This is a genomic window from Meridianimarinicoccus marinus, assembly GCF_040689105.1.
GTDB lineage: Bacteria > Pseudomonadota > Alphaproteobacteria > Rhodobacterales > Rhodobacteraceae > Meridianimarinicoccus > Meridianimarinicoccus marinus.
Genome location: NZ_JBFBVU010000012.1, coordinates 1 through 108,461, shown reverse-complemented (window position 1 = coordinate 108,461; position 108,461 = coordinate 1). Strand labels below are relative to the sequence as shown.

109 protein-coding genes, 1 pseudogene and 1 riboswitch are annotated in these 108,461 nt (G+C 66.5%); of the genes and pseudogenes, 47 read left to right on the top strand and 63 right to left on the bottom strand.

The genetic code is table 11. From position 1 onward, the window contains the following. Positions 1–167: 167 nt before the first annotated feature. From AB0T83_RS11460 to rpmI, 3 genes are all read right to left on the bottom strand, one after another. On the bottom strand, positions 168–476 hold the full coding sequence (locus tag AB0T83_RS11460; RefSeq protein WP_366193179.1) for an antibiotic biosynthesis monooxygenase family protein: 309 nt from the start codon (positions 474–476) through the stop codon (positions 168–170). A 118-nt stretch (positions 477–594) separates the two neighbouring features. After that, entirely contained in the window at positions 595–957 is a 363-nt protein-coding gene (gene rplT, locus AB0T83_RS11455; protein WP_366193178.1) for a 50S ribosomal protein L20, read from the bottom strand. A 12-nt stretch (positions 958–969) separates the two neighbouring features. Then, the gene (gene rpmI, locus AB0T83_RS11450; RefSeq protein WP_366193186.1) at positions 970–1,170 is read right to left on the bottom strand and encodes a 50S ribosomal protein L35; all 201 of its coding nucleotides are present in this window, start codon (positions 1,168–1,170) and stop codon (positions 970–972) included. 196 nt (positions 1,171–1,366) lie between these two features. Between rpmI and AB0T83_RS11445 the strand changes: the two genes are divergently transcribed. After that, entirely contained in the window at positions 1,367–1,729 is a 363-nt protein-coding gene (locus AB0T83_RS11445) for a DUF1428 domain-containing protein (protein WP_366193177.1), read from the top strand. 10 nt (positions 1,730–1,739) lie between these two features. Here the strand turns inward: AB0T83_RS11445 and pyk are convergent, their stop codons facing one another. Continuing rightward, complete coding sequence (pyk, locus tag AB0T83_RS11440) at positions 1,740–3,185, bottom strand: pyruvate kinase (protein WP_366193176.1); 1,446 nt, start codon at positions 3,183–3,185, stop codon at positions 1,740–1,742. 196 nt (positions 3,186–3,381) lie between these two features. On the opposite strand from pyk, the gene AB0T83_RS11435 reads away from it, so the two are divergent. After that, a complete protein-coding gene (locus tag AB0T83_RS11435; protein ID WP_366193174.1) occupies positions 3,382–3,681 on the top strand; it encodes a DUF1244 domain-containing protein in 300 nt (99 codons plus the stop codon). Positions 3,682–3,793: 112 nt separating this feature from the next. Here AB0T83_RS11435 and cobJ read toward each other — a convergent pair whose 3' ends face one another. The 6 genes from cobJ to AB0T83_RS11405 all read right to left on the bottom strand — a co-directional run bounded on the left by cobJ (position 3,794) and on the right by AB0T83_RS11405 (position 9,525). Further along, positions 3,794–5,602, bottom strand: coding sequence for a precorrin-3B C(17)-methyltransferase (cobJ, locus tag AB0T83_RS11430; protein ID WP_366193173.1), 1,809 nt, complete (start codon positions 5,600–5,602; stop codon positions 3,794–3,796). After that, entirely contained in the window at positions 5,593–6,300 is a 708-nt protein-coding gene (gene cobI / locus AB0T83_RS11425; RefSeq protein WP_366193171.1) for a precorrin-2 C(20)-methyltransferase, read from the bottom strand. The genes cobJ and cobI overlap by 10 nt, the downstream gene beginning before the upstream one ends. Beyond that, positions 6,297–7,499, bottom strand: a complete 1,203-nt coding sequence (gene cbiE / locus AB0T83_RS11420; RefSeq protein WP_366193170.1) for a precorrin-6y C5,15-methyltransferase (decarboxylating) subunit CbiE — start codon at positions 7,497–7,499, stop codon at positions 6,297–6,299. Before cbiE ends, cobI begins: the two co-directional genes overlap by 4 nt. Beyond that, entirely contained in the window at positions 7,499–8,140 is a 642-nt protein-coding gene (locus tag AB0T83_RS11415) for a precorrin-8X methylmutase (RefSeq protein WP_366193169.1), read from the bottom strand. The genes cbiE and AB0T83_RS11415 overlap by 1 nt, the downstream gene beginning before the upstream one ends. Positions 8,141–8,211: 71 nt before the next feature. Beyond that, positions 8,212–9,294, bottom strand: a complete 1,083-nt coding sequence (locus AB0T83_RS11410) for a sirohydrochlorin chelatase (RefSeq protein WP_366193168.1) — start codon at positions 9,292–9,294, stop codon at positions 8,212–8,214. Between the two features lie 3 nt (positions 9,295–9,297). Next, positions 9,298–9,525: a DUF6732 family protein gene (locus AB0T83_RS11405; protein ID WP_366193167.1), complete on the bottom strand. Its 228-nt coding sequence runs from the start codon at positions 9,523–9,525 to the stop codon at positions 9,298–9,300. Positions 9,526–9,820: 295 nt separating this feature from the next. On the opposite strand from AB0T83_RS11405, the gene AB0T83_RS11400 reads away from it, so the two are divergent. After that, positions 9,821–10,810: a glutathione S-transferase family protein gene (locus AB0T83_RS11400; RefSeq protein ID WP_366193166.1), complete on the top strand. Its 990-nt coding sequence runs from the start codon at positions 9,821–9,823 to the stop codon at positions 10,808–10,810. Here the strand turns inward: AB0T83_RS11400 and AB0T83_RS11395 are convergent. After that, the gene (locus AB0T83_RS11395; RefSeq protein ID WP_193139960.1) at positions 10,792–11,154 is read right to left on the bottom strand and encodes a response regulator; all 363 of its coding nucleotides are present in this window, start codon (positions 11,152–11,154) and stop codon (positions 10,792–10,794) included. The genes AB0T83_RS11400 and AB0T83_RS11395 overlap by 19 nt on opposite strands. A 170-nt stretch (positions 11,155–11,324) precedes the next feature. Between AB0T83_RS11395 and AB0T83_RS11390 the strand changes: the two genes are divergently transcribed. From AB0T83_RS11390 to AB0T83_RS11375, 4 genes are read left to right on the top strand one after another with little or no spacing between them, the layout of a single operon-like run. Further along, positions 11,325–11,693, top strand: coding sequence for a DUF1636 family protein (locus AB0T83_RS11390; protein ID WP_366193165.1), 369 nt, complete (start codon positions 11,325–11,327; stop codon positions 11,691–11,693). Positions 11,694–11,695: 2 nt separating this feature from the next. After that, positions 11,696–12,634 carry a threonine-phosphate decarboxylase CobD gene (gene cobD / locus AB0T83_RS11385; RefSeq protein ID WP_366193185.1) on the top strand — a complete coding sequence of 313 codons (939 nt, stop codon included), beginning with the start codon at positions 11,696–11,698 and terminating at the stop codon, positions 12,632–12,634. Further along, complete coding sequence (gene cbiB / locus AB0T83_RS11380; RefSeq protein ID WP_366193164.1) at positions 12,631–13,545, top strand: adenosylcobinamide-phosphate synthase CbiB; 915 nt, start codon at positions 12,631–12,633, stop codon at positions 13,543–13,545. Before cobD ends, cbiB begins: the two co-directional genes overlap by 4 nt. Positions 13,546–13,589: 44 nt before the next feature. Next, the gene (locus tag AB0T83_RS11375; RefSeq protein ID WP_366193163.1) at positions 13,590–14,765 is read left to right on the top strand and encodes a lytic murein transglycosylase; all 1,176 of its coding nucleotides are present in this window, start codon (positions 13,590–13,592) and stop codon (positions 14,763–14,765) included. A 42-nt stretch (positions 14,766–14,807) separates the two neighbouring features. Here AB0T83_RS11375 and AB0T83_RS11370 read toward each other — a convergent pair whose 3' ends face one another. Both AB0T83_RS11370 and AB0T83_RS11365 read right to left on the bottom strand, forming a co-directional pair. Beyond that, the gene (locus tag AB0T83_RS11370; protein WP_366193162.1) at positions 14,808–15,212 is read right to left on the bottom strand and encodes a hypothetical protein; all 405 of its coding nucleotides are present in this window, start codon (positions 15,210–15,212) and stop codon (positions 14,808–14,810) included. A gap of 96 nt (positions 15,213–15,308) precedes the next feature. Continuing rightward, entirely contained in the window at positions 15,309–18,764 is a 3,456-nt protein-coding gene (locus AB0T83_RS11365; RefSeq protein WP_366193161.1) for a chromosome segregation SMC family protein, read from the bottom strand. Positions 18,765–18,967: 203 nt separating this feature from the next. Continuing rightward, a riboswitch (cobalamin riboswitch) is annotated at positions 18,968–19,180 on the top strand. 35 nt (positions 19,181–19,215) lie between these two features. Here AB0T83_RS11365 and AB0T83_RS11360 point away from each other — a divergent pair. The 4 genes from AB0T83_RS11360 (at position 19,216) to cobN (ending at position 25,273) form a co-directional block, all read left to right on the top strand. Beyond that, positions 19,216–19,887, top strand: coding sequence for an energy-coupling factor ABC transporter permease (locus tag AB0T83_RS11360; RefSeq protein ID WP_366193160.1), 672 nt, complete (start codon positions 19,216–19,218; stop codon positions 19,885–19,887). A 75-nt stretch (positions 19,888–19,962) separates the two neighbouring features. After that, positions 19,963–21,027: a cobalamin biosynthesis protein CobW gene (gene cobW, locus AB0T83_RS11355; protein ID WP_366193159.1), complete on the top strand. Its 1,065-nt coding sequence runs from the start codon at positions 19,963–19,965 to the stop codon at positions 21,025–21,027. Next, positions 21,024–21,476 carry a GNAT family N-acetyltransferase gene (locus AB0T83_RS11350; RefSeq protein ID WP_366193158.1) on the top strand — a complete coding sequence of 151 codons (453 nt, stop codon included), beginning with the start codon at positions 21,024–21,026 and terminating at the stop codon, positions 21,474–21,476. The genes cobW and AB0T83_RS11350 overlap by 4 nt, the downstream gene beginning before the upstream one ends. 83 nt (positions 21,477–21,559) lie before the next feature. Continuing rightward, positions 21,560–25,273, top strand: coding sequence for a cobaltochelatase subunit CobN (gene cobN / locus AB0T83_RS11345; RefSeq protein WP_366193157.1), 3,714 nt, complete (start codon positions 21,560–21,562; stop codon positions 25,271–25,273). On the opposite strand, the gene AB0T83_RS11340 is transcribed toward cobN, so the two are convergent. Further along, complete coding sequence (locus AB0T83_RS11340; protein ID WP_366193156.1) at positions 25,270–26,388, bottom strand: endonuclease/exonuclease/phosphatase family protein; 1,119 nt, start codon at positions 26,386–26,388, stop codon at positions 25,270–25,272. The genes cobN and AB0T83_RS11340 overlap by 4 nt on opposite strands. A gap of 64 nt (positions 26,389–26,452) precedes the next feature. Beyond that, positions 26,453–26,797: a hypothetical protein gene (locus AB0T83_RS11335; protein WP_366193155.1), complete on the bottom strand. Its 345-nt coding sequence runs from the start codon at positions 26,795–26,797 to the stop codon at positions 26,453–26,455. Between the two features lie 109 nt (positions 26,798–26,906). Between AB0T83_RS11335 and AB0T83_RS11330 the strand changes: the two genes are divergently transcribed. The 7 genes from AB0T83_RS11330 to AB0T83_RS11300 all read left to right on the top strand — a co-directional run bounded on the left by AB0T83_RS11330 (position 26,907) and on the right by AB0T83_RS11300 (position 31,429). Then, on the top strand, positions 26,907–28,121 hold the full coding sequence (locus tag AB0T83_RS11330; protein WP_366193154.1) for a TsoY family (seleno)protein: 1,215 nt from the start codon (positions 26,907–26,909) through the stop codon (positions 28,119–28,121). Between the two features lie 116 nt (positions 28,122–28,237). Beyond that, entirely contained in the window at positions 28,238–28,609 is a 372-nt protein-coding gene (locus AB0T83_RS11325) for a CidA/LrgA family protein (protein WP_366193153.1), read from the top strand. Beyond that, positions 28,596–29,312: an LrgB family protein gene (locus AB0T83_RS11320; protein ID WP_366193152.1), complete on the top strand. Its 717-nt coding sequence runs from the start codon at positions 28,596–28,598 to the stop codon at positions 29,310–29,312. The genes AB0T83_RS11325 and AB0T83_RS11320 overlap by 14 nt, the downstream gene beginning before the upstream one ends. Before the next feature lie 92 nt (positions 29,313–29,404). Next, positions 29,405–30,028 (top strand): cob(I)yrinic acid a,c-diamide adenosyltransferase, encoded by a 624-nt coding sequence (gene cobO, locus AB0T83_RS11315; RefSeq protein ID WP_366193151.1) that lies wholly within the window; start codon positions 29,405–29,407, stop codon positions 30,026–30,028. Then, positions 30,028–30,378, top strand: a complete 351-nt coding sequence (locus AB0T83_RS11310; RefSeq protein ID WP_366193150.1) for a Lin0512 family protein — start codon at positions 30,028–30,030, stop codon at positions 30,376–30,378. The genes cobO and AB0T83_RS11310 overlap by 1 nt, the downstream gene beginning before the upstream one ends. Then, positions 30,375–30,722 carry a Lin0512 family protein gene (locus tag AB0T83_RS11305; protein ID WP_366193149.1) on the top strand — a complete coding sequence of 116 codons (348 nt, stop codon included), beginning with the start codon at positions 30,375–30,377 and terminating at the stop codon, positions 30,720–30,722. The genes AB0T83_RS11310 and AB0T83_RS11305 overlap by 4 nt, the downstream gene beginning before the upstream one ends. Further along, positions 30,719–31,429 carry a hypothetical protein gene (locus AB0T83_RS11300; RefSeq protein WP_366193148.1) on the top strand — a complete coding sequence of 237 codons (711 nt, stop codon included), beginning with the start codon at positions 30,719–30,721 and terminating at the stop codon, positions 31,427–31,429. The genes AB0T83_RS11305 and AB0T83_RS11300 overlap by 4 nt, the downstream gene beginning before the upstream one ends. A gap of 105 nt (positions 31,430–31,534) precedes the next feature. On the opposite strand, the gene AB0T83_RS11295 is transcribed toward AB0T83_RS11300, so the two are convergent. Next, positions 31,535–32,578: an NAD(P)/FAD-dependent oxidoreductase gene (locus AB0T83_RS11295; protein WP_366193147.1), complete on the bottom strand. Its 1,044-nt coding sequence runs from the start codon at positions 32,576–32,578 to the stop codon at positions 31,535–31,537. Between the two features lie 110 nt (positions 32,579–32,688). On the opposite strand from AB0T83_RS11295, the gene mnmC2 reads away from it, so the two are divergent. Both mnmC2 and AB0T83_RS11285 read left to right on the top strand, forming a co-directional pair. After that, positions 32,689–33,360, top strand: coding sequence for a tRNA (5-methylaminomethyl-2-thiouridine)(34)-methyltransferase MnmC2 (gene mnmC2 / locus AB0T83_RS11290; RefSeq protein WP_366193146.1), 672 nt, complete (start codon positions 32,689–32,691; stop codon positions 33,358–33,360). Then, on the top strand, positions 33,357–34,247 hold the full coding sequence (locus tag AB0T83_RS11285) for a DMT family transporter (protein ID WP_435891158.1): 891 nt from the start codon (positions 33,357–33,359) through the stop codon (positions 34,245–34,247). Before mnmC2 ends, AB0T83_RS11285 begins: the two co-directional genes overlap by 4 nt. A 57-nt stretch (positions 34,248–34,304) precedes the next feature. On the opposite strand, the gene AB0T83_RS11280 is transcribed toward AB0T83_RS11285, so the two are convergent. Further along, positions 34,305–36,245: a lytic transglycosylase domain-containing protein gene (locus tag AB0T83_RS11280; protein WP_366193145.1), complete on the bottom strand. Its 1,941-nt coding sequence runs from the start codon at positions 36,243–36,245 to the stop codon at positions 34,305–34,307. A gap of 151 nt (positions 36,246–36,396) precedes the next feature. Here AB0T83_RS11280 and dapA point away from each other — a divergent pair, with 151 nt between their 5' ends. The 5 genes from dapA (at position 36,397) to AB0T83_RS11255 (ending at position 39,869) form a co-directional block, all read left to right on the top strand. Then, complete coding sequence (gene dapA / locus AB0T83_RS11275) at positions 36,397–37,269, top strand: 4-hydroxy-tetrahydrodipicolinate synthase (protein WP_366193143.1); 873 nt, start codon at positions 36,397–36,399, stop codon at positions 37,267–37,269. A gap of 2 nt (positions 37,270–37,271) precedes the next feature. Continuing rightward, the gene (locus AB0T83_RS11270) at positions 37,272–37,766 is read left to right on the top strand and encodes an SAM-dependent methyltransferase (RefSeq protein WP_366193142.1); all 495 of its coding nucleotides are present in this window, start codon (positions 37,272–37,274) and stop codon (positions 37,764–37,766) included. 45 nt (positions 37,767–37,811) lie between these two features. Next, complete coding sequence (gene smpB / locus AB0T83_RS11265; RefSeq protein WP_366193140.1) at positions 37,812–38,288, top strand: SsrA-binding protein SmpB; 477 nt, start codon at positions 37,812–37,814, stop codon at positions 38,286–38,288. 106 nt (positions 38,289–38,394) lie between these two features. After that, positions 38,395–39,246: a 3-mercaptopyruvate sulfurtransferase gene (gene sseA, locus AB0T83_RS11260; protein ID WP_366193139.1), complete on the top strand. Its 852-nt coding sequence runs from the start codon at positions 38,395–38,397 to the stop codon at positions 39,244–39,246. 8 nt (positions 39,247–39,254) lie between these two features. Further along, the gene (locus AB0T83_RS11255) at positions 39,255–39,869 is read left to right on the top strand and encodes a pseudouridine synthase (RefSeq protein WP_366193138.1); all 615 of its coding nucleotides are present in this window, start codon (positions 39,255–39,257) and stop codon (positions 39,867–39,869) included. Positions 39,870–39,969: 100 nt separating this feature from the next. Here AB0T83_RS11255 and AB0T83_RS11250 read toward each other — a convergent pair whose 3' ends face one another. Continuing rightward, positions 39,970–41,304, bottom strand: a complete 1,335-nt coding sequence (locus AB0T83_RS11250) for an ammonium transporter (protein ID WP_366193137.1) — start codon at positions 41,302–41,304, stop codon at positions 39,970–39,972. A 31-nt stretch (positions 41,305–41,335) separates the two neighbouring features. Then, positions 41,336–41,674, bottom strand: a complete 339-nt coding sequence (locus AB0T83_RS11245; protein WP_366193136.1) for a P-II family nitrogen regulator — start codon at positions 41,672–41,674, stop codon at positions 41,336–41,338. 255 nt (positions 41,675–41,929) lie between these two features. On the opposite strand from AB0T83_RS11245, the gene AB0T83_RS11240 reads away from it, so the two are divergent. Next, complete coding sequence (locus AB0T83_RS11240) at positions 41,930–44,185, top strand: transglycosylase domain-containing protein (protein ID WP_366193135.1); 2,256 nt, start codon at positions 41,930–41,932, stop codon at positions 44,183–44,185. A 52-nt stretch (positions 44,186–44,237) separates the two neighbouring features. Here AB0T83_RS11240 and AB0T83_RS11235 read toward each other — a convergent pair whose 3' ends face one another. Together AB0T83_RS11235 and AB0T83_RS11230 are read right to left on the bottom strand one after the other, a co-directional pair. Beyond that, positions 44,238–44,837, bottom strand: a complete 600-nt coding sequence (locus AB0T83_RS11235; RefSeq protein ID WP_366193134.1) for an MlaC/ttg2D family ABC transporter substrate-binding protein — start codon at positions 44,835–44,837, stop codon at positions 44,238–44,240. Continuing rightward, the gene (locus AB0T83_RS11230) at positions 44,830–45,597 is read right to left on the bottom strand and encodes an MlaA family lipoprotein (RefSeq protein ID WP_366193133.1); all 768 of its coding nucleotides are present in this window, start codon (positions 45,595–45,597) and stop codon (positions 44,830–44,832) included. The genes AB0T83_RS11235 and AB0T83_RS11230 overlap by 8 nt, the downstream gene beginning before the upstream one ends. A gap of 155 nt (positions 45,598–45,752) precedes the next feature. Here AB0T83_RS11230 and AB0T83_RS11225 point away from each other — a divergent pair, with 155 nt between their 5' ends. From AB0T83_RS11225 to AB0T83_RS11205, 5 genes are all read left to right on the top strand, one after another. After that, positions 45,753–47,483 (top strand): type I secretion system permease/ATPase, encoded by a 1,731-nt coding sequence (locus AB0T83_RS11225; protein ID WP_366193132.1) that lies wholly within the window; start codon positions 45,753–45,755, stop codon positions 47,481–47,483. Between the two features lie 377 nt (positions 47,484–47,860). Then, positions 47,861–49,291, top strand: a complete 1,431-nt coding sequence (locus AB0T83_RS11220; protein ID WP_435891161.1) for an HlyD family type I secretion periplasmic adaptor subunit — start codon at positions 47,861–47,863, stop codon at positions 49,289–49,291. A gap of 29 nt (positions 49,292–49,320) precedes the next feature. Then, a complete protein-coding gene (locus AB0T83_RS11215) occupies positions 49,321–49,785 on the top strand; it encodes a RidA family protein (RefSeq protein ID WP_366193131.1) in 465 nt (154 codons plus the stop codon). A 119-nt stretch (positions 49,786–49,904) separates the two neighbouring features. Then, positions 49,905–51,053 (top strand): GNAT family N-acetyltransferase, encoded by a 1,149-nt coding sequence (locus tag AB0T83_RS11210; protein WP_435891160.1) that lies wholly within the window; start codon positions 49,905–49,907, stop codon positions 51,051–51,053. An 11-nt stretch (positions 51,054–51,064) separates the two neighbouring features. Continuing rightward, positions 51,065–51,346, top strand: a complete 282-nt coding sequence (locus tag AB0T83_RS11205; RefSeq protein WP_366193129.1) for a 4a-hydroxytetrahydrobiopterin dehydratase — start codon at positions 51,065–51,067, stop codon at positions 51,344–51,346. A gap of 16 nt (positions 51,347–51,362) precedes the next feature. Here AB0T83_RS11205 and AB0T83_RS11200 read toward each other — a convergent pair whose 3' ends face one another. Further along, on the bottom strand, positions 51,363–51,851 hold the full coding sequence (locus AB0T83_RS11200; protein ID WP_366193128.1) for a peroxiredoxin: 489 nt from the start codon (positions 51,849–51,851) through the stop codon (positions 51,363–51,365). Positions 51,852–51,929: 78 nt separating this feature from the next. Between AB0T83_RS11200 and AB0T83_RS11195 the strand changes: the two genes are divergently transcribed. Together AB0T83_RS11195 and rsmD are read left to right on the top strand one after the other, a co-directional pair. Further along, positions 51,930–53,147: an NAD(P)/FAD-dependent oxidoreductase gene (locus AB0T83_RS11195; protein ID WP_366193127.1), complete on the top strand. Its 1,218-nt coding sequence runs from the start codon at positions 51,930–51,932 to the stop codon at positions 53,145–53,147. A gap of 3 nt (positions 53,148–53,150) precedes the next feature. Continuing rightward, the gene (gene rsmD / locus AB0T83_RS11190) at positions 53,151–53,705 is read left to right on the top strand and encodes a 16S rRNA (guanine(966)-N(2))-methyltransferase RsmD (protein WP_366193126.1); all 555 of its coding nucleotides are present in this window, start codon (positions 53,151–53,153) and stop codon (positions 53,703–53,705) included. A gap of 227 nt (positions 53,706–53,932) precedes the next feature. On the opposite strand, the gene AB0T83_RS11185 is transcribed toward rsmD, so the two are convergent. The 3 genes from AB0T83_RS11185 to sfsA form a co-directional block, all read right to left on the bottom strand. Then, positions 53,933–54,925 carry a TRAP transporter substrate-binding protein gene (locus AB0T83_RS11185; RefSeq protein WP_435891159.1) on the bottom strand — a complete coding sequence of 331 codons (993 nt, stop codon included), beginning with the start codon at positions 54,923–54,925 and terminating at the stop codon, positions 53,933–53,935. 143 nt (positions 54,926–55,068) lie between these two features. Beyond that, a complete protein-coding gene (gene map, locus AB0T83_RS11180; protein WP_366193124.1) occupies positions 55,069–55,881 on the bottom strand; it encodes a type I methionyl aminopeptidase in 813 nt (270 codons plus the stop codon). 71 nt (positions 55,882–55,952) lie between these two features. Beyond that, on the bottom strand, positions 55,953–56,675 hold the full coding sequence (gene sfsA / locus AB0T83_RS11175; protein WP_366193123.1) for a DNA/RNA nuclease SfsA: 723 nt from the start codon (positions 56,673–56,675) through the stop codon (positions 55,953–55,955). A gap of 46 nt (positions 56,676–56,721) precedes the next feature. Between sfsA and AB0T83_RS11170 the strand changes: the two genes are divergently transcribed. From AB0T83_RS11170 to AB0T83_RS11155, 4 genes are read left to right on the top strand one after another with little or no spacing between them, the layout of a single operon-like run. Beyond that, entirely contained in the window at positions 56,722–57,465 is a 744-nt protein-coding gene (locus tag AB0T83_RS11170) for a competence/damage-inducible protein A (RefSeq protein ID WP_366193122.1), read from the top strand. Beyond that, a complete protein-coding gene (locus AB0T83_RS11165) occupies positions 57,462–58,190 on the top strand; it encodes a GNAT family N-acetyltransferase (RefSeq protein WP_366193121.1) in 729 nt (242 codons plus the stop codon). The genes AB0T83_RS11170 and AB0T83_RS11165 overlap by 4 nt, the downstream gene beginning before the upstream one ends. A gap of 4 nt (positions 58,191–58,194) precedes the next feature. Then, entirely contained in the window at positions 58,195–58,764 is a 570-nt protein-coding gene (locus AB0T83_RS11160; RefSeq protein WP_366193120.1) for a peroxidase-related enzyme, read from the top strand. Beyond that, complete coding sequence (locus AB0T83_RS11155) at positions 58,761–59,723, top strand: OmpA family protein (RefSeq protein ID WP_366193119.1); 963 nt, start codon at positions 58,761–58,763, stop codon at positions 59,721–59,723. The genes AB0T83_RS11160 and AB0T83_RS11155 overlap by 4 nt, the downstream gene beginning before the upstream one ends. 188 nt (positions 59,724–59,911) lie before the next feature. Here the strand turns inward: AB0T83_RS11155 and AB0T83_RS11150 are convergent, their stop codons facing one another. The 3 genes from AB0T83_RS11150 to ilvD all read right to left on the bottom strand — a co-directional run bounded on the left by AB0T83_RS11150 (position 59,912) and on the right by ilvD (position 64,403). Next, positions 59,912–61,930 (bottom strand): oxidoreductase, encoded by a 2,019-nt coding sequence (locus tag AB0T83_RS11150; RefSeq protein WP_366193118.1) that lies wholly within the window; start codon positions 61,928–61,930, stop codon positions 59,912–59,914. 81 nt (positions 61,931–62,011) lie between these two features. After that, a complete protein-coding gene (locus AB0T83_RS11145; RefSeq protein WP_366193117.1) occupies positions 62,012–62,683 on the bottom strand; it encodes a hypothetical protein in 672 nt (223 codons plus the stop codon). After that, positions 62,670–64,403: a dihydroxy-acid dehydratase gene (gene ilvD, locus AB0T83_RS11140; protein ID WP_366193116.1), complete on the bottom strand. Its 1,734-nt coding sequence runs from the start codon at positions 64,401–64,403 to the stop codon at positions 62,670–62,672. The genes AB0T83_RS11145 and ilvD overlap by 14 nt, the downstream gene beginning before the upstream one ends. 110 nt (positions 64,404–64,513) lie before the next feature. On the opposite strand from ilvD, the gene AB0T83_RS11135 reads away from it, so the two are divergent. Genes AB0T83_RS11135 through AB0T83_RS11125 form a run of 3 tightly spaced genes read left to right on the top strand, consistent with a single transcriptional unit; the run spans position 64,514 to position 67,673 of the window. Then, on the top strand, positions 64,514–65,410 hold the full coding sequence (locus AB0T83_RS11135; RefSeq protein ID WP_366193115.1) for a CPBP family intramembrane glutamic endopeptidase: 897 nt from the start codon (positions 64,514–64,516) through the stop codon (positions 65,408–65,410). A 56-nt stretch (positions 65,411–65,466) separates the two neighbouring features. Beyond that, a complete protein-coding gene (accD, locus tag AB0T83_RS11130; RefSeq protein ID WP_366193182.1) occupies positions 65,467–66,405 on the top strand; it encodes an acetyl-CoA carboxylase, carboxyltransferase subunit beta in 939 nt (312 codons plus the stop codon). Beyond that, positions 66,402–67,673, top strand: a complete 1,272-nt coding sequence (locus AB0T83_RS11125) for a bifunctional folylpolyglutamate synthase/dihydrofolate synthase (protein WP_366193114.1) — start codon at positions 66,402–66,404, stop codon at positions 67,671–67,673. The genes accD and AB0T83_RS11125 overlap by 4 nt, the downstream gene beginning before the upstream one ends. 55 nt (positions 67,674–67,728) lie before the next feature. On the opposite strand, the gene AB0T83_RS11120 is transcribed toward AB0T83_RS11125, so the two are convergent. The 8 genes from AB0T83_RS11120 to AB0T83_RS11085 form a co-directional block, all read right to left on the bottom strand. Then, positions 67,729–68,829 carry a flagellar basal body P-ring protein FlgI gene (locus tag AB0T83_RS11120; protein ID WP_366193113.1) on the bottom strand — a complete coding sequence of 367 codons (1,101 nt, stop codon included), beginning with the start codon at positions 68,827–68,829 and terminating at the stop codon, positions 67,729–67,731. Beyond that, positions 68,826–69,836: a flagellin family protein gene (locus AB0T83_RS11115; protein ID WP_366193112.1), complete on the bottom strand. Its 1,011-nt coding sequence runs from the start codon at positions 69,834–69,836 to the stop codon at positions 68,826–68,828. The genes AB0T83_RS11120 and AB0T83_RS11115 overlap by 4 nt, the downstream gene beginning before the upstream one ends. Before the next feature lie 3 nt (positions 69,837–69,839). Then, complete coding sequence (flgK, locus tag AB0T83_RS11110; protein ID WP_366193111.1) at positions 69,840–71,291, bottom strand: flagellar hook-associated protein FlgK; 1,452 nt, start codon at positions 71,289–71,291, stop codon at positions 69,840–69,842. 20 nt (positions 71,292–71,311) lie between these two features. After that, positions 71,312–72,622, bottom strand: coding sequence for a flagellar hook protein FlgE (locus tag AB0T83_RS11105; RefSeq protein ID WP_366193110.1), 1,311 nt, complete (start codon positions 72,620–72,622; stop codon positions 71,312–71,314). A gap of 192 nt (positions 72,623–72,814) precedes the next feature. Next, positions 72,815–73,717 (bottom strand): sulfotransferase domain-containing protein, encoded by a 903-nt coding sequence (locus AB0T83_RS11100; protein ID WP_366193109.1) that lies wholly within the window; start codon positions 73,715–73,717, stop codon positions 72,815–72,817. Between the two features lie 111 nt (positions 73,718–73,828). Further along, positions 73,829–75,754, bottom strand: a complete 1,926-nt coding sequence (gene aspS, locus AB0T83_RS11095; RefSeq protein ID WP_366193108.1) for an aspartate--tRNA ligase — start codon at positions 75,752–75,754, stop codon at positions 73,829–73,831. Positions 75,755–75,878: 124 nt separating this feature from the next. Further along, on the bottom strand, positions 75,879–76,490 hold the full coding sequence (locus AB0T83_RS11090) for an aminotransferase class IV family protein (RefSeq protein WP_366193107.1): 612 nt from the start codon (positions 76,488–76,490) through the stop codon (positions 75,879–75,881). Beyond that, positions 76,487–77,599, bottom strand: coding sequence for an aminodeoxychorismate synthase component I (locus tag AB0T83_RS11085; RefSeq protein WP_366193106.1), 1,113 nt, complete (start codon positions 77,597–77,599; stop codon positions 76,487–76,489). The genes AB0T83_RS11090 and AB0T83_RS11085 overlap by 4 nt, the downstream gene beginning before the upstream one ends. A 273-nt stretch (positions 77,600–77,872) precedes the next feature. On the opposite strand from AB0T83_RS11085, the gene carB reads away from it, so the two are divergent. Continuing rightward, a complete protein-coding gene (carB, locus tag AB0T83_RS11080) occupies positions 77,873–81,193 on the top strand; it encodes a carbamoyl-phosphate synthase large subunit (RefSeq protein WP_366193105.1) in 3,321 nt (1,106 codons plus the stop codon). Between the two features lie 68 nt (positions 81,194–81,261). On the opposite strand, the gene AB0T83_RS11075 is transcribed toward carB, so the two are convergent. The 3 genes from AB0T83_RS11075 to AB0T83_RS11065 form a co-directional block, all read right to left on the bottom strand. Continuing rightward, positions 81,262–81,837, bottom strand: coding sequence for a hypothetical protein (locus AB0T83_RS11075; protein WP_366193104.1), 576 nt, complete (start codon positions 81,835–81,837; stop codon positions 81,262–81,264). Further along, complete coding sequence (locus AB0T83_RS11070; protein WP_366193103.1) at positions 81,837–82,436, bottom strand: hypothetical protein; 600 nt, start codon at positions 82,434–82,436, stop codon at positions 81,837–81,839. The genes AB0T83_RS11075 and AB0T83_RS11070 overlap by 1 nt, the downstream gene beginning before the upstream one ends. A 102-nt stretch (positions 82,437–82,538) precedes the next feature. Continuing rightward, on the bottom strand, positions 82,539–82,952 hold the full coding sequence (locus tag AB0T83_RS11065) for a BrnA antitoxin family protein (RefSeq protein ID WP_366193102.1): 414 nt from the start codon (positions 82,950–82,952) through the stop codon (positions 82,539–82,541). Between the two features lie 262 nt (positions 82,953–83,214). Between AB0T83_RS11065 and AB0T83_RS11060 the strand changes: the two genes are divergently transcribed. Together AB0T83_RS11060 and AB0T83_RS11055 are read left to right on the top strand one after the other, a co-directional pair. Beyond that, the gene (locus AB0T83_RS11060) at positions 83,215–83,577 is read left to right on the top strand and encodes a hypothetical protein (RefSeq protein ID WP_366193101.1); all 363 of its coding nucleotides are present in this window, start codon (positions 83,215–83,217) and stop codon (positions 83,575–83,577) included. 180 nt (positions 83,578–83,757) lie between these two features. Next, positions 83,758–84,345, top strand: coding sequence for a thymidine kinase (locus AB0T83_RS11055; RefSeq protein WP_366193100.1), 588 nt, complete (start codon positions 83,758–83,760; stop codon positions 84,343–84,345). On the opposite strand, the gene AB0T83_RS11050 is transcribed toward AB0T83_RS11055, so the two are convergent. The 23 genes from AB0T83_RS11050 to AB0T83_RS10940 all read right to left on the bottom strand — a co-directional run bounded on the left by AB0T83_RS11050 (position 84,339) and on the right by AB0T83_RS10940 (position 103,586). Continuing rightward, positions 84,339–84,674: a tRNA-binding protein gene (locus AB0T83_RS11050; protein WP_366193099.1), complete on the bottom strand. Its 336-nt coding sequence runs from the start codon at positions 84,672–84,674 to the stop codon at positions 84,339–84,341. The two genes, AB0T83_RS11055 and AB0T83_RS11050, sit on opposite strands and share 7 nt — an antisense overlap. Further along, positions 84,671–85,483, bottom strand: a complete 813-nt coding sequence (gene proC / locus AB0T83_RS11045; RefSeq protein ID WP_366193097.1) for a pyrroline-5-carboxylate reductase — start codon at positions 85,481–85,483, stop codon at positions 84,671–84,673. Before proC ends, AB0T83_RS11050 begins: the two co-directional genes overlap by 4 nt. Positions 85,484–85,523: 40 nt before the next feature. Further along, positions 85,524–86,021, bottom strand: a complete 498-nt coding sequence (locus tag AB0T83_RS11040) for a type III secretion system chaperone family protein (protein WP_366193096.1) — start codon at positions 86,019–86,021, stop codon at positions 85,524–85,526. Positions 86,022–86,387: 366 nt separating this feature from the next. Continuing rightward, the gene (locus tag AB0T83_RS11035) at positions 86,388–87,920 is read right to left on the bottom strand and encodes a hypothetical protein (RefSeq protein ID WP_366193095.1); all 1,533 of its coding nucleotides are present in this window, start codon (positions 87,918–87,920) and stop codon (positions 86,388–86,390) included. Positions 87,921–87,944: 24 nt separating this feature from the next. Continuing rightward, complete coding sequence (locus AB0T83_RS11030) at positions 87,945–88,607, bottom strand: LamG-like jellyroll fold domain-containing protein (RefSeq protein WP_366193181.1); 663 nt, start codon at positions 88,605–88,607, stop codon at positions 87,945–87,947. Positions 88,608–88,984: 377 nt separating this feature from the next. Further along, the gene (locus AB0T83_RS11025) at positions 88,985–90,751 is read right to left on the bottom strand and encodes a hypothetical protein (RefSeq protein ID WP_366193094.1); all 1,767 of its coding nucleotides are present in this window, start codon (positions 90,749–90,751) and stop codon (positions 88,985–88,987) included. A 1-nt stretch (position 90,752) separates the two neighbouring features. Further along, a complete protein-coding gene (locus AB0T83_RS11020; RefSeq protein WP_366193092.1) occupies positions 90,753–90,989 on the bottom strand; it encodes a hypothetical protein in 237 nt (78 codons plus the stop codon). A 1-nt stretch (position 90,990) separates the two neighbouring features. Further along, positions 90,991–91,980 carry a phage late control D family protein gene (locus AB0T83_RS11015; protein WP_366193091.1) on the bottom strand — a complete coding sequence of 330 codons (990 nt, stop codon included), beginning with the start codon at positions 91,978–91,980 and terminating at the stop codon, positions 90,991–90,993. Beyond that, on the bottom strand, positions 91,977–92,189 hold the full coding sequence (locus AB0T83_RS11010; RefSeq protein WP_366193089.1) for a tail protein X: 213 nt from the start codon (positions 92,187–92,189) through the stop codon (positions 91,977–91,979). Before AB0T83_RS11010 ends, AB0T83_RS11015 begins: the two co-directional genes overlap by 4 nt. Next, positions 92,171–92,587 (bottom strand): phage tail protein, encoded by a 417-nt coding sequence (locus AB0T83_RS11005; protein WP_366193088.1) that lies wholly within the window; start codon positions 92,585–92,587, stop codon positions 92,171–92,173. The genes AB0T83_RS11010 and AB0T83_RS11005 overlap by 19 nt, the downstream gene beginning before the upstream one ends. Then, a complete protein-coding gene (locus tag AB0T83_RS11000) occupies positions 92,578–94,788 on the bottom strand; it encodes a phage tail tape measure protein (protein WP_366193087.1) in 2,211 nt (736 codons plus the stop codon). Before AB0T83_RS11000 ends, AB0T83_RS11005 begins: the two co-directional genes overlap by 10 nt. Beyond that, complete coding sequence (locus tag AB0T83_RS10995) at positions 94,785–94,916, bottom strand: GpE family phage tail protein (RefSeq protein ID WP_366193086.1); 132 nt, start codon at positions 94,914–94,916, stop codon at positions 94,785–94,787. Before AB0T83_RS10995 ends, AB0T83_RS11000 begins: the two co-directional genes overlap by 4 nt. A gap of 8 nt (positions 94,917–94,924) precedes the next feature. Next, complete coding sequence (locus AB0T83_RS10990; RefSeq protein WP_366193085.1) at positions 94,925–95,218, bottom strand: phage tail assembly protein; 294 nt, start codon at positions 95,216–95,218, stop codon at positions 94,925–94,927. Between the two features lie 37 nt (positions 95,219–95,255). Then, positions 95,256–95,756 carry a phage major tail tube protein gene (locus tag AB0T83_RS10985; RefSeq protein ID WP_366193084.1) on the bottom strand — a complete coding sequence of 167 codons (501 nt, stop codon included), beginning with the start codon at positions 95,754–95,756 and terminating at the stop codon, positions 95,256–95,258. Between the two features lie 10 nt (positions 95,757–95,766). Continuing rightward, positions 95,767–97,281 carry a phage tail sheath subtilisin-like domain-containing protein gene (locus AB0T83_RS10980; protein WP_366193083.1) on the bottom strand — a complete coding sequence of 505 codons (1,515 nt, stop codon included), beginning with the start codon at positions 97,279–97,281 and terminating at the stop codon, positions 95,767–95,769. 2 nt (positions 97,282–97,283) lie between these two features. After that, a complete protein-coding gene (locus tag AB0T83_RS10975) occupies positions 97,284–97,613 on the bottom strand; it encodes a hypothetical protein (RefSeq protein ID WP_366193081.1) in 330 nt (109 codons plus the stop codon). Further along, entirely contained in the window at positions 97,600–97,860 is a 261-nt protein-coding gene (locus AB0T83_RS10970; protein ID WP_366193080.1) for a hypothetical protein, read from the bottom strand. The genes AB0T83_RS10975 and AB0T83_RS10970 overlap by 14 nt, the downstream gene beginning before the upstream one ends. Positions 97,861–97,862: 2 nt before the next feature. Beyond that, positions 97,863–98,252, bottom strand: a complete 390-nt coding sequence (locus tag AB0T83_RS10965) for a phage protein GemA/Gp16 family protein (RefSeq protein WP_366193180.1) — start codon at positions 98,250–98,252, stop codon at positions 97,863–97,865. 98 nt (positions 98,253–98,350) lie between these two features. Further along, complete coding sequence (locus tag AB0T83_RS10960; RefSeq protein ID WP_366193079.1) at positions 98,351–99,244, bottom strand: SMP-30/gluconolactonase/LRE family protein; 894 nt, start codon at positions 99,242–99,244, stop codon at positions 98,351–98,353. A 20-nt stretch (positions 99,245–99,264) separates the two neighbouring features. After that, the gene (locus tag AB0T83_RS10955) at positions 99,265–100,227 is read right to left on the bottom strand and encodes an ABC transporter permease (protein WP_366193077.1); all 963 of its coding nucleotides are present in this window, start codon (positions 100,225–100,227) and stop codon (positions 99,265–99,267) included. After that, positions 100,227–101,729 (bottom strand): sugar ABC transporter ATP-binding protein, encoded by a 1,503-nt coding sequence (locus tag AB0T83_RS10950; RefSeq protein WP_366193075.1) that lies wholly within the window; start codon positions 101,727–101,729, stop codon positions 100,227–100,229. The genes AB0T83_RS10955 and AB0T83_RS10950 overlap by 1 nt, the downstream gene beginning before the upstream one ends. 57 nt (positions 101,730–101,786) lie before the next feature. After that, complete coding sequence (locus AB0T83_RS10945; RefSeq protein ID WP_366193074.1) at positions 101,787–102,755, bottom strand: substrate-binding domain-containing protein; 969 nt, start codon at positions 102,753–102,755, stop codon at positions 101,787–101,789. 105 nt (positions 102,756–102,860) lie between these two features. Next, a complete protein-coding gene (locus AB0T83_RS10940; protein WP_366193073.1) occupies positions 102,861–103,586 on the bottom strand; it encodes a FadR/GntR family transcriptional regulator in 726 nt (241 codons plus the stop codon). Positions 103,587–103,810: 224 nt separating this feature from the next. On the opposite strand from AB0T83_RS10940, the gene uxuA reads away from it, so the two are divergent. From uxuA to AB0T83_RS10920, 4 genes are read left to right on the top strand one after another with little or no spacing between them, the layout of a single operon-like run. Next, entirely contained in the window at positions 103,811–104,989 is a 1,179-nt protein-coding gene (gene uxuA / locus AB0T83_RS10935; protein WP_366193072.1) for a mannonate dehydratase, read from the top strand. Further along, positions 104,982–105,740 carry an SDR family oxidoreductase gene (locus AB0T83_RS10930; RefSeq protein ID WP_366193071.1) on the top strand — a complete coding sequence of 253 codons (759 nt, stop codon included), beginning with the start codon at positions 104,982–104,984 and terminating at the stop codon, positions 105,738–105,740. Before uxuA ends, AB0T83_RS10930 begins: the two co-directional genes overlap by 8 nt. A gap of 12 nt (positions 105,741–105,752) precedes the next feature. Next, the gene (locus tag AB0T83_RS10925) at positions 105,753–106,802 is read left to right on the top strand and encodes a mannonate dehydratase (protein ID WP_366193070.1); all 1,050 of its coding nucleotides are present in this window, start codon (positions 105,753–105,755) and stop codon (positions 106,800–106,802) included. Between the two features lie 10 nt (positions 106,803–106,812). Next, positions 106,813–107,589, top strand: coding sequence for an SDR family NAD(P)-dependent oxidoreductase (locus AB0T83_RS10920; protein WP_366193069.1), 777 nt, complete (start codon positions 106,813–106,815; stop codon positions 107,587–107,589). A gap of 126 nt (positions 107,590–107,715) precedes the next feature. Here the strand turns inward: AB0T83_RS10920 and AB0T83_RS10915 are convergent. Beyond that, positions 107,716–108,216 (bottom strand): annotated as a pseudogene (locus AB0T83_RS10915) (DUF475 domain-containing protein); the annotation flags it as partial. Positions 108,217–108,461 lie beyond the last annotated feature (245 nt).

The following is a 108,461-nucleotide window of genomic DNA, read 5'->3' as shown; positions in this document are numbered from 1 at the left end:
CTTCTTCCCTGATGCTTGTGGCGGGTTCTCCCGGACCACGTCTACCATCAGATCGAGGCGCAGCACTCCTCAGAGACTGAAGCTGGAAGTGGGGCGAAAGCCGAATACACCATCTGACACGAGGGCGGACGCCTCCGGCGGGAGTATTGTTGCCAAGAAGAAAGCCGCTAGAGCAGGACGCTGTCAGTGCTGCGGTAATGATGCAGGTCCCGGGTGAGGACGAGACCTTCTTCCTCGGGCAGGATATGCGGTTGCTGCCAGTCGTCGCCGGCGAAGGCGCGCAGGGCGGCCTCGTCGCGCCAGACCATGACGACGCAGAACTCGGTGGTGTCGGTGCCCTCAAGCGGCACACCGCCGTGCACCGACAGGCAGCCGTCCTGTTCGCGCACCAGTGGCAGGGCGGTGGTCCTGAGGAAGTTTTCGAACTCGGCCGCCCGGTCGGGGGCAATGCCGGCGCGGAAGATACGGATGATCATGCGGCACCTCCTTTCTGACAGTGCCCGGTCAGTCTAGCATGAGTCGCCCCCGCCCCCGAGAACACGAAAAAGCCGCCGGATGTCCGGCGGCTTTGAAAGGCATCGCTGTGCAGCGGGATCAGGCCAGAGCGGCCTTGGCCCGGTCCACGATCGCGTTGAACGCGTCGGGTTCATGCACGGCCAGATCTGCCAGAACCTTGCGGTCCACCTCGATACCCGCTTTCGACAGGCCGTTGATGAACTTCGAATAGGTCAGATCGGCATCGTGCAGACGCACGCCGGCATTGATCCGCTGAATCCACAGGGCGCGGAAATTGCGCTTGCGGTTGTGACGGTCGCGCGTGGCGTATTGATTCGCCTTGTCGACGGCCTGGGCTGCAGTCTTGAAGGTGTTCTTGCGACGGCCGTAATAGCCTTTGGCCGCCTTGATGACCTTCTTGTGACGTGCGTGAGTGACGGTTCCGCCTTTGACTCGAGACATGTTCCGACCTCCTCAGCGCGCGTAGGGCATGTAGCCCTTGACGGTTTTCTCGTCGGGCTTGGAAAGAATGGTGGTGCCGCGGGCCGTGCGGATGAACTTGGTCGACCGCTTGATCATGCCGTGACGCTTGCCGGCCTGGCCAGCCACGACGCGGCCCTTTGCCGTCACCTTGAAGCGCTTCTTGGCGCTTGATTTCGTCTTCATCTTGGGCATTTCCGGATCCTCTTCATTGGGGCGGTTGTCACGCGACTCGGCATGCCACATGGCCGGACGCGTGGTCGAAGCGCGCGTATAGCCCCGGTCGGGGGGGGAGGCAAGCCCAAAACCGGGCGGGTTGGCCATTGTTCCCTTGCGTTGCGGGCCGGTCTGCCCGCAGGCTGGACCATGGATTAACCTAGGGGGAACGATCATGGCCTATATCAGCGCAATGGTGGCACCGGTGCCCGATGCCAACAAGGATGTCTATTTCGAAATGGCCCGGAAGCTTCTGCCGTTCTGGAGGGATGCCGGGGCCATCGGATACAAGGAATGCTGGGGGGTGGATGTGCCCGATGGCAAGCTGACCTCCTTCCCGATGTCGGTCAAGGCGGAACCCGGCGAGACCGTGGCCGTCGCCTATATCGAATGGGCTGACAAGGCGGCAGCCGATGCGGCCTACAAGGCGATGGAGACGGACGAAACGTGGCAGGCCGTCTTTGCAGACGGCATGCCGTTTGATGGCAAGCGGATGATCTTCGGCGGGTTCGAGGTGGTGATCGACGGGCTCGACTGAGCCCGCCGGATCAGCCCGGCTCGTTGTCGAAGATCAGACGTTCTTCACAGGGGGCCACGCGCAGGATGTTCGTGGTGCCCGGCTGGTTGAAGGGCACACCTGCGGTGACCACGATCTGGTCATCGTGGGTGGCCAGATCCATCTCGCGCACCGTGCGGGCGGCGCTGACCACTGCCATCTTGAAACGATCGACCTCGCCGGTCACGGCGCAGTTCACGCCCCAGTGCAGGCACAGGCGGCGCGCGGTCTTGCGGAACGGGGTCAGCCCGACGATGGGCACCCGCGGCCGTTCCCGCGACACCAGCGCGGTGGTGGTGCCGGAATGGGTGAACGAGCAGATCGCCTTCACGCCCGAGGTTTCGGCCAGTTCGCGCGCGGCATGCACGATGCCGTCAGCGACGGTGTGCCGGGTGAAGATGCGGCTGGCTTCGATCACTTCGCGGTAGTTCGGATCGCTTTCCACCTCGATGGCGACGTTGTTCATGGTCTGAACCGCCTCCACCGGGAAGCTGCCCGCCGCCGATTCGGCCGACAGCATGACCGCATCGGCGCCTTCATAGATGGCGGTGGCGACATCGGAGACCTCGGCGCGCGTCGGCATCGGGCTTTCGATCATCGATTCCAGCATCTGGGTGGCCACGATCACCGGCTTGGCGACCGAACGGCATCTGCGGATCAGACGCTTCTGGATCGGCGGCACGGCCTGAACCGGCAGTTCGACGCCCAGATCGCCGCGCGCCACCATGATGCCGTCCGAGGCTTCGAGGATTTCCTCGAAGGATTCCACGGCCGCCGGTTTCTCGATCTTGGACAGGATCGCCGCGCGGCCCTTGGTCAGCATCCGCGCTTCGGTCACATCCTCGGGGCGCTGGACAAAGGACAGGGCCAGCCAGTCGACACCCAGTTCGCAGACGAACTCCAGATCGCGGCGGTCCTTCTCCGACAGGGCCGCCAGCGGCAGCACCACATCGGGCACGTTCACGCCCTTGCGGTTGGAAATCTCGCCGCCTGCGATGATCTTGCAATCGGCGAAATCCGCGCCGCAGGATTCAACCACGGCCCGGATCTTGCCATCATTGACCAGAAGCGTCTTGCCCGGCTTCAGCGCGGCAAAGATTTCGGGATGCGGCAGGGTCACGCGGGTGGCGTCGCCCTTCTTGTCTTCCAGATCGAAACGGAAGCGCTGCCCGTCTTCCAGCATTTCCTTGTCATTGGCGAACACCCCGCAACGGAGCTTCGGCCCCTGCAGGTCGGCAAGGATGGCGATCGGTCGGCCATAGTCCTTCTCGACCTTCCGGATGATCGCGTGACGTTCCGCGATTTCCGAGTGTTCTCCGTGGCTCATGTTCAGGCGGAACACGTCGGCGCCCGCCTCGAACAGGGCACTGATCATCTCATAGTCATTCGAGGCCGGACCAAGGGTCGCCACGATCTTAATATTTCGGCTGCGCCGCATCCGGTCTCTCCCAGATTGTTAGCGTTATCAAACTGGCGCCTGCATGCCCCATTTCCGTTCCGGAAACAACGCAGGAGTCGCGATCTGCCCGCATTTGCCGCGCAAACAGACGCGACCGGGCCACAGGCGGCACGCTTTCGCCTGTAATCCGCACGTCCATATGCCTATATCTCAATCACCTACAGGAGGACAGCATATGGATGACCAGACCCGTATCGAGCTTGAAGCCGCAGCCTTTCGCAGGCTGCGCGACCATCTGGCGGCGCACACGGACGTACAGAACATCGACATGATGAACCTTGCGGGCTTCTGCCGCAACTGCCTGAGCCGCTGGTATCAGGAAGCGGCCACTGAGCGCGGCATCGAGATGGACAAGGAAACGGCGCGGACGGCCTTCTACGGCATGCCCTACGCCGAATGGAAAGAGACGCATCAGACCGAAGCCAGCCCGGAACAACAGGCCGCCTTCGAGATCAGCCACAAGGCGCACGGCTAAGATTTCATGCCTGCGGCGCGAGTATTTGGAACAAGAAAAAGAACCCGGCCCAATTTTTCTTGGCCAAAATACTCCGGGGGAGTCGCCCGCAGGGCGGCGGGGGCAGCGCCCCCTATCCGGTGTGCAAATCGCCGTCGATCCGCCGCGCATAGCCGCGCGGTGTGAACATGCGCGGGCCGGTGCCTAGCCGGGCCAGCCGCGATTGCGACGATCCCACCAGAACCACCGTCAGCATATCCACCTCGTCGACGTCCAGGTCGGACAGCTTGCGATAGCGCAGGGTTTCCTCTGGCCGCCCCAGCGAACTGGCCAGCAAGACCGGGGTGTCCGCCGGGCGATGCTGCAGCAGGATCTCGCGCGCCTCGGCCAGCAGGGTCCGGCGGCGTTTCGAGACCGGATTGTAGAAGGCGATGACGAAATCGCCCTCGGCGGCGGCCTTCAGCCGGGTCACGATGTCCGCGCGCGGGGTCAGCAGGTCTGACAGCGAGATCGCGCAGAAATCATGGCCCAGCGGCGCGCCGGCCCGCGCGGCGGCGGCCTGCAGGGCCGAGACACCGGGGGCGGAGACGACCGCGACCCGGCGTGCCGCATCGCTGACGCCGCTGGCGTCGGGGCCGCGGTCGAGAAGTTCGAACACCAGCGCGCCCATGGCGTAGATGCCGGCGTCACCGGAACAGATCAGGGCCACGTTGCGGCCCTTGGCGGCTTCTTCCAGCGCATAGCGGCAGCGCGCCTCTTCGCCGCCCAGGGGGAAATCGGTGCGCGTCTTTCCATGGGCGATTGGCCCCAGCAGGTCGATGTAAAGGCCATAGCCCACCAGTTCCTCGGCCTCGGCCACAAGGCGGCTGGCCTCCGGCGTGCGCCAGTCGGCCTGCCCCGGACCAATGCCCACCAGCGCGACCTTGCCGCGAGCTCGGCCCGGCAAATCGGTCAGAACCTCGGGCGCGCGGGCCAGAGCACAGGTGGTGTTGGCGGTTTTTGTCTTGGCGCACAGCAGTTCTGCATCCGGGCCCGCACAGGCCAGCGCCGCGCCTTCGCTGACGCCGTGGCAGCCAACCTCGGTGAAGACCACTTCGGACGGGGTGGCCAGACGCGGGATCTGTGCCTCAAGTTCGGCGGCAGTGAACAGCCGGAAGGGCACGCCGAGACGTGCGGCCAGATCCAGCATCGCAGGTTCATCCGCTTTCAGGTCAAGGCTGGCCACGGCGGCGATGGCGCCGGGGGCAACCCCGGCCTGTTTCAACATGCTTTGCACCAGATCCCAAAGCTCTGCCGGATCGGCGCCGCGCGCGCAACCGACGCCAAGCACGTGGCGTTGCGGATGATAGACCAGCCGGTCGGGGCCGGGTGTGGATGGCGCTTCGGTCACCGCGATCTCGACGGCACCTTGCGGGGCATCGGGCAGATCGAACAACTGCTCTCCGTTCAGACGGGCACCGCCGCCAGCCAGAAGGTTGGCCATGGCGGGCTTGGCATCCTCGGGGTTGGCCAGCCGGTAGCCCGGCGGCGGCGCGTCCAGCGCGACACCAAGGGCCACGTCGCCGGCGGTGGTCACGGCCGCCACGCCGCCCAGCAGGTCCGACAGGTCGCGCGCAAGGCGGTTGGCCCCGTGGTGACCGCCTAACAGGGGCACCACGACTGCCCCGTTGTCGGACACGCTCAGCACCGGTGGCTCACGACGCTTGTCCGACAGAAGTGGTGCCACGGCCCGGATCAGGATGCCCGAGGCGCAGACCCCGATCACCGGAATACCGGCGGCGAACAGGGTCCGCGCGTGGTCGAGCGCATTGTCGAAGGTCACATCCGGGGCATCGACGCGCCCGGCGCGGCCGTGCAGGGGCACGCCCAGATGATCGGCGATGCGGCGCGCCACGGGTTCACCAGAGCGGTTGATGCAGAGAACGGCGGAAGTTACAGCCACGGGTCGGCGCCTTTCGTCACGAGGATCATCGAGAAATACGGGGCGGGGTCGGGCGCTTCGGCCAGCGGCAGGCGGCGCTCGACCGGCAGGGTGGCGCGTTCGACATAGACGGCGCGGTCCAGCAGGCCCTCGGCGTCCAACAGCGCGCGCAGGCGCGACAGGTGGCGGCCCACCTTCATCAGCACCAGCGTATCGGCCTCGCGAATGCGGGCGCGCAGTTCGGCGTCGGGCAGCGGGCCGGGCAGTACCGTCAGGGTTTCGTTGCGGGCCGCCAGTGGCAGACCGGCACGGGCCGCACAGGCGGTGACCGAGGTGACGCCGGGCACGACCTCAACCGCGAAGAGCGGTGCGAGGCGGGCGTGCAGATACATGAAGGAGCCGTAGAAGAACGGATCGCCCTCGCAGAGGACCACCACGTCGTCACCAGCATCCAGCGCCTCGGCGATGCGGGCGGCCCCGGCATCATAGGCGGCTTGTGCGGGCGCGCGGGCCGGGGTCATGGGCACTTCCATGACGATCTCGCGTGCGGTGGCGGGGATCATGTTGGCGGCGATGGCGCGGGCGAAACTGTCGCCGCCCGCCAGGGCAGGATAGGCCACCACGCGCGCGCCTTCGATCAGCCGCGCCGCGCGGCGGGTGATCAGGTCGGGGTCGCCGGGGCCCAGCCCGACGCCGTAGAGCGTGCCGGGGACGGTCATCGTTTCAGCAGGCTCCACTGGGTGACCGGCATGAAGCTGTCCCAGCCGGTCAGGCGGCCCACCGGGCGGGCGCGGGCCACGGACAGGCGGGTCAACTCGCCACCAAACCGGGCGTGCAGGCGGATCAGCTGCGCTTCGCTTTCCAGCGTGACGGCATTGGCCACCAGCCGGCCCAGCGGTTTCAGCGCCATCAGGGCCACCTCGGCGGTGTCCTCGGACAGGCCGCCGCCGATGAACACGGCATCCGGGTCGGGCAGGTCGGCCAGGCCTTCGGGGGCAGTTGCGTCGATCAGGTCCAGCTTCGGCACCCCCAGCGCCAGCGCGTTGGCGGCGGCCATGGCGCGGCGGTCGGGGTTCGGGTCCAGCCCGATGGCGCGGGCATCGCGGGCCGCGCGCATCCATTCGATGGCGACCGAGCCGCAGCCGCAGCCGATGTCCCACAGCAGCGCCCCGCGCTTGGGCATCAGCTTGGCCAGCGTCAGGGCGCGCACCTCGCGCTTGGTCATCTTGCCGTCATGCTCGAAGACATCATCGGGCAGGCCCGGTGTGCGGGCCAGCATCTGGGCGTTTTCATCGGCGATGCACTCGATGGCCAGCGTGTGGAAATCGGGCACGCGCTGGGTCCAGCCCGAGGCCAGCCCGGTGATCCGCTGTTCCGCGTCGCCGCCCATATGCGCCAGCACCGTCAGGACCGAGCCGCCATAGCCGCGTTCGCTGAGCAGGCCAGCGATGCGGGCCGGGGTTTCGCCATCGGCGGTGAGCACCAACAGGCGCTGATCGGGACCGACGAAGGGCAGGATCTGCTCGGTCGGGCGGCCGTGGGCGGTGAGGGTTTCCACATCCGCCAGCGACCAGCCCAGCCGGGCGCAGGCCAGTTGGAAGGCCGAAAGCTGCGGGTGATAGCGAATCTCGGCGGGGTCGATGTCACGCCCGATGCGTGCGCCGACCGAAAACCACAGCGGATCGCCGGTGGCCAGCACCGCCACCTTCTTGCCGCGCAGGGCGGTCAGGTCGCCGATCAAGGCCGAGAAGGGGCTGGGCCAGGAATGGCGCTCGGCGCTCAGATCCGGGGTGAGCCCATGCAGACGGTCGCTGGCAAAGACATGCTCGGCCGATTGCAGGCGGTCGCGGGCGGCGGGCAGCAGGCTGGCCATGCCGTCATCGCCGATACCGATGATGTCCAGCCATTTTCCGACCATCAGAGCCGCTCCAGTTCCGGCAAGCCAGCAGCCACTGCATTGACGGCGGCGGAGGCCAGCGCCGAGCCGCCACGCCGTCCGCGCAGGGCGATGAAGGGAATGCCGCGCGGGTTGGCGGCCAGTTCGGCCTTGGATTCCGCTGCCCCGACAAAGCCCACCGGAAAACCGAGGATCAGCGCCGGTTTCGGGCCGCCCCGGTCGATCGTCTCAAGCAGGTGGAACAGGGCCGTGGGCGCGTTGCCGATGGCCACCACAGCACCCGCCAGCCGGTCGCGCCACAGCTCCACCGCCGCCGCCGACCGCGTGGTTCCGAGGTCTTGCGCCATCTGCGGCACGCGCGGGTCGTTGAGGGTGACAAGGATCTCGGTGGCAGGCGGCAGGTAGCGGCGGATGATGCCGGCGCCGGCCATTTCACAATCGCAGATCACCGGCGCCCCGGCAGCCAGCGCGGCGCGCCCGGCGGTGACCGCATCCGGCGAGAACGCCAGACGATCGGCGATCTCGATCATGCCGCAGGCGTGGATCAGGCGCACGGCCACCGATTCCATCTCGGCTGGGAAACGGTCCAGCCGCGCCTCGGCCCGCACGGTGGCGAAGCTTTGGGCGTAGATGGCCTTGGGGTCTTTTTCGTAACGACGCATGCGGATCCGAAGAGTTGCGCCAATGGCAGCCGGGGGCCGCCTTCGGCGAGAGTATTTGGGCCAAGAAAAAATCAGGCGCGGGTCTTGCGGGCGCTTTCCGGTCCCAGCGGATGGTCGGCGTGGGGATAGGGGGCGTGATGGTGGTGGTGATGGTCATGACCGTGGTCATGGTCATGGTGGTGGTGATGGTGGGGGGCTGAGTCGAGGCGGCATTCGCCGGTGCAGAAACTGTCACACAGCGTGCAATCGGCCACGTTGGAGCCGGGCGCCGAGGCGCCCTGCCCTTCCACGTGGTGGTGATGGCTTTCCTGCACCGCGCCAACCTCGCCCTCGAAGCCCAGCACCTGGGTGCGGTATTTGCACATGGCGCAGTTTTCCGGAGGCCGGTCGCCGACCTGTTCGGTGATGCGTTCGGCGAAGGCTTCCAGCACCTTCGGGTGATCGCCCAGGTAGCCGGCCTTGACGAAAGTGATCTCGGGGTGCGCCGCGGCGGTCTGGTCGGTGAAGCCGTAGATGCGGTCGATCAGGATGCCGGAGAACAGAAAGTAGGGAAAGACAATGACGCGCTTGTAGCCCAGCCGGGCCACATGGGTCAGGCAGGGGTCCACCAGCGGGAAGGTGACGCCAGAATAGCCCACCTCGCACCAGCCAAAGCCCAGGCCTTCCCAGAGCATACGGGCGACCTTGGCCACATTGCCGTTGGCATCCGGGTCGGAGGCGCCGCGCCCGATGACCACGAGGCAGGTGTCATGGCGCGCGACGGGTCCGTGATCGGCGTTGGCCTGCGCTTCGGCGGCTTCGATGCGGGCGGCGGCGGCGGCGATCATCTTGGGGTCGACGCCCAACTCGCGGCCATAGGACACCTCGATCCCATGGGTCGCGGCATAGGTGTTCAGCACCGTGGGAATGTCGTTCTTGGAATGCATCGCCGCGAAGAGCATCCCCGGCACCGCGAGGATGCGGTCGCAGCCGGCCTCGCGCAGCCGGTCCAGCCCGTCGCGAATCACCGGGTTGGCGAATTCGAGGTAGCCGTAGTCGGTCAGCCAGTCCCTGGGCAGGTAGTCGGGAAGCTGCTGCGCCAGCGTGGCGAATTCGTCCACCGCCGACTGGCTGCGCGAGCCGTGCCCGCAGATCATCACGCCTGTCTTGGTCATGGCTCAGGCCTCCTGCGGGTCGGCGGCGGGGGTGTCGTCGGCCTCGGCCTGGGAGGGCTGATCCTTGCGGCGGCCTTTCAAAGCCGCCCAGGCGCCAAGGGCGATGGCCGCGCCAAGGGCCGCGCCCGCAACCCAGTGATCGTGGCCCGCCAGATCCGCAAGATGGCCGGGATGGGCCTGGGCCATGGTCGCGGCCAGCAGGGAAAGGCAGGACAGAAGGACAGTGCGCATGGCGTCGGCTCCGGTTCAATGCGGGCCTGACATGGCCGGGGTGCGGCACATGCGTGACGATGCGAGTTCAGGCCCCCGGATTGGGTCGGCCCTCTGTCGCCAACCTCTCTGGCCCGGTGGCGTCGTCTGGGGGCGGTATAGGGGGCCACCCGCAGCCGCGCAATCGCTTTCGCGGCGGCCCGGCGGGCGCGAGCGACGCAGGCAGATGTGCGCCCATGCAGGGCCGCTGCGCCCGTGCGAAGGGCGACATATGCCCCGAAGACCCTATGTAAGACTCAGGAAACGGAGGTTCATCATGGGACAACTCGTGGATGGTGTCTGGGAAGACACCTGGTACGACACCAAGAAAACCGGCGGGGCGTTCAAGCGCAGCACCTCGGCCTTTCGCAACTGGATTACCCCGGACGGCAGCGCCGGACCCTCAGGCGAAGGCGGCTTTCCGGCGGAAAGCGGCCGCTATCACCTGTTTGTGTCCTATGCCTGCCCCTGGGCGCATCGCACGCTGATCTTCCGGGCGCTGAAGCATCTGACCGATCACATCGGCGTTTCGGTGGTGCATCCCGACATGCTGGGCGACGGCTGGACCTTTTCGAAAGATTTCCCCGGCGCCACCGGCGACCGGCTGGGCGGGCGCGCCTTCCTGCGCGAGGTCTATACCCACGTCGATCCGAAGATCAGCGGCCGCGTCACCGTGCCGGTGCTGTACGACACGCAGCGCGACACCATCGTGTCGAACGAAAGCGCCGAGATCATCCGCATGTTCAACAGCGCCTTCGACGGGCTGACCGGCAACACGGCGGACTATTGGCCCGAAGACCTGCGCGAGGGCATCGAAGCGGTCAACGCGCGCATCTACAGCACCCTCAACAACGGCGTCTACAAATCCGGCTTTGCCACCACGCAGGAGGCCTATGACGACGCGGTCTATCCGCTGTTCGACACGCTGGACTGGCTGGAAGACCGCCTGTCGTCACACCGCTATCTGATGGGCGACCGCGTCACCGAGGCCGACTGGCGGCTGTTCCCGACACTGGTGCGTTTCGACCCGGTCTATCACTTGCATTTCAAGTGCAACCGCAAGCGGATCATCGACTATCCCAACCTCTGGGCCTATGCGCGGGAGCTGTACCAGTGGCCGGGCGTGGCAGATACGGTGTTTCCCGACCATTTCGTGCGCCACTATCACTACAGTCACGACACCATCAATCCGAACCGCATCTTGCCGATCAACCCGGTGATCGACTGGACATCGCCGCACGGTCGGGATCAGTCGCGCGCGGCGTAATGCTCGACCATCGCCGCCAGATCGTCTGGCGGCGTACTGACCGGCATGAAGGCGCAGGCATTCGCCACATGGTTGAAGATCGACCCGTCCGAGAAGAAATTCGCGGCGGTGACGAACAGTACCTTGACCTTGGGAAAGCGGTACGAGGTGTAGTCGGCGACAGCGATGGCGCTGCCCTCGTCCAGCATGACATTCAGCAAGATGATCGAAACCGGCGTGCGCTGAAGCACATTGATGGCCTGTTCCTGGCTGTGGGCCACCATCACCCGGCGGCCACATCTTTCGATATGACGGCTCCAAACCCCGGCAAGATGCGGGTTGCTTTCGACAATCAGTACGGTCATTCAGGCGTCCAGCGCAGGAAAAAGGACCAAAAGCGGTTTCCGCTTTGCAGCGATCTTTCCGACATGGCGCCCAAATTATTAACACTTGGTTAAGGATGATGGCCGGCCCGTTAAGGAAAGATAACATTTTATTTATCTGACCTGCCCGCGGCCTGCCGGAAGGACGCTTCATGACGACCTGGATCACGGTATGTGACACCTGCAAGACCGACACCTGGCAGGAGGGAGATCCGGTCACCGATGGCGAACGGCTGGCCGATCTGGTCGAGGCCGCCGCCGCCGACCAGCCCGAGATCGCGGTGCGGCGACACAGTTGCCTGATGGGCTGCACCCGCGCCTGCAACGTGGCGATTCAGGCCGAGGGCAAGCTGAACTACACGCTGGGCGCCTTTGTACCCGATACCGAAACCGCCCGGGCGCTGGTGACCTATGCCAGCCTGCATGCCCAAAGCGACACCGGACAGGTGCCCTATCGATCCTGGCCTACCCAGGTGAAAGGCCATTTCACCACTCGCCACCCGCCCCTGCCACAAGCATGACCATGGCTGCGGAGCGCGACCACGGGGGCGGCGTCGATGCAGCGGCACGACGCTTTGGCGGGATGCGGAGTGACTGGCTGGATTTGTCCACCGGCATCAACCCCTGCCCCTATCCGGTGGATCAAATCCCGCCCGAAGCCTGGACTGCCCTGCCCGATACGGCGGCACAAACGACGCTGACAGACGCCGCCCGGCGTTTCTGGTCGGTGCCCCAAACCGCGGCTGTTCTGGCCGCGCCCGGTGCCTCGGCCCTGATCGCGCGCATCCCGCGGCTGGGCCGCCCTGGCCGTGCCCATATTCCCACGCCCACCTACAACGAACATGCCGGCGCCTTCGTTCAGGAGGGATGGGAGTTGTCCGAGACCGACCCGAACGCGCGGGTCGTGGTGCATCCCAACAATCCTGATGGCCGCTACTGGCGCCCTGCAGATCTGGACGGGGCCGCCCTGCGCATCGTCGACGAAAGCTTCTGCGACATCTGCCCCGACCGCAGCCTGATCGCCGAAGCCGCCCGTCCCGGCACAATTGTGCTGAAAAGTTTCGGCAAATTCTGGGGACTGGCCGGGCTGCGCCTGGGCTTTGCCATCGGCGATCCGGCGCTGATTGACCGGCTGGCGCGGATGCTGGGGCCCTGGCCGGTGTCCGGCCCGGCCCTGCACATCGGGCGGCTGGCGCTGGAGGACACTCCCTGGGCCACCGACACACGCGCCCGGCTGGCAGGTGACGCCGCGCGGCTGGACAGGCTGATGCAGGACCACGGCAAGATCATTGGCGGCACGCCCCTGTTCCGGCTTTACGAGGTGGACGACGCCGCCCGCTTTCAGGACCGGCTCGCCCGCCAACGGATCTGGATCCGGATCTTTCCCTATTCCCGCCGCTGGGTGCGGCTGGGCCTGCCCGGTTCGCAAGCCGACTGGACGCGGCTGGAGACCGCCCTGTGAGCCACGCCCTGCCGCTGATCCTCGCCCTGCTGCTGGACGCTGCTTTGGGAGAGCCGCGCTGGCTGTGGAATCGCCTGCCGCATCCGGCAGTTCTGATGGGGCGGCTGATCGGCTGGGCCGACCGGCGCTTCAACGCGGGTCCCCGGCGACGGCTGAAAGGCACGGCCCTGATGGCCGCCCTGGCAATGGGCGCCATCGCATTGGGCAAAGTGCTGGCTGCCCTACCCGGCGGGCCACTGATCGAGATTCTGCTGGCCGCCATCTTGCTGGCCCAACACAGCCTGGTCGATCACGTCGCGGATGTGGCGCGCGCCTTGCGGATCTCGCTGCAGGACGGGCGCCGCACCGTGGCCCGGATCGTGGGGCGCGACACCGCAAATCTGGACGCCCCCGGTGTCAGCCGCGCCGCCATCGAAAGTGCTGCCGAGAATTTCAGTGACGGGGTTGTCGCCCCGGCCTTCTGGTTCCTGCTGGGCGGGCTACCGGGGCTGCTGCTTTACAAGGTGACGAACACCGCCGACAGCATGATCGGCTACCGCACCCCCCGGCATGAGGACTTCGGCTGGGCCGCAGCCCGTTTCGACGATCTGCTGAACCTGATCCCCGCCCGGCTGACTGCCGCGCTCATCGCCCTGCGCAAGCCGCGCCGGGGTCAATGGCAGGCCATCCGCCGCGATGCCCGCCTGCACCGGTCCCCCAACGCCGGCTGGCCCGAAGCCGCCATGGCCATCGCGCTGAATGTGGCCCTGTCCGGCCCGCGCAGTTATGACGGCACCCTGCGCCCCTTCCCCTGGGTCTGGCCCGAGGGCATCCGCACCCCCGGCCCGCTCCAGATCGACGCCGCCGTCCGCATCCTCTGGCAGGTCTGGGCCCTGCTGGTTGCGACAGTCGCGATCCTGTCACTGGTCTGAGCTGCCGGGTCTGCTAGGGTCGGGAAAACAGCCCGGAGCCCCCCATGCGCCTCATCCCCGCCGCCCTCCTCGCCCTCGGATTTGCCCTGCCCGCGCAGGCCGCCACCCCCTGCGGCGGCAGCTTCTCGGGCTTTCTCGACGGCATCCGGCAAGAGGCCGCGCGCAAGGGGCTGGACCGCCGCGCCACCGAAGCCTTTCTGTCCGGTGCCCAGCAAAGTTCAGCGGTTCTGAAAGCCGACCGCGCGCAGGGCATTTTCCAACTGCCCTTCACCGATTTCGCCCGGCGCGTCATCAGCCCCAACCGCATCCAGAACGGGGCGAAGAACACGGCGCGCTTTGATTCCCTGTTTGACCAGATCGAACGCAGCCAGGGCGTCTCGCGCGGCATTCTGCTGGCCTTCTGGGCGCTGGAAACCGACTACGGCGCGGTGCAGGGCAACTTCAACACCCGCAACGCGCTGCTCACGCTTTCCCATGATTGCCGCCGCCCGCAATTGTTCCGCCCGCAGGTCTTCGCGGCCATCGAATTGACGGCGCGCGGCGATTTCAACCCGGCCACCACCACCGGCGCCTGGGCCGGCGAGATCGGCCAGGTGCAGATGCTGCCCGAAGACATCCTGACCAATGGCGTCGATGCGGATGGCGACGGCCATGTGCGGCTGAAAAGCTCCAGCGCCGATGCGCTGGCCTCCGGCGCCAGAATGCTGCGCGGCCTTGGCTGGCGCAAGAACGAACCCTGGCTGCAGGAAGTCACGGTGCCGGCCAGCCTCGACTGGTCCGACAGCGGGCTGGGCAAGGGCCAGACGGTGCGCGACTGGTCCCGCGCCGGCGTCACGCCGCGCTGGGGCAAACTGCCCTCGGGCAACATGAAAGCCGACCTGCTGCTGCCCCAGGGCCGCAACGGCCCGGCCTTCCTGGCCTACCCGAACTTCCACGTGCTGTTCGAATGGAACAAAAGCTTCGTCTATGTCACCACTGCCGCCTATTTCGCGACGCGGCTGGAAGGCGCCCCGGTCTTCAATGCGGGCAATCCCAGCCCCGCCCTGTCCGCCGGTCATGTAAAACAACTGCAACAGAAACTGACCCGGCGCGGCCATGATGTGGGCGGCATCGACGGCATTCTCGGCGCCAAGACCCGCGCCGCCGTGCAAGCGGAACAACAGCGCCTCGGATTGCCCGCCGATGCCTGGCCAACGCCGGATCTTCTGGCCCGGCTCTGAGTTTTTCTTGGCACAAATACTCCCGCCGGAGGCGTCCCGCCCTTACCGCAGCGACAACATCGACCGCACCGGGAAGCGGTCGCCGGAGGCGGCAATCAGCACCATCCGGTTGGCGCTGCGCACCAGCGTGTCGCAGCGCGCCGCACCGCTGTCGAAGCGCACGCAGACCTGCCCACGCTCATAGACTTCCCAAGTGCCGCGCCGTTCGTCGCGCCCGTCGCCGGGCAGGTACGCATAGCGATGATCGGCGAAGAACCGCGCCTCGCCGCCGTCCTGGAACCGCAGCCGAACGCCGGTGATCTGGCTTTCCAGCCCATCCTCGGTAAAGAAAACGTCGGTGGGCTTCTGCCCGGTGACCCCCTGCGACTGCACCATCACTGCTGCCGTGAACCCAAAAAGCATCGCCACAGCAAACAGCGCCAACCGTCGAACATGAACCTTGCGCATACCGAACCCCTTTCCTTTTCGGAAAGTGGCCCAAACCCGCGCGCGCTTCAAACAAATAACGCAAACAAATATATGTAATTCAGTATGTTAACCCTGTCAGGCCACCAGGGTTTCGGCCTTCTTCAGATCGACCGAGACCAACTGGCTGACCCCTTGCTCGGCCATGGTCACACCGAACAGCCGGTCCATCCGGCTCATGGTCACCGCGTGGTGGGTGATGATCAGGAAACGGGTCTGGGTGCGCCGGGCCATCTCGTCCAGCATGTCGCAGAAGCGGGTGACATTGGCATCGTCCAGCGGCGCGTCGACCTCGTCCAGCACGCAGATCGGCGCCGGGTTGGCCAGGAACACGGCAAAGATCAAGGCCAGCGCGGTCAGGGTCTGCTCGCCGCCCGACAGCAGCGACAGGGTGGACAGTTTCTTGCCCGGCGGCTGGCACAGGATCTCCAGCCCCGCATCCAGCGGATCGTCGCTTTCCACCAGCGCCAGCTTGGCCTCGCCGCCGCCGAACAGATGGGTAAACAGCGTCGCGAACGAGGTGTTGACCTGTTCGAAAGCGGTCAGCAGACGTTCGCGGCCTTCCCGGTTCAGCCCGGCGATGCCGTTGCGCAGCTTGCCGATGGCGGTCTGCAGGTCGATGCGTTCGGCCAGCAGGGTGTCATGCTCCTGCTGCACGTCGCGGGCATCTTCCTCGGCGCGCAGGTTGACGGCGCCAAGGGCGTCGCGGGATCGGCGCAGCCGGGCGATACTGGCCTCGATCTCCTCCGACGGTGGCATCCGTTCGGGGTCGGCTTCCAGGGTTTCCAGCAGTTCCGCCGGGGAAAGATCCGCCTCTTCGCGGATGCGGGCCACGGCGGCTTCCGCGGCCTCGGTGGCCGCCTCGACGCGGGCTTCGGCGCGGGCGCGGGTTTCGCGCGCCTCGCCGGCGGCGCGTTCGGTTGAGCGTTCCAACTCGGCGGCGTCCCGCAGGGCGGTTTCGGCGGCGGCCAGTTGCGCCTGCGCTGTGGACTTGCGTGCGCTGGCCTTGGCAATGCCCTCGGCCAGATCCTCGGCGCGGGCTTCCAGTTCCTCGGGTGCTCCGCGGGCGATCTCAAGCGCGTCTTCGGTCTCTTCGATCCGCTGGGCAAATTCGGCGATCCGGGTTTCGGCATTGGCCAGCCGGGTCTGCCAGGTGGCCATCTCGCGCGAGATCGCGGCCAGCCGGTTCTTGCGGGCCACTGTATCGCGGCGCAATTCGTCCAGCGCGGTGCGGCGCGACATCATGGTGATGCGCGCGGCTTCGACCGTGGTGCGCACGTCCTCGACACGGGCGCGGGCGGCGAAGAGGTCTTCCAGATCCCCGGCCTGACGCTCGGCATCGCGCAACTGGCGGCGGGCGGCTTCGGCGGCTTCCTCGTGCCGCGCCACGGCCAGCGACAGGCTGTCGACCTTGCCGCGCGCCAGGTTGCGGTCGGCCTCGGCGCGGCTTTGGGCGCGGCTGGCGTCGGCCAACCGGCTGTCTGCCGCGCGGCGCGCTTCGCGGGCGGCCTTGTCGGCCAGCGCGGCATCGGACAGCGCCTGCGCCAGATCGGCGTGCACATCGGCGGCGGTTTCGGCCTTGTCCTCGGCCGTCTCCAACGCCGCTTCCAGCGCATCCAGCCGGTTTTGCTGTTCCAGTTGCAGCGCCGCGGCCGAGGGCGCATCCTCGGCCCGCGCGCAATAGCCGTCCCAGCGCCACAGATCGCCGTCAAGCGAAACGAGCCTCTGCCCCGGCAAAAGCTTCGGCAAGATCGCGGGCGCAGCCTCGGCGGTCACCACGCCGATCTGCCCCATCCGGCGTTGCAGAACGCCCGGAACGGTCACATGTTCGCCAAGGGCGGTGACCCCGGTGGGCAAATCCTGCGGGGCGGCATAACCCGGCAGATCGGCCCAGCCGCTGCTCGCCCCTTGCCCCAGGATCGGTGCTTTCAGATCGTCGCCAAGGGCCGCGCCAAAGGCCTTTTCATAGCCGGTCTCGACGCGCACCACGTCCAGCACCTGCGTGCCAGAGCCGGACTCGCGGGCCACCAGACGGTGCAGTGCTGCGACCTCTGCCTGCAACGCCTTGGCCTCGCCCTCGGCCTCGCTGCGCGCGGCGCGGGCCTCGGCTTCGGCGGCTTGCAGGCGGGCGCGTTCGGCGTCGGCGTCCGACAGGGCCTCTTCGGCCTCCGACAGAGCCTCTTCAGCGGCATCCTGATCGGCGCGGGCCTTCACCTCGGCCAACTCCCCGGCCTCGACGGCGGCGCGGGCCTCCTGCACGGCGGCGCGGGCTTTCTCGGTCTCGGCCTCGCTGCGCGACAGGGTGGTGCGGCTGTCGGCCAGCAGACGTTCCACGGCCTGATGCCGGGCTGCCAGTCGGGCGACATCTTCGGTCAGGGCGGTCAGGGCGGATTCGCGTTCGGCCAGAACCTCGGCGGCTTCCTCGGCGGCTTCGCGCGCGGCCTCTATGGCGTCGTCGTGGCCATCACCGGCCTCGGCCAGCGCTTCGCGTTCCTCGGCCAGCCGCGCCAGCGTCTGGGTCGCATCGCCGTTCAGTTCCGCCTCACGCTCCCGGTCGCGGGTCAGCTGGGTCAGGCGGTTGTCCAGCGTCTGGATTTCATCCCGCACGCGGGATTCCTGGGCCTTCAGCGTGTCGCGCTCGACCTCAAGCCGCTGCAGCACCGCCGAAGCGATGGCCGCTTCGTCGCGCAGGGGCGGCAGGGCTTCCTCGGCGGTCTCGCGACGCGCCACCGCCTCGCGGCTGGCCGCCTCGGCGCGGGAGGCATCGACCATCTGCCCGCGCAGCGCCGCGCGCGCCGCTTGCAGCGCCTGATCCGCCTCGCGCCAGCGCCGGTACAGCAACAGCCCCTCGGCAGTGCGCAATTCCAGCCCCAACGCCCGATACCGCGCCGCCTGCCGGGCCTGCCGCGCCAATTGCGCCAACTGTCCGGCCAGTTGTTCGACCACATCCTCGATCCGTTCGAGGTTGGTCTCGGTGGCCCGCAACTTCAACTCGGCCTCGTGCCGCCGCTGGTACAGGCCCGAGATCCCCGCCGCCTCTTCCAGGATCCGCCGCCGCGCCTTGGGCTTGGCGTTGATCAGTTCCGAGATCTGCCCCTGCCGCACCAGCGAGGGCGAATGCGACCCGGTGGACGCATCGGCAAACAGCATCTGCACGTCCCGCGCCCGCACGTCCTTGGAATTGCATTTATAGGCCGAGCCCGCGTCGCGCGTGATGCGGCGGGCGATGTCGATCATGTCGGTGTCGTTGAAAGCCGCAGGCGCCAGCCGTTCGCCGTTGTCGATCGACAGGCTGACCTCGGCAAAGTTGCGGGCCGGGCGCGTGGCGGCGCCGGCGAAGATCACGTCCTCCATGCCGCCGCCGCGCATCGCCGAGGGGCGGGTTTCGCCCATGACCCAGCGCAGGGCTTCCAGCAGGTTCGACTTGCCGCACCCGTTCGGGCCGACAACGCCGGTCAACCCGGCGGCGATCACCAGATCGGTCGGGTCGACAAAGCTCTTGAAGCCGTTGAGTCGGAGCCGGGTAAACTGCACGAAGGTCCGCCTGAAGCCTGATTCTTGATTGCCCCCGATTGTTCGGCCTGTGCGGCCATCTGTCAACGCTCAACCCACGATCTGGTTTCCCGTTCGCGTAAAACACCAACATATTGTTGACGGCACTGCGAAAAACCCTCCCCTATCCGGCGCAACTGCGCGTGCTGGTGTCGCTAACGGACTTGACCCGCATCCCGCCATGCCGGACAAACGCCGGGTGTGGTTCCCTGACGGCGCAAAGCGCCAGGGGATCAAATGGGAATGTGGAACCGGCGACCCAATTGGGGCCGGCTGCCACAGCCGCCCCCGCGACTGTCAGCGGAGAGGGCGCGCCAAGGGCCACTGGGGCAACCCGGGAAGGCGGCGCCGTCCATCGACCCGCGAGCCAGGAGACCTGCCGCACGCAACAGCAACCAAGCCGTCGGGTGGACGGTGAAGAGGGACAAGACATATGCATATCGAACCCGGAATCGTGAACGGCGCCAAGATCGCGCTCAGCTTCGCAACAGCCGCCGGCGCCGCGGGCGTCACCCTGAAACTAGGCTGGGAGGCCCTGCGCAGCGGCGGCCTGACCTCGCTGGTGACGCGCTCGGCCATGGCCACGGCGGCCGTCTTCTCGTTCTTTCAACTGCTGCCGCATTACCCGGTGGGCGTGTCGGAAGTGCACTTCATCCTGGGCTCGACCCTGTTCCTGCTGCTGGGCGCGGCGCCCGCCGCACTTGGCCTGGCCCTGGGCCTGCTGCTGCAAGGGCTGTTCTTCGCCCCGCTCGACCTGCCGCAATACTTCATCAACGTGACCACGCTGCTGGTGCCACTGTTTGCGCTCAAGGCCCTGGCCGCGCGCATCATCGCCCCCGGCACCGCCTATGTGGACCTGAAGTACAGCCAGGCGCTGGCGCTTTCGACGGCCTATCAGGGTGGCGTCGTGGCCTGGGTGGCGTTCTGGGCCTTCTACGGTCAGGGCTTCGGCGCGTTTGCCTCGGTGGCCAGCTTCGGCGCGGCCTACATGCTGGTCGTGGCGATCGAGCCGCTGGTGGATCTGGCGGTTCTGGCCGGCGCGAAATCGCTGCGCGGTCTGGACCGGACCGGCCTGGTGACCCCGCGCCTCTACAACGCCGCCTGACACAGGCACCATCGGTGACAGACCGGGCCGGGGCGACAGCTCCGGCCTTCTGCCATCCGCACCAAGGATTTCCCCATGCCCGCCAAGATCCCCGCAACCGTCGTCACCGGCTTTCTCGGCGCCGGAAAGACCACGCTCATCCGCCACATGCTGGCCCATGCCGAAGGCAAGCGCATCGCCCTAATCATCAATGAATTCGGTGATCTGGGCGTCGATGGCGATATCCTGAAAGGCTGCGGCGACGAGACCTGCCGCGAGGATGACATCATGGAACTGTCCAACGGCTGCATCTGCTGCACCGTGGCCGATGATTTCATCCCGACCATGGAAAAGCTGCTGGCCCGTGAAGACGCCCCCGACCACATCGTCATCGAAACCTCGGGCCTGGCGCTGCCGCAACCGCTGGTGCAGGCCTTCAACTGGCCCGAGATCCGCACCCGCGTCACCGTCGACGGGGTGGTCACCGTGGTCGATGGCAAGGCGGTCTCGGAAGGCCGCTTCGCCCATTCGGTGGCGGCGGTGGATGCGCAACGCAAGCTGGACGAGAACCTCGACCACGAAACCCCGCTGTCAGAGCTGTTCGAAGACCAGATCGCCTGCGCCGACATGATCGTGGTGAACAAATCTGACCTGCTGGACGAGGCCGAGGCCTCGGCCCTGACCGGCAAGCTGAAAGCCGAGGCCCGCGCCGGGGTGCAGGTGATCCGCGCCGCCATGGGCGCGCTGCCCGTCGACGTGCTGCTGGGACAAGGGGCCGGCGCCGAGGATGATCTGGACGCGCGCGGCGCGCCGCACCATCACCACCACGATCATGATGACGAGGATGATCACGACGATCACCACCACCACGACCACGACGACTTCGAAAGCTTCACCGTCACGCGCCCGGAAATCACCGATGCCAAGGCGTTCGCCGAACAGGTCGCGCAGGTCATCCGCGCCCATGACATCCTGCGGCTGAAGGGCTTCGCCGCCGTGACGGGCAAGCCGCTGCGGCTGACCCTGCAAGCGGTGGGGCCGCGCGTCGACAGCTACTTCGACCGCCCCTTCGGTGGTGAAGAGCCGCGCGAAACCCGCCTCGTGGTCATCGGCCAAAGCGGCCTCGACCGCGCCGCCATCGACGCGGCGCTGCGGTCATGAGCCTGCGGGTCGTCCCCGGCACGCCGGAGGCGGCCCGTCCATTGCTGCAGGCCAGCCACGCGCTGATGCAATCGCTGTTTCCGGCCGAGGCCAACCACTACCTGTCGCTCGACGCCCTGCGCGCGCCCGGCATCCATTTCTTTCTGGCCCAAAGCGAACCCAACGCCCCGGTGGGTTGCGTCGCCCTCGCGCACTACCCCGGCTACGGCGAGGTAAAATCCATGTTCGTGGCCGAAACCGCCCGCGGCACCGGCATCGGCGCAGCCCTGCTGGACGCGGTCGAGACCCGCGCCCGCGACCTAGGCCTGCCGCTCCTGCGGCTGGAAACCGGCTCGAAGCTCCATGCCGCTCACCGCTTGTACGACCGCGCGGGCTTCCGCCCCTGTCCGCCCTTCGGCGCCTATACCGACGGCCCCTACAACCCGTTCTTCGAAAAGCACTTGGCTTGAGCCTTTTTCTTGGCCCAAATACTCCTGCCGGAGGCTCCCGCCCCCGCCAAGGGTGCTGCCTCCCGATCTGAAAGTCCCAGCCGATGCACCTTCTTGCTGCCACGCCCGGAAATCTGGATGACGGGGTCGAGCCCGTCGATCTGGGCCAGACCCCCGCCGATCTGGTGGTTCTCAGCGCCGCCGACACCGAACTGGCGGCCCTCAGCGCCGCGCGGGCGGAAAGCGCCGACGCCCCCTCCCTGCGGCTGGCCAACCTGATGCACCTGCGCCACCCGATGTCGGTGGATCTGCACATCCAGACCTGCGCACGTCAGTCGAAACTGGTGGTGGCGCGGGTGCTGGGGGGGCTGGGCTACTGGCGCTATGGGCTGGAGCAATACGCCGCCCATCTGCACGAGGCCGGTGTCGGTTTCGCCGCCCTGCCCGGCGACGACAAGCCCGACGATGATCTGTGGCGCCTGTCCACGGTGCCCCGCGCCGATTGGGAGGCGCTCTGGTCCTATCTGGTCGAAGGCGGGCCCGCGAATGCGACCCATTTCCTCGACTACGCCCAGGCCATGATCGACGGCCGCGAGGAGCGCCCCGAAGCGGCGAAACCCCTGCTGCGTGCAGGGGTGTATTGGCCCGGCGCCGGGATCTCGGACCTCGCGACGGCGCGGCAGAGCTGGTCAGAGGGTGCGCCGGTCGTGCCGGTGATCTTCTACCGGGCGCTGGTGCAGGGGGCCGGGCTGCATCCGATCAACCGGTTGATCCGGTCGCTGGCGCGGCGCGGGCTGAACCCGCTGCCCATCTTCGTGGCTTCGCTGAAGGATCCGGTCAGCGTGGCGACGCTGGAGCAGCTGTTCCACGCCGCCCCGCCGGACGTGATCCTGAACGGCACGGCCTTCGCGGTGGGCAGCCCGCAGGCAGGGGAGGCCGGCGCGGGGGCATCGAACCCCCTTACCGGCCCCGCCGCGCAGGGCGCGCCGGTGTTCCAGGTGGTGCTGTCCAGCGCCTGCGAGGACAGCTGGGAACAGGGGCTTGCCGGTCTGGGACCGCGCGACATCGCCATGAACGTGGCCCTGCCGGAAGTGGACGGGCGGGTGCTGTCGCGCGCCATCAGCTTCAAGGGCGAGGCGTTTTTCGACGACGCCACCGAGTGCCCCATCGCCACCTATCGAGCGCGCGGCGACCGGGTGGAATTCGTGGCCGATCTGGCGGCCAACTGGGCACGGCTGCGTGCGGCGCCGCCCGCCGACCGGCAGGTGGCGCTGGTGCTGGCCAACTATCCCAACAAGGACGGGCGGCTGGCCAATGGCGTCGGGCTGGACACCCCGGCGGCAACCGTTCACGTGCTGCGCCTGCTCGCCGAGGCTGGCTATGACGTGCAGGACGCGCCCGGCGATTCCGATGCGCTGATGCAGGCCATTCTGCAGGGGCCGACCAACTGGCTGGCCGACCGTGCCGCGCGGGACGGCGGCGAGCGGCTGTCACTGGAGGCGTATCACACTGCCTATGACGCCCTGCCGCTGGCCGTGCGGCAACGGATCGAAGAGCGCTGGGGCGCCCCCAAGTCCGATCCGTTTCTGGGCCCCAACGGCTTTGCCCTGTCGATCCTGCGGTTCGGCAAGGTGACCGTCGGCATCCAACCCGCGCGTGGCTACAACATCGACCCGGAAGAGACCTATCACAGCCCCGACCTGGTGCCGCCGCACAACTACCTGGCGTTTTACTTCTGGCTGCGCCAGCACCTCGGCGCACAAGCCATCGTCCATATGGGCAAACACGGCAACCTGGAGTGGCTGCCGGGCAAGGCGCTGGCTCTGTCCGAAGACTGCCTGCCCGAGGCCGTACTGGGGCCGATGCCGCACATCTACCCGTTCATCGTCAACGATCCCGGCGAGGGCACGCAGGCCAAGCGGCGCGCGCAAGCGGTGATCATCGATCACCTGACGCCCCCGCTGACTCGCGCCGAAAGCTATGGCCCCTTGCGCGACCTTGAGGCACTGGTGGACGAGTACTACGAAGCCGCGGGCGTCGATCCGCGCCGCATTGACCATCTGCGCCGCGAGATCGTCTCGCTGTGTTCCGCCACCGGGCTGGGGCAGGACGCCGGGATGACCGGCGAGGATGAGGATCGCGATCTGGCCAAGCTGGATGCCTGGCTGTGCGAGTTGAAAGAGGCGCAGATCCGCGACGGTCTGCACATTTTCGGGCAGGCCCCGGAAGGGCGGCTGCATCGTGATCTTGTGCAAGCCTTGCTGCGCCTGCCGCGCGGCGATGGTGTTGGGAAAAACGCATCTCTGCCGCGGGCGCTGGCGGGAGATTTCGGCATGGATTGCGATCCGCTGGATTGCGATATGGCCGCGCCCTGGGACGGCCCCCGCCCCGCCGCACTGACGGAACTAGTCGATGCCCGCTGGCGCAGCCACGGCGACACGGTCGAGCGGTTGGAGCTGTTTTCGGCGGCCCTGCTGGACGGGACGGCGCAAGCCCCCGGCCCGGCCAGTGCTGCGGTTCTGGCCGAGGCGCATGAACGTGTTGCGCCCATGGTGTCTGCCTGCGGCCCGGCGGAGGGGGCGGGGCTCCTCACCGCCCTTTCAGGGCACTTCGTCGCCCCGGGCCCGTCGGGCGCGCCGACGCGCGGGCGGCTGGACGTGTTGCCCACGGGACGGAACTTCTTCTCGGTGGACAGCCGCGCGGTGCCCACCCCCACCGCCTGGGCGCTGGGATGGAAATCGGCCAACCTGTTGATCGAGCGGCATTTGCAGGATCACGGCGACTGGCCGCGCAGCCTGCTGCTGACCGCCTGGGGCACCGCCAACATGCGCACGGGGGGCGATGACATCGCCCAGGCACTGGCCCTGATGGGCGTCAAGCCGCGCTGGGACAGTGCCAACCGCCGCGTCACCGGCTTCGAGATCATCCCGCACACCGCGCTGGGGCGGCCGCGCGTGGATGTCACCCTGCGGGTCTCGGGCTTCTTCCGCGATGCCTTCCCGCAGCAAATCGACCTTGTGGACAGCGCCGCCCGCGCGGTCATGGCGCTGGACGAACCTGACGACATCAACCCTGCCGCCCTCCGCGCGCACAGGGAAGGCCCCGGATCCGAGTTCCGGGTCTTCGGGTCCAAGCCCGGAGCTTATGGGGCCGGGCTGCAGGCGATGATCGACGAACGGCTGTGGAAGGATCCCGGCGATCTGGCCGAGGCCTATCTGACCTGGGGTTCCTATGCCTATGGCAAGGGCGCCGAGGGCACCCCAGCACGCGCCGCACTTGAAACCCGCCTGTCCCAGACCGAGGCCATCGTGCAGAACCAGGACAACCGCGAGCACGACCTGCTGGACAGCGACGATTACTATCAGTTCGAGGGCGGCGCGGCGGCGGCGGTGGCGCATCTGCAAGGAGTGCAGCGCCCGGTCTATCACAACGATCATTCCCGTCCCGAGCGCCCCGTCATCCGCACTCTGGATGAGGAAATCGCCCGCGTCGTGCGGTCGCGCGTGGTCAATCCAAAGTGGATCGAGGGGGTCAAGCGGCACGGCTACAAGGGGGCCTTCGAGATTGCGGCCACTGTGGACTACATGTTCGCCTTTGCCGCCACCACCGGTGCCGTGAAAGGGCATCACTTCGATGCTGTCGAGGCCGCCTTCCTGGAAGATGACGCCACCCGCAGCTTCATCGCGGACCACAACGCCCCGGCTCTGCGCGAGATCGCCGACCGCTTGCAGGAGGCCATCGACCGGGGTCTTTGGCTACCAAGATCGAACTCGGCCCGCGCGCGAATCGAGGCGTTGCGCGGCGGCGCGGCGGGCTAGCCGGCCAGCGCGTCGCGCTTGTCCTTCAGGAACTTGTCGGCCTGATCGGTGACCAGCGACACCCAGATCGGGAAATGGTCCGACAACTGGTTCTTGCGCCATGGATGGCGGAAATAGCGCGCCAGTGCAGTGTCATCCCCGGCCAGATCCCGCGACCCGCCGTATTGCGCCAGCATCGTCGGGCGATAGGCGCGCAGGTCGGACTCGCGATAGACCGCATCGAACGGATCCAGCACGTCGCCGCGTTCCAGCCCGTTTGCGGCCTCTTCCATCTGGAAGTAAGTGTTATGGGTGAAGAACATGCGATCGTAGGCCTGCGAGCGCGACACGTTGGTGCGTTTGCCCTGTAGCCCAGAACACTCGCGGTAGCCTGCGTCGGCCAGCGCCTGCAGCGCGGGCTGATCGTCATCCTCATAAAGGTTCCAATCGCCGACGAGAATCAGGTTGTCGGACCAGACCTCGCGCCGCTTGGCCTTCAGGGCTTTCAGCAGCAACCGGATTTCCTCTCCCCGCAGCGCTACATCGTCGGCATCGTCGCCGGGATGCAGGTGCAGGTTGACCATGGCGAATTCCTTCCAGCCGGCGCGGAACCCGGTGACATACGGCGCGCGTTTCAACTGGCGCAGGCCCAGCGGGCTGTCGCGGGTGATCTCGTCCCACAGGGATATTTCGCCCGCCAGCCCGGACAGCTGCACCCGCCCGGCGTTGAAGATATAGGCCGACCGCTCGCTGTTGCCGCTGGCCCCGTCGGTGATGTCATTGACCAGATAGCGCCAGCCCGGCCCCAGCAGGCGCATCACCAGATGCAGGTCGGTGAGGGTCGATTTCACCTCCTGCACGGCGATCAGGTCAAAGGCGCCGAGGATCTCGGCGATGTAGAAATAGGCTTCCGGCAAGCGTTGGGTCGTGTGGCCGAACTCCTTGATGTTCCAGCTGGCGACCAGCAGGTTGCCTTCGGTCTTGCGCGGCGCCACCGTCGCATTCAACACCGCGCGCAAACGCAGCAGTCCGTCGCTGCAACGCGCCCGTTCGGGAACGGTCATGCCCGGAAACACCCGTTCATAATCGCGGTCGACGAAATCCGCATCCGGGCGCAGGTCGTGATAGGACGGCATGGGCCTCTCCCCCGTGGTAACAGCTTAGGGGCGAGATTAGCACGGTCCCGCCGCGAGGGGCCGGTTATTGCCGGTCATCGAAGGTCCACACCGGGAGCAATCGGGCAGGGGCGTCTTCGCCACAGGTCAGCATCGCTTCGGCCAGCACCGCATCGCCATAAAGCGTGCCGTCGCGCACCTTGCAGCCCGAGGCCCGTTCCATCGCCTGTTTTGACAGGACCAGCATGGCGGACCGCGACGCCACCGCCGGGCTGGCCCGGACAACTTCGGCACGCTGGTCGGTGTGGCGCACCACGAAGTCATGGCCACCGATGGCAAGCCGCGTTGTGTCGGCCCCCAACATCGGAAGACTGGCAGTGGTGCAGCCATAAGCAAAATAGCTGACGACAAGGAGAAGAGCCCGGTACATGCGCGCAGCTTTGACCGATGCGGGTTAAGCCCGGGTGAAGGCGCGGGGTTGCAATTCGTGTCGGAATCACTATTCATATTCTTAAATACGAATACGAAAGGAACGACTCATGTCCTCCCGTACCCTGCCTGCCGCGGCACAGGCCTATTCCCCGCTCTACTTCCTTGCCTCGCTGGGGGCCGGCGGCCTGACCGTCACCTTCTTCATGTGGCTGATGTTCTGGGTGCCGCATCCCGGCAAGCCGGTGCCCGTCTTCGAAGACATCATGGCCGCCTTTGCCACCGGCGGCACCGGCATGCAGGGGATGATCATCCTTGCCATGGCCGGGATCGCCGTCTTCTTCTTCCTCAACATCAAGGCGCTGGTGTGGAACCTGAACCATCTGCGCGGCTTCGTCCGGGCCGAGGGCTACGCGGCCTTCCGGGCCTCGAACGCCGAAACCCAGATGATGGCGATGCCGCTGGCGCTGGCCATGGCGGTCAACGGGGCCTTCATCGCCGGGCTGGTCTTCGTGCCGGGCTTGTGGTCGATCACTGAATACCTGTTCCCGCTGGCGATGATCGCCTTTCTCGCCATCGGCTGGATGGCCTTCCGGCATCTGGGCGCCTTCCTGGGCCGGGTCATCGGCAAGGGCGGGTTCGATCATGGCGCCAACAACTCCTTCGCGCAGAAACTGCCCGCCTTCGCACTGGCGATGGTCGGTGTCGGCATGGCTGCGCCCGCGGCGATGTCCGCCAATCCTCTGACCGTGGGCGCCAGCCTGGTCCTGTCGACCTTCTTCCTGATGGCCGCCGGCGTCATCGCGGCGATCGCGCTCGTCATGGGGATCCAGGCGATGCTGGAAAAGGGCGTCGCCCCCGAGGCCGCTCCGACCTTGATGATCATTATCCCCCTCCTGACGGTTCTGGGCATCCTGATGCTGCGGCAGGATCACGGGCTGCACACCACGTTCGAGGTTCATGGCAGCGCAGGGGAAACCCTTGTGATGCTGTCGCGCATCCTGTCGGTGCAGGGGCTGTTCGCGCTCTTCGGCCTGTTCGTGCTGGCGCGCATCGGCTATTGGTCGCGGTTCGTCTTCGGTCAGAGCACCTCGGCAGGGGCCTATGCGCTGGTCTGCCCCGGTGTCGGCCTGTCGGTCATGATGCACTTCTGGCTGAACAAGGGGCTGGTGGCCGCTGGTCTGGTGGCCAAGTTCGGCGCGGCCTACTGGGCGATCTCGGGTGTTGCCGTGGGCCTGCAACTGGCGATGGTGGCGCTGGTGGTCTACCTGAACCGCCGTCACTTCCGCGCTGATCCGATGCCGCTGGCGCAGCCCGCCGCGTAACAAGCCAGACTTCCGGTGTCCCCGTGGGCCCGCAGCCTTGCCCGGCTGCGGGCCTTGGCTTGTGTTCCGGGCCACGGTCCCTAGTCTGGCACGACGTCCTTTCAACAGGTTTCCCGATGATACACGCCCTGGCCATCCTCCTGTCCTGCCAACTGGCCGGCGAAGTCACCGCACGGGCGATCGGCGTGCCGGTGCCCGGCCCGGTTCTGGGAATGATCTTTCTGACGATCCTGCTACTGACCATCCCTCAACTCGGCAGGATCGTGCAGGATCTGGCGCAGGGGCTGCTGAACCACCTGTCGCTGCTGTTCGTGCCCGCTGGCGTTGGCGTCGTGGCGCATCTGGACCGGCTGGGCCCGGACGGCCCGGCCCTGCTGGCGGCACTGGTGGTCTCGACCGTGGCCGGGCTGAGCGCCGGGGCGCTGGCCTTCGCAGGCATGCTGAAACTGCTGCGCAATACCGATGAGGCCCCCCATGCCGGTAACTGACATCTGGATCTACCTGCTGGAAGGGCCGCTGGTCTGGCTGACCCTGACGATCCTCGCCTATCTGGTGGGCGACGCGCTGTTCAAGGCCTCGGGACGCAAGGCCACCGTCAACCCGGTGCTGATCGCGATCATCCTGCTGTCGGGGCTGCTGCTGGCCACGGACACGCCCTATGGCACCTATTTCGAAGGCGCGCAGTTCGTCCATTTCCTGCTGGGGCCTGCCACGGTCTCGCTGGCGCTGCCGCTGTACTGGAACCGCCGTCACATCCTGCGCACGGCGCTGCCGATGGTCGCCGCCCTGCTGGCGGGATCGCTGGTGTCGATGCTGACGGCGCTGGGGGTGGGCTGGCTGCTGGGCCTGCAAGGGGTCTCGTTGCTGTCGCTGGGCCCGAAAGCCGCCACCAGCCCCATCGCCATCGGCGTGGCCGAGAAGATCGGCGCCGCACCCTCGCTGACCGCAGCACTGGTGATCCTGACCGGCATTCTGGGCGCGGTCATCGTCACGCCGCTGTATGACGCGCTCGGGGTGAAGGACTACCGTGCGCGCGGGTTCGCCACCGGCGTCTCGGCCAGCGGCATCGGTACGGCGCGGGCATTGCAGGTGCACCCGACCGCCGGCGCCTTCGCCGGGATCGGCATGGGCATGAACGCCGTGTTCACCGCGCTGGCCGCGCCCTATATCATCGGCTGGCTGTTTCCCTGACCCGCCCGCGTAACGGCAGTAGACGCCACCGCGGGCGCGGGTATTCTGCCCCGTGACACCCGGCCTGCCCAACACCCTGACCCGAGGATCCCATGACCGACACCCCCCCGAAGGACGATCTGGCCCGCCACGCCGCCAAGATGGCCAAGAAAAAGGCCGCCCGTGACAAGATCATGGCCACCAAGTCCGACCAGAAGGGGCTGATCATCGTCCACACCGGCAAGGGCAAGGGCAAAAGCTCGGCCGCCTTCGGGATGATCTTCCGCTGCATCGCCCACCAGATGCCCTGCGCCGTGGTGCAGTTCATCAAGGGCGGCATGTCCACCGGCGAGCGCGACCTGATCCTGTCCAGGTTCCAGGACATCTGCCAGTTCCACACCATGGGCGAGGGCTTCACCTGGGAAACCCAGGACAAGGCCCGCGACATGGAGATGGCGCAAGCCGCCTGGGAAAAGGCCAAGGAGTTGATCCGCGACCCGGCCAACAAAATGGTCCTGCTGGACGAGATCAACATCGCCCTGCGCTATGACTATCTGGATGTCGAGGAGGTCGTGACTTTCCTGCAATCCGAAAAGCCCGAGATGACCCATGTGGTTCTGACCGGCCGCAACGCCAAGGAGCCGCTGATCGAGGCCGCCGATCTGGTCACAGAGATGGAACTGGTCAAGCATCCCTTCCGGGCCGGGATCAAGGCCCAGATCGGGGTCGAATACTGATGCCACGCCAGCGCCTGCTGACCGAATACGGCATGGGCACCTCGCTGCGCCGTCAGGATTATACCAAGGCCGCCGTCCGCGCCCTGCGCAACGCCCTGTGGCACAATTCGATCAACCTGGCCGAGCTTCTGGGCCGCCCCAAGGATGACATGCTGATCGACGTCCACGTCGGCGTGCAGGCGCCTCAAGCCGTGGACAAGGCCGCGCTGATCGCGGTCTTTCCCTATGGCCAGCCGACCGTGACGATCACCCACGGCGGGTTGGACATCCCCCGCGACGACGGCGGCAAGCCCACGGTCATCGCCAATGCGGCCATTTCCGTTTCTTTCGACATGGCCTCGGGCGCATGACCGACCAGCGCGCGATCATCAAGATGGGCATGGGAACCGGCAAAACCATCGACGAGGCCGTGGCCCACGGCCTGCTGGACGCCGCAAGCCACTCAACCCTGCAGTTTCTGGACAAGCTGACCGAGGCCCGGCAGCGCCTGCGCATCAAGGTTTCGCTGGGCGTCAGCGACCCTGCGCAGGTCGATGCACCGGCGGTTGCGGCCCAGTTTTCCCCGGCACCCACCGAGGTTATCGTGGCCAAAGGCGGGCTGACCAGCACCGACCCCGAAACCGGCAGCACCGTTCAGATCGCCGCCGTGGCGGTCGAGGTCTTCCTGCCCCCCATGTCCTCATCAACCCCGTGAAGGTCTGCGCGGCCTTGCTGGCGGGACTGACACTTGCCGCCTGCCCCGCCACGGCCGAGCGCTGGACCGGCCGTATCGCGACCTACTACTGGCAGACCGGTCTGGCGGTGGACAGCACCCTGCAAGGCGCGCCGGTCGAGGACTACGAAGGCCCGTTCTCGGAAATCGGCTGGTACGCCCTGCCGTTGGTGGGCGAGTTGCGCTACGGCCGCCACAGCTTCTGGGCCGAGTTCATCGGGGTCAGCATTTCGGACGCGGCCGGTCCCTACTTCGGCATTCTGGACCCGGACATGCGCCTTTACGGCGCCATGTCCGCGCTGGCCTATGGCTATGCGTTCCACAACAGCCCGACCGCGCGGGCCGAGCTTGTTGCCGGCGCCCGGTACTGGGATGTCAATTTCGAAATGGACCTCGGGCCACTGGGCCGGTTGAAGGCTTCGGAACGCGACACGGTGCCCTTTGTCGGGGTCTACGGCGAAGCGGCACTGTCGGACCGCTGGCAGCTTGCCGGAACGCTCACGGCAGGGGGCTACAGCGCGGGCGCAATCGACACCCAGTTCGACCTGCGCCTTGACGCGCGCTACCGGCTCAGCGGCGGATTCTGGGCCACGGCAGGCTACCGCCACCTGCAAGTGGGGTTCGACGACCCCGCGTTCTCGGAACTGCGCATCTTCGGTCCCACCCTCGGACTGGAGTGGCATTTCTAGGCGCACCCACAGTCGCGCCCCGACCGGGGCGCGACTGCCCGGCCCAACGCCGGGCAAGGGCAATGCCCGCCGGTCCGGGGGCGGGAGATTCCCCGGCCCCTGATCCTAAAGGTTGTCCGACACCCGGAACCCCTCGGGGATCGCATCCACGCCCTCAAGGATCAGATCGGCCATGACCTGCCCGACCTTCGGCGCCACGCCGAAGCCGATCTTGAAACCGCCATTGGCGATGAAGGACGCCGGCCGGATCGGATGCGCCCCCAGCATCGGCGCCCGGCTGCGCGCCCGTGGCCGCACCCCGGCCCAGCGGGCCAGAACCGGCACGCCGTTCAGCACCGGACAGACCCGAATGGCCGTTTCCAGCACCGCGTCCAGTTGCGCATCCGTGGTGGTGGCCGCGTCAAACTCCCGCTCGCTGGTCGAGCCTACCGCCACGGTCCCGTCGCCATGCGGCACGACATGCACACCCTCGGCGAAGATCTGCGGCGCGCCGGCGCGATCCAGATCCAGCAGCGCCCCTTGCCCTTTCACGCCGCTGCCGACCGGAACGCCCAGTTCCTGCGACAGGTCCAGCAGACCGGTGTACCCGGTGGCCAGCACCGTCACATCCTGCCCTACCGGGGCGGCTTCCGTGATCTCGCCGCCCAGCGCCACGATGGCCGCCGCCAGCGCCGCGCAGCCCTGACGCGGATGCAACCGCGCGCTCAGCGTGTCGCGGATCAACAGCCCGGTCGCGGACCGCGGCGCCCAAGCGCCGGCCAGATCGGCCTCGATCACCTCCCAGACCGCCTTGCCCTGCCACAAGGCTGCCGCCGTCTCCTGCCGCATCCGGGCCAATTGCACCGCGCGGGCATCGGCCAGAGGCTGCAACCGCCCGACGCGGCCATAGCCCGGATCGCGCCCGCTCAACCGCGCCACGTCGTCCCAGAACGGCGCCGCCATTATCAGGCTTTCGAACTGGAATGCCTTCTTGGGATTCCAGTTCTCGGGCGTATGCGGCGACAGGGCGCCCACCAGGCCGCCACTGGCCCCGGCACCAACTCCGCCGGGATCGACCACGGTCACGCGCGCACCCTTCTTCAGGCAGAAATACGCCACCGACAGCCCGAAGATCCCGGCCCCGTGAATGGTGATACTGGCAATGGTCATCGGCACGCCTTTCACGATTTCGGCCCCGTGAAATTGACATTGCCGGCAAAATGGCCATGGAGGACGGGACAGCACCGGGCTGTTACTCCAACCCACGAACGGACACCAGCATGAAGGCGCCGCCGGCCGATCTCGAATGGAAAACCGATGGCGTTCCGGTCTCCCGGCAGTTCGACGATCCGTATTTCTCGCTCGACAACGGTCTGGCCGAAACCCGCCACGTGTTTCTGGCGGGCAACGATCTGCCCGCCCGCTTCCGGCCCGGCTTTCGCATCGCCGAACTGGGCTTCGGCACCGGTCTCAACCTGCTGGCCGCACTGATCGCATGGCAGGACAGCGGCACCCCCGGCCCGCTGCGCTACACCGGGTTCGAGGGCTACCCGATGACCGCCCCGGACCTTGACCGCGCCCTGCGCCGCTTCCCCGAGGCCCATGCCGTCGCCGCCCCGTTGCTGGACGCCTGGTCGCGCGGCGAGACCCGCATCCAGACCCCGGACCTGCACGCGGACATCGTGATCGGCGATGCGCGCACCACCCTGCCGGACTGGGTCGGACAGGCCGATGCCTGGTTCCTCGACGGTTTCGCCCCGGCCCGCAATCCCGAGCTTTGGGAGGCCGACCTGATGGCACAAGTCGCCCGCCACACCGCGCCGCAGGGCACCTGCGCCACTTACACGGCGGCGGGCTTCGTGCGCCGCAATCTGGCCGAGGCGGGCTTCACCGTCACCCGCACGGCGGGGTTTGGCCGCAAACGCCACATGACCCGGGCGCAGATGTCATGATCCCCAATGTCGAAACCTCGGTGGCCGGGCAGGACAACCGCCTCGGCATCCTGCTGATGATTGCAACCACGCTGGTGTTCTCGATCCAGGACGTGCTGACGAGACACCTGGCCGAAAGCTACAGCCCGCTGATGGTGGTGATGATCCGTTACTGGGCCTTCGGTCTCTTCGTGATCGTCCTTGCCGCCCGCGCACCCGGCGGGCTGCGCGCCGCTGCCCGGACGTCGCAACCGGTGATCCAGATCCTGCGCGGGCTGCTTCTGGCCGCCGAGATCGTCATCATGGCACTGGCTTTCATCCACCTGGGCCTGGTGGAAACCCACGCGGTCTTTACCGCCTACCCGCTGATCGTCGCCGCGCTCTCCGGCCCGGTGCTGGGCGAAAAGGTCGGCTGGCGCCGCTGGTCGGCCATCGCGGCGGGCTTCTTCGGCATCCTCATCATCCTGCAACCGGGGCGCGGCGCCCTGCAACCGGCCGCCGTGATCCCGCTCGCCGCCGCCGCAATCTTTGCCACCTATGCGCTGCTCACCCGCTACGCATCGCGCAAGGACAGCGCCCGCACCTGCTTTTTCTGGACTGGGGTGTCGGGTGCTGTCGCCATGACCGGCGTCGGCCTGTGGGTCTGGGAACCGATGGCCCCGAATGACTGGATCTGGATGGCGGCCCTCAGCCTGGCGGGGCTGCTGGGGCATTGGCTGCTGATCCGCAGCTATGCGGTGGCCGAAGCCAGCGTGGTGCAGCCCTTCGCCTACATGCAACTTCCCTTCGCGGCGTTCCTCGGGATCATCATCTTCAACGAAAGCCTGCGCCCAAATGTGGCCACCGGTGCGGCCATCATCGTCGCCGCCGGTGTCTTCACCCTGTGGCGGGAACGGCAAACGCGCTGATCCCAGCACTTTTTTTTGTCCGCAATACTCCCGCCGGAGGCACCCGCCCCCACCGCCCTAGCGCCGCTTGAGGTCTTGCGACAGGGTCAGCGGCTGCGGCTGGCCCGTCAGCTGCGCGCGATAGGGCAGCAGCGATTCGGTCACCCGCATCACGTAGTTCCGGGTCTCGGTGAAGGGGATATGTTCGACCCAATCCACCGCGTCCACCTGCGACGACCGGGGATCGCCATAGCGCTTGATCCATTGCGGCGGCCGCGCCGGCCCGGCGTTGTAGCCAACCGCCACCAGCGCATCATTGACCCCGAATCGGCCCTTCAGTTTCGACAGATAGGCGGTACCCAGACGCGCGTTGTACGACGGGTCCGCGGTCAACCGCCCCAGCGAATAGGGCAGCCCGACCTCGGCGGCAATGTCCTTGGCGGTGCCGGGCATCACCTGCATCAGCCCGCGCGCGCCCGCCGGGCTGACGACCACCGGGTTGAACTCGCTTTCGCGCCGGGCAATGGCCAGCGCCAGTTCCGGCTCAACCCCTGGACGCCCGGCGACCGAGATCGCAAACATCGGGAAATAGGACCGGTTCAGCGTGTGCCCGTCTGCCGCCGCCCGCTTGGCGATGCGCAACTGGTAGTAGGGCTCGCCCAATTCCTCGGTCAGCGACAACAACTCGCCGATCTCGCCGCGGTTCAGGCTTTCGGCCAGATGCGCGAAGAACCGGCCCGACACCGCCAGTTCGCCCGCCTGGTCCAGCGCGACCCCGGCAAGGTAGACCGAATTCTGCCGCAGGGGAGAGCTTCGCCGCACCGGATACTTGGTTTGTCCCAGAAGCCCGGGATCCATGGCCAGCCCGGCCTTCTCGGCGGCCAGTTGCCCATAGAAGGTGCCTTGGAACTCGCCGCCGAACTCATAGGCCGCCTGCGCCGAGGCGGTGTCGCCCAGGGTTTCAAAGGCGCGTCCTTCCCAATATCCGGCGCGGCCCAGGCTGATCGGGCTTTGCACCGCCAGCCGGAACCGCTGGAAATGGTCCAGCGCGGCCCCCGGCGTGTCCAGCTTGCGCAGCGCCAGATAGCCCGACAGCCATTCCAGATCGGCATAGTCCGAGCCTTCGGTCAGATGGTGCTGCGAGACCAGCAGATAGGCCTCGCGCGCCTGCCCCTTGCGCATCAGCTCGCGCCCCAGCGACCGGCGCCGCTTGGCCCATTTCTCGGGCTTGCCCAGGCTTTCGACGCTGCCCGACCGTTGCAGCACCAGTTCCAGCGCCCGCTCTTCGTGACCGTTGCGGAACCGCCATTCGGCGCGCTCATAGGCCAGCCCCGGATCTTCCTGCAACTCCAGCGGCACCCGGTCGATCAGGCTGTTGACCCCGTCGGCATCGCGCCGCAACCCGGCGCGGGCATCGTGCAGACGACGCCAGCCCTCGGGCACGCGCGGGCGCATACGCGCGGCCTCGGTCAGCCAGCCGTTCCAAAGCAGCATGTCCATGCGCGCCACGTGGTGATCGGCCAGCACCTGACCATAGCGGGCCAGCATCGTGCTTTCTTCGTCCGCCGACAGGCGCAGCACCCGCCACGCCCGGATCGCCTCGGCCCCGGCCACATCGCCGCGCCCCAGGGCCTCCAGCGCCGCCGACAGGCGCAGCGAGCCGGTGCCGGTCTGCGGCAGTTGATCGCCGAAATAGCGCAGCACCGCTTCGGGATCGGCATTTGCGGGGATCGTGGCCTCGCCCCGCCGCAGCAGCAGCGGCATCCCCGGCCAGTCGCCATAGGTCTCGCGGAAAGCAAGGTAGTCGCGGAAATCGCCGTCGCGGCCGCGCAGCCGATACCATTCGACGACCGCCTGCACGGCGGCGCTGTCGTTGCGCACGGCGGCGCGGGCGCCGTCCCAGTCGCTGGCGCGCACCTCGGCCATGGCTGTGGTCAGATCCGCCCGCGCCGGGACGCTGCCCAGCATCAGCACCAGCATTCCCGCCAAGATCCCGTTTCGCACGGCGCCATTGACCATCATACATCCTTTCGATCCCTGTCCGCGGCACGGTAGCCACAGGCGACCGGGGCGCAACTCAAAATCTTGGCAATTGCCCAAACCCCCGCTAGGGTCCGCGCGCAATCCGCCGGGGACACATCGCCCCCGGCCTGAATCAAAGGAGCGTGTCATGATCAAAGGGTCCCTTCCAGCCCTGGTAACCCCGTTCAAGGACGGTGCGGTGGATCTGGAGACGCTCAAGAAACTGGTGAACTGGCAGATCGAACAGGGCTCGCACGGGCTGGTGCCGGTGGGCACCACCGGCGAAAGCCCCACGGTCAGCCATGACGAGCATCACCTGATTGTCGAAACCGTGATCGAAGCCGCCGCCGGGCGGGTGCCGGTGGTGGCGGGCGCGGGCTCGAATTCCACCGCCGAGGCGATCAGCCTTGTCCAGCACGCCGAAAAGGCGGGCGCGGCGGCGGCATTGGTGGTGACACCCTATTACAACAAGCCGACGCAGGCCGGGCTGATCGCGCATTACACCGCGCTGAATGACGCCAGCTCCCTGCCGATCATCATCTACAACATCCCCGGCCGCTCGGTGGTCGACATGACGCCTGCCACCATGGGCGAACTGGCGAAACTGCCGCGCATCGTGGGTGTCAAGGATGCCACCGGCGATCTGGCCCGTGTCAGCCAGCAGCGCGCCGCCTGCGGCACCGGGTTCCTGCAACTGTCAGGCGAGGACGCCACGGCGCTTGGCTTCAATGCCCATGGCGGCGTCGGTTGCATCTCGGTCACGGCCAATGTGGCGCCCGCCATGTGCGCCCAATTCCAGGAGGCGACGCTGAACGGCGACTATGCCGCTGCACTGGCGATCCAGGACCGGCTGATGCCCCTGCACGAGGCGATCTTTCTGGAACCCGGCCTGTCGGGGGCGAAATACGCCCTGTCGAAGCTGGGCCTGTGCAGTGAAGAGGTGCGTCTGCCGCTGCTGCCGGTGACCCGGCCGGTGCGCGACGCCATTGACGCCGCCCTGGCCCACGCCGGTCTGGTCTGAGCATGGCCAACCCGGTGCGCCCCGGTGAAAAGACCCTCGACTTCGATCCGGGCGACCGGGCCGAGGCCGGGCTGACCTTCATCGGGCGCATCCGCACGCCGTGGTCGCGCGGCGATTGCCCCAAGAACATCCGGTTGGCCCGCGACAGCGGCCAACCGGCCCATATCGAGATGGATACGGCCTATCTGGACGGTCTGACCGGTCTGGAACCGGGCCGGGCGCTGATCCTGATCTACTGGATGGACCGGGCGCGGCGCGATCTGATCCTCCAAAGCCCCGGCCATGTGAACGGGCCGCGCGGCACCTTCGCCATCCGCTCGCCGAACCGGCCCAACACGCTGGCGCTGTCGACCGTGGTTCTGACCGGCATCGATCCTGCCACCGGACGGTTGGATATCGACGCCATCGACTGTTTCGACCAGACCCCGCTGGTCGATCTGCGCCCCTGGCTGCCCACCATCGACGTGCCGCCCGCGCTTCAGGACAAGCTGGGCTGATCGGCGCTTGGCGCGCGCCGTCAAAGCGCCTATATCCCCACGACCATGGCCAAAGAAAAAACCAACCCCAATTACAAGGTGATCGCCGAGAACCGGCGGGCCCGCTATGACTTCGCCATCGAGGACGACCTCGAATGCGGAATCGTGCTGCAAGGGTCCGAGGTGAAATCCCTGCGTCAGGGCGGTGCCAATATCGCCGACAGCTATGCCGCCGTCGAGAACGGCGAGTTGTGGCTGGTCAACGGCTATATCGCGCCCTATGCGCAGGCCAAGACCTGGGGCCATGAAGAACGCCGCCGCCGCAAGCTGCTGGTCAACAAGCGCGAGATGTCGCGGCTGTGGTCGGCGACCCAGCGCGAGGGCATGACCCTTGTGCCGCTGGTGCTGTACTTCAACCACAAGGGCTTCGTGAAGCTGAAGATCGGCATCGCCAAGGGCAAGAAAACACACGACAAGCGCGCCACCGAGGCCAAGCGCGACTGGCAACGCCAGAAACAGCGCCTGCTGCGCCACGACACCTGACCAGCCCGCCGGGACGGGCCAGTTGACGCAACGGCGCGGGCACGGGCTTGCGCCCCGCACAACGGGCGTCTAGCAATGAGGTCACACCGGTAACCGAGAGCCTTCCATGCCGAATTCTGATCCCAAGACCCTCGTTTCGACCGACTGGCTGGCATCCCATCTGCGCGACCCCGATCTGCGGATTCTGGACGCCTCGTGGTACATGCCCGCCGAGAATCGCGACCCGCGTGCCGAATACGAAGCCGGGCATATCCCCAGCGCGCGATTCTTCGACATTGAAGAGATCTCGGATCAACGCTCGGACCTGCCGCATATGGCACCGCCGGTTGAGAAGTTCATGTCCCGCCTGCGCAAGATGGGCGTCGGCGATGGTCATCAGGTGGTGATATATGACGGGGCCGGCTTGTTCTCGGCCGCCCGCGTTTGGTGGCTGTTCCGCCTGATGGGCAAGACCGATGTCGCGGTTCTGGACGGCGGCCTGCCCAAGTGGACCGCCGAAGGGCGCGAGCTGGAAGACCTGCCGCCGATGATCCGCGACCGCCACATGACGGTGCGCCGTCAGGCCGGGCTGATCCGCGACGTCACGCAGGTGGCGGCGGCCTCGAAACTGGGCGACCACGAGATCATCGACGCCCGCTCCCCCGACCGGTTCGCCGGGCAGGTGGACGAACCCCGCCCCGGCCTGCGCGCGGGCCATATTCCGGGCTCCAAGAACCTGCCCTATGGCACCCTGCTGAACGCCGATGGCACCATGAAGGATGCCGCCGGCCTGAAAGCGGCGTTCGATGCTGCTGGGATTGACCTGTCGAAACCGGTCATCACCTCGTGCGGGTCCGGCATCACCGCCGCTGTCCTGAATCTGGCGATGGAACGGCTGGGGAAATCCGACCATTCACTCTATGACGGCTCCTGGGCCGAATGGGGCATGTATGGCGATCTGGAGGTCGGCACCGCCTGAGTGCGGTCATGGCCCGGCTGATCCTGTTCAACAAGCCTTTCGGGGTGTTGTCGCAATTCACCGACGCGAGCGGCGGCGACAGCCCCCGGCAAACGCTTTCTGACCATATCGACCTGCCCGGCGTCTATGCCGCCGGACGGCTGGATCGTGACAGCGAGGGGCTGCTGCTGCTGACAGATGACGGCGCCTTGCAGGCACAGATCTCTCACCCGAAACACAAGATGCCCAAGACCTATCTGGTGCAGGTCGAAGGCACCCCCGATCCCGCAGCCATCGCGGCATTGTGCAAGGGCGTGGACCTGAAAGACGGGCCCACCCTGCCCGCGCAGGCCCGGCTGATCCCGCCCCCAACCAACCTGTGGGACCGCGATCCGCCGATCCGGGTCCGCAAATCCGTGCCCGAACGCTGGATCGAACTGACCATCCGCGAGGGCCGCAACCGGCAGGTGCGGCGCATGACCGCCGCCGTGGGCCATCCCACCCTGCGGCTGATCCGCTGGCAAATCGGGGATTGGTCGCTGGACGGGCTGGCGCCGGGCCAGTGGCGCGAACTTCAGGTGCCAGCCCCGGCCCGCAAACCCGGCCCCAAACCGCCCCGCGCCCGCACGCCGCGCCGTCGCTGATCCGCGCAGCCACCGACACCGTTTCTTGAAAAACAACTGAAGACAAAAAAATCCGGGCGCCGCAGCGCCCGGATCAAACCTTGGGTTCGGATGTGGGCGATCAGCCCTTGCCGAACTCCGGATAGGCTTCCATGCCCAGTTCCGCCATGTCGAGACCGTTGATCTCTTCTTCCTCGCTGACGCGGATGCCCATGACAGCGGCCAGGATGAACCAGACCACGGCCGAGGCGACCACGGTGAAGATGCCGATGGCTGCGATGCCGTACAGCTGGGTGCCGATGTTGGCGTCGCCGTTCGACAGAACCACCGCCAGGGTGCCCCAGACGCCGCAGATCAGGTGCACCGGGATGGCGCCGACCACGTCGTCGATCTTCATCTTGTCCAGCATCGGAACCGTGAACACCACGATCACGCCACCGATGGCACCGATGATGGTGGCCAGTCCCAGCGACGGTGCCAGCGGCTCGGCGGTGATCGACACGAGGCCGGCCAGCGCGCCGTTCAGCACCATGGTAAGGTCCGGCTTGCGGAACATCATCTGCGAAGCGATCATCGCGGCCACGGCGCCACCGGCAGCAGCGGCGTTGGTGTTCGAGAAGATGCGCGAAATGTCTGCAACATCACCGATCGAGCCCATGGCCAGCTGCGAGCCGCCATTGAAGCCGAACCAGCCCAGCCACAGGATGAACGTGCCCAGCGTGGCCAGCGGCAGGTTCGAACCCGGCATCGGATGCACAGTGCCGTCCTTGTACTTGCCGATACGCGGTCCCAGGATCAGCGCGCCGGTCAGAGCGGCCCAGCCACCCACCGAGTGCACGATCGACGAGCCTGCGAAGTCCGAGAAGCCTGCTTCCGACAGGAAGCCGCCACCCCAGCTCCAGGACGCCTGCAGCGGGTAGATGACCGAGGTCAGCACGATGGTGAAGATCAGGAACGGCCACAGCTTGATGCGCTCGGCCACGGTGCCCGACACGATCGAGGCGGTGGCGGCACAGAACATCAGCTGGAAGAAGAAGTCCGACCCGGTCGAGGCATAGGAATAGTCATCCGCAGCGTCGGCGGTCACGCCCACCGCTTCCAGAACACCCACCGACGGGAACAGGCCCGACACGATGCCTTCGACGGCCCAATCGCCCAGCGGGTACATCAGGTTATAGCCGATCAGGTAGTAGAAGATCGACGCCAGCGAAAACAGCACGACGTTCTTGGTCAGCTGCATGGTCACGTTCTTGCCGCGCACCAGCCCGGCTTCCAGCATGCAGAACCCTGCCGCCATGAAGAACACCAGGAAGCCGCCGATCAGGAACAGCAGCGAGTTGAGGATAAACACCGTATCCGTCGGCACGGCAGTGGGCACATCGGCCTCCTGCGCGAAGCCGAGGACCGGCATTGCTGCCGCAGCCGCGGCCAGCATGAGAGTTTTGGTCAGTTTCATTACAAGGATTCCCCTTTACGGTCGCGCTGGCTTAGAGGGCGTCTTCATTGGTCTCGCCCGTGCGGACGCGAACGGCCTGGGCCACGTCGAGGACGAAAATCTTGCCGTCGCCGATCTTGTCGGTCTTGGCGGTGGATTGGATGGTATCGACCACCTGGTCTGCCATCGCCGCGCTGACGACGATTTCAAGCTTGACCTTCGGTACGAAGTTCACGGCGTATTCAGCACCACGGTAGATCTCGGTGTGGCCGGATTGCGACCCGAAGCCCTTGATCTCGGTCACCATCATGCCGCGGACGCCGATCGAGGTCAGTGCTTCGCGAACCTCCTCCAGCTTGAACGGCTTGATTGCTGCAATGATCAGTTTCACGTTCTTTCCCTTCCTTGCAGCGGGCCCGGCCCGCCAAAATCACACAGGCACTAGCGCTGCAAAAACGGGCAATCACAAGAAAACGGGCTTCGGAAATGCGGCGCTGTTGCGGTCATTTGCTCAAATTTTGCACAATTTGTGCATCATGATGAATTTTTGAGCAAATGAGAATCTTGCACTGCGGGGGGAACGGGTCCACATGACCGTCGAACCAAGGTAGACTGCGGCAAGGCAGAACCCCAAGAAGGGCGCAAGATGAGCAGATCCAGTAAATCCCCGCGCATTCTGCGGGCAGATCGGCGCTATGCGGGCTCCACCGCCAAAAAGCGCCCGACGCCCGCGAAAAAAGGCAAATCGGCCCCGGTCAAGCGGCGCAAGGCGCAGCCCGCGACCCGCAGGAAGCGGCGCAGCGGCAGCAGCGGCGGCGGCGGCATCATGGGATTCTTCCGGCGCATCATCGGCTGGATCCTGCGCCTGTTCTGGCGCATCGGCTGGCGGTTCGGGTTGGTTATGGGGCTGATTCTGGCGCTGGCGGTGGGCTCGATCTACGCCACGCTGCCCGATGCCTCGGAAATGGTCGATGGCCGCGCCCGTGGATCGGTCACCATGATGGACCGCTACGGCGAGGTCTACGCGTGGCGCGGCGACCAGTTCGGCGGCGTCATCACCGCCGACACCGTGTCCCCGCACCTGAAACACGCGATCATCGCCACCGAGGATCGCCGCTTCTACCGTCATTTCGGGATCAGCCCGCGCGGCGTCGCCGGTGCCGTCGCCATCAACCTGCGCGAAGGGCGCGGCGCGCTGGAGGGCCATGGCGGCTCGACCATCACCCAGCAGACCGCCAAGCTGTTGTGCCTCGGACGGCCCTACAAACCCGAGGAATGGAAGACCGAAGCCGCCTATGAGGCCGACTGCCGCCAAAGCTCGCTGGGCCGCAAGATCCGCGAGGCGCTGTACGCGATGGCGCTGGAAGCGCGCTATACCAAGGACGAGATCCTCACGATCTACATGAACCGCGCCTATCTGGGCGCCGGCGCGCGCGGCTTTCAGGCCGCCAGCCAGCGCTATTTCGGCAAATCCGCCGCCGAGGTGAACCCGGCCGAGGCCGCGATGCTGGCCGGGTTGTTGAAGGCGCCCACGCGCTATGCGCCGACCGCCGATCTTCAGCGGTCGCAGGATCGGGCCAACATCATCATCGGGCTGATGGAGGAAGAAGACTATCTGACCGACACCGAAGCGGCGCTGGCCATGGCCAATCCCGCCACCCTCTCCGAGGCCGCCGAGGCCCGCGCAGGCGGCTATTTCGCCGACTGGGTGATGGAAAGCACGCCGTCCTTCCTCAGCTCGCAAACCACCGAGGACGTGCTGATCCGCACCACCTTCGACCCGCGCCTGCAAAAGGCCGCCGAAGAGGCGTTGAACTGGATCTTTGAAAACAAGGTACGCGAAGGGTCCAAGGCGCAGGCGGCCATCGTGGTGATGGATGCCGACGGTGCCGTGCGCGCCATGGTCGGCGGTCGCAAGACCAAGGTGTCGGGCGCCTTCAACCGCGCGACGCAGGCGCTGCGCCAGACCGGATCGGCCTTCAAACCCTTCGTCTATGCCGCCGCGCTGGACTGGGGGTTCACCCCGAACGCGCAGGTGGTGGATGAACCGCTGACCATCAACGTGCCGGGGTCGGGGCCGTGGTCGCCCAAGAATTATGACCGCAAGTACCACGGCAAGGTGACGCTGACCCAGGCGCTGGCGCACAGCTACAACATTCCCGCCGTGAAAGTGTCCGAGGAAATGGGCCGCGAGAACGTGCGCCGCATCGCCGCCGATTTCGGCCTGAGCAGCGATCTGGCCGCCGGTCCGGCGTTGGCCCTGGGCGTGTCCGAGGCGACGCTGCTGCAAATGACGGCGGCCTATGCGGGCATCCTGAACGGCGGCTCGTCGGTGACGCCCTACGGGCTGACCGAATTGCGCCTGCTGGGCGACAGCCAGCCGCTGTTTGGACAGGAAGGCGGCATCGGCGAGCGGGTGATCGCCCCACAGGCCGCGCGGCAGCTTGTCTATATGATGAACCAGGTCATCGAATCGGGGACCGGCCAGCGCGCCAAGCTGGGCGACCGTCCGGCGGCGGGCAAGACAGGCACCACGCAGGCCGCGCGGGATGCGTGGTTCATCGGCTTCACCGGCGACTATGTGGCCGGTGTCTGGATGGGCTATGACGACAACACGCCGCTCAGCGGTGTCACCGGCGGCGGGCTTCCGGCTGAGATCTGGCATGAAACCATGATACGGGTGCACGAAGGCGTGCCGATCTCGCCACTGCCGATGGAGATCCCCGCCGGAGTCCGCCCCGGCCAGCTGTCCAGCAGCAATGGCGGTGGCAGCAGCAGCGGCAGTACCCAGACCAAGGACCTGGGACAGGCGGCGCAGGATCTGGGCAACAATGTCGACAAGGCCGTGCGCAACACCGAACGCGCCATCAACAATGTGCTGCGGTCGATCTTCGGCGGCTAGACCCCGCACATGGGACAGAAAACGGGCGGCCTCCGGGGCCGCCCTTTTCGTATCAGGTGTTCTTCAGCGTCTGCGTCAGCTTCGAGATCGAGCCGCCGGACTTGTCCAGCAGCGCGCCGACCTCGGTGCGTTCCGTGGTCAGCATGTTGATGCCTTCGATGATCACGTTGAACACCTTGTCCGATCCGGACCCGTCCGAGACGTGGAATTCGACCTTCACATCCGAATGCCCCGGCACCTTGGCCACCGCATCCACCACCGTGACCTTCTTGTCGGCACGGGCGCGGACGACCTGCACGGTGCCGCCCTTGAACTCGTTGAACCGGCGTCCGTATTTGCGGGAGAAGTAGCCGGTGAAGGCGCTGGTATAGGCCTTCAACTCGGAACTGCTGGCCGAGCGGGCCGCCACGCCCAGCGAGAACCGGGCGATGGTGGGCACATCGGCATAGCGTTTGAACAGGGCCTCGAAGTCCTTGATCATGCGCGCTTCGGACTGGCCCGAGTTGATCGCCTTCTGCACTTCGGCAACCATCTTGTTGACCATGGCTTCGGCCGCCGCAGGGCTGGTCGCGGCGAAGGCCGCCGAGGGCAGCACGGCGGTGGCGGCCAGCGCGGTCAGAAGGTGGCGGCGGGTCAGGGCAATATCATTCACTGAAGAGCTCCTCATAAGGGTCGATGACGCCGCCGTCGTCCGGGGTATCCCCAAGCTCGAATCGGCGGGTGTCGAGGTAAATCTGTCGGGTCTGCAGATAGCTGTCGGCGCTGTCGTACAGAACTTCGTCCACCGTGCTGGAGAACTCGTACCGGTAGTCGGACTTCTCAAGCACATAGGTTGTAGGTGGAACATAGTTCTCGGGCGGCGTCAGTCCAACGAATGTCAGCGGGTTCAGGAACAGGTCCACGACCTCGCCGGTCAGGGATCGCTGGGTGTACGGACCGAAGAACGGCACTTCGACATAGGCCCCTTCCTCGACGCCCCAGACATACAGGGTCTCGCCAAAGTCGGTTGACCGGCGCTCCATTCCCCAGGATCCTGCGGCGTCGAAGATGCCGAACACGCCCACGGTGGTGTTGACCAGGAACCGGAACAGATTGTGGCCGAAATCCTCGGGCTTGGCCTGCAGGGCATCGTTGACGATGTCGCCGGGCAGTTCCAGATTTGCACGGAAATTGTTCACCCGCGTCCGCAGATAGCGCGGCAACACGCCATACGCCTGCGAGAACGGGCGGAACAGCACCGTGTCGAAGTCCTTGTTGAACTCGTGAACCTTGCGATTCACGTTCTCATAGGGGTCATCGACAGCCGAACCCTCGGGACCCGAGGTCGCGCAGCCGGCCAGAAAAACCGGTAAAACAAGGGCTTTGATGACATGTCGGCGAGCAATAGCCGACCACTTGCGTACGTGTTGCACTGGGGGGATCACCCTCTTGTAAGCACGCGACCACACATAGTAGACCCGGAAAGAAGATGCCACCACCTCGCAAGGCCGTGAGGGTTTTCCGCCAGAGGTATTTCCGGCGCGACACGGTAACGTGGCCTCAGAGACCGCATCCAGAGGAACACTCCATGCAGAAAACTGACCAGGCGGGCCGGAACGAGCTTCGCGCCGCACGGGCCGAAAACCGCGGATTGTTCTGGTTCGTCGCCGTCTTTTCGACCTTCGTGAACCTGCTGATGCTGACCGGGCCGCTGTTCATGCTGCAGGTCTATGACCGGGTGCTGGGCAGCCGGTCCGAGGCGACGCTGGTGGCGCTGGCCGCGCTGGTGGCCTTTCTCTACCTGATGATGGGGCTGCTGGACTATGTGCGCGGGCGGGTGCTGACCCGGATCGGCGCGCGGTTCCAGGCCAAGCTGGATCGCCGGGTCTTCTCGGCGGCCATAGACGATGCCGCCAAATCCAACCGCAGCGCTGCCGCCGCCGGGGTGCGCGACCTTGAGACGGTGCAGAAGTTCCTGTCCTCGCCGGTGCTCAGCGCCATGTTCGACGTGCCTTTCACGCCGGTCTTCCTGTTCGGCATCTTCATCTTCCACCCGTGGCTGGGGATGCTGGCCATCGGCGGCGGGCTGATTCTGGTGGCGATCACGGTGATGAACCAGGCGATGACCCGCCGCCCGGTGGTCGAATCGCATGTCGCCTCGGCCGAGGCCGACCGCATGTCCGAACGGCTCAAGACCGAGGCCGAGATGGTGCAAAGCCTGGGCATGCGCAATTCGGCCTTCACCCGCTGGCAAGCCATCCGCAACAAGTCGCTGGGCCTTGCGGTGACGGCCAGCGATGCGCAGGGTTCCTTCGCGGCGGCCACCAAGACCTTCCGGCTGTTCCTGCAATCGGCGATGCTGGGTCTGGGCGCCTATCTGGTGCTGCAGAACCTGGTGACGCCGGGCGCGATGATCGCCGCCTCGATCCTGATGGGCCGGGCGCTGGCCCCGATCGAGATCGCGGTCAGCCAATGGGCGCTGGTGCAATCGGCCTCGCGCGCGTGGAACAACCTGGCCCGCCTGCTGACCGAACAGCCGCCGAAACCGCCGCTGACCCAACTGCCCGCCCCCAAGGCGCATCTTGAGGTCAGCCAGGTCACCGCCCTGCCGCCGGGCGAACAGCAGGCGACCCTGCGCATGGTCTCGTTCCGGCTGGATCCGGGGCAAGCCATGGGGGTAATCGGCCCGTCGGGCGCCGGCAAATCCACACTGGCCAAGGTGCTGACCGGCGCCTGGCGTCCGGCGGGCGGCACCGTCCGTCTGGATGGCGCCACGCTGGATCAATACGAACCCGACCTGCTGGGCCGCTACATCGGCTACCTGCCGCAGAAGGTGCAGTTGTTCGACGGCACCGTGGCCGAAAACATCGCCCGTCTCGATCCCAACGCGCGCGACACCGACATCGTCGCCGCCGCCAAGGAAGCCGCGGCGCACGAGATGATCCTGAACCTGCCCAACGGCTATGACACCTATCTGGCGATGGATGGCGGTCACCTTTCGGGCGGCCAGATCCAGCGCGTCGGGCTGGCTCGCGCGCTGTATGGCGCCCCAGTGATCCTGGTTCTGGACGAGCCGAACTCGAACCTCGACAACGAAGGCTCCATAGCCCTGAACGAGGCGATCCGGCGGATGAAACGCGAAGGCAAGGCGGTGCTCATCATGGCGCACCGGCCGGCGGCGATTCAGGAATGTGACCTGCTGCTGGTTCTGGATGGCGGCATCGTGCGCGCCACCGGCCCGCGCGACGAGGTGTTGAGCAAGATGGTCAAGAACGCCAATGAGATCAAAGCCTCGCAAGGCCAGGGAGGCATCACATGAGCACCGACGACCAGACCCCCAAGCCCGTGGATCCCAAGACCGCCGCTGCGGCGGGGACACCGCAGGCGGAAACGCCCGGCACCCCGGCCACGGATGGCAATTCCGGCACCCGGCCCGCGACAGACCCTGTCAGCGCTCAGCCGACAAGCGACAAACCCGGCGCCAAGCCGACAGGCGACCCCGCTAGCGCCCTGCCAGCGAGCGACCCGCCCAGCGCCCAGCCAGCGGGCGACCCTGCCAGCGCCCGGCCTGCGGGCGACCCTGCCAGCGCCCGGCCTGCGGGCGACAAGGCCGGCACCCGGCCGGCGGGTGACAACGCCACTACTCTTGCCCGCAAGGCCAGTGCCGCGATGCCGCCGGAACTGGCCAAAAAGGTGATGGAAGCGCAACTCAAGACCGCCGGCACCCCGCCGCCGCGTCAGGCCCCGGCACCCAAACCCGATCCCACCAAGGGCAACGGCGCTTTGGCAACAACCGCCCCGGCGGCCCCGCAACTGCCCCCCGCCGATACCTCGGCGGCATGGTCGGCGCGGCGGCCCCTGACGCTGGGCATCCTCGTGCTGGTCGTCCTTGTGGGCGGCTTCGGCGGCTGGGCTGTCTTCACCGAGATTGCCGGGGCGATCATCGCCAGCGGCCGGATCGAGGTCGATCAGAATCGGCAGGTCGTGCAGCATCTGGACGGCGGCATCGTCGACGAGATCCTTGTGGACGAGGGCGACCGGGTGGCCTCGGGCGATATACTCATCCATCTCGACGACAGCATCCTGGCCTCGGAACTCTCCATCGTCGAAGGCCAGTTGTACGAACTCATGGCCCGGCGCGGACGGCTTGAGGCCGAACAGGACGGGCTGAACGCGATCTCCTACGACCCGATTCTGCTGCAGGTCGCGGCCACACGCCCGGAAGTGGCCAACCTGATGCGCGGCCAGCAGCGCCTGTTCGAGGCGCGCACCCAGTCGCTGGCCCGCGAGATAGAACAGCTTGGCAAGCGCCGGGCCCAGATCAGCAGCCAGATCGAAGGGATCGAGGCGCAGCAGGACGCCCTGGCCCGCCAACTGGAACTGATGAAGGAAGAGGTTACCGACGCCGAGACCCTGTTGGCCGGCGGGCTGGCCCAGAAACCGCGCCTGCTGGCGCTGCTGCGCGAGGAATCCCGGCTCAGCGGCACGCTGGGCGAATTGCAGGCCTCGAAGGCCGAGGCCGAGGGGCGGATCACCGAGATCGAGATCCAGATCCTCGGCCTTGAAAACACCCGCCGCGAGGAGGCCATCTCGCGCCTGCGCGACATCCAGAGCCGTGAGGCCGAACTGGCCGAACAGCGCCGCGCCCTGCTGGACCGGCTGTCGCGGCTTGACATCCGCGCGCCAGTCGCCGGCATCGTCTATGACCTGCAGGTCTTCGCCGAACGCTCGGTCATCCGGCCGGCGGACCCGGTGCTGTACATCATCCCGCAGGATCGCCCGCTGGTGATCCAGACGCGGGTGGAGCCGATCCACATCGACCAGGTCTTTCCCGGTCAGGAGGTTACCTTGCGATTCTCGGCGCTGGACAGCCGCACCACCCCGGAACTGACCGGCCGCGTCACCCAGATCTCGGCGGATGCCTTCACCGACCAGTCCACCGGCTTCAGCTTTTACCTGGCCGAACTGGAACTGCTGGAAGGCGAGATCGACAAGCTGCCCGAAGGCATCACCCTGCTGCCTGGCATGCCGGTCGAGGCCTTCCTGCGCACCGACGACCGCACGCCCATGGCCTATCTGGTAAAACCGCTGGCCGATTATTTCGTAAAAGCCTTCCGCGAAAGCTGATCGCGGCCCGACCCACAGGAAAACACCCCATGACCAACCCGATCGAAACCCGCCTTGCAGCGCTTGGCCTGACCCTGCCCGACGCCCCCGCCCCGCTGGCCGCCTATGTGCCCTTCGTGCGCACCGGCGATCTGCTGCATGTGTCGGGGCAGGTGTCCTCGGACGCGGATGGGCTGATCCTGGGCCAGTTGGGCAAGGACCTGGATGTCGAGGCCGGTCAGAAGGCCGCCGCGCGCTGTGCGCTCAGCCTGCTGGCGCAGGTCAAGGCGGCCTGTGACGGCGACCTGTCGCGGCTGGTGCGGGTGGTCAAGCTGAACGCTTTCGTCAATTCGACCGCCGATTTCACCGACCAGCCGGCGGTGGTCAACGGCGCCTCGAACCTGCTGGGCGAGGTTCTGGGCGAGGCGGGCAAACATGCGCGCTCTGCCGTTGGCGTGGCGCAACTGCCCTTTGGCGTGGCGGTCGAGATCGACGGCATCTTCCAACTGTCCTGATCGCGCGCCCGTGTTCGGGCCATGCCTTGACCTTGGCGCTGGCAGTGTCAGGTTCGGGGCAAGCCCCCACAGGTTGCCCGATGAAGCACAGCCCCACCGAAGTCACCGTCCACCTGTCGATGGACGAGATCCCGCAAGCGGAGTGGGACACCTGCGCCTGCCCCGAGGCCACGGATGGCGGACGTCCGTTCGACCCGTTCACCACGCATCGGTTTCTGAAGGCGCTGGAAGACAGCGGCTCGGTCGGGCGCGGCACCGGGTGGGAGCCGCGCCATCTGGCGGTGCGCCACAACGGGCAGGTGATCGCCGTGGCGCCGCTCTATGCCAAGGGGCACAGCCAGGGCGAATACATCTTCGACCACAATTGGGCGCACGCCTATGAAAACGCGGGCGGCGCCTATTATCCCAAGCTGCAGATTGCGGTGCCCTTCACCCCGGCCACCGGCCGCCGCCTGCTGACCCGCCCCGAGGCCGTGGAACTGGGACAGGCGGCACTGGTGCAGGGCGCCGTGCAACTGGCCGCCAACAACGAGGTCTCCTCGGTCCACATCACCTTCTGCACCGAGGCCGAGGCCGAAGCCGGCGCGCAAATGGGCCTGATGCGGCGGCGCAGCCAGCAGTTTCACTGGCTCAACGACGGCTACGCGGATTTCGACGCCTTTCTTGCCACCCTGTCCTCGCGCAAGCGCAAGAACATCCGCAAGGAGCGCGCCACCGCCCAGGGCTTCGGCGGCGAAATTGTCGCCCTGACGGGGGCGGACATCGATCCCGCACACTGGGACTGGTTCTGGCGTTTCTATCAGGACACCGGGGCGCGGAAATGGGGCACCCCCTATCTGACCCGCGCCTTCTTCGACTGCGCCCAGGAAAGCCTGCGCGACGACATGCTGTTGGTGCTGGCCTTGCGCAACGGCAACCCCGTCGCGGGCGCGCTGAACTTCATCGGCCGGGACGCGCTGTTCGGCCGCTATTGGGGCGCGCTGGAAGATCACCCCTGCCTGCATTTCGAGTTGTGCTACTATCAGGCCATCGACTTCGCCATCGGAAATAGGCTAGCGCGGGTCGAGGCCGGGGCGCAGGGCCAGCACAAGCTGGCGCGCGGCTATCTGCCGGTGACCTGCCATTCGCTGCACTGGGTGGGGGATCCCGGCTTTGCCAAGGCCATCGCCCGCTATCTGGACGCCGAAGCCGCCGCGGTCGAGGAAGAGATCGAGGTTCTCACAGCCTATGGCCCGTTCAGGAAATCCGACCCCTCGGTCGATCCGTGACAGGAGCTGACATGCAAGACAAACTGACCGACCGCAGCGCGCTGGAGCCGCTGTTCGCCACCGGATGGGACCTGGTGGAAGGGCGCGACGCCCTCACCAAGACCTATAAATTCGCCGATTTCGTCGAGGCCTTCGGCTGGATGACCCGTGCAGCCCTTGTGGCCGAGGCGATGAACCATCACCCCGAATGGCACAATGTCTATCGCACCGTCACCGTCACCCTGACCACCCATGACGCGGGCGGGCTGTCGGCGCTGGATGTGGTGCTGGCGGGCAAGATGGACAGCCTCTGACCCGCCAGACCGGTGTTTACAGGGTTTCCAGCAGGGTTTCGCCCGCCGAGACGTTGCAGACGCCGCCATCGGGCTCGACGTTCAGCAGGCTGACCTTGCCGTCATCGACAATCATCGCGAATCGCTGTGACCGGTCGATCAGACCGACAGCCGGGGCGGTAAACTCCAGCCCCAGGGCATGGATGAAGGTGCCTTCCGGGTCGCACAGGATGTGAATCCCGGCCTCGGCCGCGCCGGTGGTGTCGCCCCAGACCTTGGCAACGAAGGGATCGTTGACGATCACGCAGACGATATCGTCGATGCCCTTGGCCTTCAGATCGCCGATGGTGCGGACATAGCTGGGGATATGGGCCTCGGTGCAGGGACCGGTATAGGCGCCGGGCAGGCCCGCCAGCACGATCTTGCGGCCCTTGGTCAGGCTGCTCAGCTCGACGGTTTCAGGGCCTTCGGCGCCAAGACGCATCAGGGTGGCGTCGGGCAGGGTGTCGCCTTGGGAAATCGGCATGGGTGTCCTCGCTTCGTGTTTCACTTGCAGGTGTGCCGACTATAGTGCAGCCAGCGGGCCAAACCAGCGGAGAGCAGCATGGACACCTCAATTGTCATCATCGGGGCCGGTCAGGCCGGGGCGTCGCTGGCATTGGCCCTGCGTGCGGAAGGCTTCGACGGCCCGGTGACCCTGATCGGGCAGGAACCGGTGCCGCCCTATCAGCGACCGCCCCTGTCAAAGGCCTATCTGATGGGCGAGATGTCTCTGGACCGGCTATACCTGAAACCGGTCGAGGCCTGGGCCGACCTGAACGTCGCCCTGCGCACCGGCACCCGCGTCATCGGCATCGACCCCGGCGCCCGAAAATTGGCGCTGAAGGGCGGCGAGACCCTGGCCTATGACAAGCTGGCCCTGACCCTGGGCGCGGCCCCCCTGCGCCTGCCCGCCACGATCGGCGGCGATCTGGACGGGGTGTTTACCATGCGCGATCTGGCCGATGCCGATGCCATCGCCCCCCACCTGAAACCCGGCGCCCGCGCGCTGGTGGTGGGCGGTGGCTACATCGGGCTGGAGGCCGCCGCCGTGGCCCGCAAATCCGGTATGGACGTCACGCTGATCGAAGCCGCCGACCGCATCCTTGGCCGCGTCGCCTGCCCGCAAACCGCCCGCTGGTTCGCTGCCCGCCACCGGGCCGAAGGCGTCGATCTGCGCGAAGCCACCAGCCTTGTCCGGCTGACCGGCACCGATGGCACGGTCACCACGGCAGAGCTGTCCGATGGCACCACACTGGACGTCGATCTGGTGATCGTCGGCATCGGCGTGCGCCCCGAGACGGCACTGGCCGAAGGTGCCGGGCTGGTGCTGGACAACGGCATCGCGGTCAACGCCCGCGCCCGCACTACCGAACCCGGCATCTGGGCGGCGGGCGACTGCGCCTCCTTCCCCTATCGTGGCGGGCGCATCCGGCTGGAAAGCGTGCAGAACGCCATCGATCAGGCCGAGGCCGCCGCCCGCGACATGCTGGATCAGGGCGCCGATTACATCCCAAAGCCGTGGTTCTGGTCGGATCAATACGATGTGAAGCTGCAGATCGCCGGGCTGAACACCGGCTATGACCGCATCGTCGCCCGCCCCGGCGCCCGCGACGGCGCGCTCTCGCACTGGTATTTCGCGGGCGATCTGCTTCTGGCGGTCGACGCCATGAACGACCCGCGCGCCTATATGATCGGCAAGCGGCTGGTGGATGCCGGCCAAACCGCCGATCCTGCCGCCGTGGCCGACCCGGCAACCGATCTCAAATCGCTGCTGGGCTGAGCCATGCGCATCATCGCCGGAGAGTTTCGCGGCCTGCGTCTGGCTGCCCTGGGCAAGGGCGATCCCGGCGCCCACCTGCGCCCGACCCCGGACCGGGTGCGCGAAAGCCTGTTCTCGATGCTGACCAGCCGGCTGGGCGATTTCGAGGATCTGCACGTCCTCGACCTGTTTGCCGGCACCGGCGCACTGGGGCTGGAAGCCCTGTCGCGCGGGGCGGCGACCGCCACCTTCGTGGAAAAGGGCCGCAAATCGCAATCCCTGATCCGTCAGAACATCGCCCTGACCCGCAGCGAGGCCCGCTGCGCCCTGCTGGGCGCGGATGCCACCCGGCTGCCGCCCTGTTCCGGCACGCCCGCCGATCTGGTTTTCCTCGATCCACCCTATGGCAAGGGGCTGGGGGAACAGGCGCTGGCCAGCGCCCGCGCCAGCGGCTGGATCGCGCCCGAGGCTATGATCCTCTGGGAAGACAACAGCCCCCACGACGCGCCCGAAGGGTTCACCGTCGAAACACAGCGCCGCTTTGGCGACACGCAGGTCACGTTGCTGACGCTGGGGTGAGTTGGGCCGCGGCGATAAGGTCAAGCTGCTGCCCTGCCGACCCACGGCTGGCAGCTCCGCCCCCGCACGCCCGAAACGTCTCCCGGACTAATTGCCGGTCGGCTGGGGCTCCGCCCGTTCGCGCCGGAAACGCTCCCCCGGAGCGTTTCCGCGACGGCGCTCACTCTTGTCGAAAATACTCCCGCCGGAGGCAGAAAATCCCGGGCGCATCGCGCCCGGTACCGCCCTCAGTTGCCCACACCGACGGTGCCGGCATAGGTGCCCATCATCGCGCGGACATCTTCGACCAGACCGGCGCCATCCAGCCCTTTGGCGGTCATCTCTTCGATCCAGCCGGTGGTCACGGCCTCGCCGACGGCGCGCAGCTTGTCGGTCTCGGCGTCGTCCAGAACCACCATGGTGTGGCCGGCCGACCGGATCACCTCTTCGCCTTCGGCATCGCCCTGGTCATGGGCACGCCCGGCCCAGGCCGCCGCCATGGCGCCCGAGTTGGCGTCGATCACGGCTTTCAGATCCTCTGGCAGGCTTTCGTACCTGGCCTTGTTCATGGCCCAGATGAAATAGAGGTTATACAGCGACTTGTCGCCCGCCACGTCGGTATGGCTGTCGGTCAGCTCGTCCAGCTTCAGCGAGGGCGCGATTTCCCACGGAATCACCCCGCCATCGACCACGCCCTTGGCCAGTGCCTCGGGGAAGGCGGGCACCGGCATTCCGACCGGGGTGGCACCGGCTTCCTTCAGCAGCGCGGTGGCCGGACGCGACGGGCCGCGCATCCGCAGACCGTCCAGATCAGCAACGGTTTCCACCGGTGCGCCCTTGGTGTGCAGGATGCCGCGCCCGTGCAGATGCGCCACGATCACATGCACATCGGCGAAATCATCCATCAGGTGCTTTTGGGTGAACTCCCAGGCCGCCTGGCTCGATTCCTCGGCGGATTTCGAGGTCATGAACGGCAGTTCCAGCGCCTCCGCCTCGGGGAAGCGGCCCGGCTGGTAACTGGGGATCACCCAACCGCCGTCGATGGCGCCATCGCGGATCAGGTCGTATTGCGCGGTGGGTTTGCCGCCCAACTGCATGAAGGGATAGATCTCGACCTTGATGCGGCCACCGGACTCCTGCTCCACCTTCTCGGCCCAGGGACCGATGAAATACTTCGGGTTGGCCGAATTGGGCGAGACGAAATGCTGGAACCGCAGGGTGACTTCCTGGGCCGAGGCCATTCCGGCCAGCGCCGAAAGGACCAGCGGCAGGGCAATGCGACGAAGCGAAAGGGTCAAGGCGGAGTCTCCTGTGAAAAGCCGTGCCGCGCGCGCGGATCAGACCGCGCCACGTTGGCACCGATGGGTCGGGATCGCGGCGGGGCTCAGCCCTGATGCGGAAAGAACAGGTCGGCGGGCGACAGGGTGAAGATCTCGCAGCCTTCTGCCGTGACGCCGATGGAATGCTCAAACTGCGCCGACAGGGACTTGTCGCGGGTCACCGCCGTCCAGTCGTCAGCCAGAACCTTGGTTTCGGGACGGCCCAGGTTCACCATCGGCTCGATGGTGAAGAACATGCCCTCTTCCAGCTTCGGCCCGGTGCCCGCACGGCCATAGTGCAGCACGTTGGGCGGCGCATGGAAAACCCGGCCCAGCCCGTGACCGCAGAAGTCGCGCACCACCGACATGCGATGCGCCTCCACATAGGCCTGGATGGCATGGCCGATATCACCGAAGGTATTGCCGGGCTTGACCGCCTCGATGCCCTTGAACAGCGCGTCATGGGTCACCTGGATCAGCCGCTCGGACTTGCGGGGCAGCTTGCCGGCCACATACATGCGGCTGGTGTCGCCGAACCAGCCATCGACGATGACGGTCACGTCGATGTTCAGGATATCGCCGTCCTTCAGCACCTTGGGGCCGGGAATGCCGTGACAGACCACGTGGTTCACCGAGATGCACGAGGCGTGCTGGTAGCCGCGATAGCCAATGGTGGCCGACTTTGCGCCCGCATCTTCCACTGCCTTCTCGATGGCCGCGTCCAGCGCCGCCGTGGTGGCGCCTGGCACGACCATGGGCCCGACCATGTCGAGGATTTCGGCGGCCAGGCGGCCCGCCTTGTGCATTCCGGCAAAGTCCGCCGGTTCATAGATCCTGATGCCGTCTTTCGTCAGACGGCCCTGGCTGCGATCGTCCAAAAATGTCTCTCCCGGGCGATAAAAAATCTGGCATTCATGTAATACAGCCGCGCTGCGGATGCCAGTGGTGGTCAGGTCACATCTGCCGTTACGGCAGGAATGGGCAGCATTTCTGCCAGAATAACCCCATCCTGCGAAATGGTACATCCGTGACACATCATCTCAACCCCGGCGGTCAGCGCGCGATCAAACGCCGCCGCATAGGCCGGATCGATGTCCCCCGCCAGACGGAACCGCGCGCAATCGGTGCGCTGCACCACATAAAGCATCACCGCGCGATGCCCCTGCGCCACCATGTCGGACAATTCCTGCAAATGCCGCGCGCCCCGCGTGGTGACGCTGTCGGGAAACTCGGCCCAGTCGCCGTCGCGGCGCAGGTGCACGTTCTTGACCTCGACATAGGCATCCGGCAGCCCCGGTTCGCTCAGCAGGAAATCGACACGGCTTTTCTGGCCGTATTTGACCTCGGGCCGCACGGTGCCATAGGCGGCCAGCGCGGGCAAGGCGCGGGCCAGCAGCGCCTCTTTCACCACGCGATTGGGCACGGCGGTGTCGATCCCCGCCCAATGGCCGCCCGGCAGTTCCGCCAGACGCCAGCCGTAGTTCAGCTTGCGCCTGGGGTCGTCGTTAGGCTCCAGCCAGACCCGCAGGCCTTCGTCCTTCAGCCCCAGCATGGCGCCGGGGTTGGCGCAATGGGCGGTGATCACGTCGCCGCTGTCCAGTTCGACATCGGCCAGAAAGCGTTTGTAGCGGCGGATCAGGCGGCCGGGCACCAGTGGGGTTTGAAAGCGCATGGGCCTGACCTATACCCGCAGAAACAGTCCGGCAAGGAGACCCCACATGGCTGACCCCAAGGCACAACCGCAGGCCGCGATGCTGGTCATCGGGGACGAGATCCTGTCCGGCCGCACTCGTGACAGCAACATGCACTTTCTGGCCAACGAATTGACCCGCCACGGGGTGCCGCTGGCCGAGGTTCGCGTGGTCAGCGACGATCACGACGTCATCGTCGCGGCGGTGCGCGAGCTGTCCGCGCGCTACGACCATCTGTTCACTTCGGGCGGGATCGGCCCGACCCATGACGACATCACCGCCGATGCGGTGGCCGCCGCTTTCGGCGCGCATCTGGATGTGCGCGACGATGCCCGCGCCCTGTTGCAAGCCCATTACGACCGGCAGGGATCGGACTTCAACGCCGCGCGGATGCGCATGGCGCGCATCCCCGACGGCGCTACCCTGATCGACAACCCGGTCAGCACCGCGCCGGGCTTCACGCTGGAAAACGTGCATGTGATGGCCGGGGTGCCGTCGGTGTTCCAGGCCATGGTGGCCTCGGTCCTGCCGACGATCACCAGCGGCGCGCAGATGCTCAGCCAATCGCTGACCGTACATCGCGGCGAAGGCGATATCGCCGGGCCGCTGGCCGAACTGGCCGCGGAATTCGACGATGTCAGTTTCGGCTCCTACCCGTTCATCCGCAACGGCGCCTATGGGTCCAACATCGTGGCGCGCAGCACCGATGCCGCCCGGCTGGATGCTGCCATGACCCGCCTGCACGCGCTGTTCCCCCCGGCGGGCGCATGAACCTGTCCACCGACGATCTGGTCGAGGTACTGGAAGCGACATGGCCCGCCGCCGCGCAACGCCGTGACGGTCCGTTCCTGCTGAAGCTCTCGCCCGGCGGCGGCAAACGGGTCACCGCGGCACGGCTGTTGGGCGAAGCTTTTCAGCCTGCCGATCTGGACCGGGCCGAGGCCGCGATGCGCGATGCCGGCCAACCGCCGCTGTTCCAACTGGCCCCCGGTCAGGCGGCGCTGGACACCGCCCTTGCGGCGCACGGCTACGCGGTGGTCGACGAGACCCTGTTCATGACCTGCGATCTGGCCCCGCTGTGCGACATCGACGTGCCGCGCCTGACCGCCTTCGACATCTGGCCGCCGCTGGCCGTGCAGCAGGAGCTTTGGGCCGAGGCCGGCATCGGTCCCGACCGTCTGGCCGTGATGGCCCGTTGCACCGAACCGCACCGCAGCTTGATGGGCCGGGATCGCGACCGGGTTGCAGGCGCGGGTTTCGTGGCCTGCCACAAAAGCGTGGCGATGGTGCATGCGCTGGAAACCCGGCCCGCATTTCGCGGCCGTGGGGTGGCGACGCGGATGATGGGACAGGCGGCCCGCTGGGCGGCCACACGGGGTGCCCGCCATATGGCGCTGGCGGTGACAAAGGCCAATACCGGGGCGCGCACCTTTTATCGCGGGCTTGGCATGGCAGAGCGGCCCGGCTACACCTATCGCATTGGAACTCAGGAATAAACCGATGTCCCCGACCGGCCCCACCGCCCTTGACCTGCCCCCGGTCTCGCCCCTGCCCGCGGAAACCGAGACTTATTTCAAGCTGTGCGAGGACAAGCTGGGACTGGTGCCGAACGTGCTGCGGGCCTATGCCTTCGACATCGACAAGCTGACCGCCTTTACCACGCTGTATAACGATCTGATGTTGGGCGACAGCGGGCTGAGCAAGCTGGAGCGCGAGATGATCGCGGTGGTGGTCTCCTCCGTGAACCGCTGCTGGTACTGCCAGGTGGCCCATGCGGCCGCCGTGCGCGAGTTGTCCGGCGATCCGGCCCTGGGCGAGGCCATGGTGATGAACTACCGCGCCGCCGATCTGGATCCGCGCACCCGCGCGATGCTGGATTTCACCGTGAAGGTGACCGAGACCAGCAGCACCATCGAAGAGCCCGACCGCCAGGCCCTGCGCGACCACGGGTTCACCGATCGGGATATCTGGGACATTGCCGCGGTCGCGGGGTTCTTTGCCATGTCCAACCGCATGGCCTCGGCCGTGGCGATGGTGCCCAACCCGGATTACCACGGCGCCGCCAGATGAACCCCGGCTGGCTGTCGGGCCTGGCAGGGGTCCTGCTTCTGGTTGCCACGGGGGCCGCTGCCGTCGAAATGGTAGGGCCTTCCGGGGCCACACAACTGGCCGCCCGCAGCGATCCCTCCGCCCCTCACGGCATCGCCATCGGTCCCGCCGCACCGTTTCAGCTGCCCGAGGAAGCGGTCCTGGTGGCCCCGCGCCAGCGCATCAGTTGGCGCGGCAGCGATCCCTCCGGAGCCGATGCCGCGCGGTTGCTGGCCGACATGCAGGCGCGGCTGGCCGAGGGTGGTTTCGAAGTGATCTATGAGTGCGAAAGCCGCACCTGCGGCGGCTTCGATTTCCGCGATGCCCTGCCCCTGCTGCCCAGCCCAGAGATGTTCGTGAGCCTTGGACGCTATGCCTATCTGGCGCTGCGGCGGGAAGATGAGACCGGTCCGGCCCTGGCCAGCCTGATCGCCAGCCCCGCGCCCGGCGGCGCCTATCTGCAACTGACCCTGGTGGGCGGCGCGCCAGAAGCGCAGGGGGAGGATCCATTGGTGCCCGTGTCGGACAGCACACCGGTTGCGGCTCCGGAGGACGCGGAGACCGACATTGGCGTGCGGCTGGAAACCCGGGGCCACGCGCCGCTGGACGGTATGGGGTTCGAGGCCGGCAAGGACCAGATGGGGGCCGAGGTTCCGCAGGTTCTGCGCGATCTGGCCGACTGGCTTGGGGCCGATCCGGCGCGGCGCGTGGCGCTGGTGGGGCACAGCGACTGGACCGGATCGGCCGAGGCCAACCAGCGGCTGTCACGGCAGCGGGCACAGGCGGTGGCCGCGATCCTGACCGGCGAGTTGGGTGTCGGGGCGCGCCAGATCGAAACCCATGGCGCGGGGTATCTTGCGCCGCGTGTCTCCAACGCCACGCCCGAGGGGCGGGCCGCCAACCGCCGGGTCGAGGTGGTGCTGCGGCCCCCGGCGGAGTAGCGGGGGCGCTGCCCCCTCTGGCCCTGCCGGGCCATTCACCCCCGAAGTATTTGTGCCAAGAAAAAGAAGCGCCGTTCGGCATTTGATCCGAGAAGATCAATTAAGGCGCGAACGGGCGGAGCCCCAGCCGGCTCGGAAAGGCTCCGGCGTAGCGTCTCCGGTGCGAAGCGGCAGCGCCGCAAGCCGTTCTACAGCCGCGCGGCCAGACGGGTGCCCTGGTCGATGGCGCGTTTGGCATCCAGTTCCGCCGCCTTGTCGGCGCCGCCGATGACATGCACCTCGGTCCCGGCGGCGGTGAGCGCATCGGCGAGGGCGCGATTGGGCAGTTGTCCGGCACAGAGCACGATGGTGTCCACGGCCAGCGTTTCCGACACATCGTTGCGGGTGATGTGCAACCCGGCGTCGTCGATCCGGTCGTAGGTGACGCCGCCCAGCATGGTCACGCCCTTCATCTTCAGCGTCGCACGGTGGATCCAGCCGGTGGTCTTGCCCAGCCGTTTGCCGGGTTTTTCCGCCTTGCGTTGCAGCAGGGTCACCTGACGCGCGGACGGTTCGGGCTGTGGGCCTTCGGGCGCAAGGCCCGCCGGTGCGAGGCCGGGATCGGTGACGCCCCATTCGCGCAGCCACAGATCGAGATCCTCGGTCGGGCTGTGGTCCTGGTGGACCAGATATTCGGCCACGTCGAAACCGATGCCGCCCGCGCCGATCACCGCCACGCGCGGCCCGGCGGGGACGCGGCCCTCCAGCAGGTCGGCGTAACCGATCACCTGCGGCGCCTGCTGGCCCGGGATCTGCGGGTCGCGCGGCAGGACACCGGTGGCCAGCACCACCGCATCGAAACCGGTCAGGTCTTCGGCGGCGACCTCGTGGTTCAGGTGCAGCGTGGCGGTGCTGGTATCCAGTTCCGTGGCGAACCAGTCCACAAGGCCGTGAAATTCCTCTTTCCCCGGCACCTGGCGGGCCAGGTTCAACTGGCCGCCGATGCGGGCTGCCTTGTCGAACAGGGTCACATCATGGCCGCGACCGGCGGCGGCGATGGTGGTGGCCAGCCCCGCCGGGCCCGCCCCCACCACGGCGATGCGGCGCGGGGTGGCGGCGGGGGTCAGCGTCAGCTCGGTCTCGTGGCAGGCCCGCGGGTTGACGAGGCAACTGCTGATCTTGCCCGAAAACGTGTGATCCAGGCAGGCCTGGTTGCAGGCGATACAGGGGGCGATGCGGGCGGCATCGCCCCGGGCGGACTTGGCCACGAAATCGGCATCAGCAAGGAAGGGCCGGGCCATCGACACCATGTCTGCGCAGCCCTCGGCCAGCACCGCTTCGGCCACCTCGGGGGTGTTGATCCGATTCGAGGTGATGATGGGAATCGAGACCTCGCCCATCAGTTTCTTCGTCACCCAGGTGAAGGCGCGGCGCGGGACGCTGGTGGCAATGGTGGGAATACGAGCCTCGTGCCAGCCGATGCCGGTGTTCAGGATCGATGCCCCGGCCTTTTCCATTGCGCGGGCCAGCGTGACGACCTCGTCCCAGGTGGAGCCATCGGGCACCAGGTCGATCATCGACAGCCGGTAGATGATGATGAAATCGGCCCCCACGGTGGCGCGGGTACGGCGCATGACCTCCAGCGGCAGGCGCATCCGGTTTTCATACGACCCGCCCCAGCGATCACTGCGGCGGTTGGTGTTGCGCACGAGGAACTGGTTCAGGAAATAGCCTTCCGAGCCCATGATCTCGACCCCGTCGTACCCCGCCTCGCGAGCGCGGCCGGCGGTGGCGGCGATGTCGGCAATCTGTTTCTCGATGCCGGCCTCGTCCAGTTCGGCGGGCGGGAAGGGCGAGATCGGGGATTTGATCGCAGAGGGCGCGACGCAGTCGGGGGAATAGGCATAGCGGCCCGCGTGCAGGATCTGCATCACGATGCGCCCGCCGGCGTCATGCACCCGGTCGGTGACGATGCGGTGATGGGGGATGTCCTCGGGCCGGTACAGCCCCGCCGCGCCCTTCAGAACCGCGCCTTCGGGGTTGGGGGCCATGCCGCCGGTGACCATCAGGCCGACACCGCCCCGGGCCCGTTCGGCATAGAATTCCGCCACCCGGCCCCAGTCGTCGGTTTCTTCCAGACCGGTGTGCATGGATCCCATCAGAACCCGGTTGAGCAGGGTCACATGGCCCAGATCCAGCGGTGCCAGAAGATGCGGATAGGTTGTCATTGGCGCGGCTCCCCCCGTTGCTGGGCACAGGTTTCCCTGCCCGCGTGGGGTTTGTCACGTTCAACGCGGCGTCACGGACGCTCAGGCCTCCTGATCAGGAACCGGGGCGGCGTTGGCGGCGCGCATGGCGGCCAGGAACCGGTCCAGCGTCTGGCGCATCTGGGCATCGGTCATCGGCACGGCCTCGTGCGAGTGCACCGACAGGGCCACCAGCCGACCTTTCATTGCCAGAACCGCCCGCCACGAGGTGTCCTGCAGGTCGTCCGGCCGCCCGGTGCTGCGGTCGCGCACCTTCAGCAACAGCACATCGCCGTTGCGACGGATGTCCAGCAGTGTCACCGTATCGGCCCGGTTGTCATGGGACAGTGCCGCCCGGCCCGAGGTCGACCGCAGGAAGCGTTCCAGCTGGGCGGCGGTGGGTGCTTGCGGCTGATCGGTTTCCGGCGACACCAGCGCGGTCAGCACGCCCGGCGCCGTGGGGCCTTCCGGTTCGCCGTTCAGCGTGGCGCAACTGCCCAGCAGCACGAAAGACCCGCTGTCGCGGTCACGGCTTCCGGACTTGTCGATGCAATAGCCCGCCGGACCCACCACCGTGACCGAGTTCTGCGCCACGCGCAGGGCGGTCACCGGACCGTGGCCGAAGGCCGAGCGTCCAGCGAATTCGCCGTTGGCGTCGCAGCCCGACAGGGCCAGAACGCCGAGGGCGGCCACGACAGCCGCCCCCTTGGCACCCATGCGATCAGAGATCGGCATAGATGTGCTTTTCTTCCTTCGCGCCGGGATGGGTAACCGCGCCCAGACGGGTCGCGCCCACCAGCTGCGCGTATTTCCACAGCGCCCCGGCGGCATAGATGGTGTCGCGCGGGCCTGTCCAGGCCTCCTTGCGGGCGGCCAGGTCTTCATCGCTCAACGCGACCGAGATCTCGCCCTTGATCGCGTCGATGGTAATCTCGTCGCCATCCTGCAGCAGCGCGATGGGGCCGCAATGGGCCGCTTCCGGGCCGACATGGCCGACGCAGAAACCACGGGTGGCGCCCGAGAACCGGCCATCGGTGATCAGCGCCACCTTCTTGCCCATGCCTTGACCGGACAGGGCAGCGGTGGTGGCCAGCATCTCGCGCATGCCGGGGCCGCCGGCGGGGCCTTCGTTGCGGATCACCAGGACCTCGCCTTCCTTGTACTGGCGCGCTTTCACGGCCTCGAAGGCATCTTCCTCGCATTCGAACACGCGCGCCGGGCCGGTGAAGACCTGCTCTTCGTCGCTCATGCCCGCGACCTTCACGATGGCGCCGTCAGGGGCCAGGTTGCCCTTCAACCCGACCACACCGCCGGTCTGGGTGATCGGCTTGTCCACCGGATAGATGACACGGCCATCCGCCTCGCCCTCGATCAGGTCCAACTCCTCGCCGATGACACGGCCCGAGGCGGTCATGCAGTCCTCGTGGATCAGACCGGCGCGGCGCAGTTCCTTCAGGACCACCGGCACGCCGCCGGCCTCGTACAGATCCTTGGCCACGAACTGTCCGCCGGGCTTGAGGTCGACGAAATAGGGGGTGTCGCGGAAAATGTCGCAAACATCGTCAAGGTTGAAGTCGATCCCGGCCTCATGGGCAATCGCGGGCAGGTGCAGACCGGCGTTGGTCGAGCCGCCGGTGCAGGCCACGACGCGCGCGGCGTTTTCCAGCGATTTGCGGGTCACCACGTCACGGGCGCGGATATTCTTTGCCAGCAGGTTCATGACTGCTTCGCCCGAGGCGGTGGAATACTGATCGCGGCTTTCATAGGGCGCCGGAGCACCCGAGCTGTTCATCAGGGCAAGGCCGATGGCCTCGGACACGCAGGCCATGGTGTTGGCGGTGAACTGGCCGCCGCAGGCACCGGCCGACGGGCAGGCGACCTTTTCCAGCGCGGTCAATTCCTCGTCCGAATTGGCCCCGGCCTGATGGCGACCGACGGCCTCGAACACGTCCTGCACGGTCACATCCTTGCCGTTGAACCTGCCCGGCATGATCGATCCGCCGTAGATGAAGACCGACGGCACGTTCAGCCGCACCATGGCCATCATCATGCCCGGCAGCGACTTGTCACAGCCCGCAAGGCCGACGATCGCGTCGTAGCAATGGCCGCGCATGGTCAGTTCCACTGTGTCGGCAATCGCCTCGCGCGAGGCCAGCGAGGACCGCATGCCTTCGTGGCCCATGGCGATGCCGTCGGTCACGGTGATGGTGGTGAACTCGCGCGGGGTGCCATCGGCGGCCTTGACGCCCATCTTCACGGCCTGCGCCTGACGGTTCAGGCTGATGTTGCAGGGCGCGGCCTCGTTCCAGCAGGTGGCGACGCCGATCAACGGCTGGTGGATTTCCTCCTCGCTCATGCCCATCGCATAGTAGTACGACCGGTGCGGCGCGCGCGCCGGGCCCTCGGTCACATGACGGCTGGGAAGTTTGGACTTGTCGAACGTGCGCTTGAGCATCGGATCCTCCGGGAATTCTGGCTGGAAACCGGAATAGGGCGGCCCGCATGCGCGTGCAAGGGCTTCCCCCGCTGACACGGCGGGCTATACCGACCCGAAAAGGACTGCCCATGCCTGCCCGCCCCCTGCCCCCGCGCTTTTCCGCGATGATCGCCCCCGCCCGCACCCGGCCCGCCCTGTGGCGACTGGCGCCGGGGCTGGTGCTGTTGGCGGTGGTCTATCTGGGGCTGAACGCCGCGCTTTGGGCCGCCTACGGGCTGGGTGCGGGCTGGGACCGGGCAGAGATGCTGCTGGCGAAACTCGCGGTGGCCTCGACCCCGGCGACGGCGCTGATCCTGCTGGCCAGCTTTGCGCCGATGGCCCTTGGCGCGGCATTGGCGGCACGGCTGATGCACCGCCGGCCGCTGTGCTCGCTGACCGGGCCGGGCGGGGTGCTGATGCGCCATGCCGGTATCGCGGGGTTGGTCGGGCTGGCGGTCTATGTCCCGGCGCTGGGGCTGTGGCATCTGGTACAGGACAGCCAGCCGAACCTGCCGCCGGGCCTGTGGGTACGGCTGCTGCCGCTGACGCTGGCCGCCATCGCACTGCAGACCTTCGCCGAAGAACTGGTGTTTCGCGGCTATCTGCAAGGCCAGCTGGCGGTGCGCTTTACCCGACCGCTGATCTGGGCCGGACTTCCGGCGCTGGTCTTCGGGGCGCTGCATCACGATCCGGCACGGATGGGCGATGGCGCGCTTGCCGCGGCCATCGCGGCGGCGATCTTCGGCCTTCTGGCCGCCGATCTGACCGCGCGCACCGGCAGCATCGGCGCGGCCTGGGGGCTGCATTTCGTCAACAACACCGCTGCCATCGCGGTGCTGGCCACGCCGGGCACCATCACCGGGCTGGGCCTGCGGGTGACACCCTATACGGTTCAGGACCTTGGCGGGTCGCCGATGGGCACCCTCACCGACCTGATTCCTCTGGTTGCAAGCTGGCTGATCCTGCGCCGGATGTTGCCGCGTTGATTGCAATTCCCCGTGCAGGGTCTTATCTCGGCCCAAACATGGAAAAAGGCCCGGCCATGAACTGGATCTCGAATTACGTCCGCCCGACAATCAATTCGCTCTTCTCGCGGCGCGAGGTGCCCGAGAACCTGTGGACCAAATGTCCCGGCTGCGGCACCATGCTGTTTCACCGTGAACTGGTCGAAAGCCTGAACGTCTGCACCAATTGCGGGCATCACATGGCGCTTGGCCCGCGCGACCGGCTGTTCTCGCTGTTCGACGGCGGTGCCTATATCGAGGTTCCGGTGCCCGCGCCGACGCCCGATCCGCTGCACTTCCGCGACCAGAAGAAATACCCCGAGCGCATGAAGACGGCCCAGAAGAAAACCGGCGAAAGCGAGGCGATGCTGGTGGCCGAGGGCGAGATGGGGCGCACAGGCGCCGTGGTCGCGGTGCAGAATTTCGACTTCATGGGCGGCTCCATGGGTATGCATGTGGGCAACGCGCTGATCGCCGGGGCCGAACGGGCGGTGGAACGGCGCCTGCCCTTCATCGTCTTTGCCGCCGCCGGGGGCGCACGGATGCAGGAAGGCATCCTGTCGCTGATGCAGATGCCGCGGTCGACCGTGGCGGTGCAGATGCTGCGCGAGGCCGGGCTGCCCTATATCGTGGTGCTCACCAACCCGACAACCGGCGGCGTGACCGCCAGCTATGCCATGCTGGGCGACATCCAGATCGCCGAGCCCGACGCGCTGATCTGCTTTGCCGGGCCGCGCGTGATCGAACAGACCATCCGCGAGAAACTGCCCGAGGGCTTCCAGCGCGCCGAATACCTGCTGGAACACGGGATGCTGGACCGGGTTATCCCGCGCAAGGACATGCGCGAGGAACTGATCACCATCCTGCGGATGCTGCTGCGCAAGTCGCCTGCCATCAAGGGCGAACTGCCGCCGCCGGGATCGACGGACAAGAAAGCCGCGAAAGCCGCGCCCGCAAAGGCCGGATCCAAGCCGTGACGACGCCCGGCTCCGACATCCTCCTGGACCGGATGATGTCGCTGCACCCCAAGATCATCGACCTGACGCTGGACCGGGTCTGGCGGCTGCTGGCGCGGCTGGACCATCCCGAAAAGCGGTTGCCGCCGGTGATCCATATTGCCGGGACCAACGGCAAGGGTTCCACCCTGGCGATGCTGCGCGCCGGGCTGGAGGGGGCCGGGCAAAGCTGCCATGCCTATACCTCGCCGCATCTGGTGCGGTTTCACGAGCGGGTGCGGCTGGCCGGAGAGCTGATCTCGGAACCCGCGCTGGCGGTGGTGCTGGACGAATGTCTGGAGCACAACGGCCCCGACCCGATCACCTATTTCGAGATCACCACTGTGGCCGCCCTGCTGGCCTTTTCCCGCACGCCCGCCGACTGGACCCTGCTGGAAGTAGGGCTGGGCGGGCGGCTGGACGCCACCAACGTGGTCGAAAAACCTGCGCTCTGCGTGATCACCCCGGTGTCGGTGGACCACGAACAATATCTGGGCGACACGTTGGCCAAGATCGCCTTTGAAAAAGCCGGGATCCTGAAACGTGGCGTGCCCTGCGTGGTTGGCCCCCAAGACGACGAAGCGCTGGAGGTGATCGAGGCCCAGGCCGCCCGCCTCGGCGCGCCGCTGCTGGTGCATGGCCAGCACTGGCATGTCTGGGAGGAACGGGGCCGCCTGATCTTCCAGGACGAAACCGGGCTGTGCGACCTGCCCCTTCCGGCCCTGCCGGGGGGACACCAGATCACCAATGCCGGCGCCGCGCTGGCCGGGTTGCGGCATCTGGGGTTTGGCGAAGACGCGCTGGAGGCCGCCATGACCGGTCCCGACTGGCCTGCCCGGATGCAGCGGTTGACCGGCACATCCTGGAACGCACTGTTGCCGCAGGCCGAGCTATGGCTCGATGGCGGCCACAACGCGGCGGCGGGCGTGGCATTGGCGCGGCATCTGGACAGCCTGCCAGACCGGGAAACCCACCTGATCTGCGGCATGCTGCGCACCAAGGATGCCAGCGGCTATCTGCGTCCGCTCGCGACAAAAGTGACAGGGGTTCAGGCGGTGTCGATCCCCGGCGCCGAGGCCACACTGACCGCAGAGGAAACCACCCGCGCCGCCCGGCAGGCCGGATTGACCGCCGCGCCCGCCCGCGATGTCGCCGAAGCCTGCACCCGGATCGCCGCCACCGCGCCGCACGCCCGCGTGCTGATTTGCGGCTCGCTCTATCTGGCCGGGACGGTTCTGGCGGCGGCCTGAGCGCCGCCTGACCGGGATCGGCCGCGCAACGCAGGCCGGGACCACCTCGCGCCGCCTAGCGCACCACGAATTCCGCGTGCAGCGCCCCGGCCGCCTTGATGCTTTTCAGGATGTCGATCATGTCGCGCGGCGAGACCCCGAGCGCGTTCAGACCGGCGATGACTTCGGACAGGGTGGTTCCATCGGGCACTTCGGCCAGCCCGGTGCCGGGCTCTTCCTCGATCGCAACATCGGTGCGCGGCACGACAATGGTTTCGCCATCGGCGAAGGGATTGGGCTGCGACACCAGCGGCGTTTCCTGCACTTTCAGGGTCAGGTTGCCCTGCGACACGGCCACCCGGCTGATGCGCACCTCATCGCCCATGACAATCGTGCCCGACCGCTGGTCAACGACCACTCGGGCGCGGCGCTGGGGCACCACCCGCAGGTTTTCGATCTGTGCCATGGCCCGCGCCGGGGATCCGGCCCGCGTGGCATCCAGGTTCAACCGCACGGTGCCCGCGTCCATCGCCTCGGCCACGCCCCGGTCGAAACGGCGGTTGATGACCTGCTCGATCAGCAGCGCGGTGGTGAAATCCGGTGTGCGCAGCGCCAGCCGCAGGGACGACAGCGTCGAGAAATCGAATTCCACCTCCCGCTCAACCCGCGCGCCCGACGGAATCACGCCCGAGGTCGGCACGCCCTGGATCACCGTTGCGGCCTCGCCCTCGATCGAGGCGCCCCCGGCGATCACGGTGCCCTGCGCCACCGCGTAGATCTGGCCATCCGCCGCGTTCAGGGGCGTCATCACCAGAGTACCGCCCAGCAGGCTTTTCGCGTCCCCGATGGCCGAGACGGTGATGTCGATCTGCGAACCGACCCGCGAAAATGGCGGCAAAGTGGCGGTCACGAAGACCGAGGCCACGTTCTTGGGCCGAAACTGCTCTCCGGCCACATTGACGCCCAGCCGTTCAAGGATGTTGGCCATGATTTCTTCAGTGAAAGGCGAGTTTCGCAAGCCGTCTCCAGTGCCGTTCAGCCCGACCACGAGGCCATAGCCCACCAGGTCGTTGCCGCGCACCCCGTCGAATTCCACAAGATCTTTCAGGCGGATTTCACCCGCCTGAACGACGCTGGCCAGCGCAAGCCAGATCAGGGTCAGAAGGGCCCGGATCATCGCAACACCGACACGAGCGACAGGCCGGACAGGCGGGCGGTGAGGGTATAGATCGTCTCCAGCTGGGCCTCGACCTCGCTGAGCCGCAGGGCGGTCTCGAAAGGATCGGCCTGAACCAGCGCGTTCTGCGCCATGCGCAGTGCCGCCGCCTGGCTGTCCGAGCGCAGCCGCGCGGTGTCGATCCGTTCCTCGTCATAGCCGATCCCGGCCTTCAGGGCGGTAACTTCATCGGCGCTGTTCATCAACCCGGCGCCGGCGTCGGCCAGCAGGCGTTTCTGCTCGGCCACATTGCCCGCCAGAAGCCCCTGGCCCATCAGCGCCGTCACCGCCACCTGCTTCAGCACTTCGCGCAGCGGCTGGGCATCGGCACGAGTGGTCAGCGCCACCTGCGCGTTCTCGCCGATATCGAAGGGGGCAAGGTCGGTGGTCGCGCCCTGGTAAACTGTGGTCTCGAAACCGCCGCCGGGGGTGTCGAACCACGCGTCCGCCGCGGCCTGCACCCCGGCGGCGGTGGTCTGCCCGCTCAGCGCGGTGGACAGGCCGGCCAGCAGGGTCGCGGCATCCGCAATGGCGGGCGCATCGGTGGCCACACCGGCAAACAGGCTGCGATCGCCGAAACTGGTGTTCAGCCGTGCCAGAAGCTGGTCAAGCTGGTCGGCGGCCTGGGCGTAGATGGTGTTGCGCTGCGTGGTCTCTCCGGTCGATGCCACATTCAGGTAGTCGGCGCCGGCCCGCGTGGTGATGTCCAGAACCCCGGTCAGCGCCAGTTGCTGTGCTGCCGCGAATTGCCCGGCGTCGCGGTTGCTCGCGGCATAGCCCGCGTTCAGCTTCAGACCGTGTTCGACCCCGGCCAGGGCCCCGAAATTGCCGTCCAGACGGGATTGCAGATCGGACAGCCGGCCCGACCCAAGCTCGGCGGAGAGCTGGTTCAGATCCGCCTTCACCGTGGAGGTCTGGCGCCGCAGCAGGAAGGCGCGCGAGAGGTCGCCGAGGTTCGTTGTCATCATCGCTCAGATCTCCAAGAGGGTGTCGAGCATGCCCTGGGCCGCGGAAATCACCCGGGCGTTGGCGGCATAGGCCTGTTCGATCAGCAGCAGCTTCTGCATTTCGCGATCGCTGTCGACGCCTTCGGCCTGCAACGCCTCGCTCAGCCCCGCATGCCGGGCGGTGGCATGGGCCAGGGCGGTATCCTGCGACAACCGTTCCGTGCCCAGTGCGGTGTAAAGATCGGCGGCCTGTCCGGCAGCGGTGCGGCTGGCGCCCGACAGCGCCGATGATGCGGGGGGATGGGCATTGGCCATGGCGTCGCGCAGGCGCGCCAGTCCGGCGCCATCCCCGACCGCGCCCGGTGCGGCGGCGCCCAGCCCGTCGCGCAGGCGCCAGACCTGCCCGCCCTGCGCCGGATTGACGGCGGCATTCAGCGCCAGCCGCTGCGACAGACCGGTCTCATTGGCCGCCAGGAATGCGCCGCCTCCGTCTGTCAGCAAGCCCGGCGCCCCTGCTGCGACCGTGGGATCGACCCCACTGGCCGAGACCCGGTCCAGCAGGTCACGTGCAAATCCATCCAGTTGCGCCTGTGCCGTCACCGACAGGTCATCGCGCACCGAGACCATGGCCGCCAGCCGCCCGCCCGACAGCAGATGCTTGTCACGGGTCAGGTCGACAGGCTGGCCGTTGACCTGGATGCCCGAGAGCAACCCTGCGCCAGCGGTGTGATGCGCAGTGATCACCGGGGTGGTCTGGAAGTCGAAGGTCGGCGCCGTACCATCGAGCAACAATCCGCCTTCGCTCATCAGCGCGATCATGCCAAGGCCGCGATCCACTTCGCGCACCGGCACCAGCTCCGACACCCGGTCGACCAGACGTTGCCGCGTGTCCTTCAGAGCATTGGCCGCATCGCCACGCATGGTGGCCTTGCGGATGTCGGTGTTCAACTGCGCGATCTGGGTCAGATCGGTTTCCAGTTGCGCCACTGCCTGCCCGATCCCGGCGTCGGCGCGGGCGCGCTCGACCTGGATGCTGTCCGACGTCTGGGCAATCCGGGTCACCAGTTGCGACAGCGCATCCACGACCTGGGTCTGCCGGGCCAGTTGATCAGGGCGCGCCAACGCCGCGACCAGCGCGGTTTCGACGCCACTGACAAGATCGGTCAGCGCGGTTCCCGAACCTGGCTCTCCCTGCAGATCCTGAACCCGCGCTAGAAAGGCGCTGCGGGTGTCCGCCCCGGCCAGATCGGCCGAGGCCGCGCGCTGGTCGGTCAGCAGGGTCAGGGTGCGCACCCGGTCGACCGAGACGATCTGCACGCCGCCGCCCGCCCCCGAGGCACGCGTGCCCAGTTCGACCTCGCGCCGCCCGAAACCTTCGGTCAGTGCGTTGGCCAGGTTGTCGGAGACCACGCTGGCCGATCGGCTGGCGGCGTTCAGCCCGGACAGGGCATTGGCCAGGGCACCGGAAATGCTCATCGCTCAGTCCTTCCCGCGCCTCAGCGCTTGATATTGGTGGTTTCCTGCAGCATCTCGTCCACGGTCTGGATGACCTTGGCGTTCGACGTGTAGGCGCGCTGGGTCTGGATCAGCTCGGTCAGCTCCGAAGCCACGTCGGTGGTCGATTCCTCGCGCGCGTAGTTCACGATGTCCCCGGTCGGCCCGTCGCCCGCGTCCCACAGGAAATACGACCCGCTTTCATTCGAGATGGCGTAGGACTGGTTGTCGAGCGCGATCAGCCCGTTGGGATTGGGCATGTCTACCAGCGGGATCTGATAGACGGTGCGCGAGATCCCGATGTCATACAGCGCGTTGACCATGCCGTTCTGGTCGATGTCGATCTCGATGATGTTGCCCACGGGAGAGCCATCCTTGGTGATCGCTACCGGCGCGAAACTGTCGGACAGCTGGGTGATGCCGTCGGGGTTGTTCAACTGGCCGATGTTGATGTCCAGCGGCCCGCTGGCCACATTCACCGAGACCTCGCCGGTGGCCGGGTTGTAGCCGCCGCCCGAGATCGCCGTGACCGAAGCCAGGGTGCCACCGCCGGTCCGGGTGTCGTGGAAGGTCATCTGGTATTCGCCGATCACCGCCCCGTTCGACCCGGTGTCGCGCAATTCCAGCGTCCAGGTGTTGGTGGCCACGGTCGAACCCGCCGCCGGCACCACCGGCGTGAAGGTCACGTTCAGGTTTTCCGAGGTGCCGAGGTTGTCGAAATACTCCACCGACAGGATCTCGGTATCGCCCGCCGCTCCGGGCTTGGTCGAGGTCGCAGGCAGGTTCACGCCCAGCGTCATCCGCGTTGTCGGCTCTCCGGCGAACTGGTTGATGTTGATCTGCACCGGCTCCAGCCCGTCGACGGTGTCGCGCGGATAGTTGGGAATGGTGCCATCGGCCAGCGCCGGCCAGCCCATCAGAACCTGCCCGGTCTGGCTTTTCAGATAGCCTTCCTCGTCGGTGCGGAAGGATCCGGTGGTCTGCAGCATCATCGGCAGATCGCCGTTGCCGACATTGACCGCCGCCGCGTCGGTGACCGGGAAGAAGCCGCGCCCGCGCACCGCGATATCGGTGGAATTGCTGGTGCCGATAAGCGCCCCGCGTTCGTCCACCAGCCGCTGATGCGTCATCCGAACCCCGCCCGCCGAATAGGCGTTGTCGGAACTGCCGATCACCATCGAATGGAAATCCGCCACCGACCGCTTGTAGCCATAGGTCCCGGCATTGGCGATATTGTCCGAGATCACGGCCAGCTTGCTGGCATTGGCCGACAGGCCCATGACCCCGGCATTCAAAGAAGAGGAAATCGTCACGCCTGTGCCTTTCTGCGTCAGAAACTGGTCTCGGGAACCAGCCTTAGGGCCGCAGGGCTAATTCAGGCTTAACAGATCAACTTTGATGTATTTACCAAGGTTTCCCCGGTTCACGGCCACTGCCGCGACCGAACCAAGGCGCGTCACCCAACAGGCCCGCGCTTCACCAGCATTTCAGGATAGCTGCGAGTTTCAGGGAAGCGGTCCGCCGTTTTCCAGCCAGAATCCAAGGTTGGGAGAGAGTCTTTCCTGCAAGATCGCGTCGTATTGCGCCAACTGGCGCGCACTCAGAACGCCCTTCCAGCGACCATTCGTACCTTTGTTGATAAAGGACTGCGCACCACCTTTCAGAGTTTCCTCCGCCGCTGTGTCAATCTGGGCGGCCGCGCGTTTCATCGATTTGAAATTGACCATCCCGGCGATCTGCGCCTGCATCTCTTCGGAACATCCGGTGCCCAGGAACCCGTCTATGCGGGCAATTTCGCCGGACAGATCCTGCAGCAGATCTGCGAAATGCACGAACAGGATGTTGGGACGGTCCTTCAGTTGCCACCATGTTTGCAGATGGTGAAAACAGGAGCCAAACGGATAGCCTTCCGTCTCCCACGGGAAATTCCCCTTGCCGATCCACATGTCCCAGAAACCAGCCAGAGTTTCCGGCGGGCGTGGCAGAGGGTCAAACTCCGGATCTGCGGGTTGCTCGAAAAACATATCTTCGAAACTGCAATAGAAGTTCCACAAGGACATGAAGACATCGCGCGGATCGCGGGCCACGATCACATAGCACACATCCGGAGAAATCCGATGCCCGTCCGCCGGCATATGACTCTTCAAGCAACGGCGATGGGTCTGGGCCTCGATTGTGGCCTCGATTTCTTCGAAGGGCCGGGGACGTAACTCGACATAGGGCGAATACGCCGGAATATCGCGCACCTGAAGATCCTGAAAAATCAGGTGCAGGATGATGTTCTGCATCCATGTCGTACCCGCCTTGGGCGGCGTTGACACAACAATATCGCCCGGACGCAATCGCACGCGCGACCAGCGGGCTCCCTCCACCATGGCACTGGAATAGGTTCGATCTGGACCGGTCATGGCATCTGTCTCCGCGACTGTGATGCCTGACACTAGCACAAGGCCGACAGCCAAACGAACTGACCGTTCCGGCTACAACGCGCGCAGCCGGACTGCGGCCTCCGATACGGGCTATTCGGGGTCGATCACCCGCAGGTGCAGGTCGCGCAGCTGCTCGTTTGTGGGCAGGCTGGGGGCGTCCATCATCAGGTCTTCGGCGCGCTGGTTCATCGGGAACATGATGACCTCGCGGATGTTCTGCTGGTCGGCCAGCAGCATCACGATGCGGTCGATGCCCGCCGCGCAGCCGCCGTGGGGGGGCGCGCCGTATTTGAACGCGGTGGCCAGGCCGCCGAAGCGTTTCTCGACCTCGTCCTTGCCATAGCCGGCAATCTCGAAGGCGCGGAACATGATCTCGGGCTTGTGGTTCCGGATCGCGCCGGAGACCAGTTCATAGCCGTTGCAGGCCAGATCGTACTGATAGCCCAGAACGTCCAGCGGATCGCTGTCCAGCGCGTCCATCCCGCCCTGCGGCATGGAGAAGGGGTTGTGCTCGAAATCGACCTCGCCGGTTTCTTCATCCTTCTCGTAGATCGGGAAATCGACGATCCAGGCGAAGGCGAAACGGTTCTGGTCGGTAAGGCCCAACTCGTCGCCGATGACGGTGCGGGCGCGGCCCGCGACGGCCTCGAACGCCTTGGGCTTGCCGCCCAGGAAGAAGGCCGCATCGCCCACGTCCAGCCCCAGTTGCTGGCGGATCGCCTCGGTGCGATCGGGGCCGATGTTCTTGGCCAGGGGGCCGGCTGCTTCCATGTACTTTCCTTCGCCCAACTTCACACGGTCTTTCCGCCACTTGTTGCGCGCTTCGTTCTTCAGTTGTTCAAATTGCTGATCGGCAACACCGAGAATGTCGCTTGTCGCCGTCCTGGCGACTTGTTTCTCAAAATCTTGGAGCGAAGGCTCGGCAACTTCACGCCAGAAGATATAGCCCATGCCGGGCAGCCCCTGTTCCTGGGCGAATTTGTTCATCCGGTCGCAGAATTTGCGGCTGCCGCCCTTGGGGGCGGGGATGGCGCGGATCTCGGTGCCCTCCTGTTCCAGCAGCTTGGCGAAGATGGCAAAGCCCGAGCCGCGGAAATGCTCGCTGACAACCTGCATCTTGATCGGGTTGCGCAGGTCGGGCTTGTCGGTGCCGTACCACAGCGCCGCGTCGCGATAGCTGATCTGCGGCCAGTCCTGCGGGGCATCGACCTTGCGGCCGCCGCCGAATTCCTCGAACACCCCCGCGATCACCGGCGAGATGGTGTCGAACACATCCTGCTGGGTGACGAAGGACATCTCCATGTCGAGCTGGTAGAAATCGGTGGGCGAGCGGTCGGCGCGCGGGTCTTCATCGCGGAAGCACGGCGCGATCTGGAAATACTTGTCGAAGCCCGACACCATGATCAGCTGCTTGAACAGCTGCGGCGCCTGCGGCAGCGCATAGAAGCGGCCCGGATGCAGACGGCTGGGCACCAGGAAATCGCGCGCGCCCTCGGGGCTGGATGCCGTGATGATCGGGGTCTGGAATTCGTTGAAGCCCTTGTCCCACATGCGCTTGCGCATGGAGGCCACCACGTTCGAGCGCAGCAGCATGTTGTCCTGCAGCTTCTCGCGGCGCAGGTCCAGATAGCGGTATTTCAGCCGGGTTTCCTCGGGGTACTCCTGATCGCCGAAGACCATCAGCGGCAGCTCGTCGGCGGCACCCAGCACTTCCAACTCGCGGACATAGACCTCGATCTCGCCGGTGGGCAGCTTGGGGTTGATCAGGCTCTCGTCACGGGCCTTCACGGTGCCATCGATGCGGATACACCATTCGCTGCGGACCTTTTCCAGCTCGGCAAAGGCCGGGCTGTCGCCGTCGCACAGGATCTGCGTCACGCCGTAATGGTCGCGCAGGTCGATGAACAGCACGCCGCCGTGGTCACGCACGCGGTGAACCCAGCCCGACAGGCGGACAGTCTGGCCCACGTGGCTCTTGTTCAGGTCGGCGCAGGTCTGGCTGCGATAGGCGTGCATGGCGGTTCCTCGGGCTGAATGGTCCGCGCCGATACACAGCGCGCAGGGCGCGAAGTCAAGGGCAGGCGGGCGGGTTCGGCCCGTCGCGGGGGTAAACGGGGCGGAAAACCGAAGGTCGGCGGCTTTATCCGGTGCGTACCAGCCGCGCCGGGATCAATCCGCGCAGGGAGTTGCCCATCTCGATGCAGGTGGCGCGCGCCAGTTCCTTTGGCGTCAGCACCGCCTCGCGCACAGCCCCCTGCGCCAGCATCTCGGCGCGCAGCACGCCCGGCAGCAGCCCGCAGGCCAGCGGCGGAGTCAGGCGCACCCCGTCCAGCGTGACGAACAGATTGGTGATGGAACCCTCGCAGATCTCGCCCCGCTCGTTGCACAGGATCACCTCATCCACACCGGCCGGCATCGCCGACCGCGCCGCCTCGTACAGATCGCGGCGGGTGGTCTTGTGGCGCAGCAGCGGGTCATCCGAGGGCAGGCGCACGTCCGACAGCATCACCTGCCATTCCGGCGGAGTGGGCGGCAATGGCGCGGTGGTCAGCACCAACGCCCCGTTCCGCGCCAAAGTCAGGCGACAGCGCAGCGGCCCCGGCCCGGTGATCCCAGCCAGCTTCGCCATGGCGGCAGCGCGATCAAAGGCAAAGCACAGTGCCGCAGCCGACCCCGCCAGACGGTCCAGATGCGCCGCCTGCCGCCGCACACCTTCGCCGGGTTTCCACCCGAAGGTTTCGATCAGGTTCAAGTCGAGATCCGGGCGAAACGGGCTTTCCACAGGGCTTCCTCGTATTCCGACGCGGCGGTGCTGTCCCAGACCACGCCGCCGCCGACGTTCAGGGTGGCCTGCCCGTTTTCCACCATCAGGGTGCGGATGGCCACGTTGAACTCGGACCGCCCGTCCGGCGCGGCCCAGCCGATGGCACCGCAATAAATCTCGCGCGGTTCGGGTTCCAGATCGGCCAGAACCTCCATCGCGCGCAGCTTCGGGGCGCCGGTCACGGACCCGCAGGGAAACAGCGCCCGCAGGATCGCGCCCAGACCGCAGCCCGGCAAAAGGTCCGCCGCCACTCGCGACACCATCTGGTGCACCGTGGCATAGGTCTCGACCGCGAACAGCTCGGGCACCTGCACCGAACCGGGCCGCGACACCCGGCTGATGTCATTGCGCAGAAGGTCCACGATCATCAGGTTCTCGGCCAGATTCTTCTCGTCCGCCATCAGGAAGGCCCGCGCCGCCGCATCGGCCCCCGGATCCGCATGGCGCGGCTGGGTGCCCTTCATCGGCCTTGTCTCGATCCGCCCCTCGGCATCGGTGCGGAAGAACAACTCGGGCGAGCGACTGAGCAGGTCGGGCAAGCCCTCCTGCCGCACCAGCACGCCATGGCCCACCGGCTGCGCGGCGGCCAGCGCGGCATAAAGCGCGCCGCTGTCGCCCTCCACCTCGGCCCGCATCGGGAAGGTCAGATTGGCCTGATACAGGTCGCCGGCCCCGATCAGCCCGTGCAACCGGTCAAAGGCCGCCGCATAGAGATCCGCATCCCACGTCGGCACCAACCGGCCCAGCCGTGCGCCCGGCGTCAGCACCGGGGCGGGCTGCGGCGCGTCGAACACCCCGAAGCACAGCAGCGGCAGGCGGCGCTGCGCCGGCATCCGGGGCGCCAGCCGCGCCTCAAGCGCGTAGCCCAGCTCATAGCTGGCATAGCCCGCCAGCCAGAACCCCGCCGCCCGCGCCGCATCCAGCGCCGCAAGGGCCGCGGGCACGTCTTCGGCGGCCGTGGCCGAGATCAGCCGGACCGGATCGGCAAACCCTGCCGCGCCGCCCTCCGGACCGTGATCGAAAATGATGTCGCGCACCCGGTTCCCCTGCCCCGCACGCCTTGGGCTATAGCGCCTCGCAGCCGTTCCCGACAACGGCCAAGCGACATCCGCCCGCCGGATCCCGCCTTGCCGCAGCCGCCCCGGCACCCCTCGCCAATCCGCGCCCCGGCCCGCCCGCGCGCAGCCGCAGCCTCACCGCGCCGGAAAAACCGCACGCGTGCCCTTGCGCCGGGTCTGGCCTTGTCTATAACCCGCGAGGATTTGGGCGCAGCGGGGCGCCCGACTCGTGGGACATAAAGGGACGCCGACATGCCGAAGAGAACCGATATCCAGTCGATCATGATCATCGGAGCGGGTCCCATCGTCATCGGACAGGCCTGCGAATTCGACTACTCCGGCGCCCAGGCTTGCAAGGCCCTGCGCGAGGAAGGCTACCGGGTCATTCTGGTGAACTCCAACCCGGCGACGATCATGACCGATCCGGGGCTGGCCGATGCCACCTATATCGAGCCGATCACCCCCGAAACCGTCGCCAAGATCATCGAGAAGGAACGCCCCGACGCGCTGCTGCCCACCATGGGCGGCCAGACCGGGCTGAACACCTCGCTGGCGCTGGCCGACATGGGCGTGCTGCACAAGTTCAACGTGGAACTGATCGGCGCCAACCGCGCCGCCATCGAAATGGCCGAGGACCGCAAGCTGTTCCGCGAAGCCATGGACCGGATCGGCCTTGAAAACCCGCGCGCCACCATCGCCAACACCATGGAAGAATGCATGGCGGCGCTGGAGGACATCGGCCTGCCCGCGATCATCCGCCCCGCCTTCACGCTGGGCGGCACCGGCGGCGGCGTGGCCTACAACCGCGAAGATTATGAATACTACTGCCGGACCGGGCTCGATGCCTCGCCCGTCACCCAGATCCTGATCGACGAGTCGCTTCTGGGCTGGAAGGAGTTCGAGATGGAAGTGGTGCGCGACCGCGCCGACAACGCCATCATCGTCTGCGCCATCGAAAACGTCGATCCCATGGGCGTGCACACCGGCGACAGCATCACCGTCGCCCCGGCGCTGACCCTGACCGACAAGGAATACCAGATCATGCGCAACGGCTCGATTGCCGTGCTGCGCGAGATCGGCGTCGAGACCGGCGGCTCGAACGTGCAATGGGCCATCAACCCCGAAGACGGGCGCATGGTGGTGATCGAGATGAACCCGCGGGTGTCGCGCTCCTCGGCGCTGGCCTCCAAGGCGACCGGCTTCCCCATCGCCAAGATCGCCGCCAAGCTGGCCGTGGGCTATACGCTGGACGAGCTGGACAACGACATCACCAAGGTGACCCCGGCCAGCTTCGAGCCGACCATCGACTATGTGGTTACCAAGATCCCGCGCTTTGCGTTTGAGAAATTCCCCGGCTCGAAACCGAACCTGACCACCGCCATGAAATCCGTGGGCGAGGCCATGGCCATCGGCCGGACCTTCCACGAATCGATGCAGAAGGCGCTGGCCTCGATGGAAACCGGGCTGACCGGCTTTGACGAGATCCACATCGAAGGCGTGCCCGCCGCCGACCGCATCGCCACCGCCGACAGCAAGGGCGACCCGGTGCTCGCGCAGATCCTGGTGGGTGCCGACGCCGACGCGCAGATGGCCATCGACAAGGCCGTCACCCGCGCCCTGTCGGAACAGACCCCGGACCGGATCCGCGTCATCGCCCAGGCCATGCGTTTCGGCTTCTCGGACGACGAGATCCAGCAGATCACGTCCTTCGACCCATGGTTCCTGGCCCGCATCCGCGAGATCATCGGCGCCGAGGCCACCCTGCGCCGCGACGGCCTGCCGGTCACCGAAGACGGGCTGCGTCAGGTCAAGATGCTGGGCTTCTCGGACGCCCGCCTCGGCAAGCTCACCGGTCGTGACGAGGACAACGTCCGCCGCGCCCGCCAGCACCTTGGCGTGCACGCGGTGTTCAAGCGCATCGACACCTGCGCCGCCGAGTTCGAAGCCCAGACCCCCTATATGTACTCCACCTATGAATCCCCCGTCATGGGCGAGGTCGAATGCGAATCCCGCCCCACCGACGCCAGGAAGGTGGTCATCCTGGGCGGCGGGCCGAACCGCATCGGGCAAGGGATCGAGTTCGACTATTGCTGCTGCCACGCCTGTTTCGCGCTGACCGAGGCCGGCTATGAAACCATCATGGTCAACTGCAACCCGGAAACCGTGTCCACCGACTACGACACCTCGGACCGGCTCTATTTCGAACCGCTGACCTTCGAACACGTGATGGAGATCCTGCGGATCGAGCAGAAGAAGGGCACCCTGCACGGCGTCATCGTGCAGTTCGGCGGCCAGACCCCGCTGAAACTGGCCAATGCGCTGGAAGAGGCGGGCATCCCGATCCTCGGCACCACGCCGGACGCCATCGACCTGGCCGAGGACCGTGAACGCTTCCAGGCGCTGGTCACCAAGCTGGACCTGGCGCAGCCGAAGAACGGCATCGCCTCCACCGACGCGCAGGCACTGGCCATCGCCGGGGATATCGGCTTCCCGTTGGTGATCCGCCCCTCCTATGTGCTGGGCGGCCGCGCCATGGAAATCGTGCGCGACATGGCGCAGCTCGAACGCTACATCGCCGAGGCCGTGGTGGTTTCGGGCGACAGCCCGGTGCTGCTCGACAGCTACCTCTCCGGCGCGGTCGAGATCGACGTGGATGCGCTCTGTGACGGCGAGACCGTGCATGTGGCCGGCATCATGCAGCACATCGAGGAGGCCGGCGTGCATTCGGGCGACAGCGCCTGCTCGCTGCCGCCCTATTCGCTGAGTCCCGAGATCCTGGCCGAGCTGCGCCGCCAGACCGAGGCGCTGGCGCTGGCCCTGAAGGTCGTCGGCCTGATGAACGTGCAATTCGCGGTCAAGGACGGCACCATCTACCTGATCGAGGTCAACCCCCGCGCCTCGCGCACCGTGCCCTTCGTGGCCAAGGCCGTCGGCAGCCCGATCGCCGCCATCGCCTCGCGCCTGATGGCCGGTGAGAAGATCTCGGACTTCGACCTGAAGGAAATGCCCGCCGACCGCTTCGCGGTGAAAGAGGCGGTGCTGCCCTTCGCCCGCTTCCAGGGCGTCGACACGCTGCTGGGGCCGGAAATGCGCTCCACCGGCGAGGTCATGGGCGCCGATCCGGACTTCCACACCGCCTTCCTGAAAGCCCAGCTTGGCGCCGGAACCATCCTGCCCGACAGCGGCACGGTGTTCCTGTCGATCAAGGAGTCCGACAAGACCCCGCAGCTGATCGAGGCGGCCAAGGCGCTGGTCGACACCGGCTTCGACATCCTCGCCACGCGCGGCACCACCGCCTTCCTGGCCGAGGCCGGCATCGACAGCCAGATCGTCAACAAGGTCTATGAAGGCCGCCCCAACATCGTCGACGTGATGAAGGACGGCAAGATCGCGCTGGTGATGAACACCACCGAGGGCGCGCAGGCGGTGGAAGACAGCCGCTCGATGCGCAACGTCGCCCTGATGGACCGCATCCCCTATTTCACCACACTCGCCGCCAGCCACGCCGCCGCGCTGGCGATGAAGGCCCGCGGGGAAAAGGGCTTCGAGGTCCGGTCGCTGCAAGAGGCGTGAGGCCCACCAGCAAAGATGGGAAAAGCCGCCCTTCTGGGCGGCTTTCTTTTGGCGGCATGTTTACCGTCTCAGAACCCGGGTTGGGATGAAATCTCCGTTGGGTCGAAATTCCACAGGTCGATCAGGTTTGATGATCCGTCGCCCGCCTTGGTTGCCACGGCAAACACAGGATACTTCAAACCATTGCTCGCCGGTGATGCACCGACAATTTCCATTCGGGATACCTGCTTCGGCGGCAGCGTGATGTACTCGGTATGATCGTCTTCGATTGCATCGGATTCGTCGAATATGATCGAATAAGCCTCGATCGTAACAGGCCGTGATTCACCGTTGCGGAGAGTCACATCCAGGACAATGGGAACCCCTGGGTGCAAATGCCGCGAAAACACCGTTGCCTCCTTGATCTCGATATTGGCCAGACCAACGGTCGGCGCAATCGACGCCGCCCCGCCAGATTGGACCTGTTCGGGCAAGGACTGGCTGTTCGGGGGGCCCTCAAAGACAAAGTTCGTAGAGCCGCCATTTGGATTGCTTTCGGGGACGGGGTCGGAGACCTCGGGCCCGGCAAGGTCGCCGTAGGTTTCGCAGCCGCCCAGCGCCGCGCACAGCGCAAGGACCAGGATTGGTTGTGCAAAATGTTTCATCAGACCACCCTGAACCTTTCGCTTCGGGCGTTCAGGCCCGCCATGACTTCCAACCGTTTGTCGCCCCGGCGGCGGGTCGGCATGGCAACGGGCATGCTGACTCTGGATCTGGCCCGAACATAGGGATCCCAGGCATATTTGTCGCCTTCATGTGGAACCGGCGGGCCATCGCCCAGTGAATGATAAAGCCCGGTACCGACATCAACGGCGCTATCCACATAGGCGCGATCATCGTAAATCGCGGAAAGCAGGCTGCCCTGTTGCGGCTGTCGCGATTTTGAGTTGTCCAGTTCCAGCTCGGCTGTGACATCGTCGCCGGACTGGACCCAGTCTGCCAACAGCTCCAGAACCGAAATGAAAACCGGTATCAACGACGCCCAGGCAATCGCATGGGCCGGCGCAGGTTTAAACCCGGCGGGCCTTCGTGCGTTGAACGGATCAAGCGTTACGGCCGCCGCCGCCGTTGCACCAACCAGCACATAGCGCCGTGAGACAACACCAAGTGATCCCTTTTCGCGCGATGAGAGGTACCAATCCTGCAACTCGCTTTCACGCAGGTTCCTTGGCAGCTTCAGCGTATCCTGTCGGAAGATATTCATTTCAATTCCCCCTCACAATACGTAATAAAAATACCACCAAAATTACCTAGGGTAAAGCATGGTCGCTATTCGCGCGACTAGAAGAGCCGCCGCAGGCCCCTTCTACCCCTCCTCCTCCACCCGATCCCAGAACACGCTTTCGCCCCACTCCGGGCGGTTCCGCCCGATCTCGCGGGCGACCTGTTCCGGGCGCAGGACGAAATCGGTGATGTCGGGGCCTTCGACGATCTGCGCCAGCCGTCCGTGGACATAGGCGGTCAGCACCCGGTTCATCCGCGCGCCATGGCCCGGCCCCATCACCTTGAAGTATTTCAGCACATCCGAACTCACCCGGAAGGTGGTCTTCACCAACTTCTGGCTGAACACATCCGGGTCGTCGTGGATGGCGTGCCACTGATACGGCACCCGCTCTTTCAGGCGCACCACGTCCAGGCTGTCGAATTCCAGCTGCTTCAGCGCGTCCGCATACAGCGCCAGGTGCATGCGTTTCTTCCGGGTCTGGCGGGGTGCGCTCATCGGGGTCTCCTTCGGTTTCGGCCAGACTCTCACCGAAGGGTTAACCGCCGCTGACACCACCGCGCGCAGCCATACACCGGCCATACCTTTTCCAGACGCTTTCCAGCCCGCGAAAATCGCCGCGTTGCGCGCCCGGCGCCACCCCGCTAGGCTCGCCCCGAACCGCGACCTTTGAAAGGGACACCATGCGCCTGATCCTGCTTCTTGCCCTTTGCACCGCGCTCTCCGCCTGTGGCGGCGTGCCGCTGGTTCCGCTGATCTGATGCGCCGGGCTCTGCTGCCGCTGCTGGCCCTCGGGGCCTGCGTCAACACCGCGCTGCCGGTGACCCACGGGCCGATCACCACGGCGGATGCATTCCAGGCCACGGTGGCGGGCAAGACCGTCGCCAATGCCGATACCACGGTTACGATCCATCGCAATGGCACCCTGTCGGGGTCCACAAAAGGGACTGAGATTTCAGGGGTTTGGGAGTTCCGCGACGGCCAGTGGTGCCGCACCATCACCGCCCCCGCCGCCAGTGCCGAGGATTGCCAACTGTGGCGGATCGACGGCAACCTTGTGACCATCCGGCGCGATGGCGGCAAGGGCGAGACGCTGCGCTTCCGGGTCGCCACCCCCGGCTAGTCCCGCCGATTTGACTCAAATGACACGGAACTGACACCGGAGCGTTAAGCTTCCGACAACCTCCCCGGCCTATCTCAAGGGACACCGGCCGGAGGTTGTTATCGAGTGTTGATGTTTCGGGGGCCCGTGCCGCAAGGCCGGGCCCTTGCCTCTGCCCCGCGCCGCGCATACCAAACCCCCATGGCCAAGCTCTACTTCCACTATTCGACCATGAACGCCGGGAAATCCACGGCGCTGCTGCAAGCGGACTACAACTATCGCGAGCGCGGGATGGACACCTTGCGCCTGACCGCCCGGCTGGACCGGCGCGCGGGCATGGGGAAGATCGCCTCGCGCATCGGAATTTCCGAACCGGCCCAGACCTTTGCCGACGACACCGACCTGTTCGAGATGATCGCGGCCCGCCAGTCCGAAGGCCCCTGCGCCTGTGTCTTCGTGGATGAAGCGCAGTTCCTGACCGAAGCGCAGGTCTGGCAACTGGCGCAGGCGGTGGACGATCTGGGGGTGCCGATCATGTGCTACGGGCTGCGGGTGGATTTTCGCGGCAAGCTGTTTCCCGGCTCGGCCGCCCTGCTGGCGCTGGCCGACGAAATGCGTGAGGTGCGCACCATCTGCCATTGCGGCAAGAAGGCCACGATGGTGGTGCGCCACGGGCCCGACGGCCGTCCGCTGCGCGACGGCGCGCAGGTGCAGATCGGTGGCAATGAAACCTATGTCTCGCTGTGCCGCCGCCATTGGCGAAAGGCGATGGAGGACGCGGCTCAGTAGAGCCGCGCGCCCGGCGGCACATCGGCATCCGGGGCCAGCAGCACCACCTCGCCGCTTTCATCTGGCACCCCCACAACCAGCGCCTCGGACATGAACGGGCCGATCTGGCGCGGCGCGAAGTTCACCACGCCCATGACCATCCGCCCTTCCAGCGCCTCCAGAGCATAGTTCTTCGTGATCTGGGCCGAGCTTTTCTTGACCCCGATCTCGGGCCCATAGTCGACCCACAGCTTGTAGGCGGGCTTGCGGGCCTCGGGGAAGGCCTCGGCCTTCACCACCCGGCCCGCGCGGATGTCGATCTTCAGGAAATCGTCAAAGCTGGCCGTCACTTGCCCAACTCCCGCGAGCGACTGGCCGCCGCCGCCACGGTGGCGCGGATCAGCGGCGGCAGGCCGTCGGTTTCGGACATCAGCACCGCCAGACCTGCCGCCGTGGTGCCGTTCGGGCTGGTGACATTCTCGCGCAGGGTGGCCGCGCTGTCGTCCGAAGCCATGGCCAGCGCCCCGGCCCCTGCCACGGTGGCGGTCGCCAGTTGCACGGACAGATCGCGCGGCAGCCCCTCGGCCTCGCCCGCCGCTGCCAGCGCCTCGATCATGTGAAAGACATAGGCCGGGCCGCTGCCCGACACGCCCGTGACCGCATCCAGTTGCGCCTCGGCCTCAAGCCGCACCACCTGTCCGACGGCGCTGAGCAGCGTTTCCGCAAGATCCAGTTGTGCCGAGGTCACCACGCCGTTGCCGATGATCGCGGTGATGCCCCGGCCGATCGCCGCCGGGGTGTTCGGCATCGCCCTTACGATCGGAGTATTCTGGCCCAGGGCCCGTTCGTAAGATGAAATCGGCACGCCAGCTGCCACCGAGAGAAACATGGTGTCGCCATCGCCCAAGGTCGTCAGATCAGCCAGCGCATCGGCCATCAACTGCGGCTTCACGGCCACGATCACCACCGCCGGGTTTGCCGGCAGCGCATCGTTCACATGGGTCACCCCCATGTCGCCCAGCACAGGTGCGGGACGCGGGTCGCGGACCCAGACCTCGGCCGGATCCAGCCCGTTGTCGAGCCAGCCCTGCAACAGCGCCGACCCCATCTTGCCGCAGCCCAGCATCACCAGACCGCGGCCCGAGATTGAATTCATCATGTCCGTCCCCCGTTGCGGGCCCGTCCCGCGGGGGCAGATCCTAGGCCCGTCCGTAGGCCTCTGCAATCGCAACCTGTAGCGCCTTTTCCGGGGCAGTGTTGCCCCAGGCCACCAGCTGGAACGCCGGGTAGAACCGCTCGGCCGCGGCCACGGCGGTGCCGATCAGCGTGTTGATCTGATCGGGATGCACCCCCATCCCGCCGGTCAGAACCAGCCCGTAGCGATAGACCATCAGCCCCTGTTCCTCCCAGTAGGAGAACGCCCCGGTCCAGCAACTGTCATTGGCGCGGTTCAGGGTTTCATAGATCTCCGGCAACCGCTCTTTCGGCGGCTCCATCTCGAAGCTGACGATCATGCGCAGGGTTTCATCGTAACCCGACCAGGCCAGGGTGATCGAATAGGTGCGCCACTGGCCTTCGACAGCCATGGCAATCTGATCCTCGCCAACGCGGTCGAACTCCCAATCGTGGTGTTCTGCCAGCGTCTCGACAATGTCGATCGGATGGATCTCTGCGATCTGATGTTCGGAAAGTGACATGCCCGGCCTCACTCGTTGGAGCCCCCGGGCGGCGCCCAGAGACATGGTGCCTGCTCAAGAAGCAGAGGTTAACAACCTCATACTTACTAGATGTAGTCTGTAAGCTGGAATCCGGTCTGTAAAGTGAAGTTTTGTGACAGTGACCCGGCGAAAGGTTTCAGCGCGGGTTGTTGTAGCGTGCCAAAGATTTTTGCAGTGTTTTGCAGAGATATTTTCAGCAGACCGGTTTTTGGCGGTTTCCGCTGGCCTTGAGCGGCAAGGCGGGCTGTAATGCGCCGGATCGTTAAACACCCCTTTAAGGGGGTATTGCACGATCCGGCCACCGGGCCTTCAGACCCGCCCTGCGTCAAACTGCGCACCCTCGCGTCATGACAACCCCAGCCCGGCCGCGTGCGCCGTCCAGAAGGATTGCGCGAGGTTCCGGGTGGCGCCGCCCTGTTCGGTGTAGGGCACGAAGGGGTCGTCGTAGTCGTCGCCCGCCGGCCAGTCGGCGCGCACCATGCCAACCGTGTAGTCGACGGCTGCATCGAAGCCGGATCCGGTGAACCCCCAGGCTTTCAGCGCCAGCACCTGCTCGGCCCAGTTGGCCAGCGGGCGATAGGATTGCCCCGAACCGGGCATCCAGCTCTCCCAGTCGATGGCGCTGGTGGTGGCGGCACGGTAGCGGACGGCCCATTCCGCATCCCCAGCCGTCAGCGCGGTGGCGGGCTGGATCGTGACCACGTCGCCCGGCGAAAGGCCGTGGCCGGTGCCCAGGCCCAACTCGATGGGGCTGCCATTGGCCACGTTGGATCCGATCACCGTATTGACCCCCACCCGGTGCCCGTCGCTCTCGCGGACCAGGTCGGCGCCGATGGGCTGGATCTTGCCCACGTCGCGGCCGCTGAAGGTCGGGATCGAGACGCTGGAGGCGGTGACCGACACCAGCGCCCGGCGGCGGGCGTTCTGCGGCAGGCCGGCGGTGCCGTCGTGCGGGGTGACCGAGGCCTGGCGGAAGGCCTCGCTGACATGGAACGCCTGCCCCAGCAGGTTGCCCGGCAACCGGGTTTCCAGCGTGTCAATCTCGGCATCGCGACCGGCGGCATGCAGCGCCAGCACCATGGGGAACAGCTGGAACTGGTTGTGGGCGCCATCGGCCGGGCAGGCCCCTTCGGGGTGGGTGTCCAGCGTGTCGTGCCATTGCACACCGTGCTGGATCAGCCAGCGCAGCAGCGTGCGGGCATCGGCATCCGGCGTGGTGTCGAGACAGGTCAGCAGGGCCGCGGCCCCGATGGTGCGGGCGGTTTCATTGCCATAATTGCTATAGCTGGCGTCCATGCCGAAACGATGCGGCAGCGCCGCCTCGTAGCCCACCCCGTTGGCCGCCCAGTTCAGCGCCGGCCCGATCGCCAGCCGGCCGATGTGGCCCAGCACATCCGCCACCGCGGGCACCTGGACCGAGGCGGACGACAGGCGCGGCCGGGCCGCCATCAGCCCGTCCAGATCCACCACCGGGCCATCAAAGCCCGTGCGGTTGTTCCAGCCGATCAGGGCCGGAGCCATCATCCCCGACGGCGGCGGTGTACTGCGCACCAGCAGACCCGCCCAGGAGCGGATCACGCCGTCGCGCACGTCGGCCGGGGCCGGTTCGCTTTCGCAGGCCACCACGATGTGGTCGGCGGACAGGGCCGCGGGCAGCGACTGGCCCGACACCATGAAGTTCTCGATGCGGGCATCGAAAGGCTGGGGGGCGGTCTTGGCGTGGCGCGGGTTGATCGCCCAGCCGTTGCGCCAGTCGCCCGATCCGACATCGACCGGCCCCGGAGAGAGTGCTTCGAGCTGGATATTGCTGCCGACCACCCACGGAACACCGTCTTCGCTGGTACCGGTGGCGGTGACGCCCGAAAGATCGAACGTCACGCCACCATGGGTGACCCGTGTCAGCTAACCGCTGGCATCAGCTCCGCGCTTGGTCGGATGCGCATTGGCGGCACTGGCGGGTCCCAGGACCTCGATGTCCGGCACGCCCACGGGCTCCGACCCGTCGGTGGTCACCGTGTCCTTCCAGAGCCGCAGAAATTCCACGTCGCCCACGAACTGATAGCCGCCGCTGCCATTGCGGTTCAGCAGGGTGACGAAGCGGTTGTTCAGGAACTGGCCGTTGTTCGCCGCCAGCGCCACCTGGTCCGATACGCCGTCCTTCCAGACCGTCAGGGTCTGGGCGACGAGATCGATACAGCAGACAACTTCGGTCCAGGTGTTCTCGGCGATCTGCAGTGCAAGCGTGTTGCTGGAGAGCACCGGTGCCCCGGCGCTGTCCTCGACATTGGCCCGGATGGAGCCGTCGTTGGACAGGCGCGTCAGTTCGAACCCGCCGCCGCTCTGGCCGAAGAACGACCCGTTGTTGCCTTGCCCCGTGGCGAAGCGCACCTTGGCGGACAGGGTGATCTGGCCGCCGTTGGCACCCAGGTCCGCGTCGTTGAAGTACGGCCCCGCGTCGGTGGTGGTGAAGGTCGCGGGTGCGGGCAGGGTGTTGGCGATCTCGGTGGCCAGCGGCAGCGGCTCCAGCGCCACGCCCTCGACGCCCGCAAGCCCCAGGTCGACCATCGGCAGGTTCATCCAGTCGCCGTCGAACTTGTCCTCGGGCCATTTGATGACACCCGATGCCCCGCCCCGGCCAAACTGGATGGTGTCGGAATAGACGAACGTGCCGCCGCCATTGGGTGCGATCCGCACCCGGCCCCCCACCAGCGTGGCGTTTTCCGCCGGGACGCCGTTGATCTCGAAGCCCAGCACCTCGGTGCGATGCGGGTAGGTGGCGGGCATCGCCGGCAGGCCGCGCGCCGCGCGGGTGGTGGTGACCGGCGGCGTGGCACCGCTGGCGTCCTCGAACCACAGCTCGACCCAGGCCCCCGAGGGTTCCCAATACGCGCGGTTGAAGCGCGGCACCTCGATCGGTGCCAGCCCCAGCCCATGCAGCGCGGTCACCGCCACATGGCGGGCGCGGGCCGGAAGCCCGTCGTCGGTATGCGCGGCCGGGTGCGAGGCGTCGTCCCAATGGGTGCCGGCCGGGTCGGGCGTGTTGTCCACGGCGCTGACCGCGCGATAGCCGTTCTGGTAGAGCAGCACCTCCGGACCCTTGCCGCGCGGCGCCAGGATCGGGGCCAGGGCGGCGTCGTCCAGCATGTTGCGGATCGACAGGCGGGTGTCCTGCTTGTTGACGATATTGTCGGGGTGCCGTCGGCCTGGGTGACCGCATCCAGCATGTCCTGGCCGACCTCGAAGCGGTGCGGGCCGAACATCATGAGCGCGGTCTTGCTGGCATCGAAGATCCCCCGCCCACCGATCGAGGACAGATCCCACAGGATGTGGTCATAGGTGCGCGACTGGTGGGATGTACCCAGCACGTAGTCCGCCCCGGCCGCATCGATGCCGGCGTAGAACGGGTAGTAGCGCAGGCGGAACATGTCGGCGGCGGCGCTGTCGGCAGCGGTCCAGCTGTCCAGGATCAGGCCCAGGTCGGACCCGTCGGCGCGGGCTGCGGCAATGATCGCGGCAAAGTCACTCCAGTCGCGGGAGAAATCGCTGTCATTGGCCAGGTTGCCCCGCCCGGTGCCGGAATGGGCCAGGTCGAGGATCAGGAACTTCTCGCCCGGTGCGTTGCGGATCAGCACATCGGCCAGCGCCGCAATGGACGCCGTGACCGGGCTGGCGGCGGTGACCGCCTCGATGGTGATCGGCCAGGGCTTGGCCCCGCCCTCCTGCTGGCGGATCACCTGCACGGCGCTGTCGTCGGTCACGGCCAGCGGCGCGGTCTGGCTGAAATTGTCGGCAAACATCCGGGCATCTTCCGACTGGCCGATCAGCCCGACGATATGGCCGACGCCGAAGCGGTTGGCGGTTTCGGCCTTCGCCGCCGTGCTGCCTTCGACGAAGACACGGACCTTCAGCCAGTTGCTGTTGCGCGGCACACCGAAGAGCGCCCCCGCCCAGCTGCCGCCCGAAGCCGTGCCGACGCCGACAGCAGCCTGCACCACGGCGCCAGTATCAGCGCGGACGATCTCGGCCATGATCTGCGCCCCGTCCAGCGCGTCGGTGGTGCCCGACAAGGGGACGGTGGCGGCATCGAGCCCGCGCGCCGCGCCGCTGTCGAAGATCGCCATGTCCCGGCTGAACCCGGCAACCGTGGCGGCATGGGTATTGCCTGGCGCGGGCGCGCCCGCGGGATCCGACACCGTGCCGGTGACGCTGACCTCAACCTTGGGGGCCACGCCATTGCGCCAGATCACCTTCAGCTCATAGGCACCGGCACGCGGGAAGCGGATCGGGGCATTGTCGAGGGCCACCCGGCGCCCGGCCACGGTCAGCTCGGCCGAGGCCTCGGGCGCAGGCGTGCCGCTGGCGGTGCCCAGGGTCACGGTGATGTCCTCGCCCGCCTGTGGCGCGGCAGGCGTGACACCGGGCGGTGCGGTCACCGCCGGGGCCACCGCGGCCACCGGTCCGGAGGCGGGCTGAACCGCCGCATCGGAGACCACCACATGGCTTCCCGGCGACCGGCTGCGCCCCCAGGCCTTGTCGGGGCCGGTGTATTCCAGCGCATCGGAGCTGGAGACCAGGATGTGGGCGGCGGCACCGGCAGGCGGCAGGGTGGCGGCGAAGGTGATGTCGACCTCGCCCCGCGCGGTGATCACGCAATCGCCGGTGGCCAGTTCGGTCCAGGTGGTGTCGGAAGGGTAGATTTGCGAGGACATGTCAGGCTCCTTTGGGAACCGGGCGATCCAGTTCCGTGTCTGAGGGGAGTTCAATCCGAGCGATCAATCTCAGGATTTCGTGGGCGCGCATGACACAACACGGTGAGCCATATTCATCAGCTCCCTGAGGATCAAATTCATAGTGGGGCTTGCTGCGCCAACGCCTCTCAATCTGAGATTTGAGCCTTGCGACTTCTTCGTCTGGCATCGGTGCAATGAGCGACGGGTCATAGGACATCTCAGGCTCCTTTCGGGAGGGGTCGTTCCAGTTCCAGATCGGTGGTCAGGGTGGCGTTCAGCACATGGGTCGCGGCGGTGACCGACCAGTCGCCGGCCCATTCCGGGCGGGTGTCGGCAAAGCGCAGGCGGGCACCGGCAAAGGCATCGGGACGAAACCCCGCGCATTGCAGCCGGGCGGTCTCGGCTCCCTGCCCGGCCCCGTTCAGGGCGGCTTGCGCGGACCGGCGGGCCTCGTCCTCGCTGCGATAGACATGGCGCAGCACGCGGCGCGGGGTGCCGTCGCCGACCACCACCCTGGTGACCTGGCCGGTCGCCAGGTCGGTCCAGGAGGCCTCGGCCGAGGCATAGCGGTCACGCTCGGCCGCGCGCCATGACCAGGATGTCAGCTCGGACGGCAGCAGCCGCAGCACCGGCAAGGGCTGGCCTGCGGCATTGGTGTCCGCGCCGCGCCGGGCGACCAGAAGATGACCGTCCGCGGGCTTGAAGACAGCACCGATCTGGCGCGCGACACGGGTCAGGATATGCAGGTTGCTTTCGGCGGTCTGGGCCACGAAGGGCAGCGCGAGACCGGCCAGCTCCGGGTCCACCGAGGGGGTCAGGCCCGCCTCTTCGGCGATGGTGGCCACCATGGCCCCCAGGGTGACACCCTCCCAGGCCCGCGTGCGCGGGGCACGGATGTCGGTGCCCATGGCCGCGGCGCTCCCCGACAGGATCATCCGCCGCTCCGGCCCGGTCAGCTGCACCTCGTCGATCAGGAAGCTGCCCATGCGGGTCAGGGGCACCGCCCGCGCGCCCAGCAGCCCCAGCGAGACCGTGACCGTCGATTGCGACGGCGGCACCACGAGCACCCCGTCGCGGTCATCGAGCGTCATGGTCAGCGTGTCGGCCTTGTAGCCGGCCGCGTCGTGCAGGCGCAGGTCGATCAGCCGGTCGCGCAGGCGGTCGGTGACATCGGCACCATCGGCCTCGATCCGGATCAGCGGGGTCATGCCTGCCCCCACAGTCGGATCACCGGTGTTTGCCGGCGATCGGGGGGATCGGGCAGCAGGACCGTCAGGCGCGGCGGCAGCACAGGCCCGAACACAGCCAGTCCGGGGTTGGCCGCCAGCACCTCGGTCACGCTGTCGGTATGGCCGTAATGGGCCTGGCAGATCGCATCCAGCATGTCGCCGGGTTGGGTCAGATACTCGGCAGCCATGCGTCGCCTCCATAGCTTTGCAGGGTGACCGAGAACGCGATGCGGCGCGGGGCCCCGTCGCGCAGGAACACGCCCTTGCGCTCGTCGACGCGGGTGATGACCCATTGGTCCAGCACCCAGCCCAGCCCGTCGACCAGCACCATCGGCTGACCGGCGCGGGCGGCCAGGCGCATGCCCTCGACCTGCCGCAGCCCGCCCTTGAAATGGGGGTAAATGACCCCGTCAAGGGTGATGGTCTGCACCCCCGGCCCCAGGAATTGCGCCGCCGGAGCGCGCCCGGCGCGGTCCAGATGCGCCCAGCGATAGTCGGCAACCCGGCGCAGCGCCTGGTAGGAGGACTGGTTGACCCCGAAGCGGAAGGCACCAAGGCCCATCATGACAAGCGACGTCAGGGCCACAGGTCGTCCTCCCCGTGGTCATAGAGGTTTTGCGAGGCAGACTGCCCGCCAGCCTTGGACAGTTCGGTCCGGACCGCCCGCGCCACAGCATCCGGATCGGTACCGGGCGCCGGATGCACATGGATCTCGCCCACGGTCGTGGTGACCACATTTGAGGTGGGCTGGACATCTGCGGTGGTCAGCGGCGCGCGGGTTGGGGTGACCTCGGGCGCGTCATCGCCCGAGATCAGCCGCGCGGCCCAACCCGGTAGAATGCCCTCCACGCGGTCCCGCAGGTCGGCAACCATTTGCCCGATCAGCTCCCCCGCCCCGCGCCACAAGGACCGGATCAGGTTGCGGCCCGCCTCGACCAGAGACAGGCCGCCGAAGGCCTCGCGGATCTTCTGACCGATCGCCTCGATGTGCGCGCCGATCACCTTGCCCATGCCCCCGGCGAGACTACCCAGCAGCGCCTTGCCGGTGTCCAGCAATGACGCCTGCTGCAGCCCACCGTCGATCGACGCGTTCAGATCCGCCACCATCGGGCCGACCAACTGCTTCGCGCCGTCCCAGATGTTTTGCACCATCAACTTGCCGGCCTCATACTTGGGCATGCCCGACAGGGCACCATCGATCCGGCCCCAGAGATCGGTCAGCTTCTCGCCGACATATCCCGCCAGCCCGTCCACCGCCTCGTAGAACAGGGTGAAGGGGTTGAACTCGGCCAACAGGGCGATCAGCCCCTGCACGAAGCCTTCGTCAAAGGCGGCGGTCACCGCGGCGATCTTGGCCCGGAACCAGTCGACGATATCGCCCCAGTTGTCGCGGATCACGTACCAGGCCAGAACGGCGGCCAGGGCCAACACTCCGAACGGGTTGAGCCCGGCCAGAAGACCCAGCCCGCGCAGCAGCAGGCCGGACCAGCGCAGCAGCCCCACAAACGGCTGGATCAGCGTCAGAACCCCGAACCGCAGCCCGATCATGGCCACGCGCGCCACCAGCAGGCCGATGGCCAGCTTGCCCAGCGTGGCCACCAGCTCGGGGTTGGCCGCGGCCCATTCATTGACGCGCTCCAGGATAGGCAGGATGGCATCGCCGATTTCCATGAGCCCCGGCAAAAGCACCGTGCCAATCGTGATCGAGATTGCTTCCAGCACACTTTGCGCGCGCTTCAACATCCCCATGACGTTGTCGTTCTGTTCAGCGGCCACACGGGCGGCAGATCCGGTCTCGTAGAGGGTGTCGGTATAGGTCTGCAATGCGCCGGACCCGGCCTCTCCCATGAGCACACCCGCCGCAGTTGCGGCTTCCAGCCCAAAGATGGTGGCGCGCAATTCGGTTTGCGCGGCGGTTCCCAGATCCGCCATGGCGATGTCCATCTCCGCCAGGATATCTGGCAGTGGGCGCAGGTTGCCTTCTGCATCCTTGGTCTGAATGCCCAGGTCTTGAAGGGCGGCCGCCGCGGCTCCGGTCGGCCCTGCCAGCCTTGCCAGCATGGACCTGAGCGCCGTTCCCGCGCGACTGCCCTGGATCCCCGCATTGCCCAATAGCCCGACCATCGCAGCCGTCTGCTCGATGGCCAGACCGGCATTGGCTGCATCCGGCCCGACATAGGCCATGGTCTCGCCCAGCATCGTCAGGTTGACGTTCGAGCTGGTGAAGGTGTTGGTCAGCACGTCCGCGACGCGGCCCATTTCCCCGGCTTCGAGCTTGAAGCCGGTCAGGATGTTGGAGGCGATATCGGCGGTTTCTCCCAACCCCAGGGCTGCTGCACTGGCGAGGTTCAGCATTCCCGGCATCGTTGCGATGATCTGGGTGGTATCAAAGCCCGCCATGGCCAGAAACTGCATCCCCTCCGCGGCCTGGCTTGCAGCCCAGGGGGTCGTGGCTCCCAGTTCCCGCGCACTCTCGGTCAGCCGTTGCAGGTCTGCGTCGTTGGCGCGCGACACGGCCCCGACCTTGTCCATGGAGGCTTCGAACCCGACGGCCGGACGAATGACCGCATACAAGCCTGCCGCCCAGCCGGCGGTCTCGAACGCGGCCCCCGCCAGTTGCGCCTTCTGGTTGCGGATCGCGGTGTTCATGGCATCGGCGCGTTCGACCATCCCCGATCCGGCCCGGTCCACGGCGCCGCCCATCTCGCGCACCGACGAGATGATGCGTTTGTGCGGACCGGTCACCCGGTCCACCAGGCGCATGATCATGGCGACGTCGAGGCTCATTTTCCGCGGCTCTCCTTCAGGCTGTCGGCAAGGTCATGGGCGCGGGCCTGCCAGCGGCCCAGTTCTTCCAGGTCCATGCGGCACATGTCGCCGTGGCCGAACCCGAAGGTCACCGCGACATCGGCCATCGCGGCCTCTACGTCGTCGGGAAAGGGCCGGTGTCAGCGCCTCCGAAGAACTGGGTGACCTCGCCGCCCAGCTTCAGCAGATCGTCCAGCTCCATGGTCGCCACCTCGTCACGGGTCAGCGCCGGGTCGGTGATGCGGGGCAGCAGCACCAGCAGGGCGTTCACGTCGAGCTGCAGCACATCGAGCAGCTTCAGGCCGCGCATCTCGCCGGGCTGGGGCTTGCGCAGGGCGACGGCAGCGACGTCGTTCTGGTCGCCGGTGCGCTTGACGGGGGTGGAAAGCGATACGTTTCGGGTGGTCATGTAAACGGTCCTTCAAACAGGGGGGTAAAAGGGGGGCTTACAGCCCCATGGCTTCGCGCAGGGCGGCCATCTGGTCGGTGCCGCCAATCACGCGCTTGCCGTTCTCGACATCGATCTCGACCAGCTCCCCGCCGTTCATCTCGATGCGCAGGTAGTCCACGGCGGTGGCGAGCTTGAGCGGCGCATCGGTGCCCGGCTTCAGGGTGCCGGGATCCACGGTCTTCCACAGCCCGCCGATGGTGTAGACATAGGTGTCGGCGTCCGAGTAGCTGACCTGCGACAGGCCCGCCGGGCGCAGCACCAGCCGCTGACGGTTGCCGAACAGCCGGATCAGCTCGGGGCGATGCTCGGAGACGGTCAGTTCGGCCGACATGGCCTTCATCCCCATGTCGATCTCGATGGTGCCGTCCATGCCGGCGCCACGATGGTTGGCGGTTTCCAGATCCAGCATCGGCAGCTTGGCCTCCAGCACGAGGCCGAAATAGCTGGTCGCGTCGATGAAGGCGTTGAAGTTGCGGATGGTGCGGGGATAGCTCATGACGGTCTCCTCAGCTTGCCGACACGACCTGGGCGACCAGGTCTTCGTAGTAGTCACCGTTGCGATGGGCGCGGAACGTCAGGCGCTCCAGCGGCGCGGGCGGCTCGAAATCGTAGTCGAGGTACAGCTGACCGCCTTTTAGCGTGGCCTCGGTGTTCAGCTCTTCGTCGATCCAGACGGTGCCGCCCAGGATCGCGCCCAGGGCCTCCATCCGCCGCAGGAAGGCCGCGACCCCGTCGCGGATGTCGCGGATCAGTTGGGCCGAGAATGGGCGATCCATGGCCCACAGATGCGCGGCCTCGATGCTGTCCTCGATCACATCCGCCGTCCGGCGCACCGACAGGAAGGTCCAGAGCGCATCGGGCGTGGTCGACCGGTTGCCCCAGATCCGGAAGCCGCTTTCCTGAACCACGGTGGTGACCGCGTTTTCGTTCAGAAGGTTGGCGCGACAGGTCGGATCGCTCAGCCCGAAGGACACCGGCCGGGCGGTGCCGGTAATGCCGCCGATCAGCTGGTTCGAGGGCGACCACCAGAACCCCTTGTCCTGATCGGTGCGGGCAATGACGCCGGCCACGCGGGCCGAAGGCGGTGCGGCAACTTCCGTCTGCAGGGCGGTGTCGAAGACCTTCACCCAGGGATCCACCACCAGGATACGCTGCGACCCGAACTGCTCGCGGAACGTGATGGCCTCGGCGTCGGTGGTGTTGGGACCATCGGCGATGACCACGGCGCGCAGCCGGTCGGCGATGCCCACCAGTTCGGACACCACGGCGGTGTTCTGCGAGAACCCCGGCGCGATCAGGATCCGCGGGGTGACCTTGGCCAGCGCCTTGGCATCCAGGAAGGCCTGCACACCCAGGTTGTTGCCACCCGCATCGACCCCGCCGATGATATTGGCCAGCGTGCCGGCGGCGTCCCCGCCCTCGGCCACACGCACGACCACGACACGGGCGCCGACCTGGTCGAAGATCGCGTCGATCGCCTCGGGCAGCGTGCCGGTATCGCCCAGCCCCGCAGCCTCGATCCGGCGGCCCGAGATCAGGACCGGCGTGTTCAGCGGGAAAGGCTCGTCGGCCCCGCCCGACAGGTTCCGCGCGGCCAGCATACGCTTGGCGGCACCGCCGCCATTTCCGGCACCGCCCGTCGCGGCCACCAGTGCCGAGGCCGCAACGTCGGCATTGATCGCGGTGATCAGCCCGGCGGCCGTCGAGGTCACTGCGCCGCCCGCATCGGTGGCCAGCGTCACGGTGATCGCGCTGCCAGTGACATCCACATCCAGCGCGGCATTGGCCGCGCCCGGATCGACCAGCTGGAAGGAAACGGCATTGCCGCCACCACCCGCCGAAGCAGCGGTCAGGGTGATCAGGTTGTTGGCCGCGGCGGTTCCGACGGTCAGGGTGGCGGCCGTGGCACCGGCTGCGTTGGGCGCGGTGCCCACCACGCCGATGGTCGAGAAATCCGCCAGCCGGATCGGGCGCAGGCCGCTGTCGATCTCAAGGGTTTCGATGCCGTGCAGAAAGCCCATGATTACACTCCCTCAATGAGCGCCGAGACGGAGGTCCGGGCGGTTTCGATTTCACCGGTGTTGGTAGCGGCGACCACTGCCAGTTGCTGCTGGTAGTCGGGCGCGGCCAGATCGACTGCGAGGATCCGCGCTTCGCATTCGGCTTCCAGCGCGGCGACCGTGGTGATCGCGCGGTCGTAAGCGGCGGATTTGAGCGCGATCATGGTCATCAGCTCGGCCAGCGTCATGCCGGCGGCGGTGGCCTCGCGGGTCAGTTCGGTGGTGACCTCGGCAGCAATGCTGGTGGGATCCGCGATCTGGCGCGCGACACCGTAGAACTCATTCAGGGCCATCGATCGCCCCTCGCCTGCCGCGCGCCCGGCCGGTGCGGACATCGGGTTGCGACCGGTGCACGCAGGTCACCACCTTGTGGCCCACCAGCCGAAACCGCATCCCGTCCCACAGCACCCCGCAGGCCTGGTGTTCAACACCCCGTTGAACGGCCTCTTCAATGGCCGCGCGATGGGTATCCACGTCGATGCCCAGGCGGCGCTCCAGATAGCGCAGAAGGGCGTGGTCGGTGACGTGCGGGCGGGTCATGGTCAGGGCTCCAGTTCGATGTCGGCGCGCAGGCACCAGGCCTTGAGCGCCTCGACCACGTCCTGGATCTGGCCGTGATCGCGCAGCATGTCGATATCGACGGGAACCGATCCCCAGGCAGCCTCGAACCGCGCCCGGACGAAAGCGTTCAGCCCGTCCCGGCCGGGCCGCTCCAGCACGCCCGCCTCGCCAAGCAGGCGCCACATCACATGCGCAAACCGCAGGTCCGCGCGCGGGGCGGCGGCGTGGCGCTGGCGCGGGGCTGCCTGTACCCGGAAGCCCTTTTCCTTCAGGTGATTCACCACCAGCTTGAGTTCACCGTCGGTCATCTCGGACAGGGACGCCTTGCCGGTGAGCTGGGCCTGGCCATGGCGTAAAAGACGCGCTGTAATTCGCGCGCCCTGTCGCGGCAGATTTCTTCAGGTCGGGCAGTTACCCGCACCGCTCCCCGAAAGGCGCACCTGCGGCAAACTGTGCCAACGCGGAGCGCCTAGGCGCCAGTCCTGAAATGATTTTCGGGCAACCCCCTGGTGTCGGTCTCGATGGCGAAAAGGCTGCCGGCCAGGCGGTCGGAGGGATCCTTCTCGGCACTGGCGGTGGTGACATAGAGGGTCGAAAGTTCCGGCCCCCCGAAACAGCAGGTGGTGATGTTCTTCACCGGCATGTCGATCACCCTGTCGACCGCGCCATCGGGTGCCACCCGCACGATGCAGCCGCCGAAGAACCGGCAGTTCCACAGGTAGCCCTCGGCATCGATGGCCGATCCATCGGGCAGGCCGCGGTCGAAGGCGGTGAAATGCGGGCGGCCCGCGCCGATGTCGCCGGTGGCGGGATCGTAGGGATAGGCGCGGATCTCGTTTTTCAGGGTGTCGCCGAAATAGAAGGTCTGGCCATCGGGGGCCCAGCATAGCGTGTTGGAAATACCGATGCCGGATTCGACCTCCTCCAGTGTGCCGCCCGCACGGAAGCGGAACAAGCGGCCCAGCCCTTCGGCCACGTCCAGCCCCTCGCCATTCGGCCCGACGTTGTTGCCCATGGAGCCGACCCAAAAATTGCCCAGCGGGTCGCTCCGGCCATCGTTGAAGCGCGCGTCAGGCGCGTCGGGCAGCGGGACGCCCAGATCGGTGCGGGTGTCGCTGGTCGGGTCGAGATAGATAAGACGCGATCCCAGCGCCACCAGCAGCCGTCCGGGCTGATCGGTCAGCGACAGGGCCACCGCCGGTTCGTCGAACAGATGCGAGGTCACGGCCAGCGTCTGCAGGTCCATCCGATGCACCACGAAGCGGTTGATGTCGGTCCAGTAGATGCAGTTCTCGGACGCCGAGAAGGTTGCGGCTTCGCCGCAGATGTTGCCGATGGGGGCAATGCAATGGATCTTGGTCATGGAGTCCTCTGGTGATCGGGTCAGGCCTTGGTCGTGTGGCGTTCCAGCGCGTGGTTCATCAGGACCGCACCGATGATCAGCGCCCCGCGTACCACATACTGCCAATACTCGCTGACATTGAGTAGCGTCATCCCGTTGACGATGACACCCAGGAACAGCACGCCGATCAGGGTGCCGCGAATGCTGCCCTTGCCACCGAACAGGCTGGTGCCGCCGATGATGACAGCGCTGATGACATCCAGTTCCCAGCCGCGCGCGGCGCTGGCGCTGCCCGACAGGATCTGGCTGGCAATCAGCACGCCGGCGATGGCGGTGAAGATGCCGGTGATGCCCAGGGCCAGGGTCTTGGTCTTCCAGACGTCGATGCCCGACAGGCGCGCGGCCTCGAGATTGCCGCCAACCGCAAAAATGGCGCGGCCGAAGCTGGTGTAATTCATCAGGAAGTACACAAGCCCGAAGACCGTGACGAAGATGTAGACCGGGAAGGGAATGCCGAACAGGAAGCCCGAGCCGAGGAAGCTGAACTGGTAGGGAAAGCTGGTGATCGGGAAGCCGCCGGTGATCAGGTTGGCTGCGCCCGACAGCACGGTCAGCAGGCCCAGCGTGGTGATGAAGGTCGGCATGTTGTAATGCTGACGCAGCTTGCCGGTGAACACGCCGATCATGAACAGCAGCGCCATGGCCGCCAGTGCACCCAGCGAGATGGCCACCACAGGGCCGGTGATGTCGGACAGCGCCCGCGTCACCCAGGCCGTCACGCAGCCCGAAAACGCCACGCCCGAGCCGATGGACAGGTCGATCTCGCCCGAGATGATGATCATCGTCATGCCAAAGGCGATGATGCCCTGCATGGTCACGTTGCGCAGCACGTTCAACTGGTTGTCGACAGAGGCAAAGCCGGGTGCCGTCACAACCAGAAACAGGTACATGGCGACCAGGATGATCTCCATCGGGTGCCGTCGGAAAAATTGGGCGAGCGACATCAGAGTCCTTCCATGCAGGCGGTATAGAGTTCTGTGAGAGTGGTGTTGGCAGGGTCCAGTTCGCCCTGGATCCGGCCGTCTTTCATGACGAGGATGCGGTCGCAGACCTCGAGGATTTCTTCCAGTTCGGTCGAAACGAAGATCGACGACAGCCCGTGCTCGGCCTGATCCCAGATGATCTGGAAGATCTGCTGCTTGGCATGAACGTCGACGCCACGGCTGGGTTCATCGAAGAACATGATCTTGGGATCGATGTTCAGCCAGTTGCCGATGACGACCTTTTGTTGGTTGCCCCCCGAAAGGCTGCTGACCGGATCGTCGGGGCTGCCGATCTTGATGTGCAACTGGTCGATCTGCTTCTGCACGCCGGGTTTCTCGGCGGCCTTGGTGATCAGCCCCTTGGGCGCGTTCTTGCGCAGGCTGGCCAGCGACAGGTTGCTGTGGATCGAGTGGGTCTGCACCAACCCGACTTCCTTGCGGTTTTCCGGGGTGTAGCCCAGCCCGATCCCCGACATCTGGCGCGGCGAGGGATCGGACACCACCTTGCCATCGACGGCGACCTCGCCCGCATCGAAGGGATCGGCGCCAAACACGGCGCGCAGCAGTTCGGTCCGGCCCGCGCCCAGCATCCCGGCGATGCCCAGAACCTCGCCCTTGTAGAGGGTGAAGCTGACATCCTCGAACGCGTGCTCGCGGCTCAGGTTGCTGACCTGCAGAATCGGATAGCTGCGGTCGGCGCGGCTGACGCGCCCGGCCGGGCGGTCGTGCGCCACATCGCCGAACATCATGTCCACGATGGCTTCGTTGCTGGTCTCGGCCATCTCGACCGAGCCGGTGTGCTTGCCGTCGCGCAGCACGGTGACGGTGTCGGCGATCTCGGCCAGTTCCGACATGCGGTGCGAGATATACATCATCGTCACCCCGCGATCGCGCAGCCGCCGCAACAGGGTGAAGAGCATCTCCACCTCCTTGCTGGCCAGCGCACTGGTGGGTTCGTCCAGCAGCAGCAGGGCGGGATCAAAGCTCATGGCCTTGGCGATCTCGACGGTCTGCTGCTGGCCGACGCTCAGATCCTCGACAATATCGTCGGGAGACACGTCCAGCCCCATGTCGGACAGCAACGCGGCGGTCTGCCTTCGGGCTGCGGCCCAGTCGATGCGGTCAATGCCCAGCAGCCGCTGCTTGGGCAGGCGGCCCAGGAAAATGTTCTCTGCCACCGACAGATGCGGCACCAGGCTCAATTCCTGATGAACGGTCACCACATTGGCCTGCAACGCATCCGCGGGCGAACGGAAGGTCCGTTCGACGCCGTTCAGCTTCATGAGGCCGCGCGTCGGCTGCACCACCCCGGCCAGGATCTTGACCAGCGTGGATTTGCCGGACCCGTTCTTGCCCATCAGGGCATGGATGCGGGACTTTTCGAACGTGTGCGTGAACGCGTCCAACGCCACGACGCTGCCATAGATCTTGGTCAGCCCCTGCGTCTCTACTGTTGCGGTCATGAGTCGGGTCCCGGTTGAACAGAGGGGCGCGGATGGCAACCGCGCCCCGTCAGGTGATCAGTTCAGCGATTTGAGGTAGTCCAGAAACTCGTTGGCCCCGGCTTCATCGGTGCGCGACAGTCCCAGAACCGGCACGATGACGGTCTGCTCGACCTCTTCACCCTTGGCCGCCGCAATGGCGTTTTCGACAGCCATCTGGCCCATCACATAGGGCTGCTGCGCGGTCACCGCCTGAAGGACGTTGTCGCCATCCAGCAGGAAGGTCAGCAGCTGCTCGGTGCCGTCGACGCCGAAGATGAAGATCTCGCCCGCCTTGCCGGCATTGCGCACCGCCTGCACCGCGCCCACGGTGCCGCCCTCGTTGGCCGCGTAGATGATATTCACATCCGGGTTGGCGGTGATGATGTCCCCGGCGACCTGGACCGCTTTTTCGGCAAGCCAGGCATCCTGCTGGCTGACGATTTCGATCTCGTTGCCCTTCTCGGCCTCTTCGATGAAGCCGTCCACGCGGTCGGCGGAAATCTCGGGCAGCAGCGCCTTGAAACCCAGCGTGGCGATCTTGGCCTTGCCGCCCAGTTCGGACTGGATGAAAGCCGCCGCCATCTGGCCGGTGGAATTGCCCAGATCGCGCTGTTTCGAGTTCAGATAGCTGACCGGGATCGACGTGTCGTCGATGGTCGAATTGTAAGTCACCACCTTGATGCCCTTGTCCGACGCCCGCTTCAGGGCCGGGATCGAGGCCACCTTGGACACCGGCGAGATCACGATCGCATCGACACCGCGTGCGATATAGGTGTCGATCAGGCTGATCTCCTTCTCGGGCTTGCTGTCCGAGTTGCCTTCAAGAAGGGTCACGCCCGCGGCCTCGGCCGCAGCGGTCATGCCCATCTGGATGGTGCGGAAAAACTGGTCCTGCTGGAACACCACGCTGGCGACGGTCAGATCGTCGGCCCGGGCGGCACCGGTCAGGGCGCCCACGGTGATCGCCGCGGCGGTCAGTTTGGTAAAAGTCGATTTCAGGGTCATTTTCAGTCTCCTCCTGCTGAAACGGGCCTTGGCGGCCATGGGTCTTTCGGACGCTGGCGGGGCAGCCGCCGGGCGTCCGTCACTTGCGAAACCTTGGGATCGGGGTCACATGGGGGTCTCTCCCACCGAGCCGTCGATGTACTTCAGGCCCTGATCCATGTGTTCGGACATGTGGTACTGGAACCGCAGCCGGTCGCGGCGGGCCAGCGCATCCAGAATGCTGGCGTGCTGGGCGTAGGTCTTGGGCAGGCCGTCGGCCTCCTTGCCGGTCTGCATCAGCCGGCAGATGATCGGCTTCATGGTGTTGTAGACCGCAAGCACGGTCTTGTTCCCGGCCACCGCCAGCAGCGTCGCATGAAAGTCGAAATCGTGGCGCGCGGCCTCTTCCGGCGATCCGGCCTGCAGGATCCGGGCGTTGATGGCGCCAAGCCGCCCCAGATCCTCGGGCGTCGCACGGTCGAACAGGGCATCGACGATGCCGACCTCGATCAACCGCCGGAACCCCTGGATGTCCAGAAATGTCTCGCGCGAGATGGTCAGCTGGAAGCTGAACAGGTTCAGCACCGCATCCATGTGCCGGTTGACGATCACCGTGCCGACCTTGGGGCGCACTTCGACCACGCCGTAGGCCTTCAGGATCCGCACCGCCTCGCGGACGGTATTTCGGGCGGCATCGAAGCGTTCTCCCAACTCCCGCTCGCTGGGCAGGGAGTCGCCGACGGTCAACTGGTGCTCGGTGATGTAGTCGCGGATCTGGCGCACAAGCACATCGACAGCACTTGCATCGCCAGCCGCGGCCCCTTCCGCCAACTTGTCGCCCAGATCCTGCATGCCGCCCCTCTTGTTGGTCCACAGACCCTATCGCCGTTCAGGCGTTTTTCAAGAAGATTTTTTGCCTGCCCATATTTTGATTAAAAAACAGCGACATGGGAGCGTTACTGCGCCGACGGCTGGTTATTCAGCCTAGATGGAGGAGCGCTGTGGGCCAACAATTGGGTTGATTTCGACCGCTTGAGAAGTCAGAAATACCCTGTATCCAAGGAGAATCGACCAAAATGCTGCAATCATGGCGGTGGTACGGCCCCAGCGACCCGGTATTGTTGGACCACATACGGCAGGCAGGCGCCACGGATGTGGTCACGGCCCTGCACGAGATCTATGACGGCCGCGCCTGGCCGGCCGACGCCATCCGCGCGCGCAAACAGATCGTGGCCGAGGCCGGACTGCGCTGGTCGGTGGTCGAAAGCATTCCCGTGCCCACGGCGATCAAGCTGCAGGGCGCCGGCGCAACCGACCAGATCGCGGCCTTCACCGCGACCATGCGCAACCTTGCCGCCGAAGGCCTGCAGGTCATCTGCTACAACTTCATGCCGGTGGTGGACTGGACCCGCACCGACCTGCGGTTCCGGGCGCCAGGGGGCGGGCTGGCCCTGCGCTTTGATCCGGTGGCCTTCGCCGCCTATGACATCTTCGTGCTGGAGCGCCCCGATGCGGCGGCGGACTACGATGCCCGGATGATCGACCGGGCACAGGCCTGGCTGTCGGACCGGGACGCCTCCGCCATCGCCTCTCTGGAACACAACATCATCTCGGGCCTGCCGGGATCCGAGGGCAGCCACACCCGCGACGGCATACGAGACCTGATCGGACAGTTCGCCGGGTACTCGAACGCCGATCTGCGCGCCAACCTGCTGGCGTTCCTGGGCGAGATCATCCCGCTGGCCGAGGACCTGGGCCTGCGCATGTGCCTGCATCCCGACGACCCGCCGTTTTCGCTGTTCGGCCTCCCGCGGGTGCTGAGCACCGCCGAGGACTATCGCGCGGTCTTTGACGCCCAGCCGTCGCTGGCCAATGGCATCACCTTCTGCACCGGATCGCTGGGCGCGCGCGCCGAAAACGACATTCCCGCGATGCTGGCGGAATTTGCCCCGCGCGTGCATTTCGCCCATCTGCGCAATGTCCAGCGCGAGCCCGGCGGCGGGTTTTTCGAAGCCGATCACCTGGACGGATCCACCGACATGATCGCGGTGATCGACCTGCTGCTCCGCGAACAGCGGCGGCGCAAGGCCGAAGGCCGAAGCGACTGGCACATCCCGATGCGACCCGATCACGGCCATCTGCTGCTGGACGACATCCACAAGACAACGAACCCCGGATACTCCGCCATCGGCCGCCTGAAGGGACTGGCCGAGCTGCGCGGCGCCATGCGGGCACTGGAGGCTGTTCATGATTGATCTGACCGGAAAATCCATCTTCGCCAGCGCGGCGGGCGCGGGCATCGGGCGCGCGGTGGCAAAGCGGCTGCTGCAGGGCGGCGCGCGGGTTCACGCGGTCGACCTGGACGGCGGCGCCCTGCAATCACTGCAGGCCGAGGCCACGGCCGAGGGCATCGCCGACAAGCTGACCATCGAAGCGCTGGATGCCACCGACCCGGACAAGCTGGCCGCCTGCGCCGAAGCTTTGCCCGATTGCAACGGCCTGTACAACGGCGTCGGCTGGGTGCACGAGGGCACGCTGGAAACCACCAGCCGCGCCGATTGGGACCGGTCCTGGGCCCTGAACGTCACCCCGATGATGGAGGCATGCCGCGCCTTCCTGCCCGGCATGGTGGCGCGGGGCGGCGGCAGCATCGTCAATGTCTCCTCCGTGGCCTCGTCGCTGAAGGCGGTCCCCAACCGCATGGCCTATTCCGCCACCAAGGCGGCGGTGCTGGGGCTGACCAAATCCATCGCGGCGGATTATGTTGGACAGGGCATCCGCGTCAACGCCCTCTGCCCCGGCACCGTGGACAGCCCCAGCCTGCGTAGCCGCATCGACAGCGCTCCGGACCCCGACGCCGCCCTTGCCGCCTTCATCGCCCGTCAGCCAGTGGGACGCCTGGGCACGCCGGAAGAAATGGCCGAGATCGTTGCCTTCCTGTTGTCCGACTCAGCCGCCTATGTCACCGGCACGCATTTCGTGCTGGACGGCGGCATCACAATGTAAGGCCCCCCCGCCATGAAAATCGGACTTGGCCTGTACCGGCAGATGCTGAACGACCGGCACTATGCCTTTGCCCAGCAACTGGGCGTCACCCATGTGGTGGCGCATCTCGAGGATTATTTCTCGGCCAACCCGCAACTGGCCGATGACAGCGACAGCAGTTGGGGCAAGGCGCAGGACGACGACTGGACGGAAGACACCTTCCGCAAACTGATCGACGACCTGGCGCGCTTTGACCTGAAGCTTGCCGCGATCGAGAATTTCGCCGTCAAGCACTGGCACGACGTTCTGTTGGACGGCCCCCGGCGCGATGAACAGATGGCACATCTGAAGCGGATCATCCGGGCGGCCGGCGCGGCCGGCGTGCCCTGCTTCGGCTACAACTTCTCGGCGGTGGGCGTCTGGGGCTGGACCCGCGGCCCCTATGCCCGCGGCGGCGCCATGTCGGTGGGCTTCGACATCACCAGGATCGACCCGGACGAACCGATGCCCAAGGGCATGGCGTGGAACATGATTTATGACGACGACGCCGGACCGGGCACCGAAGGACCGATCAGCCGCGACCAGATCTGGGACCGCTACGCCCGCTTCCTGGACGAGATCATCCCCGTCGCCGAAGAGGCCGGAGTCATCCTGGCCGCCCATCCCGACGACCCGCCGGTCAAGGCGCTGCGCCTGACCGCCAAGCTGATCAACAGCCACGACGCCTATCGGCAGGCCTTCGCGCTGAACCCCTCGCCCAACAACCGCGCCGAGCTGTGCCTGGGCTGCCTGCAGGAAATGGCCGAGGGCGACATCTATGAAACCGTGGCCGACTTCGCCCGCTGCAATCGCATCGGCTATATCCACTTCCGCAACGTGAGGGGCCAGGTGCCGAACTATCACGAGGTCTTCATCGACGAAGGCGACATCGATATGGCCCGGATCGTGCGGATCCTGAAAGACAATGACTATCAGGGCGTGTTGATCCCCGATCACACCCCCGAACTGGAATGTGACGCGCCCTGGCACGCCGGCAAGGCCTTCGCTGTCGGCTACATGAAAGCTCTGGTCGCGCAAGCCTGAGGAGAGACCGATGGGAGAATTCGACGGAAAGATCGCTGTGGTCACCGGGTCCAGCGGCATCGGACTGGGCGCGGCCCTGCATTTCGCCCGCGAAGGCGCACAGGTCTATCTGTGCGGGATCGACGACGCGCTCAACGCAAAGGCGCGGTCCGACGCGGACGGGCGTGCGGTCAACGTCAGCCGGGTGGATGTGTCCGACGCCGAGCAGGTCGAAAGCTGGATCAACGGCATCGCGGCCGAGGCCGGGGGCATCGACATTCTGGTCAACGCCGCCGCGATCCAGACCTATGGCACCACGGAAACCACCGATATCGCTCATTGGCGGCGGGTGATGAACATCAACCTCGATTCCTGCTTCTACACCTCGCATTTCGCCTATCCGCACATGAAGGCGCGCGGCGGCGGGGCCATCGTGCATGTGTCGTCGGTGCAGGGGCACTCCAACCAGTACGGCGTACTGGCCTATGCCACCACCAAGGGCGGCATCCATGCCTTCACCCGTGCCCAGGCGGTGGACGCCGCCAGGGACGGCATCCGTGTGAACTCGATCAGCCCCGGCTCGATCCGCACCCCGCTGCTGGAATTCGCCGCCCAGGAAGTGGCCGGCCCCGGCAATCCGATCGAGGACACGATCGCCGAGTTTGGCAAGGCCCACCCCATCGGGCGGGTCGGCACCATCGAGGAAACCAGCCAGCTGATCGGCTTCCTGTGCAGCGAAAAGGCCGGGTTCTGCACCGGGGCAGACTACAGGATCGACGGTGCGCTGACGGCCTATATCGGCGTCTAGGCAGGCTTCGGGCCGCGCTCTGTGCGGAGGGCGGCCAGACCACCGCCTGCACCAAGGTGGCCATGCCGCCCATTGGCTGCCCATGCGCCGCACCGAGCGGACGTGCCGCAGGCGATAATACCACAGCAGCGCCAGCGCGATCAGGCACACGCCGCTCAACCCGGTGATGACCTCGGGCACATGGACCACGGTGGGCGCATACATGATGAGCGACAGCAGAAGGATCGGTTAGAAGGCGCCGTGTTCCAGAAACCGGTATTCTGTCAGCGTGCCCCGTTCCACCAGCATGATTGTCATCGACCGCACATACATCGCGCCGATACCAAGCCCGATGGCGATGATGAAGATATTCTGCGTCAGCGCGAAAGCCCCGATGACCCCGTCGAACGAGAAACTGGCGTCCAGCACTTCGAGATAGAGTAACGCCCCCAGGCTGCCTCTGGCGATGCCATCCACGGTGTCGTCGCGGTCCAGGATGTTGCCCACCACATCGACCAGCAGAAAGGTGATCAGCCCGTAAAGCGCGGAATGCACAAAGGTCGAGGCATCTTCCTCGGGCAGGAAACGCGCGAAGAACAGCATCAGCAACAGGACCAAAGCGATCTCGACCCCCCGGATCGATGCCCAGGACGTGTACCGGGACTAGGCTATGGACTTCGGTAACGGGGCGGTTTGTGTCAAGCCGCTTTGCGCAGGCAAAGCTATCCGCCAGAGCGGTGTTTTTGACATCATTCGTTCCCGCTCTGCCTTTCTGCACGGCCTTCGCCTGAGATCCTTCGGGTACATGCTTCGGTCCGTGGTCAGCGCGGAGACTGCCAACATGATGCGGGTTCGATGCACTTCCGATCTGCCCATCTCATAGGCGTGCTTGA

Bases quoted from the DNA above. Each gene is read 5' to 3' on its own strand.
- AB0T83_RS11460 (WP_366193179.1), bottom strand. From the start codon at position 476: ATGATCATCCGTATCTTCCGCGCCGGCATTGCCCCCGACCGGGCGGCC.
- rplT (WP_366193178.1), bottom strand. From the start codon at position 957: ATGTCTCGAGTCAAAGGCGGAACCGTCACTCACGCACGTCACAAGAAG.
- rpmI (WP_366193186.1), bottom strand. From the start codon at position 1,170: ATGCCCAAGATGAAGACGAAATCAAGCGCCAAGAAGCGCTTCAAGGTG.
- AB0T83_RS11445 (WP_366193177.1), top strand. From the start codon at position 1,367: ATGGCCTATATCAGCGCAATGGTGGCACCGGTGCCCGATGCCAACAAG.
- pyk (WP_366193176.1), bottom strand. From the start codon at position 3,185: ATGCGGCGCAGCCGAAATATTAAGATCGTGGCGACCCTTGGTCCGGCC.
- AB0T83_RS11435 (WP_366193174.1), top strand. From the start codon at position 3,382: ATGGATGACCAGACCCGTATCGAGCTTGAAGCCGCAGCCTTTCGCAGG.
- cobI (WP_366193171.1), bottom strand. From the start codon at position 6,300: ATGACCGTCCCCGGCACGCTCTACGGCGTCGGGCTGGGCCCCGGCGAC.
- cbiE (WP_366193170.1), bottom strand. From the start codon at position 7,499: ATGGTCGGAAAATGGCTGGACATCATCGGTATCGGCGATGACGGCATG.
- AB0T83_RS11415 (WP_366193169.1), bottom strand. From the start codon at position 8,140: ATGCGTCGTTACGAAAAAGACCCCAAGGCCATCTACGCCCAAAGCTTC.
- AB0T83_RS11410 (WP_366193168.1), bottom strand. From the start codon at position 9,294: ATGACCAAGACAGGCGTGATGATCTGCGGGCACGGCTCGCGCAGCCAG.
- AB0T83_RS11405 (WP_366193167.1), bottom strand. From the start codon at position 9,525: ATGCGCACTGTCCTTCTGTCCTGCCTTTCCCTGCTGGCCGCGACCATG.
- AB0T83_RS11400 (WP_366193166.1), top strand. From the start codon at position 9,821: ATGGGACAACTCGTGGATGGTGTCTGGGAAGACACCTGGTACGACACC.
- AB0T83_RS11395 (WP_193139960.1), bottom strand. From the start codon at position 11,154: ATGACCGTACTGATTGTCGAAAGCAACCCGCATCTTGCCGGGGTTTGG.
- AB0T83_RS11390 (WP_366193165.1), top strand. From the start codon at position 11,325: ATGACGACCTGGATCACGGTATGTGACACCTGCAAGACCGACACCTGG.
- cobD (WP_366193185.1), top strand. From the start codon at position 11,696: ATGGCTGCGGAGCGCGACCACGGGGGCGGCGTCGATGCAGCGGCACGA.
- AB0T83_RS11375 (WP_366193163.1), top strand. From the start codon at position 13,590: ATGCGCCTCATCCCCGCCGCCCTCCTCGCCCTCGGATTTGCCCTGCCC.
- AB0T83_RS11370 (WP_366193162.1), bottom strand. From the start codon at position 15,212: ATGCGCAAGGTTCATGTTCGACGGTTGGCGCTGTTTGCTGTGGCGATG.
- AB0T83_RS11360 (WP_366193160.1), top strand. From the start codon at position 19,216: ATGCATATCGAACCCGGAATCGTGAACGGCGCCAAGATCGCGCTCAGC.
- cobW (WP_366193159.1), top strand. From the start codon at position 19,963: ATGCCCGCCAAGATCCCCGCAACCGTCGTCACCGGCTTTCTCGGCGCC.
- AB0T83_RS11350 (WP_366193158.1), top strand. From the start codon at position 21,024: ATGAGCCTGCGGGTCGTCCCCGGCACGCCGGAGGCGGCCCGTCCATTG.
- cobN (WP_366193157.1), top strand. From the start codon at position 21,560: ATGCACCTTCTTGCTGCCACGCCCGGAAATCTGGATGACGGGGTCGAG.
- AB0T83_RS11340 (WP_366193156.1), bottom strand. From the start codon at position 26,388: ATGCCGTCCTATCACGACCTGCGCCCGGATGCGGATTTCGTCGACCGC.
- AB0T83_RS11335 (WP_366193155.1), bottom strand. From the start codon at position 26,797: ATGTACCGGGCTCTTCTCCTTGTCGTCAGCTATTTTGCTTATGGCTGC.
- AB0T83_RS11330 (WP_366193154.1), top strand. From the start codon at position 26,907: ATGTCCTCCCGTACCCTGCCTGCCGCGGCACAGGCCTATTCCCCGCTC.
- AB0T83_RS11325 (WP_366193153.1), top strand. From the start codon at position 28,238: ATGATACACGCCCTGGCCATCCTCCTGTCCTGCCAACTGGCCGGCGAA.
- AB0T83_RS11320 (WP_366193152.1), top strand. From the start codon at position 28,596: ATGCCGGTAACTGACATCTGGATCTACCTGCTGGAAGGGCCGCTGGTC.
- cobO (WP_366193151.1), top strand. From the start codon at position 29,405: ATGACCGACACCCCCCCGAAGGACGATCTGGCCCGCCACGCCGCCAAG.
- AB0T83_RS11310 (WP_366193150.1), top strand. From the start codon at position 30,028: ATGCCACGCCAGCGCCTGCTGACCGAATACGGCATGGGCACCTCGCTG.
- AB0T83_RS11305 (WP_366193149.1), top strand. From the start codon at position 30,375: ATGACCGACCAGCGCGCGATCATCAAGATGGGCATGGGAACCGGCAAA.
- AB0T83_RS11295 (WP_366193147.1), bottom strand. From the start codon at position 32,578: ATGACCATTGCCAGTATCACCATTCACGGGGCCGGGATCTTCGGGCTG.
- mnmC2 (WP_366193146.1), top strand. From the start codon at position 32,689: ATGAAGGCGCCGCCGGCCGATCTCGAATGGAAAACCGATGGCGTTCCG.
- AB0T83_RS11285 (WP_435891158.1), top strand. From the start codon at position 33,357: ATGATCCCCAATGTCGAAACCTCGGTGGCCGGGCAGGACAACCGCCTC.
- AB0T83_RS11280 (WP_366193145.1), bottom strand. From the start codon at position 36,245: ATGGTCAATGGCGCCGTGCGAAACGGGATCTTGGCGGGAATGCTGGTG.
- dapA (WP_366193143.1), top strand. From the start codon at position 36,397: ATGATCAAAGGGTCCCTTCCAGCCCTGGTAACCCCGTTCAAGGACGGT.
- AB0T83_RS11270 (WP_366193142.1), top strand. From the start codon at position 37,272: ATGGCCAACCCGGTGCGCCCCGGTGAAAAGACCCTCGACTTCGATCCG.
- smpB (WP_366193140.1), top strand. From the start codon at position 37,812: ATGGCCAAAGAAAAAACCAACCCCAATTACAAGGTGATCGCCGAGAAC.
- sseA (WP_366193139.1), top strand. From the start codon at position 38,395: ATGCCGAATTCTGATCCCAAGACCCTCGTTTCGACCGACTGGCTGGCA.
- AB0T83_RS11255 (WP_366193138.1), top strand. From the start codon at position 39,255: ATGGCCCGGCTGATCCTGTTCAACAAGCCTTTCGGGGTGTTGTCGCAA.
- AB0T83_RS11250 (WP_366193137.1), bottom strand. From the start codon at position 41,304: ATGAAACTGACCAAAACTCTCATGCTGGCCGCGGCTGCGGCAGCAATG.
- AB0T83_RS11240 (WP_366193135.1), top strand. From the start codon at position 41,930: ATGAGCAGATCCAGTAAATCCCCGCGCATTCTGCGGGCAGATCGGCGC.
- AB0T83_RS11225 (WP_366193132.1), top strand. From the start codon at position 45,753: ATGCAGAAAACTGACCAGGCGGGCCGGAACGAGCTTCGCGCCGCACGG.
- AB0T83_RS11220 (WP_435891161.1), top strand. From the start codon at position 47,861: ATGGAAGCGCAACTCAAGACCGCCGGCACCCCGCCGCCGCGTCAGGCC.
- AB0T83_RS11215 (WP_366193131.1), top strand. From the start codon at position 49,321: ATGACCAACCCGATCGAAACCCGCCTTGCAGCGCTTGGCCTGACCCTG.
- AB0T83_RS11210 (WP_435891160.1), top strand. From the start codon at position 49,905: ATGGACGAGATCCCGCAAGCGGAGTGGGACACCTGCGCCTGCCCCGAG.
- AB0T83_RS11205 (WP_366193129.1), top strand. From the start codon at position 51,065: ATGCAAGACAAACTGACCGACCGCAGCGCGCTGGAGCCGCTGTTCGCC.
- AB0T83_RS11200 (WP_366193128.1), bottom strand. From the start codon at position 51,851: ATGCCGATTTCCCAAGGCGACACCCTGCCCGACGCCACCCTGATGCGT.
- AB0T83_RS11195 (WP_366193127.1), top strand. From the start codon at position 51,930: ATGGACACCTCAATTGTCATCATCGGGGCCGGTCAGGCCGGGGCGTCG.
- rsmD (WP_366193126.1), top strand. From the start codon at position 53,151: ATGCGCATCATCGCCGGAGAGTTTCGCGGCCTGCGTCTGGCTGCCCTG.
- AB0T83_RS11185 (WP_435891159.1), bottom strand. From the start codon at position 54,925: ATGGCCTCGGCCCAGGAAGTCACCCTGCGGTTCCAGCATTTCGTCTCG.
- sfsA (WP_366193123.1), bottom strand. From the start codon at position 56,675: ATGCGCTTTCAAACCCCACTGGTGCCCGGCCGCCTGATCCGCCGCTAC.
- AB0T83_RS11170 (WP_366193122.1), top strand. From the start codon at position 56,722: ATGGCTGACCCCAAGGCACAACCGCAGGCCGCGATGCTGGTCATCGGG.
- AB0T83_RS11165 (WP_366193121.1), top strand. From the start codon at position 57,462: ATGAACCTGTCCACCGACGATCTGGTCGAGGTACTGGAAGCGACATGG.
- AB0T83_RS11160 (WP_366193120.1), top strand. From the start codon at position 58,195: ATGTCCCCGACCGGCCCCACCGCCCTTGACCTGCCCCCGGTCTCGCCC.
- AB0T83_RS11155 (WP_366193119.1), top strand. From the start codon at position 58,761: ATGAACCCCGGCTGGCTGTCGGGCCTGGCAGGGGTCCTGCTTCTGGTT.
- AB0T83_RS11150 (WP_366193118.1), bottom strand. From the start codon at position 61,930: ATGACAACCTATCCGCATCTTCTGGCACCGCTGGATCTGGGCCATGTG.
- AB0T83_RS11145 (WP_366193117.1), bottom strand. From the start codon at position 62,683: ATGCCGATCTCTGATCGCATGGGTGCCAAGGGGGCGGCTGTCGTGGCC.
- ilvD (WP_366193116.1), bottom strand. From the start codon at position 64,403: ATGCTCAAGCGCACGTTCGACAAGTCCAAACTTCCCAGCCGTCATGTG.
- AB0T83_RS11135 (WP_366193115.1), top strand. From the start codon at position 64,514: ATGCCTGCCCGCCCCCTGCCCCCGCGCTTTTCCGCGATGATCGCCCCC.
- accD (WP_366193182.1), top strand. From the start codon at position 65,467: ATGAACTGGATCTCGAATTACGTCCGCCCGACAATCAATTCGCTCTTC.
- AB0T83_RS11120 (WP_366193113.1), bottom strand. From the start codon at position 68,829: ATGATCCGGGCCCTTCTGACCCTGATCTGGCTTGCGCTGGCCAGCGTC.
- AB0T83_RS11115 (WP_366193112.1), bottom strand. From the start codon at position 69,836: ATGATGACAACGAACCTCGGCGACCTCTCGCGCGCCTTCCTGCTGCGG.
- flgK (WP_366193111.1), bottom strand. From the start codon at position 71,291: ATGAGCATTTCCGGTGCCCTGGCCAATGCCCTGTCCGGGCTGAACGCC.
- AB0T83_RS11100 (WP_366193109.1), bottom strand. From the start codon at position 73,717: ATGACCGGTCCAGATCGAACCTATTCCAGTGCCATGGTGGAGGGAGCC.
- aspS (WP_366193108.1), bottom strand. From the start codon at position 75,754: ATGCACGCCTATCGCAGCCAGACCTGCGCCGACCTGAACAAGAGCCAC.
- carB (WP_366193105.1), top strand. From the start codon at position 77,873: ATGCCGAAGAGAACCGATATCCAGTCGATCATGATCATCGGAGCGGGT.
- AB0T83_RS11075 (WP_366193104.1), bottom strand. From the start codon at position 81,837: ATGAAACATTTTGCACAACCAATCCTGGTCCTTGCGCTGTGCGCGGCG.
- AB0T83_RS11070 (WP_366193103.1), bottom strand. From the start codon at position 82,436: ATGAATATCTTCCGACAGGATACGCTGAAGCTGCCAAGGAACCTGCGT.
- AB0T83_RS11065 (WP_366193102.1), bottom strand. From the start codon at position 82,952: ATGAGCGCACCCCGCCAGACCCGGAAGAAACGCATGCACCTGGCGCTG.
- AB0T83_RS11060 (WP_366193101.1), top strand. From the start codon at position 83,215: ATGCGCCGGGCTCTGCTGCCGCTGCTGGCCCTCGGGGCCTGCGTCAAC.
- AB0T83_RS11055 (WP_366193100.1), top strand. From the start codon at position 83,758: ATGGCCAAGCTCTACTTCCACTATTCGACCATGAACGCCGGGAAATCC.
- proC (WP_366193097.1), bottom strand. From the start codon at position 85,483: ATGATGAATTCAATCTCGGGCCGCGGTCTGGTGATGCTGGGCTGCGGC.
- AB0T83_RS11040 (WP_366193096.1), bottom strand. From the start codon at position 86,021: ATGTCACTTTCCGAACATCAGATCGCAGAGATCCATCCGATCGACATT.
- AB0T83_RS11030 (WP_366193181.1), bottom strand. From the start codon at position 88,607: ATGGTCGACCTGGGGCTTGCGGGCGTCGAGGGCGTGGCGCTGGAGCCG.
- AB0T83_RS11025 (WP_366193094.1), bottom strand. From the start codon at position 90,751: ATGTCCTCGCAAATCTACCCTTCCGACACCACCTGGACCGAACTGGCC.
- AB0T83_RS11020 (WP_366193092.1), bottom strand. From the start codon at position 90,989: ATGTCCTATGACCCGTCGCTCATTGCACCGATGCCAGACGAAGAAGTC.
- AB0T83_RS11015 (WP_366193091.1), bottom strand. From the start codon at position 91,980: ATGACCCCGCTGATCCGGATCGAGGCCGATGGTGCCGATGTCACCGAC.
- AB0T83_RS11010 (WP_366193089.1), bottom strand. From the start codon at position 92,189: ATGGCTGCCGAGTATCTGACCCAACCCGGCGACATGCTGGATGCGATC.
- AB0T83_RS11000 (WP_366193087.1), bottom strand. From the start codon at position 94,788: ATGAGCCTCGACGTCGCCATGATCATGCGCCTGGTGGACCGGGTGACC.
- AB0T83_RS10995 (WP_366193086.1), bottom strand. From the start codon at position 94,916: ATGGCCGATGTCGCGGTGACCTTCGGGTTCGGCCACGGCGACATGTGC.
- AB0T83_RS10990 (WP_366193085.1), bottom strand. From the start codon at position 95,218: ATGACCACCCGAAACGTATCGCTTTCCACCCCCGTCAAGCGCACCGGC.
- AB0T83_RS10985 (WP_366193084.1), bottom strand. From the start codon at position 95,756: ATGAGCTATCCCCGCACCATCCGCAACTTCAACGCCTTCATCGACGCG.
- AB0T83_RS10980 (WP_366193083.1), bottom strand. From the start codon at position 97,281: ATGGGCTTTCTGCACGGCATCGAAACCCTTGAGATCGACAGCGGCCTG.
- AB0T83_RS10975 (WP_366193081.1), bottom strand. From the start codon at position 97,613: ATGGCCCTGAATGAGTTCTACGGTGTCGCGCGCCAGATCGCGGATCCC.
- AB0T83_RS10970 (WP_366193080.1), bottom strand. From the start codon at position 97,860: ATGACCCGCCCGCACGTCACCGACCACGCCCTTCTGCGCTATCTGGAG.
- AB0T83_RS10960 (WP_366193079.1), bottom strand. From the start codon at position 99,244: ATGACCAAGATCCATTGCATTGCCCCCATCGGCAACATCTGCGGCGAA.
- AB0T83_RS10955 (WP_366193077.1), bottom strand. From the start codon at position 100,227: ATGTCGCTCGCCCAATTTTTCCGACGGCACCCGATGGAGATCATCCTG.
- AB0T83_RS10950 (WP_366193075.1), bottom strand. From the start codon at position 101,729: ATGACCGCAACAGTAGAGACGCAGGGGCTGACCAAGATCTATGGCAGC.
- AB0T83_RS10945 (WP_366193074.1), bottom strand. From the start codon at position 102,755: ATGACCCTGAAATCGACTTTTACCAAACTGACCGCCGCGGCGATCACC.
- AB0T83_RS10940 (WP_366193073.1), bottom strand. From the start codon at position 103,586: ATGCAGGATCTGGGCGACAAGTTGGCGGAAGGGGCCGCGGCTGGCGAT.
- uxuA (WP_366193072.1), top strand. From the start codon at position 103,811: ATGCTGCAATCATGGCGGTGGTACGGCCCCAGCGACCCGGTATTGTTG.
- AB0T83_RS10930 (WP_366193071.1), top strand. From the start codon at position 104,982: ATGATTGATCTGACCGGAAAATCCATCTTCGCCAGCGCGGCGGGCGCG.
- AB0T83_RS10925 (WP_366193070.1), top strand. From the start codon at position 105,753: ATGAAAATCGGACTTGGCCTGTACCGGCAGATGCTGAACGACCGGCAC.
- AB0T83_RS10920 (WP_366193069.1), top strand. From the start codon at position 106,813: ATGGGAGAATTCGACGGAAAGATCGCTGTGGTCACCGGGTCCAGCGGC.